This window comes from Rhodococcus sp. IEGM 1318, assembly GCF_033142465.1.
GTDB lineage: Bacteria > Actinomycetota > Actinomycetes > Mycobacteriales > Mycobacteriaceae > Rhodococcus_F > Rhodococcus_F qingshengii_B.
In genome coordinates this window covers 749,054-864,396 of the sequence record NZ_JAWLSC010000001.1, presented here as the reverse complement: position 1 = coordinate 864,396, position 115,343 = coordinate 749,054, and the positions used below count along the sequence as shown (strand labels likewise).

The window sequence follows — 115,343 nt, the reverse complement described above, 5'->3', positions numbered from 1 at the left end:
TGATGGCAACCTGTCTCTACGTGTCAATTCAGCGAAATGGGCGCGATCAACTGAATCCAGGGAAACATTGATGCGAGTCAAACCCGCTGCGGCCAACTTCGCCGCACGATGTTCGAGCCCAACAGCATTGGTAGTCATGGAAAGTGGAATACCCGGCACGCGAGCTGCGCACCCACCGATGATTCTTTCGAGGTCGCTGCGCATCAGCGGTTCCCCGCCGGTGAATCTCACTTCACGAATACCGACTCGCTCGACGCCGATTCCGACCACTCGAATGATCTCGTCGGGACTCAGAAGATCTTCCGCCGCGATGGCCGGCAGGCCCTCTTCCGGCATGCAATACGTGCAACGAAGTGAACACTTCTCGGTGATCGAGACTCGCAGATCTCTCGCAACACGCCCGAACCTGTCGACCAGGAGATCCGTCTCAGGACGACCGGCGGTGGAGGCAGCGTCAAACCGCACGGTGGGAATTCCCATCGACACCACTGTCATCACTTCACCAACTTCCGTATTGCTCCAGTATGACCGAAAGCCGTACTCGGTGTGTCGGACGGACCACACCGCCTAGGATCAAAACATGTCGAGGTTGTCGAGGTTACTGTCATGAGCGCGCGTTCGGTCGAGGAACACGCGTCGCACATCTCCGAATTGCTCTCGGGCCTGCACACCCTCTCTCCGACGGCAGTGCCGACGGCAGAAGCGTTGGGGCGCATAACTTGCTCGGACATCTCATCGCCCGTGGACCTCCCACTCTTTCGCAACTCACAGATGGACGGGTACGCAGTCGACGCCGCCTCGGTGGCCTCGGTTCCCACCACGCTGACGGTTCGAGGTGTGATCGCCGCCGGTAGCGGAGAACCACCGAAACACCTTCCAGGATCGGCATTTCGCATCATGACCGGTGCGCCGCTCCCCGAGGGTGCCGACGCCGTCGTTCCCGTCGAGGACACTACGGGCGTCACCGAACACGTCGTCACCATCGAACGGGGCAGGTCTGTAGGCGAATTCGTTCGCGAACGTGGCAGTGACATCACTGCCGGAATGCTACTGGTCACGGCGGGAACGCACTTGGAACCTCGCCATATCGCTGCGCTGAGCGCCGTCGGGTTGGCCTCACTCGACACGTACACGAGGCCACGGGTCGCCGTCATCACGACGGGCGCCGAACTCAAGAGTGCCGGAACAACTCTCGAACCCGGTGAGATCTACGATTCCAACGGTGCAGCTTTGGCAACATTGGCCGAAGCCAACGGTGCCGATGTCGTATCCGTCGCTCGAAGCAGTGACGATCCGGTGGAGTTCCGCGAATTGCTCTCGTACGCAACCTCGGTCGCCGATCTGGTTTTCACCTCCGGCGGAGTATCGATGGGCGACTTCGAAGTGGTGAAGGAAACCCTCACACCCTTGGGTGCGCAATTCGGCCACGTCGCAATGCAACCAGGTGGCCCACAAGGCACCGCCGTGGTGAACGGAGTGCCCGTACTGAGCTTCCCGGGCAACCCGGTCAGCACGATGGTCTCGTTCGAGGTCTTCGCACGCGGGGAGCTGCGCCGCGCGGCGGGCCTGCCAGAGATCCCGCACGAGCGACTGCCGTTGACTGCACCGCTGCGTTCCGTGGATGGCAAGCGGCAGTTCCTGCGGGCGCGCAGAACTGCGGACGGTATCGAACTCGTTGCTGGACCCGGATCGCACCTCGTTGCAGCCATGGCGTGGGCCGACGTCCTGATCGACATCCCCGCCGCCGTGACCGAACTCGGCGCGGGCGATCTCGTCGATGTGATTCCACTCTCGACTACCTCGATCTGATTCAAAGGACACTCATGACCGAATTGACACACGTCGACAGCGAAGGCCGCGCGCGCATGGTCGACGTCAGCGCCAAAGCCGAGACGACGCGAATCGCCGTCGCTGCCGGTGAACTCGTCACGACCGCCGAGGTTGTTCGGCTCGTCCGCGCCGACGGCATGCCCAAAGCCGATGTCCTCACCACCGCGCGCATCGCCGGAATCGCCGGCGCAAAGAAGACGTCCGAGCTGATTCCGTTGTGTCATCAACTCGCACTTTCGTCGGTCAAGGTGGAATTCGGATTCACCGAAACCTCGATCACCGTCGAAGCGACGGCAAAGACTCGCGGACAGACCGGCGTCGAGATGGAAGCGCTCACCGCCGTCGCGGTAGCCGGCCTGACCTTGCATGACATGGTCAAAGCGGTCGATCCCGGAGCCACCATGAACGGTGTGCGTCTGCTCACCAAAGACGGTGGTAAACACGGACATTGGACCCGCAACGCTCAGGGTGCCCCGGCTTCTCCGGCGCACGTCTTCACCTCGGCACGGTCCGCGACCGTCCTCGTCGCTTCCACCGGCGGCGCCAACGGAACCAGACCCGACACCACCGGGCCGACGATCGCGGCCTGGCTACGCGAGCGAGACTTCGAGGTGCGCGGACCGCTCGTGTACGCCGACGCAGACATCGCGGCGGGCATAGTCGACGCGAAGGCGGGCTCCCCGTCGCTCGTCATCAGTACCGGCGGCACCGGCGCTTCCCCCACGGATGCAACCCCGGAAGCTACCCGTTCAGTCTTGACCCGTGAGTTGCCCGGGGTCGCAGAAGCGATCCGAACCAAGGGCCTCGAGAAGACCCCACACGCATCACTGAGCCGTGGTGTGGCAGGTCTCACAGGTACGACGGTCATCGTCAATCTTCCGGGTTCTCCCGGCGGAGTGAAGGACGGTCTCACCGTCCTCGAACCCATCATCGATCACCTGCTCGCGCAGGTCGCAGGCGGAGGAGCACACGATGAGTGAGCTACTGGCTCGGATCTCCGAACAACCGATTCACGCAGACACCGTCGACGCCGCCGTTGCCGGCCCGAAGAACGGTGCTGTTGTGGTTTTCACCGGGACGGTGCGCAATCACGATGGAGGTCAAGCGGTTTCAGCGTTGGAGTACCAAGCACACCCGGATGCTGAACGCTTCCTCCATACGTGCTGTCAAGAGGTTGCAGCCTCAACCGGCCTACCGGTTGCCGCGATTCATCGCGTCGGGCATCTCGAGATCGGTGACCTCGCACTGGTCGCCGCCGTCGCTGCGCCACACCGCGCGGAGGCGTTTGCCGCGTGCGCCGAACTTGTCGAGCGCATCAAGCACGAGGTACCGATCTGGAAGCGGCAACACTTCGCGAACGGCGTCTCCGAATGGGTCGGGTTGTAGGTCGAACGCTCCGGGAAGGTAGAGTTGCGATCACTAGGTGTCCGAAATCGGGCATCCAGCGTCGTAGAACGCAAAATTTCTTGCTGAGTGCTCAATGCACCCGCTCTTCTTACGGCGAAGAAGCCTGCCGACCGGCAGCGCCGCCACCACTGTGCTTGATTGCTCGACCGGTTAATTCCCGTGTCGGCATCCGGGCACGAACACGTGCCCGAAAGGCTCTGAATACACTTGTCTGACATCTCTACGCCCGCTACCACCTTCGCAGCCCTCGGTGTGCGCGCACCGCTGGTGAAAGCTCTCGAAGACGGCGGAATCACTTCTCCGTTCCCGATCCAGATCGATACCCTCCCCGACACTCTCTCGGGTCGCGACGTACTGGGCCGCGGAAAGACCGGAAGCGGAAAGACCCTCGCGTTCTCCATCCCCATGGTCTCTCGCCTCGCCGGCGAAGTGTCCGGCGGCAAGCGTCGCCCGGGTCGACCACTCGGCCTGGTGCTCGCACCCACGCGTGAGCTCGCCACCCAGATCACCGCAACCCTCGAACCGTTGGCCGCCGCATACGACTTGCGCGTGACCACGATCTTCGGCGGCGTCTCGCAGCACCGCCAGGTTCAGGCCCTGAAGGCCGGCGTCGACATCGTCGTTGCCTGCCCCGGTCGCCTCGAAGACCTCATGAAGCAGAAGTTCGTGAGCCTCGACGCCGTCGAGATCACCGTGCTGGACGAGGCCGACCACATGGCCGACCTCGGCTTCCTGCCCGTCGTCACCCGCATCCTCTCGTCCACGCCGCAGGACGGGCAGCGCCTGCTGTTCTCGGCAACGCTCGACAACGGAGTCGACAAGCTCGTCAAGCGGTTCCTGAAGAACGAGGTCATGCATTCGGTCGACGAGGCCAACTCCCCCGTCGCCGCGATGACGCACCACGTGTTCGACGTCGACGGCGTCGAAGCCAAGAAGGCTCTGGTCGAGAAGCTCGCTTCCGGTACCGGTCGTCGCATCCTGTTCATGCGCACCAAGCACCAGGCTCGTAAGTTGGCTCGCCAGCTCACCGAGTCGGGCATCCCGTCCGTCGACCTGCACGGCAACCTCTCACAGGCCGCTCGCGACCGTAACCTGGCGGCATTCTCCGCCGGTGAAGCGCGCGTCCTCGTCGCCACCGACGTCGCAGCGCGCGGCGTCCACGTCGACGATGTCGAGTTGGTCGTTCACGTCGATCCCCCGGCCGAGCACAAGGCTTACCTGCACCGCAGTGGTCGCACCGCTCGCGCAGGCAGCGCCGGCGACGTGGTCACAGTGGTCTTGCCCGAGCAGCGTAAGGATCTCGCGATCCTCATGCGTAAGGCAGCCATCAAGGTGACGCCGGTTCGTTCGACGGCCAACTCCGAGCACGTCGTCAAGTTGGTCGGCGACATCGCACCGCACGTCACTCCGGCTCCGAATGCTCCGGCCCAGCCGAACGGCGGACGCGGACAGCGCCCCGCCGGCCAGGGTGGACGCGGCGGCGCAGCACGTTCAGGTCAAGCTCGCTCCGGACAGGGCGGTCAGTCACGCGGTGCACGCACCGGCGGCGCTGCCCGTCAGGAACATGCCGGCGGCGGCGCTCGCCGTCCCCGCACCGGCGGCGGGGCTCGCACTGCGGGCTCCACCGGTGGGCGTGCCACGCGCTAGGTCGTCCCGCGCGCTAGGCCACCCCGCACAATTCAATAGGTTTCGTAGTGGACAGCGTCGGCCAATGGCCGGCGCTGTCGCCATCCGTAGCGCTCGAGATCCGGAACCTGTTGGAATTCAGCCACCTTCCCGACACAGAGCCAGGCGATGGGGCGAACAGGTGAGGGAATTCCCATGAGTTCGGTGAGGTACTTCTCGTCGTAGAACGAGACCCAGCCGATGCCGATCTCCTCGGCTACCGCGGCGAGCCACAAATTCTGAATTGCGAGTACCGCCGAGAACAGTCCGGTGTCGTCGACGGTATGACGGCCGAGGATGTTCGGGCCACCGCGCGACGGGTCGTAAGTGACGACGATGCCGGTACCACTCTCGGCGATTCCCTCGATCTTGATGGGGTCGAACGTCGAGCGTCGATCCTCGGGCAAAGACTGCGCGAACTTCAGCCGGGCATCGCCGACGTGCGCCGCGAAAGTGTTAAGCGTCTCCGGATTACGAACGACGACAAAATCCCACGGTTGCGTGTTTCCCACGCTGGGCGCGCGATGGGCGGCGTCGAGAATTCGCATCAGAGTTTCGTCCGGGACAATCTCTCCCGAGAACTCGGCGCGAACGTCTCGTCGTCGCCGGATCGCTTCGTACACGGATACCGCTGATTCACTCACGCTCCGACGGTATAGCGGTGCAATCCCAGCATGGCGTCGGGGTGCGGTTCGACAGTTTTTTCGCGCACGCAGGTGCGGAGGGCACTACCTACCGCTGCCGAATCCATCCCGGTACCGATCACAACCAGTTGCGTAGTTCGAGGCTCGCCCGACTTCCATCGCAGCGGGGTGATCCGGACATGATCACCGACCGATTGGATCTCGAATTTTCCTGTGTAGCCCGGAATCTCGAAGTTCACGAATCCCTTGATGCGGTAAACACCCGAAGGCTGGTTCTCGAGAAAGTGCGTCAGAGCCCTGGCATCGAGTGGCATCTCCGATATGAAATCAACCGACTCGTAGCGATGGTGCAGGTGATCGTGGTGACAGGAACCGTCGTCGTGATCGTGGTCGTGTCCGTCGCGCAGGAGCTCGTCGAGGCTCAGTTGATCACCCGGGGCGGGAGGGGCCACCTCACCGGAATCGAACAACAGAGCGGGGTCTATCCGCGAGTGCGCCGTTTCCACTATCGGCGCTCGCGGATTCAACTCACGAATTCCGGCAGTGAATCGCTCGCGCTCGGCGACGGGAACGCCGTCGATCTTGTTGACTACCACCAGATCTGCCAGGCGGACATGTTGATCGAGTTCGGGATGCTCGATGCGAACGGTGGAGAAATTGGCTCCATCGACCATGACCACCAGTCCGCCGTAGACGACGGATGGGTTCTCACTCCCGAGGACGAGACGAATCATGTTCCGCGGCTCGGCAAGCCCGCTGGCCTCGACGACGATCACGTCGATCCCGGATTGCCGGTGCGCCAACTTGTTCAGCATCTCGTCCATGTCGGAGACGTCGACAGCGCAGCACAAACAGCCGTTGCTGAGCGTGACCATCGAATCGACCTGACCGGCGACCATCATCGAATCGATGTTGACGGAGCCGAAGTCGTTGACGATCACGCCGATGCGTACGCCGTCGTTGTTACGCAGAAGATGGTTGAGCAGCGTCGTCTTGCCCGAACCGAGAAAGCCTGCGACGACTATTACGGGGATCTGCTTCTTCGCCACCACACAACCTTCCGAAACCACACGTACCGATCAGTGATCGTAGTGGAGTGTGGCTCCGGAAGGTTCAAGCTGACAGCAGACTCACACAGTGCAGAGTGGGCGGATGTCCGAAGTGCCCTCCGTGGTCGGTGACGTCAAGATCGTGCACGCGTTGTATCCACGGGATTCGGCGACCCGACGGATCTCACTCCAGCCAGCCGCGTCGACGACCGGCGACCGTGAGAGCACGAACCCGGAAAGCCTGAGCGGATCACCGACCAGGGCCCACGAATAGTCGTCGGCAATGTAGGTGACGATGTAGTTGGGCGGACCGTCCAGGCCGTCCTGTGTGGGCACCCCGGGGAAGCTCACATGCAACTGTGCACCCGTTGCCGGGTCGGTAACTCGGGCATTCCCGACGATCTCGTTAGCCTGGCCGGTCCACGTCGTGCACGTGTTCTTCACACTCACGTTCATGGAATCGACAATCCCGTAACTCGCTCGGGTGTCCTTGGCGCACGCGAGGTTGAAGGGCTGAGGAATCGCCGCTACCTGGTTCCACTCACCGACGTAGCGGGCGGCGTCCAGGTTCGCCACCGGTTGTAGCGGCTCCCACAACGGCGCTGCTTGCGCGGTGCCCGAGAACATCGACACTGCAGTACACAATCCCGCGATTACGATCGCGCTTCGCCCCGACCACTTCATGTCACTCCTCCTCGTTGACGCACCGATTGTCATACCGGTTCGCGCAACGCACGACCGGCGTTGCTTCAACAACGCATTCGGAGCTGTTGGCCTGACGGATTGGCTAAACATGAAAAACTACTTTCGGTTTGTTATAGACGGCTTTGACAAACCTTATGTAGTCTTTGCCAAATGATAGCTAATGGCCGGACGGAGCTACTGTGATGAAGGTTGTCGACTTAGGTCTCGAGCGCACGCGCTATGCAGTCATCGACGAGACAATCGAGTCGAGGTGGCGCCGAGTCGCCTCGATGCAGCACGACACCGTTGCCGTCGTGACTCCGCGCGACCGGATCACTTTCGCCGAACTCGAACTCCGGACCGACGCATTGGTCCGCGAACTTCGCCTACGTGGGTCACACGGATCGTGCCCGGTTGCGGTTGATCTCGAACCAACCGCCGAGTCGGTGCCCGCCATCCTCGCTACTCTGATTTCCGGTCGGCCCTTGGTCATGATCGACCCACAACTCCCCGAGGCCCGGCGAGCGCACATCATGAGCACCTCGGGTGCCGTCACGCTGCAATCGATACTCGACGAATCGGCCCCTACGGGCTTCCGTTTCGACAACGCGCTCGAACCGTCCAGTTCCGACCCTGCCATGATCGCGTTCACGTCCGGGACCAGTGGAACGCCCAAGGGAGTCGTGCTGAGCCACTCCATGTGCCTGAACAAGGCCGACGAACTTGCCGCAGCAATCGACCTGCGACCCGACGATCACATCGGGAACCTGTTGCCCGTCAGTTTCGGAGCCGGAATCACGGCCCTGATCATGGGGTTGATGAACGGAGTCACGGTCTTCTGTTGGGACCCACGTACAGACGGAGTCTCGGGAATCGATGACTGGCTGATCGAGAACTCGCTCACGACCGTGCACTGCGCTCCGTCATTTCTACGAGCATGGTCGGATCTAGAATCCGTTGAAGCATCGGATAATTCGCCCGGGTCGCTGCGAGTCGTCGTGACGTACGGGGAACCAGTTCACGGCGAGGACTACGCGCGCCATCGCAGTCACGGCTTTGCTCGCGTCACTTACGTCAACTGGCTGGCCACAACTGAGACCGGCGTCGTCGCATACAACGCGTTCCTGCCGAACTCCGAACTACCCGCCGGAGTGGTGCCGGCCGGACGCGCTCGCGATGGCAAGCACGTACAGATCGTCGATGAGAACGGCGTACCTCTTCCAGACGGAGAGATCGGCGAGATTCAGGTTGTCTCCAGCGATCTTGCCGATGGGTACCACGGCGACCCGGATCGCACAGCAATGCGATTCACACGTCTCGGCGACGGAGTGAGTATCTATCGGACCGGTGACCGAGGCCGCATCGACGAACGCGGCGAACTACAACTGAGGGGGCGCGTCGACGACGCCGTCAAGATTCGGGGCTACCTGGTAGAGCCGATAGAAGTCGAGTCGCACATTCGTCGAATTCCCGGCGTCACCGATGTTTTCGTGGCTGCCGTTCTCGAGAACGATCGATCGGAGATTGTCGCCTACGTGGTCTTGACCAAAGCCGTGATGGCGCGGTCGGGCGCCGAGATGCGGCGCGAATTGGCGAAATATCTGCCGGCCTGGATGCTTCCCCGACATTTTGTTCTGATGGCGGAATTGCCCCGCAACGAAAGGGGAAAGGTCGACCGAAAAACATTGCCGTCCGTCACGGTGAGGTCCACTCCCCCAACTCTCGCCGGGCCTGCAGAATTGTGGCTGTCCTCGATCTGGGAGTCGATTCTCGGCATCGACTCCATCGACCGTGAGGACGACTTCTTCGAGCTCGGCGGCGACTCCCTTGCTTCGACCGAGGTGGTGACCAAGATTCACGACATGTTCAGGGTCCGGATCACGGCGGCAGAGTTCGCGACCGCGAGCACCGTCAAAGACCTTGCAGCGCTGATCGATCGGTGCACGATCGATCCCAAAGATCGCGTCTCTCACAACACGATGGTTCCACTGAAGCTCGAAGGGTCAGGGCGGCCTCTGTTCATCATGAATGGTGCAGGGTGCCCCTCGACGACACTGTCCACCTTGTCGAACGCGCTCCACACCGATCGCCCGGTCTACGCACTTCAGCCACACGGCTTCGAATCTCGCGGACTGCCCGATCGGTCGGTAGAGGCAAGCGCTCGCCGTTTCATATTCGAAATCAAGAAGATTCAGCCCACCGGCCCGTACCTTCTCGCCGGCTACTCGTACGGCGGCTACGTGGCGCTGGAGATGGCGTCACAGCTGTCCGAGTCCGGTGACGCTGTCGAGCACGTCACCGTTCTCGACACCAGAATCCCCACCGACACTGCCGCACGACTAGCCGACCGAGCGGGCATCAGTCTGGATCCGTCGATCGTCGACCTCGCACCACAACCGTCCACCAATGCCCGCTGGAAGCCGACCAGACGCACCGTCGCGGCGATGTGGATCCGCACGCTCTTCGCCGGCGTTCTGCAGTACCCACCGGCCACCCAGTGGACAGTGTTCGTCTACATCGGGGGCCAGGCGCTGCGGAAGCACCGGATGCGGACGTGCTCTGCGCCCGTCACCGTGATCCGTGGAGCCACCAACAACCGTGGACGCGAGATCTGGTCACTCATTGCCACGGGCTCGCTCGATTTCGACGACGTCGACGCGTGTCACGAAGATGTCGTTCGCCAACCCTATGTCCGGAGGACTGCTGCGATCATCGACCGAATCTGTGATCGAGCGTGACCAGCGCTGTTCATGTCCAACTGTAGAAGGCGGAACGGCGCGGGGTGACAGCCCAGTCGGTCGTCGACGAACAGACTCTTTCCTTGACGAATGCGCCTCCCCTGCCTGCGATGAACATGCCCGTTGCATCGTCGACACGAGTGGTCCGCTGGAACACACCTCGCCGCCTCCCGAGACTGATGCACCGGCCGGTGAACTTCGGAATCACCGGACGCGGCGCGGAACCGTCGAGCCGATGCAGGATCGTTTCTGCCGCATGGACTCCCAAGGGGATCGCGGCCTGGCAACTCATCCTCAGTGACAGATCACCGACCGCGACCGCATCACCCGCACCGACGATGTTGGGGTGGGACGGGCATTCGAGTCGGTCGTCGAGTTTCAGGCGACCGAGATCGTCCACGGGAAGGCCACTTCGGCGCGCCAGTTCGGGGACACCGAATTCCGTCGCGAGAATCGTGCATTCGGCCTCCACCCGTATGCCTCCCGCTAGCTCGCAGGACGAACCCTCGATCCGAGTCACCCGGGATTCGGTGACAATATCGACCCCAAGATCGGTCAATGTTCTGACAACTGCCGATCGCGCGCGCTCCGAGAGGTTTGGAGCCACGGTTCCGCCGGTCACCAAAGTGATTCGGCTGCTTCGATGCTCAGCCAGTTCTGCGGCAGTCTCGATCCCGGTGAGACCGCCGCCGACAACGCAGACTGCAGCCTTCTCGTCGAGAGTCGCCAGCCTGGATTCGAGGCGTACCGCGTCCTCGAATTCGGAGACGCTGAACCCGTGCTCCGCCGCCCCGGCGATAGTGCCGGGCAACTTCCCACTTCCGACTGCGTAGACCAGATAGTCGTAGTCGAGCACACTGCCGTCGTCGAGGGTGAGCCTGCCGAGCGCCGCCTCGATCGTCGTCACCTCTCCGAAGACTCGGTGTGCCGCGCGCGGAAGCGCCCTGTCGAAGGAGACCGTCGCATCGTAGCCAGCCGCGATCATCTGATGGAGCCTGATTCTTTGCACGAAGTGTGGGCGCGGATTCACGACGGTGACCGTGACGTCCGAACGAGTTCTCAGCAGCCGCTTCGCTGCCATGGCGCCGGCATATCCTGCGCCGATTACCACCACGTGTGCACGCATTATTCCCCATTCCGCCGCTGGTCTCCGTACCGAGAATGCTCGGGCCGATCAGGCCTCACAGCGGACAGTATTGCGCACGAAAACAACAAATGCTCTGCACCGATTGGTGCAGAGCATTTGTCTTGGGTGGAGCTAAGGGGACTCGAACCCCTGACCCCCACACTGCCAGTGTGGTGCGCTACCAGCTGCGCCATAGCCCCGTATTGAATTAACTCTTACAGTCGAACTGCAGCGGCTTTTCTGCTTTCCGCTTGCTCGAAGAAAGTTACACCATTTGGCTCCTGGGCAACAAATCGCCTGCTCAGTGACCATCGGGTGCGGACACCCGCTCACTGCGTCCGCACCCGTTCGATCACTCGTAGACGTTGCCTGGGCTGATCAACTGAGTAATCGGCGTGAGGAGAGAGCCGACGAGGTTGGTGTTCTCACCACTGACGTCGGAGTTGACCATCACAACAAGGGTCATTTCCTTCTCCGGGAGATACACGGCCACAGTCTTGTACCCGGGCAGGCTCCCGTTGTGACCAATCCACCCGTTGATGTTGAAGATGCCGAGTCCGTAACCGGATCCGTCCTCGCCCGCTTCGAGCGAGACCGTTCGCAGGCGTTCGCGCTGCGTCTCGGGCTTCAGCAATGTCCCTTTGGCAACCGCAGGCACCCAGATCCTCATGTCCGCGAGGTTCGATGTCATCGCGCCCGCTGCCCACCCCCAGGAAGGGTTCCAGTCAGTTGCCGTGACGACACTGCCGTCGGTTGTCTGATCGGTGTACCCCTGAGCGTGCGGACTCGGGAACTCGTTCGATACGGGCAACACCGTGTGCGACATACCCAACGGATCGGTCACCTTCGACTTGATCACCTCACGCAGAGGTTTGCCAGTTACCTTTTCCACCACCAAACCGAGTAGCACGGTATTCGTATTCGAGTACGAAACCTCAGTACCCGGTCGAAACTTCAGCGGCATTCCGTCGATGTACGACAGCAACTGCTCCGGACTCAACGGCGCTCGTGGATCTACCAGAAAATCCGTGACGAACTGCTCGTTCTCCGTGTAGTCGACTAGTCCACTCTGCATCCCGGCCAGGTGACGCAGAGTGATGTTGTCACCTTCCGCAACTCCGCCGATGTAGCGCGAGATCGGATCATCGAGGCCGACCTTCGATTCGTCGACCAGTTGCAACAACGCCGTAACCGTGAATGTCTTTGTCACACTGCCGATTCGATGATAGACGTCCGATTTCATCGGTTCCGACGTGCTTGTATCGGCAACGCCGGTCGCCCGAACATAGCTCCCCTCCGAACTCCAGAGACCCACGATCGCGCCGGGAATCCCGGCGCCGTCCACGGCGCCTGCAAGCAAGGCATCGAGTTTCGCCGTCAAGGCGGATTCGAGAGGTCTGTCAGGCGAAGACGAACCCGTCGACGACGATCCGGTATCGATCGACCCTGGCGACGCCGTGCTCGAACCGGAACTGCAAGCAATTGAGGCGCAAGCAACAAGGGCCGCACACACGGCAAGCGAGAACAATCTCGACCTGCCAGACTTTCGATCACGTTGAGCGTTGTACACAGATAGTTCCTCTCGAAATCGATGAACTTTCACGCAATAATGTTGTCGCACAATTAATTCGGCCGCATCGTCTTCACGTCCATCTGGACTGGTACTCAGGTACCAGAGATCCCGGCACCCTGGTACCAGGGCACTTCAGCCATGGCGCGCAATATCTTCGACAACGGCGAAAAGAGTTCGGACCGGAACGCCAGTTCCGCCCATTCCGTTGTACCCCCAAGGCTTTCCGATGTTGTAGGCCGGACCGTCGATATCGACGTGCGCCCACTGAACCGATGACGTGACGAACTCTCGCAGAAATAGTCCTGCAACGAGCATGCCCCCTTCACGTTGTGGGGCAATGTTTTTGATATCGGCTACGTTGGATTCGAGAAACTCACGCAACTCCTCGGGCAAGGGCATCGCCCACGCATGCTCCCCGACTTCAAGGCCAATTGCTGCTACCCGATCGCGGAAGTCGGCAGTCCCCATCACCCCCGAGGTTCGGCTCCCCAGTGCGACGGTCTGCGCACCGGTCAGGGTGGCAACGTCGATGAGGTAATCCGGCTCGTCTTCGCAGGCGCGCGCAATCGCGTCGGCAAGCACGAGTCGCCCTTCGGCGTCGGTATCGACAACTTCGACGGTCGTCCCGCCGTACTGAGTCACGACATCACCTGGACGTTGCGCCGAGCCCGACGGCATGTTCTCCGCCATCGGGGCGTAGGCGATCACATTGACCGGCACAGCAAGTTCAGCGGCAAGCATGCACGTGAACAGGACGGCTGCTGCACCGGCCATGTCGGAAGTCATGTGTTCCATCCCGACTGCCGCTTTGATCGAGATTCCGCCGGTGTCGAACGTAATTCCTTTGCCGACCAGTGCAACCGTCGGTGCTTCGGCGACGGCACACGAGTAGTGCGCGCGGACCAGTCTGGGCGGTCTGATCGAGCCTTGTCCCACGCCGAGAATCCCTCCGAATCCCCCGCGGCGAAGATCTGATTCGTCGAGAATTTCCACGACGACCCCTGACCCTTGGACACAATCCTGGATGCGTCGCGCAAACTCCGCGGGGTACAGGAAGTTTGGCGGAGTGTTGACCAGCTGACGGACCGAGGTCACCGCGTCGATGAGGGCCACCGATCGGCGAAGCACGCTGAGAAGACTCTCACTCAACGGAGTTCTCACCACGAAGTGGATCGTCGACAACCGACCACTGCTAACCCTGTCGGATCGATACGACCTGTGAGCGTCGAACGAAAACGCACCGAGCGCCAGACCCTCAGCAGTGGCAGCGAGATCGAGCAGGGACATCGTGCACACCACGGATTCGACTCCGTTCAGTGTGCGCGCGGCAGCACCCGCAGACCTGCGTATCTGCTCGTCGTCGACTGCAAATTCCTCCCCTAGGCCCACGGCCACCACACTGCGTACGCCGGTCTCCGAGGGTGCCGGAATTCGCGTGACCTCTTCAGGCTCCCCGGTAGCGCCGACAGCTGACAAAAGTGCAGCCAACTCGGCGGCAGTCCGCGCGTCGGCACCTATTCCTGGCGCGGCAATCACCGGCCCGGCCGGATCCTGGTAGATCGCGACAATCAGTACTTCAGCCGGGTGATTCATTCGGTCGGTCAATGCAAGGACGGACCCATCGCGCAAGGTCAGCATCGTGCAGCCCCTGTGGTGCGCGATCCTCGAAGCACCCGTCCCGCTGGCTCGCCAGTTGGAGTCACGGCACCCGTCTGAGGTGATCACGAGGGCACAACGTCCACTGTGACGACCGGAGCCGGGAGCGGGTTCGCAGCACGCCCTTCCGTGCTGAACAAAAGCAAGACAGCGTCAGCACGCACCAACGTCTGCGCCCGCCTTACCGGATCGATCAACATGCTCCTGGCCCCGGCGAGAGTCGCTGCACCGCAGGGCCCTGCATCGACCCCGAGCTCGGCAAATCGACCTACGCCGGCGGCCGACTCGTCCTCGGTTACAGTCACGGCGGCATCGACCCCGGCAAAGAGCGACGGCCACGCCACCGCTGACGGAGTGCCGCAGTTCAGGCCGGCCATGATCGTGTCGGTGGTCGGCACCGACACGCTTCTCCCGGCGTGAAGCGATGCGACCAGAGCAGGCGCGCGCTCCGCTTCGACCGTGAGTATCACTGGGGGATGCGGAATCGAGCGGTAATGCCTCACCGCGGCCTGCGCCAGCGATCCGACCCCGACGGGGACGACCACCACGTCGATACGGTCGATTCCCACCTCGAGTAGCTGTTCGTCAGCTTCCGCGAAGAGAGTCGAATATCCCTCGACGATCCAGCGTGGCACCTCTTCGTATCCAGGCCACGCCGTGTCCTGGATCAGGACGGCACCCGATCCCTCGCGTTGCGCGGATTCCGATGCAGCCGCTACAAGTTCGTCGTAAGAGGTGTCCATCTCCACCGTTTCCGCGCCTTCTTTCGCGATTGCATCCTTGGCAGCAACTGTCAAGGACGCCGGATAGAAGATCCGAGCGGGTAGACCGAGGTCACGAGCGACATGAGCGACCGCACGTCCGTGATTTCCATCCGTCGCGGCAACAAGTCGTACGGATTCGTCTACAAGTCGATCTCGCAACTCGCGCAAGGGCAATGCCTCGTCGGCGTATCCGAATCGCTTCGACAATGCCCTCGATATTGCATAGGAGGCACCGAGGATCTTGAAAGCTGGGAGTCCAAGCCTCGAGGACTCGTCTTTGACGAAGACCTTGCTGACGTTCAATTCGTCTGCCAGCGCCGAAATTTCGACGAGCGGCGTCGGAAGATAACCGGGCAGACCGCGATGAAAGGCGTGGGCATCACCGCCCAACTGCGTCGTTTGCCATGCGCGTGCGCCTGGGTTCGTGTACCAGAACAGGTCTTCAGTTGCAGTCATGAGTTCCATACTTTCGGGGAGTTCGATGGATGAACAGCGCAAATATCCGTCGAAGTGAGTTCGTCGAAGTCGACGGATCCACTACGCGGTCAATCACATCCACTTGGTCAAGCTCCGCAAGCCTGACGACGCCATCTGTGCGTTCACCGTGATCAGTCCCAGGATGTCTTCGACGTTCCCGAGTCGATGGCGCACGTCTGCGAACAAGTTCGAAAAGGTGTGGGCAAGAGGTGGCAATCCCGCGATTCCCTCCATGTCGACGGAAATGTAAACTTGCATTCTCAGCCTCCTGTTGAATGGTCATGGGCCGAACCCGCCTACACCACTCTGCTGAATCACAAGATTGAAATCTTGTTCGTGACAAACGTCTTCGGCTCGAAATTGGTGTTTCGCTACGAAACGCTCGACGCCACCGAACCAGAGGCGGCGATCCGCGGCTGCCCGCTGTCCAACGGGAATCGCGAGCCTGTTTCTCGCCCGGGACCTGTGTACTTCCCGCGCCGTCCCACAACGCGGTTCACGATGTCGAGCACGTCGCGTACCGGTCCGTGCTCGACGATGACGCCTCCACTCATCACGGCAACCCCGTCACATACCTGCCGAACAACTGCGAGATTGTGACTGATGAACAGCACCTGCCCAGGGCAAGGCTCCGTTGGTGAAAGCGACATTTTCCGGCCGATTACCTTCACAATTTCCGAAGGGTCATCTCGGTCACTGCTGCCGCGCGCGCCGATTCAGGTTCAGTTGGCAGCGGCAGCAAAGGCCGCTTGACAGGCCAAGATCGCTGGGTGGGCACTGCTACCCGACCTACTCGCCAGGAAGAGGCTTCGTGAGTAGAACTCCGGTTCGCCGATCCGAACGAGAGGTAAGGACGACGTGGATCCGACAAAGAGCAGGTCGGGAAGGAGCGCGAGCGCCAACCCCGCTTCGGCCAACCTGCGATGCACTACGACATCATCAGTCTCGTACGGCACATCAGGTTCAAAACCTGATGCACGGCAGCGCTCTACCGCCCAAGCGCGAGAGGCAGCGCCGACCGGTTCCATGACCCACACTCGATCCGCGAATTCCGACAAATCCGCTGCCTCGCCTTCGCTTTCGCCGGCACCCGCCAGCCTGATCGGATCACGGGCGAGCTCGACCATCGACACATTCGTCGGGCGAGGCAGAAGATGGCCGGGATACTCCTCACCGACGACCAAGTCGAAATCGTGGAGGAGTTGAGGCAACGCCTGCTCGGTTTCCGCCTGCGCGAATTCGATGCGCAACATCGGATGTGCGAGTGAGAGTGCACTCAGCACGGAAGGCAACAGGGCAAGCGCCGCAGTCTGGAACAACGCGATTCGTACTGTTCCGCTCAACTCGTGCATCGAATGCGCTATCTCCGCTTCCGCCGTCTCGACTTGGAGCAGAATCGCCTCCGTGTGCCTGACGAGAATCTGTGCCTGGGTGGTCAGACGCAGGCGTCTCCCCACAGGTTCCAGCAGGGGAACGCCGATCTCGGTCTCGAGCTGCGAAAGCTGTGCAGATATTGTGGACGGACTGTACGAAAGTGCTTGTGCAACAGCAGCGATGGTCCCACGGTAGTTGAGCTCGCGGAGCAGGGTCAAGCGATGCAGATCCACAGGTCTCCCTCATACTCTGACAAGCTCACCGCGCAGGCGAATTGATCGATTCTCGCATTCGAAGGGCCAGGAATACTTGAAGTCAACATTCTGATCATTGAAGGTGCCGTATCCGCAGGTGAACCATCAGGCGAAACCGAGCGTCGGCGTCGTCGAGATCGAAGAGCTGCAGACTTCGCAACTTACTCAAACGGTACCGAAAAGTGTTGGGGTGCACGTGAAGTGATGCAGATGCCGCTCCGATGTCACCGAATGCGCTTAACCACGCCTCGAGAGTCGACAGGTACACCGTCGAATGTTCGTCGTCGTGGCGCGCGATAGCCGTGAGCGGGCCCAAGAGAGAAAAGCCTTCGGCAGCGGACTCCCGTGACACCTGCAACAGCAACGCGTCGACGTACACCGACCGGAAGGTAGCCACGCATCCTTCGATGCGTCGCGTACGCAGGATGTCGAGCGCATGATCTGCGTCGCGCCGTGATCGTCCAAGGTCCTCTGGCCTGGACATGACTCGACCGACCCCAATGATGGTGTCGCCGTGCGCACCGACTCGTTCGAGAAAATCGGACGAGATGCGTGCGGCATCGGCATCGGCGCCGTGCGACCGACTGGGAAGCGCGACCACTGCATATCCGATGCCGTTGATCATCGCGACTACCGACTGGCCGTATACCGCTCCGAGATGCACGGCGAAGGCATCCACAAGCCGCCCGAGATGAGCTGTCCCATCTGGTCTGTCACGGTGAAGGCCCGAGCGTCGCCCCAGAGCGATCACCATCGCCGAACCCGAGCCCAGCCCGGCGCGTTCCATAGCCGATATTGCTGCGGATCCGCCTTCCACAAGGTCCGCAAGCAACTCCGACTGTCGCCGCTTGACTGGATCGGCCGCTGTGCGAAGTTCGATCATCCGAACTGCGACGAGCTGAGCCGAGTCCGCCAACGCTCGCGTTCGAGCAAGTGTCAGGTTGCCGTCCACGGCGGCCCAGATCGATCCCAGGTATTCGTCGCCGGCGCGAATGGCGACTGCGACGCGATCGAGGCGGGTACCCAGCGACGCACCCGAGATCCACACCGGCTCTCGACTGCGGTAAATCTGATCGAAGATGCCGGCTTCTTCGATCAGCCGAAGGTATTGGTCGGGAACCTGCCGCTCCAGAACGGTCGCAATTCGGGAATCGTCACCCTCCTCCTGCCGACCGGAAAAGGCGATGACGTGAGAATTGCGATCCTCGATAGTGATCGGTGCGTCCAAGAGCGCGCTGACAGCATTGGCGAAGGTGAACAGGTCGCCCTCCGAGCCGACCTGGCGACTCGAGCCAGGAACAGACAAGGCTCGTTGGATAAGTCCGGTCAGGTCTGCCCAGGAAACGCCGCGCGACGCAGACAACACTGTGACGCCACTCCGTGAGGCGACTTCACCGTCATCGGCACCATGGTCAGGCGTGCCGCGAACCACCACAACTCGAACGCCGGAGCCGCGCAGCAGAGACGCCGCCGAAACGATGTTCGGCTGTCCCTCGACTCCGACGAGAAGAACCACGGATGCAGGACCGAGCTCGGACTCCACACCGGGCTCGTATATTGCTACCGATCCGACCTCGTGCGAGAGGTCCGCTCCCCGCGGCGCGGCGAGAATCGACGCGCCGACGCACTCGAGGAGCTCACTCAACGCCACCGTTCGCTGCGGAATTTCGTACGACTTCGCTCGTTCGACGGTTTCCATGAATCAATGTTGATCGACCAATTGATTCGTGAATAGCGACAATAATCGCCCGTTATCGTTCGGAAAAACCGAAGCGTCCGTGGAACGTCGTCAGGAAAGCTTGGAAACCCAGTCGCTGCTGCGTGTGTCAACGATCTTGCCGTTCGCCACTACGGTGGGGGTCCCGGTCGATCCGGCATCCTTGAGCGCCTGGCTCGCGGCTGCGGCGTTGGCTGCGGCGGCCTCGACGTTGGTACCGGAAGAGATGCAGGTTGCCACGTCCTCGGATGCTCCCGCATCACGAGCGATCTGGGCGAGGTCGTCGTTGGTGTGATCGCTGCTGCCGCCCTCCGCAGGCTGCGTGTCAGTCGCGAAAAGCTTTGTGTGGAGTGCGGAGTACGCGATCGCGTCGCCACTCTGAGCAACGCACAGCAGAGCGGCGCCGGCCCGCGTGGAGTAGTCACCGCTGCCCGACGCCCGGTTGAGGAAGTTCAGCATGTGGTAGCGAACAGCGACGTCACCGTTGTCAACGGCAGCCGAGAGCGCCTGGCCACTGAGGTGCTCGAGAGCAGCGCAGGCCGGGCACAGCGGATCCTCGAAGAGATCAATGGTCGTTGCGGCGCTGGGCTTGCCGAGCAGCACCACGCCGTTGTCCTGCACCGTGACGGCAACTTCGGAATTCTGCACGGAGCCGTAGCCGTCGTTCTGGGGCTTGTTCTTGTTGTTCGTCCACAAGACGCCGCCGATGACGAGGGCCGCGATCACGAGTACTGCGAGGCCACCGATGATGTAGGTGGAGCGGCTCGAGACCGGTTCGGGCGAGTATTTGTTCTTGCTGCTCTTGGTGCTCACGCTGATGCAGTCCTTCGTGCGTCGAAACGATTTACCGATTGCTTACCTTGCCACTGAAGGCTGAGTATCCACTGAGAACGCCGCGCGTGATCCGGGGCCCAATGCCAGCGGCGAACGCGGGAACACGAGCAGCCACACGGCAAGCGCCATGAAGCCGAGGTCCCGGAGAATTTCCTTCAGATAGTCCCAAGCGCCGACGTCAGCAACACCACCGCCGCCGAAACATCCACAGTCGATGGACAATCCCCTGGCCCACACCGAAATGATCACCGCAATGAGGACCGTGAGAATCACCACCGAGACCGCGGCGGATACTCGAACCGCCAGACCGACGAGGATCAGCAGTCCCAGGACTATCTCGACCAGAGGAAGAGCCGTTGCCACCGGACCCACCAGTGACTCGGGCAACAGTTGATAGGCACGCACCGCGATCTTCGTCTGCACGGGATCAAGGAACTTGAGCCCGCCGGAAATCAGCCAGACGGCCGCCAGGCCCAATCGGGCTACAAGACTCACGATACGAATTGCCACCCGATCGAGAGTACAGAATGCCCGGTCAGTCCAGGTTTGTCCGTGCAGGCGTATCCGTAAGCACCGTCACATCAGTCAGATCCTCGACGACGGATTCGACTGGCTTCGTTCGCGACGGGACGAACAACCAACCCGTCGCCGACACGACGACTACGGCTCCCATCACCGCGAAGGCCGCCGAGTACGACACATGCTGGGCGATCAGCCCGGCACAAATCGGCGCCACTACCCCACCGATGTCGGACATCATCTGAAATACCGCCAGAACGGGTCCGCCGCGAGCCGTCGATCCGACAACATCGGCAACCGCGGCCTGCTGGGCCGGGCTCATGAGCCCTGAACCGACGCCCGTCACCGCCGCAATGGCAAAGAACACCACGAGGTTGTCCGTGAATCCCATCGCGATGGTGCCCACGCCACAGATGAGCAGGCCGCTCACGACAAAGGGCTTGCGTCCGAAGCGGTCCGAGAGTCGTCCGGAAACGATCAACACCAACGCATTGCCGACGGCGAAGATCGTCAGGGCGTAGGCCGCAATCGACGGATCCCGATCGAGGAACTCCACGACGAACAGGGGGACCATGGCAACGCGAACTCCGAAGATAACCCCGCCGAAAGCGAGGTTCGATCCGAGCGCTGCCCGGTACACCGGCGACTGGAGGCCTTCTGTGAGAGTCATCGACTTCACATCGACAGCCTTGTCCGGTGACGCCAGGTGAGATCCACGCAGGCTCACGAAGACAACGAGCGCGGCGATCACCAACGCAATTGCGTAGATGATGAACGGCATCCGGAGACCGAACTGCAACAGCGCACCGCCGACCAGCGGGCCGCCGATCGATCCCATGAGAAAGCTTGTCGCGTACAGACCCGACACGCGGCCGCGACTGTCCGGCGGTGACATGCGAATGATCAGCCCGAGAGCCGACACCGTGAACATGGTCGACCCGATGCCGCCCAACGACCGGAACAGCAGAAGTTGCCAGTACTCCCCCGCGAAAGCGCACGCGCCGGTCGAGACGGCGACGATCAGAAGGCCGACGATGTAGACCGGCCGCTCACCGAGTTTCTGGACCAAAGAGCCGCTCATCGGCGCGAACACCAATCGCATGAACGCGAAAGACGAGATCACGATCGTGGCAGCCGTGACCGATACGTCGAAGCTTCGCGCGAACTGCGGTAGTGCCGGAGCGACCAATCCGAACCCGAGGGCGATGACGAAGCTGGCGGCGACCAGTACCCAAATTTCCTGTGGCAGCTTGGCTGCACGAGTTTTCATGTCGCCCGGAATTCTAGCCGGGCGACATGAGGGGTCCGCGGGCTAGTTCGCCTTCAAGACTCCGGACACCAAGTCCTTCGCCGCTGCCTGAACCTGAGCCAGATGATCGGTGCCCTTCATCGACTCGGCATAGATCTTGTACACGTCCTCCGTGCCGGACGGCCTCGCTGCAAACCACGCGTTTTCCGTCGTCACCTTGAGACCACCGATCGCCGCGCCGTTTCCGGGCGCCGCGGTCAGTGTCGCGGTGATCGGTTCACCCGCCAGTTCGGTTGCACTCACCTGATCGGGAGACAGTTTTGCCAAGACTGCCTTCTGTGCGCGTGTCGCGGGCGCATCGATCCGTGCGTACGCCGGGCTCCCGAACTTCTCGGCCAACGCGGCGTAGTGCGCCGACGGAGACTTTCCCGTCACAGCGGTGATTTCCGATGCGAGCAGCGCAAGGATGATGCCGTCCTTGTCCGTCGTCCAGACGGAACCGTCGTGTCGGAGGAAGGACGCGCCGGCGCTTTCCTCGCCGCCGAATCCCACGGACCCGTCGAGCAGGCCGGGAACGAACCATTTGAACCCGACCGGAACCTCGAGCAATTCGCGGCCCACACTGCTGACCACGCGGTCGATCATCGAGGAACTCACGAGGGTCTTGCCCACCTTGGTGTCTACGCCCCACCCTGGCCGGTTCGCGAACAGGTACTCGATGGCAACGGCGAGATAGTGATTCGGGTTCATCAAACCGCCGTCCGGAGTGACGATGCCGTGGCGGTCGGAGTCCGCATCGTTTCCGGTCGCGATGTCGTAGCGATCCCGAATCCCGATCAGCGACGCCATCGCGTCGGGCGACGAGCAGTCCATGCGGATCTTGCCGTCCGTGTCGAGCGTCATGAACCGCCAGGTCGGATCCACGAGTGGATTCACCACTTCGAGGTCGAGTCGGTGAGTTTCGGCAATCGCGCCCCAGTAGTCGACGCTTGCACCCCCGAGCGGGTCGGCACCGATCCGAATGCCGGCATCGCGGATCGCATCGAGGTTGAGAACACTGGGGAGGTCTTCGACGTAGTAGCGGAGGAAGTCGTAGCGTTCGACGCGGTCCAGCGCCTGCGCCGCCGTGACACGCCGTACCCCGGAAAGCCCCTTGCGCAGTAGCTCGTTCGCTCGATCGGCGATCACCAACGTCGCATCCGTATCTGCGGGTCCGCCGTGTGGCGGGTTGTATTTGAAGCCACCGTCACGCGGCGGATTGTGTGAAGGCGTCACGACGATACCGTCGGCTTTCGCCTCGGGTCCGGTCGAGTTGTATCGCAAGATCGCGTGACTGACAGCAGGTGTGGGCGTGTACGCATCCCGTGAGTCGACGAGGACGACGACGTCGTTGGCGACCAGGACCTCCAAGGCCGACAGCCAGGCAGGCTCCGAGAGCGCATGTGTGTCCCGGCCGATGAACAGTGGTCCGTCGATGCCCTGCGAAGCGCGATACTCGACGATCGCCTGGGTTGTCGCCAGGATGTGAGCTTCGTTGAACGCCGAGTCGAGACTGGAACCGCGATGTCCTGAAGTGCCGAAAAGTACCTGCTGCATCGGGTTCTCGGGATCCGGAGTGCGCGTGTAGTACGCGGTGACCAGATGAGGAACATTGATCAGATCCTCTGGCAGAGCCACTTGTCCTGCTCGTTCGTGCGCCACGAATCCCCCTCGGCCCGGTGGTCGACCACTGTGTCGACGCGACTGTGGACAATTGTCTACCCTGGCCGCGTGGCGTGCACGCTCGACGCCGGATCGATCAATCAGTGATCTGGATTCCCACCCACGCAGCGGACAAGCCGACGATCAGACTGACGACGATGTAGACCAGCGAAAGCGTCGTCTGACGCCGCTCGACCATACCGACGTTCTCCGTCGCGAAGGTCGAGTAAGTGGACAGGCCACCGCAGAAGCCTGTAGCCAGGAGGGCGGCCATCTCGGTGGAAAGAGCTGCTCCGGTGAACAATCCGAGGAGGAAGCAGCCGATCACGTTCGCGGCGAACGTCGCAGCCGGGAATCCCTTGTACGCGGGCACATACCGCGCCAACAGGTATCGGCCACTCGCACCAGCGCCGCCGCCGAGTGCCACCAGGAGAACTGTCATGCCGAGGCTCCGTCCCGCGTGCGGATCCAGCGTTCACCGAGCCCTTTGCCCAGTGCTGCGGCGAGGATCGCGGGGATCAGCGTCCCGAGTACATAGAGAATCGATCGCCATGGACTCTCCGTCACGGCGTGAACCGCGAAGGACGAGAAGGTGGTGAAGCCGCCGCAGAACCCGGTGCCGAGAAGGAGGTACCCAGCCTTGTTGTGGACGAGGAGGGCCGCGAGAACACCGAGCACGAACGAGCCGACGACGTTGATGACCAGCGTCGTCCAGATGTGGGGAAAGAGCTCGCCCAGCGCGTATCGGCTCAGTGCCCCGAATGCTCCGCCGACGGCAACCGCGCCCACCGCACCCGGCAGCTTCAGATCACCCATGCTCTCGCCTCACCCGAAAGAGCCTACGTCCCGGATCGGGCTCTCGGTGGGCGCGGAATGAAGTAACTTGTCCTCTGCTGATACTCGCGATAACCCGGACGCTGCTCCATATGTCGCTCGAGCAACCGCGCTCCGGTGGCGAAGACCAGGAAGTACGTCATGGCGATCGGAGAGAGAACGGTCAACACTCCCGGCCACACGGACGCCGAGACGAGGAAGATCCCCCACCAGACGCATGCGTCGCCGAAATAGTTGGGATGCCGCGTCCACGCCCACAATCCTTGATCCATGATGTGGCCACGGCTGCCCGGATCGGATTTGAACTCCTCCATCTGCCGATCGCCAATCGTCTCGAACGTGACGCCGACAATCCACAACGCGGTCCCGAGCACAACAAGAAGCCCGAAGCTGCCGTTCGAGACCGCAGCGACCTGGATCGGCAGGGAGACGAACCACAATGAAATCCCTTGCGTGAGATAGATCTTGCGGATCGCGTATAGCGTTCGATTACCCGTCGCTCGTCCGAGCATTTCTTCGTACCGCGGATCTTCACCCTTGCCACGCGATCGGATCGCCATGTGAGTCGCCAAGCGCAGACCCCAGATCGCTACGAGTGCAAGCATCAACAGTCGGCGCCAGAGGTCGCCGCTTCCGACTACCGCTGACACGAGTGCGATCACCACGAAACCCGCGCCCCAGGAGACGTCGACGACATTGTGCCGCCCGATTCGCACGCCGATGGTGGCCGTCACTGCCATCCCGATGGCGATCGCCAGCAGACTCGTGAGTGTGACCACTCCGAACGCGCCCCAGTCGAATCCGTTCATCGCCGCGACACCCACTGCGGCCGTACCGGTTCCATACCCGATCGACCATCAGCGAGCGGCCGGACCGACAAAATCTGATCGACGCCCATCCTGCCGTCCCGAAAAGCCATTCCCCCGCCGACGAGGTATAGACGCCACACCCGAGCGACTTCGACGCCTACGAGTTCCACGACGCGGTCCCAGTTCGATTCGAAGGTCTCGATCCACGCGTCGACGGTCCGCACGTAGTGCTCGCGCAGGGCGTGGACGTCGCGGACTTCGAGTCCACCTTCCTCGATCATCGCAACGGTCCGGCCCACAGGCCTCATGTACATGTCCGGCGCGATGAACGACTCGATGAACGGGCCTCCCCCGGGATGCGCACCGGTGCGAGACATCTGCTGAATCAGCACACGCCCACCCGCAATAACGTTGTCGTGGAGCGCTTTCACGTACGTCGAATAGTTGTCCTCACCGACGTGCTCACCCATCTCGATCGACGCGACCGCATCGAAGGGACCATCTGGAATCTCTCGATAATCTTGGAGCCGAATTTCGACCCAGTCTTCCAAACCGAGTGCGCGGATCTTCGCGTCGATAAAAGCCTTCTGCTCCGCCGAGATCGTGATGCCGACAACCCGAGCGCCGTACTCCCGCGCTGCATGCAGGCTCAGCGAGCCCCAACCACAGCCGACGTCGAGAAACCGCAGGCCTCGCGCCCGATCAAGACCGACTTTGCGGCACACCAGGTCCAGCTTGTCTGTCTGCGAGTCTTCGAGCGTGTATTCCGGTGCATCGGAAGTCCAGTATCCCGAGGAGTACGCCATGTTCTCGTCGAGGATCAGCTCGTAAAAATCGTTCGACAAATCGTAGTGGTGACCGATCGCCTCGCGGTCGCGGGCGAGACTGTGCAAGCGGCCCTTCACTTGGGCCTGCGACACCGGTGGAGCCAAAGGTCTCCCGAAAGCACCGAAGGACCGCGCGGCCTTGACCGCAGCCAGGACGAGCGACGGCGTCGCGGTAATCGAGCCGAGTCCCCGCTCGGCAGACACCTTCCACACGTGTGTGAGCGCATCGCCCAGATCGCCCTCGACATCGAGTTCGCCGAGAACATATGCCTGCGCAACTCCCAACTCGCCGGGATTCCAGAGCAAGCGTCGCAACACGTTAGCACTGTAGAGCGTCACCTTCGGAGCGCCGTCCGGTCCTGCCGTGCTGCCGTCCCACGCAGTCAACCGCACCGGAAGCTCGCCGCCGACAAGTGGACTGAGGATGTCCGACAGGCGGCCCGCAACACCGGTATCTTGTATCGCTCGATCCATCGTGGCGGTCATCGCTGGTTCCTCCGATCGAGAACAATTTGCTGGACGTCGAGATACCCCGATCGGAACCCCGCCTCGGAGTAGCAGAGATAAAAATGCCACATGCGCGCGAACACTGCGTCGAACCCGAGCGCGGACGCCTCGTCGGTGCGAGCGCTGAATCGCTCGTCCCACAGTCGCAACGTCTGCGCGTAGTGATCGCCCATCGACATCCGCTCACGCACCCGGAGGGTTGTCATGCGGTCGGTGACGTCCTCTATCGCCCGCACCGACGGGAGAAATCCGCCGGGGAAGATGTACTTGTGCACCCAGGTGTAGGTGTTGCGGGTCGCGAGCATTCGATCGTGCGGCATCGTGATGGCTTGGATCGCTGCGCGGCCACCCGGTGCCAGAAGGGCGTCGATCGTCTGGAAGTAACTTCCCCAGTACTGGTGGCCGACGGCCTCGATCATCTCGACCGACACAACGGCGTCGTACTCCCCTTGCACCTGCCGATAGTCCAGAAGGTCGACCTGAACGCGATCCGCCAGTCCCGCAGCGCTAATCCGCTTCGCTGCCAATTCCTGCTGTTCGACCGAAAGAGTCACCGAGCGCACCGTTGCGCCGCGCTCGGCCGCCCGGATCGCCAATTCTCCCCAGCCTGTGCCGATTTCGAGCACTCTCGAACCTGGACCGACACCTGCGCCGTCGAGCAGGCGATCGATCTTTCGGTGCTGAGCAGCTGCGAACACATCCCACGACGGGGATGCTCCTACCGACAGATCCTCGAAGAGTGCACTGGAGTAGGTCATCGTGTCGTCGAGGAACAGTTCGAACATCTCGTTCGAGAGGTCGTAGTGCCTGGAGATGTTCGAGCGCGTGTTCTGCGTCGAATTCCGCTCACTGCGAGGCTGCTTCGGAATGTACAGGCCTCGCAACCGCTGCAGGAAGTCGGGAATCAGCGTCGCGACGCGGGAGGCGAAGACTTCCAGGACCGCGGTGAGATCGGAAGCTTCCCAATCGCCCGCCATGTACGATTCGCCGAATCCGATCAAGCCACTGTCTCCCACACGAGCGGCGAAGTCGTCCGGGCGATGAATAACCATCAACGGCGAATCCGGACTACCACCGCCGGAGAACTCACCATTCGGCATCTGAACACGCAGCGGCAAGCGCGCGACCGCCTTGTGGAACAGAGCGCGGGCAACCGGTGATGCAACCCGCACTTTGAGCCCGCTCGGCACTGTGGCGACGCCCGGCCACCGCTCGGTTTCGATCGTGTGAGCGGAAGGTTCGGTGCCGAGAGTCGTTGTGGTCATTGCACTGCCTCCTGCGTGTGATGTTGCGGTCGGGGAACGATGGGTAAGCGCCTGGCCCACAGCCGGATTCCTTGAAATCTGATCTGCGCGGCCACTCGGAGAGGAGCCAGCGGGACGGAGAGCGCACTGCGGACGATCTCGCGCGTCGTTGCCGGCACGCAACGACCTGACACTGTGGCTACGAATGGCGCCTTACCGTCTCGGGCCAAAACTATCGAAAGTGCGAGCGCGGTGTCGGGTAGCGGGAGCCGCATCCGGTACTCGCCGTCCAGATCGTTGAACGGCGACACGTAGAACTCTTTGGACGTGCGAGCGGCGCCACGTTCGTCGGGTTCGAGCAGGTAGCAGTGCCGCTCGCCGTAGGTGTTGTGAACCTCTGCAACAACGCAACGCTGAGTTCCGTCGTCGTTCAAGCACCAGAACACGCTCAACGGGTTGAAGACATGGCCGAACACACGTGCGTTCGCGAGCATGAGGATCCGGCCACCCGAGAAGTCGAATCCGTTGGTCGCCAGAAAAGTCTCGACGTTGGCACGAATCGATCGGGTGGGGTCACCGAGGTGATCTCCGGCGTCGAATGTAGCCAAGGGACGCAATGCCCTCGGGAGCTTGGGCAAATCGTCGACGTCGACGAGCCAGCTGTAGCTTCGGTACTCGAACTCGTTGTGCAACGGCTGCGTTCGTACATGCCGAATGTTCGTGTGAACGATGGACGGTGTGATTGGTGCGGTCACGGCCACCGACCTCCGACGCGTTCGGCGGCGCGCAGGCCCGACAGTGCACCATCCTCGTGGAAGCCCCATCCGTGGTACGCACCGGCAAACGCGAGTACGTCCGAGTCCAACTCGGGAAGCCGTCCCTGAGCTGCGACGGAAGTCGGTGTGTACTGCGGATGCTCGTAGGTCATCTGATCGATCACCGACTCCGGCGACACCATCTCGCCTCCCCCCAAGGTCACTAAGTATCGCCGGCCGGTATCTGGGAGCCGCTGCAACCTCGTCATGTCATAGCTGACCAGAACGTGATCGGGCTTCGCGTTGCATTCAGGGATGTAGTAGTTCCATGACGCGCGCGCATTGGTGTTGTCGGGCAGCACATTTTCGTCGGTGTGAAGTTGGGTGTGGTTGACGGAGTAGGGCATTGCGCCGAGAACCTGCGATTCGACGGGCGTCGGTTCGGCCAAGATCTTCAGCGCTTGCTGCGGATGCGTTGCGACCACAGCTGCGTCGAAGGTCTGGATTTGGTCGTCGCCGTCGCGAATGTCGACGCGATCTCCGAACCGGTGGATGGCGCGCACCGGGGTGTTCAGCCTGATGTCGCCGATACTCTTGGCAACGAGGCGAACGTATTCAGCCGATCCCCCGGTAACCGTCCGCCAGGTCGGCGATCCCGTCACGCTCAACATTCCGTGATGATCGAGGAACGAGAACAGATACCGCGCAGGATATTTCAGCGCCGAGCCGGGATCACACGACCAGACTGCCGACACCAGCGGCGTCATGAAATGAGCGGTGAAGTAGTCGGAGAACCGGCCGCTGCGCAGAAACACTCCCAGTGTCTGGTCGGGTGCCGACGGATCCGTGTTGTCGAGCAAAGCACGGGCACGGCGATGGAAACGCTTGACCTCCATCAACATCGACAGAAAACTGCCGTTGACAAGGAGCCCCGGCGTCGGGAGAACGCCGCGCAGCCCTTGGCCTCCCGAGTACTCGAGCCCGCAACCGCCACATCTGACCGACATACTCATATCGGATTCCTGCGTAGGCACATCGAGTTCCGCGAACAATCGCAACAATGTCGGATAGGTGCGGTCGTTGTGGACGATGAACCCCGTGTCGATGGCTAGACTTCGCCCTTCCGGATCGGTGACCGAATGGGTGTCCGCGTGCCCGCCGAGCCGTGAATCCGCTTCGTAGAGGGTGACGTCACTGTCCTTACTGAGCACCCACGCCGCTGTCAGGCCCGCGACCCCACTCCCGACGACTGCAACCCTGCGCTTGTCGGAACTCATCGTCGTTCTCCCGTCTTCGTTGCGGCTACCCCGCGGCTCATCCCTGCAACTGCATCGGCGACGAGGCGGTGCCAGGTCGCCGCCCGGCGGAGCATGAAGTGACCTGCGCCGTCGATGCCGAGCCATTCAGCGCTCTTTCCCGACCTCTGCAGTTCGTCAACTTTCCGACGAGACCCTGCCGGGTCGGTCCACGAGTCGGCGATACCGTGGAGCACTATCAGTGGTGTGCCCGAACGCAGATTCACCGACACTCCATCGGGCCACCACGGCGCCAGCGCAACCACACCGACCACAGCCGGATCGCGACACAGTTCAGAGGCAACTCGTCCACCCATCGAGTGCCCAAGCAGAATCACCCGAGCTTGTGCACCACGTTTCGTGATCGCGTCGAGAGCGGCTCGGGCATCCGCGACCGGACTGCGCTCGGCGCCGTTCCAACCACGCACCCGGTACCGAACCTGCACCGCTGTCACACCGGAGCGGCGAATCTGAGCAGTGAACGGGCGCATCCGAAGGTTGGACAGGTGCCACGCGCGAGCCGGGCGATGGCTCGAGACCTTTCCACCAGGCAGCACGAGCACCACCAGGTGCTGGTCACCGTCCTGTTCTTGCCGTCGGTTGGGCGTCATGCATGGCATTCGGAGCCGAAAACCATTTGGATGGGGTTCGTAGAATTTCTTTGTGAATCGTGAAGAACTCGTCGGTGACGTCCTCGACGCCATAGACGCCAATTTGGTCTCCCATGCCTGCCACCTGCATGAACACTTACCGACTGCGTCGGTCACTCTCGCTGCAGATGTTGTCGTCGCAGACAGCGGCCTCGCCGACGATACTTTCAACATCATCGCTCGCGCTCGCTTAGCCGTACCTGATAAAGCCCCCGACGAAGACCAACGACTGGTCGACATTCTCTCGTCGATTCGAGCAACGGGACGTCCGTTCTCCTGGTGGACGGGTCCGCGCGACAAGCCATCAGACCTCGGCGCTCGCTTGTCAGCCCTCGGCTGCGTGCGCTCCGAGGAAGAACGAGCGATGACGGCAGACCTAGACGTCGTCCCGCGCCCAACGCCTGTCCCAGAACTCTCCGTTCAACGAGTGACGACTCGTTCACAGCTCGCCGACTATGCCGCCGTGATGGCCGCTAATTGGTCGCCGCCCTCGGCGGCAGTAATTGGCTTCTTCGAACAAACTGCCGATGCCGTCCTTGATGAGCGTTCGCGCAGTTCGTTTGTCGTCGGGTACGCGAACTCCCAGCCCGTCGCCGGAGCCGAGGTCCATTTTGCTGCCGGCGTCGCCGGACTGTACGGCGTCGTCACACTCGACGCGGCCCGCCGACGCGGATTCGGCTCGGCGGTCACCCTTGCCGCGCTCGACATCGCCCGCGAGCGGGGTGCCCGAATCGCCGTACTTCAGGCGTCCAGCGACGGCGCCCAGCTCTATCGAAACCTCGGCTTCGAGGATGTCGGCACCTACGCCGAGTACTCGATCGGCAGCCGATAGACGTCCCCGCGGGGACGCTTTCAGTCCGCATCCATGAATGTGTGTCGGTACCCACATCTAGTATCGAACGTACATTCGAAACAATGTCGGACGTGGCCGGGGGCAACGATGAACGCAGCACCGATCGATGAAGAAACGCGGGGTTCCGCCCGAGACGACGTGAAGGAAGTCGGGTTCGAAATCTGCGCTCTCGCCGGCCAGATCGCCGCGGCCACCGCCCGATTCCTCACCCTCCTGTCAAAATTCGACGAAGACCGCGGCTGGACCGGCCCTGGACTGCATTCGTGCGCCCACTGGCTGTCGTGGAAATGTGGAATGAGCCTGCACACCGGCAGGGAATACGTTCGCGTCGCCAAAGCACTCCGACCTTTGCCCGAGATGCGGAAGGCCTTCGAGCAAGGCCAGCTGTCCTACTCGAAGGTTCGCGCACTCACCCGGGTCACCACGCCGTCCAACGAAAAGCAGATGGTTCGGTTCGGATGCGAGGCGCCCGCAGCCCAGATCGATCGCCTCGCCGCCGGTCTGCGTAAAGCAACCGACAAAGAATCCGGCAAAAGCAAAGCACCCGAACACCTTCAGGTCCGGTGGCATTGGGACCCGGATACGGGCGAATTTGTCATCAAGGACGCCTTCCGGCGCAGGACGGCGCCAGAATCCTCGCAGCGTTGGCGGTGGCGGAACGTGAACGCACCCGAACCGCTGCCATCCGCCCTGTCGACGAGACGGCCACAAAGAACCCAGTCGGAAACATCGGGCCAGGCCTGGTCGCTATGGCCGAGCTCGCCACCACAGCGGTCGCAGACCGCACGTCCAAGGCCGCTACCAACGAAGTTGTGTTCTTCCACGAAGCGGACACCGTCCGAGTACCGAGCGGACCCGCGCTCCCCCAAAATGCCGCCGAGGAAGTGCTCTGCAACGCGAAACTTCGTCTGGGAACGACAAAGGAGGGATGCGTTCTGAATCTGGGCCGACGAACTCGTGTCGTCAGCGCCAAACAAACGTTGGCGTTGAATTATCGCGACGGATGTTGCCGCACACCAGGTTGCGGGCGGACTCGTTTCCTGCACGCGCACCACGTCAAATTCTGGGGGCGCGGCGGCACCACGAATCTGGACAATTTGATCATGCTTTGCGGAACCTGCCACCGCGCGCTGCACGACGACCAGTTCACGATCACTGCACTCGGCGAGCAGAAGTTCGAGTTCCTTTACGCCAATGGTGACGTCATCGACCCAGCACCGCCGGCCGAGGGATTCGCCGATGCCCTACTGCGCGGAGACATACCCGACGATGCGATCGTCCCGACGTGGGACGGCGAACCCCTCCGCCTCGATCACGCGGTCAGCGTCATCCTCGACGGCTGGGCGCCTGAGAAAACATTGGTCTAGTCCAATCTGAATCTGCCGTGAACAATCGGACAACCCTCACATCCAAGTAGTGCAATTGGTCTAGTCCTATCGCAAGATGCTTAGCGTGACCAAGAAAATCGCACGCACCTCAGCCGCCATCACACTCCTCCTCGCCGGCGCGGTAGCAGCCGGAACTGCAACCGCTGCAGCAATTCCCGGTTCATCTGACCTCAACCCGTCGGCCACCGAGAAGACAGTTGTCATCGGCCTCGACGGCACGATGCTCAGCCACATCAAGACCGCCGACGCTCCCCGTCTCCAGAAACTGATCGCCGAGGGAACCAGCGGAGAATCTTCCATCCTCGGCCACACCACCATCTCCGGACCGTCGTGGTCGACCATCCTGACCGGAGTCTGGGACACCAAGCACGGCGTCAAGGACAACACGTACGCAGGCGCCCGCTTCGACCTCTACCCGAGCGTGTTCACACGGCTGGAAACCGCACAGCCCTCCCTGCTCACCGAGTCGATCTCCACCTGGGGCGGCATCGACAACATCGCCTCCAGCGGCACACCGAAAGCCGACGTTGTCGTCACCACTGCCGATGCAGGTTCAGGAGCGGCCACCGATGCTGCGACGGCAGACGCCGTCGCCCGGGACATCACCAACAAGGGACCTGACCTGATCTTCACCCAACTCGATCAGGTGGACGGCGCGGGGCACAGCGGCGGCACCAACGGCGCTGCTTACGAAGAGTCGATTGCCTCGGTCGACGCTCAGGTGGGCAAGATTGTCGATGCTGTCGATCAGCGCGCAGCGAAGACCGGTGAGAAGTGGACTGTACTGGTCACTGCGGACCACGGCCACAAGCCCGCCGGTGGGCATGGCGGTCAGACACCGGCGGAAGCAACGACATTCGTCATTGCACGCGGTGCGGGATACACGGCCGGCAAGACCACCGACGCGTACACGATCGCCGACATCACTCCGACAATCCTCCAGAGCCTGGGCGTTGCATTACCTGCTGATCTGGACGGTAAGCCACTAGCCAAGGAAGCTCCCGTCTTCGTCGGCTCGGTCGAACTGGGATTCTTCGGCTCCTGATCGCAAGAAGGCCCGAGCACGGCAGCAAAGCGCCGCAACAAGACAGCAAAAAGGTCGGGCCGGAGAGCGTGTGCTCTCCGGCCCGACCTGTTGTGGAGCTGCCGGGAATTGAACCCGGGTCCTACGTTGAATCGCTAGGGCTTCTCCGTGTGCAGTTCGCTAAGTCTCTACTTGGATCTCCCAGTCTCGCGAACAAGCCAGGATGACGATCCCAGTCACTGTTTGATGTCCCATTCGACTCCGTGACCGAGCCGAACAGTAAAGCCCTCTAGCTGATGCCAGGAACCGGGTCGAGGGCAACCCCGGGCTGACAGACACGCTTCGCTACTTAGGCAGCGAGAGCGTAGTCGCGCTGATTGGAATCGGCGCTTATAGGTTTGCAGCGACGCTTACGGTGGTCTCTTGCCTGCACCGACACGCTTCCCCTAACTCAACACACGCAGTCGAAACCGTTCAGCCCCGTGTGTGCCCCGCGTCTTTCGTGGGGCTATTCACTATAACGCGCCGAAGTTCGGAAGTCATACCAATTAATCGGCGGCACTTTCTGTGTCCTTCGCCCCAGTTGATTCCTGGACCCCGGCCGCTTTCTGCACCCCAGCCGTTTCCTGCACTGCAGCCATCTCACGCTCAGCAGCACCGGTGATGTTGGTGATCATCCCCTGGAAGACAACTCCGTGGAAAGGCAGGATCGAGTACCAGTACGCCCGGCCGGCGAGCCCACGCGGGAAGAAGACTGCACGCTGATCGAGGTGCGATCCCACCGGCCGTCCGTCGGCACCGGCTGGGCCTTCTGATACTCGCAACTCCAACCATGCCCCGCCGGGGACCTTCATCTCGGCGCGCAATCGGAGCAACTTACCTCGGTCGATTTCTTCGACCCGCCAGAAGTCCAGGGCTTCACCGGTGTTGAGCCGACGTGGATCCCGTCTACCCCGGCGAAGTCCGACCCCGCCGACCGCCCGGTCCATCCACCCCCGGATAGCCCACGCCAGAGGGAATGAATACCAACCATTCTCGCCGCCGATCGACTCGACCACCGACCACAGGGTTTTCGGATCCGCCGAGCAGTCACGTTCGCGATGATCGACGTAGACGGCTTCGCCGGCCCAATCCGGGTCGGATGGAAGAGGGTCGGATGGAGCGCCCGCGATCGTTGCACCGGACCACGCCGTCTCCACCTCACCGGTCTCGATCTTGCGAAGCGCCAAACGCACTGCTTCCCGGTACGGTGTGAGGCCACCGGCCGGAGGCGGGATGAAGTCGTCGATGTCGTGATCGTGCATCACCGCGTCGTTCTGCAGTGATTCGATCAGCGGCATCGCCAGACCTCGCGGGATCGGCGTGACCAATCCCACCCAGTGACCGGCCAGACGCGGGGTGAGGACGGGCAGGACGAGGATGCGTCGGCGTACCAGTCCTGCGACGTCGGCGTAGGTGTTCATCATCTCGCCGTACTGCATGACATCGGGCCCACCGATGTCGAAGGCGCGGTTGACCTCCGGCGTCGTCGCCGCGGCTGCGATCAAGTAGTGGAGTACGTCACGCACGGCGATCGGCTGAATGTTGTTGTGCACCCACTTGGGTGTGGTCATCACCGGAAGTCGATTGGTCAAGTGGCGCACCATTTCGAAGGACGCCGAACCCGATCCGATCACCACGCCGGCCTGGAACACAACCGTCGGAACGTCGGAGTCGAGCAGGATCCGACCAACTTCGTGCCGAGACTGCAGGTGAGTCGACAGCTCTCGATCGGACGGATGAAGCCCGCCCAGGTAGACGATCCGGCGCACCCCCGCATCGCGCGCAGCGGCGGCCACGTTCTGCGCGCTCTGCTTGTCGATATCGGAGAACGAGCCTCCCCCACCCATGGCATGAACGAGGTAGTAGACCACGTCGATATCGTCGAAAACACCTGAGAGGGAATCACTGTCGGTCAGATCCCCACGCGTGATCTCCACCGAATCATGCCAGGGCACATCGCGTAGTTTCTCGGGGCTTCTCACCACCACACGCACATGATGGTCCTCTTCGACCAGGCGAGGGGCAAGACGGCCGCCGATGTATCCGGTCGCACCCGTGATCAACACTCTCACTGCGTCCATCACCCCACGCTACGCAGAATTCAACTGCGAAGCGCGAGTGCAACCTCGAGGTCGTCGTTGGTCAACATCATGTTGATGCCCGCTCCGGCCTTCGCCCCGGCTGCCGCGGCCATGATGACCTGGGCACCTGGGTCGACGACGTTGCCCGCGGCGAACACACCGGGCACGCTTGTGGCCCCCATCATGTCGACCGTCACGAAATCGCCCATCATCGTCTCGGCGCGCGATGCGCCGAATGCGCGCAAGATCGCATCGTTGGGGTCCATCGTGAGGGCGCCACCGACAAAGACCGCCGAACGCGCGACCACAGTGCTGTCGGCCAAACGCACGCCCACCAACCGATCGTCCTCGACGACGGGACCGGCGACCTCACCCTCGACGATCGAAATACCGCGAGCTGCAAGCTTTTCCCGGTCCTCGGAACCCAGTTCGGTGATTCGATGGAGGAAGAGAACCACGTCGTCGGACCACTGGCGAACCATGAGCGCCTGGTGCATCGCAAATTCCGCACTCTTGGCGATCACGCCAAGCGGCTGATCACGCACGCCGTACCCGTGGCAGTACGGGCAGTGCAACACATCGCGGCCCCAACGCTCGCCGAAGACTTCGAGCTCGACCGGCAGACGGTCCGTCAGACCTGTGGCAACAAGGACTTTGCGCACCTGAATCTTGCTGCCGTCAGCGAGTTCGACGGAGAAATCGGCCGAAAGATCCTCGCTGTCCCGTGTCACGGAGACGACTGTGCCGTCATGGAACTCGCCGCCGAATTTGCGGACTTCACCTCGGCCGATGGTCAGCAATTCGGCGGGGTTCATACCGTCGCGGGAGAGGAATCCGTGCATGTGATCGGCGGCCGCGTTCCGTGGTGATCCGTTGTCGAAGACGATCACGGACCTGCGTGCCTGACCAAGGATGAGTGCGGCGTTCAGCCCTGCCGCGCCGGCTCCGATTACTGCTACGTCGAATGAGTTCTGCGTCATGAATCCAGAATGACAAGAGATCGCGTTCTTGACAAACACTGTTGCCGCTTTGGCAAAATGGATCCATGACCGAAACATCGTTCGACGCCGTTCTAGCCGGCATCGGCCCTCGCCTACGTGCGTTACGCCAGCAGTCCGACATGACGCTGGCCGATCTGTCCGAGACCACCGACATCAGCGTCAGCACACTGTCGAGACTCGAATCCGGTACTCGCCGAGCCAACTTGGAGTTGCTGCTGCCGATCGCCAAGGCACACGGCGTCCCGTTGGACGACCTCGTGAACAGCACGATCAAGGACCCCCGCGTTCGAGAAGAACCGCGAACGGTCGGATGCATGACGGTCATTCCGCTGACGAGTCAGCCCGGCAACCTCCAGGCCTACAAGATGATCATCTCCCCCACCGACGACGATCGCGAGCCGGGATCCCACGAGGGCTACGAGTGGGTCTACGTTCTGTCCGGGCGCATCCGACTCCAACTCGGCGACCGCGATTTCATCATGGGGGCAGGCGAGGCCGCCGAGTTCGACACCCACATTCCGCACCGCATCAGCGCTGCCGACGGCCGACCTGCCGAGGCGATCAGTCTCTTCGGGAAGCAGGGCGAGCGTGTTCACCTACGCGCAGCGCCGGCCGACAGACGCGGTTGAACTGCCAGGACCGAATCAGGCGCCCGCAACGGCAATCATGCCGACTGCCGCCAGCGCCAACAGCATTCCCGCTTGTTGCACGCGGCTTACCCGCTCGCCCAGCATCACCATGGCGAGCAGAACCGTCGCAGCCGGATACAGCGAACCGATCACACTGACCAGTGAAAGCATTCCACCTTGGAAGGCGTAGATCATCGTCCCGTTCGCGACGACGTCGAGGACGCTGACGTACACCGCGAGCTTGAGTGGCTCACCTCGTGGGAGAACGAAGTGACCGGCCGCCAGCGCGACCAACCACACCACGACGGTCGCGGCGCCCCGCGACACGGCCAACGCCCACAGCCCGCTGCCCTCGCCGATCTGGTGAAGTGCGATGAACGAGAGTGCAAATGCACCACCGCTTCCGACCGTCAGAAGCGCCACCTGTCTGGTGAAGCGGAGAGTGATTCCGCCGGCAACCTCACCCGCGGTGTCGTCAGGCGACTCGCGGCTGACCAGGACGACGGCGACCAGCGCGACGGCGATACCCAGGTACGCGATCAGCCCCGGCCGCTCGCCGAAGGCGAATCCGACGAGCACCGGAATACCCGCCACCAGAACAGCTGTCAGCGGTGAGACCACAGACATAGGTCCGGTCGCCAAGGCGAGATAGAACCACCACACCGCCAGACCACTCGTGACGCCCGCGATCGCGCCCCAGATCAAACCGTTCAGCGTCAGCGTGCCGGAAACGAAAGGTGCTGCGATCAGAACGATGACGAGCGAGAGCGGATACGAGACGATCACCACACGGAGTGCGGCAACTCGTCGTGACGCAACTCCGCCGACGAAGTCGCTGACTCCGTAGGCAACTGCCGCCACGAGGGCAAGCAGGATGGAGGTCAGCGCATGCCCTTGATACGACGACCGAGCTCGCGGGTCACCTCGCGCTCGGCGGTGCGCTTGGCCATGTCCTGGCGCTTGTCGTAGTCCTGCTTACCCTTTGCCAGTGCGAGTTCGACCTTGACCTTGCCGTCGTTGAAGTACATCGACAGCGGGACCAGTGTCTGGTTTCCCTCGCGGGTCTTGCCGACGAGGTGCTCGATCTCACGCTTGTGCAGCAGGAGCTTTCGGGTACGACGCGGCGAATGGTTGTTCCACGTGCCTTGCGTGTACTCGGGAATGTGCAACGAGCGCAACCACACTTCGCCGTTGTCCACGGTGGCGAACGCGTCGACGAGCGACGCCTTGCCTTCGCGCAGACTCTTGACCTCGGTCCCGACGAGCGCGATACCGGCCTCGTAGGTGTCGATGATCGTGTAGTTGTGACGTGCTTTGCGATTGGTCGCAATGACCTTGCGGCCCTTTTCCTTCACTGTCCGGGCCTCTCAGTCCGCTGTCTTGCTGTCGAATACTGTCTTACCGTCAAATACAGTTCCAGCATAGAAGCTCGTGCAAACCGATTATTCGCGGACGTACAGACGCAGCGTCACGTACGCCGTCACCGCTGCCATACCGACACCGGCAAGCACGAGGATCGGCGAGACGAACAGCACGTCACTGTTGGAAATCCGCGCCACGATGTTGGCTTCGTAGACGTCGGACAGGACCCCGTCGATGAAGACGTTCTTCGCCGTGAACAGTCCGGCGATGGCGAGCACCGCACCGATCAAGGCCGCAACGACGGCTTCGAGGAGGAACGGAAGCTGGGTGTACCAACGCGTCGCGCCGACCAATCGCATGATGTTGACCTCGGTACGACGCGTGAACGCCGCGATCTGGACCATGTTGGCGATCAGCAGGATGGCCGCGATCGCCTGGACGATCGCGATCGCGAACGCTGCGTTGCGCACTCCGCCCAGCACGCTGAAGAGTCGGTCCACCAACTCGCGCTGATTGAGCACACTCTCGACGCCGGGCCGCGAACCGAAGGTGTCGTTGATGACGCCGAATCGCTCCGGGTCACTGAGCTTGACCTTGAACGACGCCGGGAAGCTGTCCGGGCTCACCAGCGCTGCCAGCTCGGGCTGGTCCTTGAACACGCGCTCGGTGGCGTCCTTCACGGCGTCTTCGCGGTTGAGGTACTGAACGGCGACGACGGACGGCGTCTGCTCGAGTTCCTTGCGCAACGAACTGCAGATCTCCTGCTCGCAACCGGGATCGGCAGAGGAGATGTCGTCGGTCAGGAAGATCTGCACCTCGACGCGTTCGAGGAAGATCTGCTGGGTCTTGCCTGCCATCTGCACGACCAGCAGACCACCGCCGAAGAGACCGAGGGAGATCGCCGTCGTCAAGATCATGGCGATGGTCATCGTGATGTTGCGGCGTAGGCCGGTCAGGACTTCACTGAAAATAAAGCTGGCGCGCATCGGGGAATCCGATTCCTTTTCGAGAGGCCGGTTGTTTCACGACAACCGGTGGGCGTACGGGACGTGTGGTCGTAGTCGGCGCTACCTGCCGACGCCGTACACACCCCGCGCTTCGTCTCTGGTCACCTTGCCGAGATCGAGTTCGATGACGCGTCGACGCATGGAGTCGACGATGTGGTGGTCGTGGGTCGCCATCACGACGGTGGTACCCGTGCGGTTGATCCGCTCGAGCAGCAGCATGATGTCCTGGCTCGTTTCGGGGTCCAGGTTGCCGGTGGGCTCGTCGGCGAGCAGCACGAGCGGGCGGTTCACGAATGCGCGGGCGATGGCGACGCGCTGTTGTTCACCGCCGGAAAGTTCGGTGGGCAGTCGATCGGCTTTGCCGGCCAGACCGACCATGTCGAGGACCTCAGGCACTGTGCGCGCGATGACGTTGCGGGGTTTGCCGATGACCTCCAGGGCGAAGGCCACGTTCTCGGAGACCGTCTTCTGCTGAAGCAACCGGAAGTCCTGGAACACACAGCCCATGCTCTGACGAAGCTTCGGCACACGGCGAGCCGCCAGCTTGTTGACGTGGAAATCCGCGACCTCGATATCGCCGGACGTGGGCGACTCCATCTTGAGCAGCAATCGCATGAACGTCGACTTGCCAGAGCCGGAGGGGCCGATGAGGAAGACGAACTCCCCCTTCTCCACCTCCACACTGACTTTGTCGAGCGCCGGCCTGGTGGAGGCCTTGTAGGACTTCGACACATTCTTCATGCTGATCACAACTAGCCAGTCTAGCCGTTATCTAACGGTGACCTTGGCGCCACGCGCGACGAGCCTCGTCCTTATCCGGTACCGGTGGTCTCAGGTGACTGCGGCACCGATGTCGGTGCCTGCATTGCCGCGCCAGGTTGTGGGACGGTCGTCGTCGCCGGAGTGGTCGGCACTGTGGTTGCGGACTGTTCGGCGTTTCCCGGAGCAGGCGCGGGACCCGACGTCGGCGTCGGCGAACCGGAACTGCCCGTGCTCGATTCCGAGGACGGAGTCTCGGATGTGGTCGTCGGCTCGGTCGAAGACGGCACGGGGGTCGTCGTCGACGGTTTGACCGACGGAGCGACGTACGGCTCGGTCTGCGACGTGTCCACGCTGGGCGGCGGTGTCGCTGCGGGCTGTTCCTCAGGATTGAGGTACGTATGCAACAGATACGTCGCCAGCCACGCCACGATGAGGATGAAGGTCGACGTTCGCATCCGGCCACCGAAGAGCCGTGACGGTAACCAGTCCAGGTGAAACAGTCGGTCGAGTCCGCGGCGCGGTTCCTGATCGGTCATTCGCTCGCCTCCTCGGTCCGTACGGTATGCAGATCCGGTGACACCGTGATCCCCTGACGTCGCAGTGCCGCGGCGACGCGGACACGAAGAGCGCGACCGACCTGGAATTGTTTGCCAGGAAGCGTGCGCGCAACCATCCGCACGTTGACCTGATCGACCTCGAGGCTTTCGACGCCCATGACGGTGGGCTCGTCGAGAAGAAGTTTCTTGAGTCCGCGGTCGGCCATCGCGTCGACTCCGACCTGGCGAAGTACCTCGTTGACCCGGGTGAGGTCGGCGGTCGCCGGAACCGGAACGTCGATGACGGCGCGGGCCCAGTCCTTGGACAGGTTCGTCGCTTTCACGATCTGGCCGTTGGGGACGGTGATGACCTCGCCGTCGGAGTTACGCATCCGCGTCACGCGCAGCGTCACGTCCTCGATGACGCCCTCGGCGTCGTCGGAGGAACCGGTGATCGCAAGTCGCACAGTGTCGCCGAAGCCGTACTGGCGTTCGGTGATGATGAAGAAACCGGCAAGGATGTCCTGCACGACGCGCTGCGCGCCGAAACCGAGCGCCGCACCGAGAACAGTTGCCGGCGCCACGAGACTGCCGATCGGCAAATTCAGTTGGTCGAGAACCTTCAGCGTCGCGATCACGTAGATGAACGTGATGACCACCCAGGTGATGACCTGCGCGACCGAGTGACGATGCTTGGTCGCCTCGGAGCGAACCAGCGCATCGCCCAACTGATAGTTGGAGTCGATCTGGTCGGTGACCTTGTTGCCGCCCCAACTGACCAACCGGGCGAGAATCATCGCGCCGAGCACGGTCATGAGGACGGACAAACCGGTGGTTTGAAGCCAATCGAGCAGGTTCTGCCCAGGTCTGAGTAAAGTCATCGTGCCTTTCGATATCCGAACGCTATGCGGACTGGTTCTCGCTCATACGCCAACGGATGCCGGCCTCGAGGAACCCGTCGATGTCACCGTCGAGCACGGCCGACGGGTTGTTGACCTCGTACTCGGTACGCAGGTCCTTGACCATCTGGTACGGATGCAGGACGTAAGAACGCATCTGGTTGCCCCACGAGCTGCCGCTGTCGCCCTTGAGCGCATCCATCTCGGCGCGCTCTTCCTGACGCTTGACCGCGAGCAGCTTGGCCTGCAGAACGCGCATCGCCGACACCTTGTTCTGGAGCTGCGACTTCTCGTTCTGACAGGTGACGACGATTCCCGTCGGGATGTGTGTGAGTCGAACCGCGGAGTCCGTGGTGTTCACGGACTGACCACCGGGACCGGACGAGCGGTAGACGTCGACTCGGATGTCGTTCTCGTTGATCTCGATGTGGTCGGTGGTCTCGACGACCGGCAGGACCTCGACCTCGGCGAACGACGTCTGGCGGCGGCCCTGGTTGTCGAAGGGACTGATCCGGACGAGCCGGTGAGTGCCCATCTCGACGGACAACGTTCCGTAGGTGTACGGGCCCTTGATCGCGAACGTGGCGCTCTTGAGTCCGGCTTCTTCAGCGTATGACGTGTCGTAGACCTCGACGCCGTAGTCGTGCTTCTCAGCCCAGCGGATGTACATGCGCATGAGCATCTCGGCCCAGTCCGCGGCGTCGATTCCGCCGGCGCCGGAGCGGATGTTGATCAGTGCGTCGCGCTCGTCGTACTCGCCCGAGAGCATGGTCTTTACTTCCATCGCCGCGATGTCTTCACGCAGACTGGCTCGCTCGGCGTCGGCATCGGCCAGCGCGTCGGGGCCTTCGTCTTCGGCCAATTCGTAGAGGATCGGCATCTCGTCGAGCCGCTCGCGCAGTGCCACGATGCGCCGCAGTTCAGCCTGCGCGTGGGAGAGCTGGCTCGTGACCTGCTGGGCGTGTTCCTGGTCGTTCCACAGACCCGGGTCGGCTGCCTGGTGCTCGAGCTCGTCGATGCGTCGGCGCAGCTCCTCGACGTCCACAACCGATTCGCAGGTGCGAAGGGTGGTGTCGAGGGCGTTCAGGTCTGCAATTACGTCGGGATGCACGGTTCTCAAGGCTACCGGGTGCCGACCTCGGCTCTGCCGTGCGTCACCTTCTCAGGTCCGCCGCGCGTCACGTATCGAGATCACCGGGACTCGAAGCCTTGCCAACGTCGGTCCGAGGGAACCTACTGGAACGATGGCTGTCACCGACGAATACCTCCAGAACATCGCCGTCTACGCCGAGCAGTTCACCGGAGCGCCCCCTCCCACCCAGCAGACACGTTGCCGTTCTCGCCTGCATGGATGCCCGCGTCGACGTCTGTCGGGTGCTGGGAACTACCGAGATCATCCTCATCCATCACACCGACTGCGGATTCGTCTTCGACGTCGCGACCGGAAAGCTGAACGAAGTCCTCCCCGTTTGAGCCGGTAGGTTGTGTACCCGTGACCGATCGCGCATCCGACCTCGCACTCGCCCTCCGTATCGCCGACGAGGCTGACGCGATCACTCGCGCCCGCTTCGGTGCGCTCGATCTTCGAGTCGACGACAAGCCGGACCTCACCCCCGTCTCGGACGCTGACCTCGCTGTCGAGCGTGCAGTGCGCGCGACACTCGGTGAGCACCGACCGGAGGATTCCGTACTGGGCGAAGAATTCGGCGGCGACGCAGTCTTCGAGGGCAGGCAGTGGGTGGTCGACCCCATCGACGGGACCAAGAACTTCGTCCGCAACGTACCGGTGTGGGCCACGCTGATCAGCTTGCTCGAGGACGGCGTCCCCGTTATCGGCGTCGTGAGCGCACCCGCCCTGAATCGGCGATGGTGGGCTGCAACAGGTTTGGGCGCACATACGTCCTTCGGGGACAGTGATGCGCGGGCGATCCAGGTATCCGCCGTCGATCGCAGCGAGTCAGCGAGCCTGAGCTTCTCGAGCCTCTCGGGGTGGAAGGACCGCGGAATTCGCGATCAGTTCGTCGAACTCACCGACCACGTCTGGCGCGTGCGCGGTTACGGGGACTTCTTCTCCTACTGCCTCGTGGCCGAAGGCGCCGTCGACATTGCTGCCGAACCCGAGGTTTCCCTGTGGGATCTGGCAGCGCTCGACGTATTGGTCCGTGAGGCCGGCGGCGCGTTCACCGATCTGAACGGCGGCGCAGGTCCGCACGGCGGCAGCGCGGTCGCCACCAACGGACTGCTGCACGAAGACGTTCTGGCCCGCCTGCGGTAACCACCCAGATACCAGAACATCCCACCCGCCGCAAGGGTCCGAGGGAGGAGTTCCGACAGGCCCGTCGGCAGGATTCGGCACGACATCTCGGCCCGTTGACTGGAAGTAGTTGATCACGCACTACTTCCAGGAGAACGATGAACCGGATTTCCAGGCGCACGATTCTGTTCGGTCTGGCCGCAGCGCCCCTCGGGCTCGCGGTGGGCTGCGGCGCCGACCCGGCAGCAAGAAGCGCCACGTTGGCGGAGGCCGGAACTTCGCGTCCGCTACCGGTTCCGCCGCTGGCGGAATCGACGGTCGACGACGCCGGTGTTCGCCACTTCACACTCCGCGCCGGTGCCGGAACCACTGAGATTGTCGCGGGAAAGCTCACCGACACTTGGGGGTTCAACGGATCCATCCTGGGACCGACTGTTCGAGCCGCACGCGGAGAATCTGTCGCATTCACGATCGACAACACACTGACAGAGCCCACGACCGTCCATTGGCACGGCATGCATCTGCCCGCAAGGTTCGACGGTGGCCCGCACCAGACCATCGAAGCCGGCGGACGCTGGGAACCGGCGTGGACGATCGACCAAGCTGCCTCGACGCTCTGGTATCACCCACACCCGCACGGATCCACCGAACGGCACGTCCAGCGCGGACTCGCCGGACTGTTCCTGATAGACGACGCCGACACCGACAGGCTGGACATCCCCAAAACCTATGGGGTTGACGATGTTCCGCTGATCATCCAGGATCGTCGATTCCTCGCCGACGGCAGTTTCGACGAGACCGACCCGACCGACGTCGGTCTGCTCGGCGACACGATCGTCACCAACGGCATCTCCGACGCCTACCTCGACGTCACCACCGGGGTTGTCAGGTTGCGCATCCTGAACGGCTCTTCCGGTCGTCTTTACAACCTGGGGTTCCCCGACGACCGGACCTTCGATCTGATCGCCACCGACGGCGGACTGCTCGAATCACCAATTCCGCTCGAGCGGATTCAGCTCAGCCCCGGTGAAAGAGCCGAAATCGTGGTTCGCGTCGACCCCGGTGCGACGACCACATTGGTGTCGTTCCCGATCGAGGACGGCGGTGGCGTGAACTCATCGGACGCAGAGAACTTCGGCATGAACGACCGCTTCGACATCGTCGAACTGCGGGGCGTCGGCAATCGCGCGTCGCGGTCGACTCTCCCGCCGCAACTGGCCACCCTGGCGCGCCTCGACCCGTCGAAGGCACGCGCTTCCCGAACCTTCGATCTGCAGTGGTACATGATCAACGGACAACGAATGGACATGAACCGCATCGACTTCGAGGCCGAGGTAGGCGCGACCGAGGTGTGGACGATCACCAACAAGGACAACTGGCCACACAATTTCCATGTCCACGACGTACAGTTCCAGATCCTCGACGTCGACGGTCGCACTCCCCCGCCTCACTTACGCGGACTCAAGGACACTGTCTACACACCACCGGGCAGTAGGATTCGCGTCGCGCTGCAGTGGTCCGAGTACACCGATCCCACCTTCCCGTACATGTTCCACTGCCACCTGCTGATGCACGAGGACCAAGGGATGATGGGCCAATTCCTCGTACTTGGGCCAGGACAGAAAGCCATGCCGATGCAGATGGACATGCCGATGCCGTCGTCTGGTGCGCACTCCGGTCACTGACGGTTCTGCAGGTGGTACACGGCGAGGCGAACCCGATTGTCACAGCCTGTCTTCGACATCAGGTTCGCCACGTGCGTCTTGACCGTGGTCACACCCAGATGGAGCGCGTCCGCGATCTCCTGATTGCTCTGCCCTTCCGCCACCAATGCGAGGACCTGCGATTCGCGCTCGGTCAGCGGAACCTTTTCCGTCACAACAGTGTCGGCGTCTGCGCCGATCACCGCCCGATCCACGACGCGGCGGAGCAGTTCCGGGGAGAACACCATCTCTCCCTCGGCGATCCGTCGAATGGCGCTGAGCAACTCGGTCGGTTCGGTATCTTTCACCAGAAACCCGGAAGCCCCTGCAGCGAGCGCGGGATACAGGTGATCGTCGTCGTCGAAGGTTGTCAGCACGAGAATGCGTGCTCGCCGACCGGCCTTGACGATCTGCTGTGTGGCACCGATCCCGTCGAGCCCGGGCATCCGCAAGTCCATCAGAACCACGTCGGGATCCAGTTCGGCAGCAAGCGCTACCGCCTCGACCCCGTTCGAGGCTTCACCCGCTACGGTCATGTCCTCGGCTGCCGTGCACAACATCCGTAAACCAGCACGCACCAGTCGCTGGTCGTCGACGATCAGCACCTTGATCACGAGGCACCGCCTGTGATAACGAGTGGAATACTCACGTGCACTTCCCATTTCCCGTCGATGTTGGTGCCGGCAGTCATCTCGCCGCCGACCAATTCTGCACGCTCACGCATTCCGACCAGTCCGTGTCCTGCACTCCTTGCCGATCCCTCGCAGCTGTTGATCACCCTCACGTCCACCCGACCGTCGAGACGACGAACCGAGACCGACACCGACCCCTTCCGATCGCCGTGCTTCATGACGTTGGTCAGCGATTCCTGAATCACCCGCAACAACGTCAGCCTGCCGATCGCATCGAGATCAGTTGCGCCCGACTCGACATTCCCTTGAACATTGAAGTCCGCCTGCACCTCGAAACCCGCTGCACGCACACGATCGACCGCCGCCTCGATTTCCGCGTCGACGGCATCCGGCTCGACCAGAGCGACCTCGCCGAGCGAGGGATCACGAAGTGCTACCAGAAGGCGACGAATATCAGTCAGCGCATCCGACGCCGTCGCACGCACATCCGCGAGGACCTCACGAACGACCTCGTCCTGGGGCGCCAAGACATGCTGAGCCACACCGATTCTCAGGACGATCGATGCCATGTGGTGCGCAACGAGGTCGTGGAGTTCGCGGGCGAGCGCGCTCCGCTCCGCAGCGCGGGTCTGCGCAAGATTGTTCGCGGCCAATTCACGCTGCGAGCGCAGATACAGCCCGAGCAGCAGCGGCAATCCAACGTACGCAAGCACTTTCACAGCCGTGGTGACAGACCAGAGTGCTTCGTGAGATTCGAACCAGATCCCCGCGAGCACCGAACCGCACCAGCCTGCTGCCGAAACGGCGACCAACTCTCTGCGATCGGCCCGCATCGTGACGTCGACAACGGCTACCGCGCCGAGGTACGGGACAAGTTCGGACAGCCCCCAGGCGTCGGCGACGAACATCGGAATGGCCAGCGCCGAGACGGCCAGGGATGCGAGGACCGGCCATCGACGGCCGGCGACGAAGACGAGCGCCGACAGCAGCGAGAAGATCCAGTAGGTGAGCGGGACTCGATACTCCCCGGGATACGTGCTGGCGATCAACAGACACGGAACAACCACCAGCGGTACGTAGCGCACGTACCGCTGTATCCGATCGGGCACCTCTGTCCGGTTCACCCGTCGAGCCTATGACGCGCATCATTTTGCCGTTTCTCGACAACAGACCTTACTGATGAGTAAGATAAGAATCGTCCAACGCCCCAACACCGAGAAACAGCTGGTGATCATGACCAAGCAAGACAGTGTTGCCCCCGACAAGAGCGCTCAGCGCAGCGAATCGGGCGCGCAGCGCGGCGGCGCCAAGGGTGCGCCCCGCGACACGTCCGCCGTCGGCCTGAACCCGATCAAACGCGACGCCATGGGCGCAGCCATGCGTGTGCTTACCAAGATCACCGGTTCAGAACTGGCCGAGAAGTTCAATCTGCGTCAGACCATCGATCGCGTGACCTACGAGGGCACCAAGACGGGCTTCAAAACCCTGGGCGCTGCTACTCGTGGATTCCAGAAGGTCTCGGGCAACGGTGCACCCAAGCGCCTCCCCGACAACCCGAGCAAGAACGCCGACTACTTCGACCTCACCCCGGACGACGATCAGAAGATGATCGTCGAGACCGTGCGCGAGTTCGCGGCCGAAATTCTGCGTCCCGCGGCCCACGACGCCGACGGTGCAGCGCAGGCACCCGCCGATCTCTCCAAGCGTGCGGCCGAACTCGGTATCACGCTGATCAATGTTCCCGAAGAACTCGACGGAGCGGCCGCCGATCGTGGCGCGGTCACCAACTCTCTTGTTGCCGAGGCACTTGCGCACGGAGACATGGGTCTGGCTCTGCCGATCCTCGCACCCAGTGGTGTTGCAGTCGCACTGACGCAGTGGGGCACCGACGCGCAGCAGAAGACCTACCTCCCGGCGTTCACCGGCGAGCAGGTCCCCGGCGCAGCAGTGGTGGTCAACGAGCCTCGCGCTCTGTTCGATCCGTTTGCCCTGCAGACCAAGGCAGTTCGCTCCCCCAGCGGCTACAAGCTCAACGGCGTCAAGAGCCTGGTGCCGGCTGCGGCCACATCCGAGCTCTTCGTCATCGCTGCAGAACTCGACGGCAAGCCGTCCTTCTTCATCGTCGAATCCGACACCAAGGGACTCGTCGTCGAAGCAGATCCCAGCATGGGTCTGCGCGCCGCCGGCCTGGGTCGCCTGATCCTCACCGACGTCGCTGTGCCGGAGTCCGCACTGCTCGGCGACGGTGACGCCGAGCAGCGCAAGGCCGAATACGCCGACGCGATTCGCCTGGCTCGCCTCGGTTGGGCGTCCATGGCCGTCGGAACCAGCCAGGCAGTTCTCGACTACGTGATTCCGTACGTCAACGAGCGCGAAGCGTTCGGCGAGCCGATCAGCCACCGCCAGGCGGTTGCCTTCATGGTCGCCAACATCGGCATCGAACTCGACGGACTGCGTCTGGTCACGCTTCGCGGCGCTTCACGCGCCGAGCAGGGCTTGTCCTTCGCCCGCGAATCCGCTCTGGCCCGGAAGCTGGCTTCCGAGAAGGGCATGCAGATCGGCCTCGACGGTGTGCAACTCCTCGGTGGACACGGGTTCACCAAGGAACACCCGGTCGAGCGCTGGTACCGCGACCTCCGTGCCATCGGCGTTGCCGAGGGCATCGTCCTCATCTGACGCCGCTGAACTTCCAGGAGAACCACGATGATCAACCTCGAACTTCCCAAGAAGCTCAAAGCATCAGCGAACCAGGCACATCAGGTCGCGGCGCAGATCTTCCGACCCATCTCACGTAAGTACGATCTTGCTGAGCACGAGTACCCCGTCGAGCTCGACACCATGGCCGCCATGGTCGAAGGCCTCTCCGATTCCGGTGGAGACATCGGCGGTGCCAGCGGCGGACGGTCCGACGCGAGCGCCAAGGGCGGCAACGCCAACGGCGGCAATATGTCTGCCCTCCTCAACTCGCTCGAAACATCTTGGGGCGACGTCGGACTCATGCTCTCGATCCCCTACCAGGGGCTCGGCAACGCCGCGATCGCCGCAGTGTCCACCGACGAACAGCTCGAACGTTTCGGCAAGGTGTGGGCCTCGATGGCCATCACCGAACCGAGTTTCGGTTCCGACTCCGCCGCCGTGACCACCACAGCCGTTCTCGACGGCGACGAGTGGGTTCTCAACGGCGAGAAGATCTTCGTCACCGCCGGTGAGCGTTCGACGCACATCGTTGTGTGGGCGTCGGTCGACAAGTCGAAGGGACGAGCGGCCATCAAGTCGTTCGTCGTACCGCGTGACGCCCCGGGCCTGAGCGTTGCTCGCCTCGAGCACAAGCTGGGCATCAAGGCTTCGGACACCGCCGTACTCCTGCTCCAGGATTGCCGCATTCCGGCGGACAACATCCTGGGCAGCCCGGAGGTCAACGTGGAGCAGGGCTTTGCCGGCGTCATGCAGACGTTCGACAACACCCGGCCCCTCGTTGCAGCCATGGCCGTCGGCGTCGGACGCGCAGCTCTCGAAGAACTGCGCGGCATCCTGACCGAAGCCGGTGTCGAGATCTCCTACGACACACCGGTCTACAACCAGCATGCAGCTGCAGCCGAGTTCATCCGTTTGGAAGCCGACTGGGAGGCCGCGTACCTGCTGTCTCTGCGCGCGGCGTGGATGGCGGACAACAAGAAGCCGAACTCGCTCGAAGCGTCGATGTCCAAGGCGAAGGCCGGCCGCACCGGCACGGACGTGACGCTCAAGGCAGTCGAGTTGGCCGGCACCTACGGCTACTCGCAGCGCCCGCTGCTCGAGAAATGGGGCCGCGACTCGAAGATTCTCGACATCTTCGAGGGCACCCAGCAGATCCAGCAGCTGATCGTCGCACGCCGCCTGCTCGGAAAGTCGTCCGCCGAACTGAAGTGACGGTCGCACGGACCCGATCCCGAAACACTCCGCCCCGCCACCTTCCGAGATGGCGGGGCGGAGTGCTCGGTCGCCATCCCGAAATTCCACCACCGAGCCGTGCTAGCGCATTAGTGTGTAATCAGTCCCACAACGACGCTCGGAAGAGGTTCACGTATGCCCGGATTGGTCACCAAGGTCACTGACACCATCGGCGCGGCGGGGGTCATGTTCCGAGCCGGACTCGTCCCGTTCCCTCGCCTCGATCGCGGACTCAAATCCATTGCAGCCGTGGACAAGTACGGACCCTTTGCCGGGCCGGTCCATGCACACGCCGAGAACGGCTACGACGCGGTGGCGATCATCGACGAGCGCGGACCCATCACCTATGCCGAGCTCGAGCGTCAGAGTAACGCGTTGGTCCGGGCGTGGCAGGCCGACGGCATCACGTCCGACTCCGTCATGGGTGCGATGTGCCGTAACCATCGAGGCTTGGTCCTGACCATGCTGGCGGCAGCGAAGAACGGCACAAAGCTCGTCCTCATGAACACGGGCTTCGCTCGGCCCCAACTCGTGGACGTCGCCGCGCGTGAGAAGGTGGTCGCCTTCGTCTACGACGACGAGTTCGCGGACATCGCCGATGCCTTGCCGGACGACGTCGTCGTTTATCGTTCCTGGCCAGAGGGCACTGCCGCTGACGGTTCGACGGCAGCGACTCTCGACGAGGCCATAGCCGGACGCACCACGTCGTCGGTGCCGGCCCCCGAGAAGAACGGTGGCTTCGTCCTCCTCACCAGCGGCACAACAGGAACTCCCAAGGGCGCGCCGCGTGGCCACACCTCCCCTCTCGCGTCGGCGCAGTTCCTCGACCGCGTGCCGTTGCGCCGCGGACAGACCATGATGATGGCGGCCCCCGCCTTCCACGGAACCGGCGTCTCGCAGTTCGCTCTCGCGTTGGCACTCGGCCAGACCGTCATCATGCATCGAAAGTTCGACCCGGAGAACACGATCAAACTTGTCGCCCAATACAAGTGCGACAGTTTGGTAGTGGTCCCGACGATGCTCACTCGCATCATCGATCTCGGTCCCGAAGTGCTGTCCAAGTACGACACGTCGAACCTGAAGATCATCTTCTCGGCAGGTTCGTCACTCTCACCCGACCTGTGCAAGCGAGTCACGGCCTCGTTCGGCTACGTCCTCTACAACCTGTACGGATCCACCGAGGTCGCAGTGGCCACCGTCGCGACTCCCGAGGATCTGACCATTGCACCAGGAACCGCGGGCCGCGCGCCGGTGACCTGCCACGTCGAACTGTTCGACGAGAACAACAAGAAGATCACCACCCCACACACGATCGGCAGGATCTTCGTCGCCAGCGGACTGAGCTTCGAGGGATACACCGACGGGCGTGACAAGGAACGTATCGACGGACTTCTCTCGACCGGCGACGTCGGACACTTCGACGCCAACGGCCTCCTCTTCGTCGACGGCCGAGACGACGACATGATCGTCTCCGGTGGCGAGAACGTCTACCCGCTCGAAGTCGAGAACCTGCTCGCCGATCGCGAGGACGTCTTGGAAGCGGCAGTCATCGGAGTCGACGACGCCGACTTCGGGCACCGCCTGCGAGCGTTTGTCGTCGTCGCCCACGGCGCCGACCAGAACTCCGAAGAGCTGAAGGATCACGTCCGGTCGAATCTCGCGCGCTACAAGGTTCCCCGCGAGATCGTCTTCATCGACGAACTTCCCCGCAACGCCACCGGAAAGCTGTTGCGCCGCGTCCTGATCGAGATGGAGATCAGCGAAGACTGAGCACAATCACAAAGCGCTGAGCGTCCGGATCAATTCCGCCTCGTCGACGCGAGTGGAGTGCCCGTCGCGGAGCACGACCTCGCCCGCAACCAACACCGTGTCCACGATCTGACGACTGCCCGTCGTGAGAATGGACGCGCCCGGATCTCGCACCGGGAGGCAACCGAAGTCGCGTTCGAACCGAATCATGGTGAGGTCGGCGGGATCGCCCACGGAGATCCCGCCAGACCTGGCCGGCAGACCGAGTGCTGCGTTCGCACCGCCGGATGCGATGTCGATCATGGCTTCGAAGCCGAGCAGGTCGGCGCGGCCGCGCGCGGCTCGCTGCACGTAGGCGCCGGTGCGCAGCGTCTCGAGCATGTCCTGAGTGTCGTTGCTGGCTGCGCCGTCCACACCCAACCCCACCGCGATCCCCGCGTCGAGGAAACTCGGGACGGGCGCGATTCCGCTACCGAGGCGCATGTTGCTGACGGGGTTGTACGACACTCCGACGCCGCGCTCCGCCAGCACCTTCTGACCACGGTCGTCGAGTTCCACGCAGTGGACAGCCAGCACCCGATCCCACAAGAACCCATGGGAATCCAGGTAGTCGACCGCGTTCATGCCCGCGTGTTCGGTACACATCGTGTTGTCGGTCTGCGTCTCGAGCAGGTGGATCGAGACTGTCAGGTCGCGAGCCTGCGCGAACTCACGCACTTCCGACATCCCGTCCGGGGTCAGCGAACGCGGGTTCGGTACCGCGACTGCCACGTCAATGCGGGAACCGGCGACGTCGCGCATCATCTGATCCGTATGTGCGAGAACATCTCCGAGTGGTTGCATGAGCCGCGGATCGAAGCCCCACTTCCTCGTCTTGTCCCCCCGGTCTGCGGTTCCGCGTCCCAGCACCGCACGAATCCCGGTGTCGTGCAACGCCCGGATCACAGCGTCGTGAACCTCGCTGGACGGGTGCGGCCACATGTGTTCGACCAGGGTGGTCGTACCGCTGCGCAATGCCTCCAGCGAGGCTGCGACAGTGGCCGTGTATGCGCGCTCGGGAGTGATCTGAACCGACTCTTCTGCGACCGCGAGTAGCCATTCGAGAAGCGGTGTTCCTTCGGCGATCCCACGCATCAGTGACTGCTGAAGGTGCGTATGGGTGTTGACGAACCCAGGGATCAGATAGGCCCCCGATCCGTCCACACTTCCAGGTGTGGCGGTGCCGGTCGACTTCTCGATCGATTCGACCACCCCATTCGAGACGACGACGTCGCGGCCGGTCAGCCATTGCCCGCCGCTGTACAACGTCACGTCCCGGATGATCGCGTCGGTCATGTTCTTGGGCGCGGTAGTCATCGCCAGTTCTCCTGAAAGTGTGTGACGGAACGGATACGGATCAACGCGCGAAGTTCGCGCGTACTCTCTGGTCGATGTAGTCCTCGGCAGTGATCGGCGGGTACTTGCCCGCCGGCCCCTCGATGGTCACGTCGCGGTTCGCCTGAGCGAAGAACGCGAGACTGTAGCGGGCTCCCCGATAGTCGGTGACTCCGGGACTCTTGACTCGATGAAAATTCGACGGCAGGACGTCATCACTCCATCTCATCAGCATGTCGCCGATGTTGCAGGTGATCGCTTCCTCGGCCGGCACCACCGACGTCCATTCCTGGGTGTCCATTTCCTTGCCCGGGCACAGTTGCAACCCGCCCTGACCGTCACGCTGGAAAAGCAATGTCAGGCAATCGAAATCGGTGTGCGCTCCGGCACGCCACATCCCTTCGACATGTGCGTCGGCAGCAAGGGGGAAGTAGTGGAGTAGTCGCAGTGTGCTCTGGTAGGTGGCCACCGACGGGTCATGTGCCCTGGTGAAGAAGTCTCGTTCGAATCCCAACTTCTCGGCGAAGCACGACAACAGGTCCATCGCAATGCCCCAGCACTTGGCTTCGAAGTCCAGCATCGTTTCGCGGAATCCACCCAATTCGTCTGCAGTGGGCCACAGATCACCCATATGCGGGCGGGTCACCTGGTAGGACTCTTTCTGATCAGGTGTTCCGATGGAGGGACGCACCTGCGTCATGCTCTCCCAGCCGGAGTTGAAACCCTTCTTGAGCGGATACTGCGCTTTGACCTCAGTGGGCAGTGCAAAGAATCGCTCGGCCGCCGCGAAAGCCTCGCGGACCTGGTCCAGATCGATTCCGTGATTGACGATTTGGAAGAATCCGATGTCGGTCGCTGCCGACCACAACTCCTCGGCGATCTCGCTGCGCCGGTTCTCGAAATCCGAGAGATCGATTCTTCGGACCTCGCGGTCGGTGGTCTCCGTGCCCAGGCCACCCATGCGAGTCTCGCGGTTGAGTTCTGTCATGTCGTAGGTCATTTGCGTGAGCTCCTTCAGCGGATTCCGATGGACCGATCGGTGAATTTGTCGGTGTAGATCTGTTCTGCGGTCAGTGACTGCGGTATCGCCGCACCCCCGGCGTTCAGGATGGGCTTCAGTTCTTCGACGGTGTGGGCGACTCGCGTCATGTCGAACGTGCCGACGGATCCGTCCGCCTCGTTCGCGATCAGGCCTTTCTCTTTCAGGAGCTGGGCACTGAACGCCGCCTCACTCTCCGTGTACGGCGAGAACGACACGTCTTGTGAGACGACGTCGACAATGGCCGCATTCGCCGCATCCGGCGCTGTGATGTAGTCCGCGGTGGCCTGCTGAATGATCGGAACCAGCTTGCTCAAACACGACGAGAGTGTTTCGACCTTGTCGGCACGAACGGAAACATTGGACGCGTAGATGTCGAAACCCGAATCTTTCAGCAGGTCATAGGAAACCGGCTTGTCCCACGCCGGCGTCTCCTTCTCGTACGTGTACGGTTCCGAATTCGCGAATCCTTGCTGAGCGATGGTCGGGTCACCGACAAATCGCGAGGGAGCTCCGTCGTAGCTCGTGTCGAGCTGAGACTGCTTCAGTAGTCCTTTCGCCACGAGCCACTGCGGAAAGAGTTGTTCCTTGGAAACGACGACACTCGCGTCGGACTTGCCGATATCGGCAACACTCGTCCAGTCCGGATGAGACTCTTTGTCCCACATGAGGATTGCCGGGCTGTATTTGAGCAATGGCGTGACGGCCACAACGGGCTGACTTGCCGCTGCCGCGACCACCTGATCGCCGTGCACCAAGCCGAGAGTGATGGAATCGTCGACGTACATCTGGGAGCTGACGGATTGGAACCCGATTGCCGGTCCCCCGGCCCGCAAGGTCAGGTCGACTCCGGTGTCCTTCCCTCCGGCGACAAGAGTCCCACTGACGGACTTGTCGTCGGTGTCGACCGAATAGCCGGGACCGAGCATCTCGAAGAGCGCTCCCATATCCGACTGTGGCTGCCATTGGAGTTGAACCACAACGTTTTCCGGACAGAGACCCGCCAGGTTCTGCGCCTCGGCAGCTGGTTCGAGAGATTCGGCTTTGGTCGTCTCAGCCTCACTGGAGCTGCACGCAGTCAATCCGATGGCTGCACACATGGCCAGTGCCGCGCCCGCCGCTCCCACACTTCTGCGATTGGGATGCACCTTGCGATTTGAATACACAGCGTCTCCTTCGTGAAAACAATTGGGATGTGGGCGAACCAAGAAGGGTGATCCGATGAGCACACTCTGCAGCACGTGGATTACATGCAATCAACTCGTTGTTTCCATCAGGTAACGCGCGTCGAGATTCTCGCTTCACCTGCAATGTCACCTCACATTTACATTCGGCAATCTAGGCGACATACATGCAATTCAAGATAGTTCCTACATCTTGAAGAACTTTTGCATGCATTACCGAACCGGAGGCTCAGATGGAACTCGCGAACACGATGCAGGATGCCGACGCTCGCAAGCTCACCGCGCCGATGCAGATGGCCTTTTCCGATGTCGTCAAGAAGTTCGATACCGGCACTGTCGCGCTGGACGGCATCGATCTGGACGTGGAGCGAGGAGACTTCGTCGCCGTGGTCGGACCCTCCGGCTGTGGCAAGTCGACTTTGTTGCGCATGGCGGCCGGCCTCGAGCGACCGACCAGTGGTGCAGTTGCCCTCGACACCGAATCAGTTGGCTTCATCTTCCAGGAGCCGACTCTCCTCCCCTGGCGAACCGTGCAGGCCAACGTCGAATTATCGGCTGAACTCGGTGGCGGCGACAAAGCAGCGCGAAAGTTGCGCGCCGACGAGGCAATCCGCGCAGTCGCCCTTGCGGACTTTGCGAAACAACTGCCCAATGCGTTGTCAGGCGGAATGAAGATGCGTGTCTCGTTGGCGCGTGCGCTCACCCTCGCACCTGCTGTGATGCTGCTCGACGAACCTTTTGGTGCGCTCGACGAGATGACACGACTGGAGATGCAGGTAGAGCTCCAAAGGCTCTACACCGACAAAGGGTTCACCTCGATGTTCATCACGCACTCGGTATCCGAGGCCGTGTACCTCGCAAACAAGGTGGTTGTCATGACCGCCAGGCCTGGACGAATACATTCGGTCGTCGACATCGACTTCCCTTACCCACGTAGTCCGGAACTGCGCTACGACGCCCGCTACACCGAATATGTCGCCGATATCTCGGCCAGTTTGCACGGGAGCCTACGATGACCGAAGTTCTTGCAGTTCAACGAGGCAACACCACACGCACCGCTGTTCGCTCTGATTCTGCGACCAACACACAAGCAGAGGCACAGACCGGACGGAACTCTCGACTGAGAGCGCTTGGTGCCCTCGTCCTCTATCCGCTGCTCTCCCTTGCCGGCGCGGTCGCTGCCTGGTCGATCGTCAGCTACCTCGTCCTCTCCCCCGAACGTCGGTTTCTCCTCCCGCCACCGGGTCAAGTACTGACAAAGTCGCTGCTCGACTGGAAACACCTCTCACCCATGCTCGAAGCCCTCGCAGTGACGGCGCAGGTTGCGCTGGTCGGCTTCGTCGTCGCGGTGGCAGTCGGCGTCGGAACCGGCGTGCTGATGAGCCAAGCAAAGTGGATCGAGCGGATCGTCTATCCGTACGCCGTAGTGCTGCAAGTCATTCCCATCCTCGCCATCGTGCCCCTCATCGGCCTCTGGTTCGGCTACGGCATGACCGCTCGTACTCTGGTGTGTGTTCTCATCGCAGCCTTCCCGATCATCACCAACACACACTTCGGATTACAGTCGGTCGATCGCGGATTGCACGAACTCTTCACCCTCGGACGAGCGTCGCGTTGGGATCGACTGGTGAAACTCGAACTGCGAGCGGCGTTGCCGGCCATTCTCACCGGTATCCGTACCGCATCCGGCCTGGTTGTCGTCGGCGCCATCATCGGCGACATGTTCTTCGCCAAAGGACAACCCGGGATCGGAACTCTGCTCGACGTCTACCGAAGCCGCCTTCAGTCCGAGGACCTGATCGCCGCGATCGTGATCGCGTCGGTGTTCGGCGTCCTCGTCTTCTCTGCCTTTGGATTCCTCTCACGTGTGCTCGTCGGTAAGTGGCACACGTCCGGCCGCAAGGACTTTAAATGACCCACGAATTTCCCGCCTTCGAAATCCCTACGATCGATATCAGCCCGTACATCCGCGGCGAGGCAGCGGCTGCAAACGCCACCAACAGCACTGCCTGTGCGGAAGTGGCAGCTCAACTCGATCGCGCGTGCCGGGAGGTCGGATTCATACAGATTGTCGGACACAGCATTCCACGATCGGCGACCGACGTACTGGCCGACGCTCTCGACGAGTTCTTTGCTCTCCCCCTTGCGGTGAAGAACGACTATCGCCGCCCCTCGTCCGAGAACCGTGGTTACTCACCACCCAAGTCGGAATCACTCAGTATGAGCCTGGGCGTCGCGTCTGCGAACCAGATGAACGACTTCTACGAAGCGATAGTCGTCGGTACAGAGGTGAGCGACTATCCGGGCATCGACCTACCCCAGTCCAGCTACGCCGACAACACCTGGCCCGACGCTGCACCCGGCTTCCGACCGGCAATCGAAGAGTATTTCCGCCAGGCACAGAGTTTGGCACGAATCCTGATGTGCGCCTTCACTGACGCCCTCGGACTGCAGCCCGGGTATTTCGATACGATGCTCGACCACTCGATCGACGCGATGAAGATGAACAACTACGCACTGCCTGCGGGCGAGATCCGGATCTCCGGCGACATGACGGGAATGGGCGCTCACACCGACTTCGGAATCTTGACCATCCTGTGGGCAGATCAAGTTCCGGGCCTTCAAGTTCTGAGTGCCGATGGCGTATGGCACGACGTCCAACCTGCCGACGGCGCACTCTTGATCAACCTCGGCGACGCAATGGCACGCTGGACGAACGACCGATGGCGCTCGACAGTGCACCGAGTCGACCCACCTATCGTCGATGGTCAGATCATCCGACGTCGCTCTGCCGCATTCTTTTTCGACGGAAACTACGACGCCGTCATCGAAGCACTGCCAGGGACTCTCGAACCGGGCGAGGTGGGATACCCGCCGATCACGATCGCCGAGAACATCGCGGCCAAAGTGGCCGGACTGAAAGGCGCGATGGCGCCCGACGTCGACCGTCGCAGCGCTGACCGGGTGCGCGCCGCCGGGTGACGGTGCCGGGTGACGGTGCCGGGTACCGTCGATATCGTGCAGGATCGAAGTGAGGACAAGATGACCACCACCGAACGAGCTTTGCTCACCGAGTCCGTGCACGAGACGCTTCGCGAACTGATCTTTTCGGGAGAGCTGGCGCCGGGGACACCACTGAGTGTTCCCGCGCTGGCGAGCAAACTCAATGTCAGTCGCACGCCGGTCCGCGAGGCCGTACAGCAGTTGATCTACGAGGGCATCGCCGTCCACACCCGAAATGCGGGTGCAAAAGTCGATTCACTGGACGCGGAGTCGCTGCGCGCTGTTTTCGAGGTGCGTGAGGTGCTCGACGGCCTCGCAGCGTTCAACGCGACTGCGAATGCCACTCACGAAACCGTGTCGCGGCTCAGCAAGATGGTGCAGGTGCAACGCGAACTTCTCGAGAGTCCGCCGGATCAGCGACGGGATTCGAAGCTGGACCTCGAGTTCCACACACTGATTCGTGAAACGGCATGCAATCACCCACTCAGTGAAGCCCTGCACCGTCTGGATGGGCAGTCACATCTCTACCGTTCTGACATGTGGAGCCTCGAGCTCAATCGCCGGATCGCTGTCACCGAGCACGCTCGTATAGTCGCGGCCATCGAATCGGGTGACGCCGTGGGAGCGAGAACAGCCGCGAGCGCGCACGTAGCCGGGCTACTCGTCCGAACAACCCGAACCTGACGCCCAGACTCGTGAAGCACGGACCCGAAGCGCTTCGCCTGAGCTGTACAGCTGCACGCAAAAAGGACCGCCGCACTGGATTCCAGTGCGGCGGCCCTTTTCTAGTAGCGGGGACAGGATTTGAACCTGCGACCTCTGGGTTATGAGCCCAGCGAGCTACCGAGCTGCTCCACCCCGCGATGCATTGACAAAGTTACACGAGCAGATGAACGGAACGCAAATCGCCTGCGCTGGAGCGAAATACACGCCTGAAAGTCGACGAATCGGGTGACTGGGTTCACAAAATGCCCGTGAGCATCAACACATAACAGGCATGTAACGAACGTACCTCGAAACCGCAACGGAAAGGCTCTACCAGCACAAACGCCGAAGTTTGCCGACTAGAGCAGACCGGGAGGTCCGGAAATTTGCGAATCGACCCTTGTTCAGTGCTCCCGTACGGTCGGTCCCGGCCCGAATCAACCGGGCGAACGCCGACCCGCCGCTGCTCCACTCTGCCCCGCGGGATCGGAACCCCCGAAACCTTCGAGGGGCAGAGACACGGAGAGACAAGCGCCCGGGAAAGTCAGCATCATCGCCGACCCGCAGGCCCGCCGATGTCAGCAAGCGCGGAGAGGATTTACCCCGACATGACGTACACCAGCATCAGCAAGCGTGCATTCGGCACATTGGCAGTAGCCGGCGCACTTGTCGCAGTGCCCCTCACCATGAGCACCGGCACCGCTTCCGCAGCCACCCACAACTGGGACGGCGTCGCACAGTGCGAGAGCGGTGGCGACTGGAACATCAACACCGGAAACGGCTACTACGGCGGCCTGCAGTTCTCGCAGAGCACCTGGACCGCCAACGGTGGCACCGGCTCGCCCGCCAACGCTTCCAAGGAAGAGCAGATCCGCGTCGCCGAGAACACCCTGCAGAGCCAGGGCCCCGGCGCATGGCCCGTCTGCGGCCAGCGTCTGACCGTCGCAAGCGAGCCGGCAGTCGAAGAGGCTCCCGCCGCAGCACCGGCTCCCGTCGCCGAGGCACCCGCAGTTGCTCCCGCCGTCGAAATCCCGGCCGAGCTCAAGCCCGCCGCACAGCAGGCTTACGACACCGCTCGTGACCTCGCCGGCCAGTACGGATTCGCCGCACAGTTCCAGCAGCTCTCCGATGCCAACGCACCGATCGTTGCAGCACTGCGCTGATTCAGCTCATACAGCTTCACCTGAGCACACAAGAAGGCCCACCATCCGATCGGATGGTGGGCCTTCTGCTGTTCATGAACTGACGCCGCTTACCTCGGCAGCGCCTGGTACGCGTCGACAGCCTTCTGTAGGCGGTCGAGCGCAGCACCGTAGCTGGTGAAGTCACCGCTCTGTTGCGCCGACTTCAATGCCGCCATTGCCGAATTGACCTCGGCCAGCGCCTTCGTGACGTCATCCGAAGAAGCCGGCGGGGCCGGTGCCGTCGGCGTTGTCGGCGTTTCCGGTTGCGCTCCGGTATCCGGATCGGGTGCCGGCTGGGTGACAGTCGCTGCCGAACCTGCGCCCGGCCAAATCTGACTGATCGCCTCGGAGACGGTCGGTGCATAACCGATCCGAATGCCGTTGGTGTCGCTGAAGCTCACCAGCACACGCGCCAACTGAGGGAACGCGTTCTGCGAGTTTCGCTGCGAGTACAAAGGTTCGACGTAGAGGATTCCGCCCTCGGCAATCGGCAGAGTCAGCAGGTTTCCGTACTGAATCTTGTTCGACTGCTTGAGCAGTGACACTTCCGAAGCAACACGCGAATCCGATGTCATCGCAGACTGAGCCTGCTGTGGACCCTGAGTCTGCGTATCGGTCGGCAACTGCAGCACCGTGAACTTGCCGTAGTTCTCCTTGTCGTTCGCCACCGAGATGTAGGCCGACAGCAACTCACGACTGAACCCGACCATCGGACTGGTCAGACGGAAATCCGCCTTCGCGGTGTCCTTGTCGCCCACCAGCACGTAGTACGGCGGCTGGTTGGCCGACGTGTCGATCGTCGGATCGCTCGGAACCGACCAGAACGCGTTGTTGGTGAAGAACTCACTCGGATCGTCGACGTGGTACTTCGCCAGCATCTCGCGCTGGACCTTGAACATGTCTTCCGGGTACCGGAAGTGCGCCTGCAGGTCGTCCGAAATTTCGCTCTTCGGCTTGACCGTGTCCGGGAAGACCCCCATCCACGCCTTCAGAACCGGATCCTGCTCGTCGACCTGGTACAGCGTGACGGTGCCGTCGTAGGCATCGACCGTGGCCTTCACGGAGTTGCGGATGTAGGAGAACTCCTGGCGCGGAATGAGGCGCCCGGTCGTCTGGTCGATACTGTCCTCGACCAACCCGTCGAGCGAACTGCGCTGCGCATACGGGTAGTCCTGGGCGGTGGTGTAGCCGTCGATGATCCACTGCATCTTGCCGTCGACCACTGCGGGATAAGCAGCGCCGTCAGTAGTCAGCCAAGGCGCAACCTCCTCGACCCTTTCCTTCGGATCACGCTTGAAAATGATCTTGGAGTTCGAACCGATTGCACTCGAGAACAGGATGTTGCGCTCGGTGTACTTCGCCGCGAATGCAAGACGGTTGAACCAGTTGCCGATCGAAACACCACCCGAGCCTGTGTAGGTGTACTTCGAGGTGTCGGTGTCGTACTCCCGCGGTCCCTCACCGTCGACGGAACCGACGATCGAGTAATCGGCGTCCGACTGACTGATTACCTCGCCGTAGTACGAACGAGGATTGTCCACCTTGAGGTTCTCGTTCTCGGGCGTGGTCGTCAGGTCGCTCACCGAGTAGATCGGGTAACCACCGGTGTTGTTCTGACTGTCGCCCTGGACCGCCGTGACTTCGTTCGCCTGGGCAGCGACGAAGCCGTTGCCATGCGTGTAGACCGTGTGCTTGTTGATCCAGTCCGTCTGGTTGCCGGAAAGGTTGTTCGGCGACAGCTCACGCGCTGCGACAACGAAGTCGCGCAACTGGCCGTCTTGTTCGTAGCGGTCGACATTGAGGGTCTGCGGGAACCCGTAGAAGTTCTTGAGCTGACGCTGAGCGGTGAACGTCGGCGACAGGATGGTCGGATCCAACAGTCGCGTGTTCGCGATCGTGGTCCGGTCGGCTGGAACGTCCTGGGGCTGCTTGGTGCCGATGCCCGGATAGTCGACGTAGTCGACGTTCTCTTCGGTGATCCCGTACGCCTGACGAGTCGCTTCGATGTTCCGCTCGATGTACGTGCTCTCCTTCTGCGCCGCATTGGGCTTGACGGAGAACTGCTCGACGATCATCGGGTAGACCGCACCGACGAGCACTGACGAGAGAACCAGGAGAGCGACTGCCATGGCCGGTATCCGAAGATCCCGCGTGAAGATCGCCGCGAAGAACGCCAACGCACAGATGACTGCGATGGACAACAGAATGAGCTTCGCCGGCAGCACCGCATTGATGTCGGTGAAGCCAGGACCGGTGAAAGTCGGTTCCTTGCGACTGCTCGACATCAACGAGTACCGATCGAACCAGTACGCAACCGCCTTGAGGAGCACGAAGGTTCCGGCGATAACAGCGAGTTGAATACGAGCGGCAGTGGTGAATGTCCCAGCGCGCCCGGCCAATTTGATTCCACCGAAAACGTAGTGGGTGATCAGATTTGCCACGAATGCCAGCAGGATCGAGACGAACAACCAGTTCAGAACGAAACGGTAGAACGGCAGATCGAAGGTGTAGAAGCCGACGTCCAGATGGAACTGGGGATCGGTGATGCCGAACTGCTGACCGTTGAGGAACAACTGGATGGTGACCCAGTTGGCCTGCGCGATGAGACCGGACAGGATGCCGATCGCTACCGGAACGATCACGCCGAACAGACGAAGTCGCGACATGACGGTGGTGCGGTAGCGCGCGATCGGATCATTGGGTCCGGAAACCGGGACGAACACCGGACGTGCACGGTACGCGAGAAGCATCGCGAGCCACACGATGGCTCCGACGACAATTCCGACTACGAGGAAGAGAACGAATCGCGTCAGCAGAACCTTGGTGAACACACCACGGAAGCCGACTTCGCCGAACCACAACCAGTCCGTGTACATGCCGATCAGTCGCGGCCCCACGAGCAGCAAGGCCGCCACAACGACAGCCACCACCAACAAGATTCGACTGCGTCTGGACAGAGAGGGTAAACCTGCGGGGGGCCGCATGCCCACGTGCCACGCTCCAAGATTTGGCGACGCCGTGGCGTCGCAACCGATTGCATCGATCACTGCGGCCACGCCCGAGTGGACTTGGCCGTTTCCGACCACTCTACGTAACAACGGTCACGGGTTGACAACACGGAGAGCGGGAAGCCAGGCAGAAGGTGCGAGGATGAACGTGTGAGTGAAGAGAATATGAGCAGATCACCGAGTGCCCTCGCCCGGTGCGTTCATGAAGTAGTCGACCACATCGACGCCGAGGGCTGGGATCAACCGCCGAAGCTGTACGCGTTGGTACCCACCGAAATGCTCGCCGCGGCCGAACCCGGCCTGCTGGACCAACTTGCCGAGGGTGCCGAATACACACCGATCGAGCAGGAATCGCTCCCCGAGGACATCATCGGCGGTTCACGGGCACTCGACGAGTTCCTGGCAACGACGCATTGGCCCGAGTCGGTCCAGGGTTGCATCTTGGTGCAGGAAATCGTCGTCCTACCGCCCGAGGCGGAATCGGATCTCGACCACGCCACGGCGCCGGTGTTGACCGATCAGCACGCGGCGGACGAGGTCGCTCGACTGACTGCCAACGCGCATCCCGATCGACGCGAAGCTCGGCTGTTCGTCGGCGTGCTGCGTGACGGTCCGTCGCTGTCGCTGTTGCAGATGCGTCCCGACGAGGACGCGGATCCGTACGGCGACCTGGAACTGCTCACCTACGACGGTCTCGCACCTCACCTCGTGCACGCGCTGTACGCGACGCTCGACGAGGTCGAAGAAGACTGACAGAGACTGCTTTCAGCAGCGGGGTGCGTCGCCGCCGGTGTTGAGGCTCTCGAGTGAGTCCACTGCGCCGGGCAGGTTGTCGACCTTGACGAGTCGAAGCCCGTCCGGCGCATTCTGTTTCGCCTCGTCACAATTCTGGGCGGGTACCAGGAATGTCTCCGCACCTGCTTCGGACGCGGCGATCAACTTGTACCTGATGCCGCCGATCGGACCCACTTCACCGGCGGAGTCGATGGTGCCCGTTCCGGCCACGAACTTTCCGCCGTTCAGCTCCCCTGGAGTCAACTTGTCCACCAAGGCCAGTGTGAACATCAGTCCGGCAGAAGGACCACCGATGTCGGCGAGGTTGAACTGCACGGTGAAGGGGACATCCGGGACCTCGGTCGGCGTGACGCCGAGGTAACCCGATTCGGGCTTGTTGGGCCGCGCCCCGACGGTGACCGGCACAACGGTCTCCACACCCGCGCGAACGACGTTGACGTTGATCGGAGTGCCGGGCGCAATCGCCCCGACCGTGTCCTGAACGCCGCTGATGGTGGTCACCGGAGTGTCCCCGATCTTGACCAGGACGTCGCCTTCTTGCAGCGCACCCGCAGCGGGACCGTCGGGTGTCACCTTCGAAACAGTCAGTGCCACCGGCTTGCCGAGAAAGTGGAGTGCGGCCAACTCGGCACTGTCCTCGGACTGCTGGAAGTCGGCGGTGTTGGCCTGCTGGATTTCTTCCTTCGACTTCTCGGGCGGATAGATCTCCGAGCGTGGGACGAGTCCGTTACTGCCGCTCGCCCACAGTCCGAATGCTTCAAAGATGTTGAGGCCGTCGCGAACGGACACCGTTGTCATGTTGAGGTTGCCTTCGGTGGGATCGACCTCGGCCCCCTGGATGTCGACGACGGGCTTACCGTCGACGTCGCCGAGCGTGTTGAAGGTGGGGCCCGGACCCAGTGCGACATAAGGAACAGTGACCATTGTTCCGACGACTCCCAACACGACGATGGGTGCGAGTGCGGCCAAGAGCGTCACTATCCGTCGATTCACCTGATCCAGAGTAAAGCGCGAAGGCGCCGGAGCACCGATCGCACCGCCTGAGCGCCGTGCGTGTTCGCCGTCAGCGTGACTCGGAGGGCGACTCCGACCGCTCAACCCTTGTACCGTTGAGGTATGAGCAATATGCCGTTCGGCTTCTCCAACTCCGACGACGATCCCGATCGCGACAAGAACGCGGCGGGTGGCAATCCGTTCGGGGGTGGTGACACGCCGTTCGGGTTCGGCGCGGGCGGTGAGGGATTCGATCCGGCTCAACTCGGCCAGATGCTCACTCAGTTCGGTCAGATGCTGAGCGGAATGGGCTCGTCGATGGGCCAGGGCGGTACGTCCGGCCCTGTGAACTACGACATCGCCAAGAAGCTGGCACGCCAACAGATCGGATCGGTCACACCGATCACCGAGGGCAATGTCAAGGCGATCGCCGACGCTGCGCACCTGGCAGAGATGTGGCTGGACGCCGCGACAACGCTCCCCGCCGGAGCGAGCCGCACCCTCGCCTGGACGCCGAACGACTGGCTCGACAATACGATCGACACGTGGAAGCGACTCTGTGATCCGGTAGCCGAGAAGGTATCGGGCATGTGGGTGCAGGGACTTCCTGCCGAAGCACAGCAGATGGCGGGCCCGATGCTGGGCATGCTCGGCCAGATGGGCGGACTCGCGTTCGGCTCGCAATTGGGCCAGGCACTGGGCCAACTGTCCACCGAGGTGCTCTCCTCGACGGACATCGGCTTGCCCCTCGGACCCGAAGGCACCGCGGCTCTTCTCCCCGCTGCGGTTCAGGCTTTCAGTGAGGGTCTCGAACAGCCGCATCAGGAAGTTCTCGTGTTCCTCGCCGCGCGGGAAGCAGCTCATCAGCGCCTCTACAGTCACGTTCCGTGGCTGCGCCAGCGCGTCCTCGCGACAGTCGAGGAGTACGCCCGCGGGATCACGATGGACTTCTCCGCGATGGAAGAATTCGCCAAGGACCTCGACCCGTCCGCTCTCACCGATCCGAGCAAACTCGAAGCGCTGATGCAGCAGGGCACGTTCGAGCCGCAGAACACACCGGAGCAGAAGGCCGCTCTCGAGCGTCTCGAGACACTGCTTGCGCTGGTCGAGGGTTGGGTGGAGACGGTCGTCACCGCCGCACTCGGCGAGCGACTGCCGGGTGTCGCCGCGATGAGCGAGACGTTGCGGCGTCGCCGTGCCACCGGCGGCCCCGCCGAACAGACCTTTGCGACGCTCGTCGGACTGGAACTTCGTCCTCGTAAGGTCCGTGAAGCGGCAGGATTGTGGCAGAAGCTCACCGCGGAAGCCGGTATGGACACTCGTGACGGCGTCTGGTCGCATCCCGACCTGATGCCCGATTCGAGCGATCTCGACGCACCGGACGGATTTGTCGCCCGTGTCCTCGGCGGCGGCGAAGCCGGCAATTTCGACGACCCGATCGCCCAACTCGAAGCCGTCGAGGCAAAAGAGCGTGCGGCTGAGGCCGCGATGGACAAGACCCTCGAGGACGACGAAGAGAAGTAATTCCTTCTCGACACATTTTCGCAGTTCAACCAAGCTGAGAGCCTGTGGATAACTGCCGCTGAGGCGGACTCGCCGGCCGAGCGTCATGCCAGCATCGAGCGATGACCGGTGACACGCAGAACAGCTCGACACAGAACACACAGCGATCCGTGGGACCCCGATGGGATCCACGGATCGCTGTTCTGTCGCGCCCGGACGGTCGGCTTCAGCTGGGATGGACACCCGGGCGTGCTGTCCTGCTGACGCTGCCTGTCGGGGTCGATGCGCGGGCGGTGAAGTCGATCCTGCGCGCGATGGACGGCTCGAGATCCCGCGCGACCATCCTCTGGGAAGCGTCGAAGCGCGGAATTTCGACGTCGGTGACGGAGGAGCTACTCGAACAACTCGCCGATTCCGGATTCGTCCACACTGCCGGCACAAGCACCGCGTCCGTCCGGATCCATGGCGTCGGTCCTCTCTCGGACGCCGTCGAGCGCGGACTCGTCACCAGCGGCACCAGCACGCGACGCTCGCGCGGGTATCGCAACACCGACGTCGTGCGCACGTGGAACGAACAACTGGTGGTCTTGGCCGACGACGTCGTCACAGATCCTCGCTTGGTCAGCGATCTCGTTCGGTGCGGACTCCCCCACCTTTCCGTCCGTATCCGGGACGGCAACGGTGTGGTCGGCCCTCTTGTCCTACCGGGTCAGTCGAGTTGCCTGCGGTGCGCCGACATCATCCGATCCGAACTCGACCCTCATTGGCTTCATCTGTCCGCGCAGCTACTCGGCAGCGCGGGCCACGCGGAATCGGCGATGATCCATGCAAGTGTCGCGCTGGCCCTGGCCGAGATCGACGCGGCTCTCAGTGCCCTGGACCTACCCAGTGTCGTGGACCTTCCCAGTGCCGCCTCTGCAGCAAGTCTGTCGTCGACGCTCGAGATCGCGCTCCGTCCGTATCGAATCACAACGAGGCGCTGGCCTCGGCAAATATCCTGCAGTTGCCAATACCTGGCACCTGTTTCGGGCAAAGGACGCCCCAGTCAGACATGATGGTGTGGTGTCCGAGATCCCACGCAAGAGTTCTGCCCGTACTGCCAAACTCGCGAGCATCCCCCTGGGGATGGCCGGTCGCGCCGCCATGGGCTTCGGACGCAAGCTCGCCGGCGGCGACAAAGGCGAGATCGACGCGCAGTTGAGCGCGAAGGCCGCCGAGCAACTGTTTGCGGTGCTGGGCGAACTCAAGGGCGGCGCGATGAAGCTGGGCCAAGCGCTCAGCGTCATGGAGGCGGCAATTCCGGAGGAATTCGCCGAGCCGTACCGCGAGTCGCTGAACAAGCTCCAGGCCGCCGCCCCACCGCTGCCGACCAAGCAAGTACACAAGATGCTCGACCAGCAACTCGGAACCAAGTGGCGCGACCGATTCCAGTCGTTCGACGACGAACCAACCGCGTCGGCAAGCATCGGGCAGGTTCACCGAGCCGTCTGGGCGGACGGACGTGACGTGGCCGTCAAAGTCCAGTACCCCGGCGCCGACGAAGCTCTTCGCGCCGATCTCAAGACCTTGGGCAGATTTGCCGGACTGTTCGGTTCGGTCATGCCCGGTGTCGACGTGCGACCCGTGATCGAAGAGTTCACCGCTCGCACGGAGGAAGAACTCGACTATCGGATCGAGGCGAACAATCAGCGAGCATTCGCGAAAGAATTCGACGGGGATCCGCAATTCGTGATCCCGCACGTCGTTGCGAGCGCGCCGAAGGTGGTCGTGACCGAATGGATGACGGCAACCCCGTTGACCAGAATCATCGAAAGCGGAACGCCGGATCAGCGCAATGCTGCCGGTGCACTACTCGCCGAGTTCCACTTCGCATCTCCGGCCCGTGTCGGCTTGCTCCACTGTGACCCGCACCCCGGCAACTTCATGCTTCTCGAGGACGGCCGACTCGGCGTCATCGACTTCGGTGCTGCAGCGCCGTTCCCGAACGGACTGCCGCGGGTTCTCGGCACGATGGTGCGTCTGGCGGTCGAGGAACAATTCGATGAGTTGACGGAGTTGTTGCGCGCCAACGGTTTCGTGATTCCCGGGCGCATGGTGACCGACAAGGAGATCGCGGATTACCTGCGACCGTTCACCGACCCGATTCAGACCGAGTCATTTCACTTCACTCGGGCATGGCTGCAAAAGGCCGCCGGAACCGCCACTGACTTCAACAGTGCGCAGTTCCGAACGGCTCGTGCACTCAACCTTCCGGCCGAGTATTTGATGATCTTCCGTGTTCTTCTCGGTTCGGTCGGCATATGCGCCCAGTTGGACGCATATGCCCCGTACATGGAAATCCTGACTCGTTGGTTGCCAGGGTTCGCGGAGCCGGTTCTGGATGACACCGGCTCCGCCGAATAAGACACCGGCTCCGCCGAATAGGGCTCTCACGCGCACACGAGTTGCTTGCGTGGGCGCCCCCTCGGTCTCTTGCGCGCTATGACGGCACCCTGATCGAGGATCTCGCCTCCCCACACCCCCCAGGGCTCGGCGCGGTCGAGAGCCGCACTGAGACAACGGGAACGGATGGGGCACTGCGCGCACAGTGCCTTGGCCTGCTCGAGTTCGGCCGGAGCTTCGGCGAACCAGAGATCGGGGTTGGATGCCCGGCACGGCAGGTCGCGGCGGGTGGACGCGACCTCGATGAATGTCACTGCAGCCGAAGTGACGTCGGTGGATGTTACTGCAGTGGTGGAGTTTTCGGATTCCACGCGGATTGTCTGGGCAGACAACTCGGTCTCCTAGTGCTCGGATGCGAAACTGTGTCGCACGATATGGGTTCGATGGGTGCGAACCTGAGCCGAGTCGGAAACCAGATCAAGAGGGGTATCCAACACAAAGGCCACGGTCCGCAGGGGCTGCGGGTCCGTGGCCGTAAGTGAACGGATGTGTCCTACCGAGAAATACCTCGATGGCTTAAGAACACGGACTCGACAGCTGCTTTCTTTGCTGCTGCTTGAGGGCGCAGGCGGAACGCATGCTGCGCCCATCCCGCTGCACGCGGCAGCATGGGGGCGGCAACAGCGAACTTTGCGCTTGCGCACGCTTCGTAAGAGATCAAGTTCGTCATTTATTTGCCACCTCCATTTCGTGTCGGTCCGGATAGTTTCTGCGCACAGGTTGCCCCGTAACACTGAAAACCAGAGTAGAGAATCTCTCGAATCTGCACAACCTATTTTTGACCTGCGGTTATGTAACTCACGGTTGTCGATTCAGATGTGTTGTCAGATATCGAGTGTTGCCGCTCTCAGTTCACCGCGAATGACAGCAAGTACGTCTTCACCGAAATTGTCGAGTTTCTTCGGCCCGATTCCGGGAATCGAGACCAGTCCACGATTGTCTTGTGGTCGTTGTTCGGCAATAGCCATCAGTGTGTTGTCACTGAAGACGACATAGGCCGGAACTTTGAGTTCACGGGATTTGTCCAGACGCCAGGCCTTGAGATGTTCGAGCAATTCCAGGTCGACATTGGACGGGCACTTCTCGCAGCGTCCGAGCATTGTCGCCGACGTCCCGATCAACGGTTTGCCGCATACGCGGCAGCGCGGACGCTTCTTGTTCCCCGACGACGGCGCGGCAACGCGCGAGGCCGGCGAATCCTCCGGGATGAGTCCGTTGAGGAACCTCGACCGACGACGGGACTTGCGTCCGCCCTCGTTGCGGGCCAGCGCCCACGACAGTTGCAGATGCTCACGAGCTCGGGTCACCCCCACGTAGAGAAGCCGACGCTCCTCCTCCACCGCGACGTCGTCGGCGCCCGAATTGGCGTCGCCGAGAACGTGTTGGATCGGCAGGGTGCCGTCGTTGAGGCCGACCAGGAACACCGCATCCCATTCGAGCCCCTTGGCCGCGTGGAGCGAAGCCAGCGTCACGCCCTGCACTGTCGGTGGGTGCCGCGCCTCGGCTCTGGCCGTGAGCTCCTGCAGAAGCCCGGTCAGCGTCAGTTCGGGTTCGTGGACGAGTTGTTCTTCGGTCAGCGCCACGAGAGCCGAGAGCGACGCCCAGCGTTCGCGTGCCTGAGTACCCGCAGGCTCCTCGTTGGTCAGGCCGAGCGGAGCGAGTACGGCGCGGACGAGTGAGACCAGCGCTTCGCCGTTGTCTGCACCTTCGGGGAGGTCGTCGCGTCCGGCAGCCTGGCGCAGCGCCGCCACCGCCTGACGGACCTCGGTGCGGGTGAAGAAGCCCTCTCCACCGCGCACCTGGAACGGGATGCCGAGCTTGGTGAGCGCCTGCTCGTGCGCCTCGGACTGGGCATTGATCCGGTACAGAACAGCGATCTCGGCGGCGGGGGTGCCTGCCGCGATCAGCCGTTTGATCGCCCGCGCAACGCCGAGCGCCTCGGCCGGCTCGTCGTCGAACTCCATGAACTCCGGCTCGGGCCCCGGTGCGCGCTGCCCGATCAACTGCAGACGCGTCCCGGCGATCCGCCCGCGCGCCGCACCGATCACGCGGTTCGCCAACGACACGACCTCAGGCGTGGAGCGGTAGTCCCGTTCGAGCCGGACGACAGTCGCCTCGGGGAATTTGCGGGAGAAGTCCAACAGGTAGTTCGGGGTGGCGCCGGTGAAGGAGTAGATAGTCTGATTCGCATCGCCCACCACGGTCAGGTCGTCGCGGTCCCCCAGCCAGGCGTCGAGCACACGCTGCTGAAGTGGGGTGACGTCCTGATACTCGTCGACGACGAAGCAGCGATACCGCTCGCGGAACTCGTCGGCGACCGTCGAATGCTCTTCGAGAGCTGCCGCTGTGTGAAGTAGGAGATCGTCGAAGTCCAGGAGCATGCCGTCCTGGCCGCGTGCCTTCAGCTCTTCGTATGCCGCATAAACCTCGGCCACCTTGGTGGCATCGACCGGTGCCTCACGGCGAATCTTGGCGATCGCGCGTGGATAATCCTCCGGCGCGATCAGCGAAGCCTTCGACCATTCGATTTCGCTGGCGAGGTCCCGGACGCTTTCCGTGCTGGTGGGCAATCCCACCCGAGCTGCGGCGCTACTGACAACTGCAAACTTTCGGTCGAGCAGACGCCAGGGCGTGTCACCGACAACCTGCGGCCAGAAGTACTTCAGTTGCCGGAGAGCAGCGGCGTGAAAGGTTCGAGCCTGCACCTGCGGCCCACTCCCGCCGACGCCCAGCTCACGGAGACGTCCACGCATCTCCCCGGCCGCACGAGCTGTGAATGTCACGGCAAGCACCTGACCGGCCGACACATGACCGTCGGCAACCAGATGAGCGATCCGACGTGTGATGGTGCGGGTTTTGCCTGTTCCAGCGCCCGCAAGGACGCACACCGGGCCGCGTGGCGCGAGCACGGCGGCCGATTGTTCTGGATCCAGTCCGGTGTCCGCAGGCATGGGCACCATCATGGCAGGACGTTCCGACACTCCAATCGCCGCGCCCGACGGTATGTGGGCAAGAGAACACGGGCCGATACGGAACAACGCTCTCGGTCGTGGTGTTATATCGGCCGTGACTTCTACCGAAAACGCGCCTGCCCTGACCATCTACTCGACCACGTGGTGCGGCTACTGCCGCCGCCTCAAGACGCAGCTCAATGCGTCGGGGATCGAGTACACCGAGATCGACATCGAGAACGATCCGGCGGCAGCCGATTTCGTCGGCAGCGTCAACGGTGGCAATCACGTCGTTCCGACCGTGAAGTACGGCGACGGCAGCGTCGCGACCAACCCGTCGCTCAACCAGGTCAAGCAGGCCCTAGGTCTGTAGATCTTCTCCGGCTGCTACTCGATCCAGCTCTTACTTGACCCAGCTCTCGAGCATTCCGCGAGCGATGGAGATCGATCCGGGCAGCAGCAGTGGCGCGTCCGCTTCCGAACCCCAGTCGCCGAGTTCGAGAGCGGCGCGCACCTCGTCCTTGGTGAACCAGGTGCCCTCGGCGATCTCGCCGTCCGCGAACAGCAGCGGAGCTGCGGGATCGCCGATTGCGGCAAAGCCCAACATCACCGAGCGCGGGAACGGCCAGGGCTGGCTGCCGAGGTATCGGACGCTGTGCACGTCGATACCGACCTCTTCCTTGATCTCGCGGACAACACACGTTTCGAGCGACTCCCCGGCCTCGACAAATCCCGCGAGAATCGAGAAACGCCGCTGCGGCCAGGTCGGCTGACGCGCGAGCAGAACTCGATCGCCGCCGTCGTGCACCAGGCAGATGACCGCCGGATCGGTTCGGGGAAACTCCTCGTGGCCCGTGGACGTGGAGATGCGAGACCAGCCGGACATGGTGGGCTCACTCGGTGCGCCGTCGATAGCGCTGAATCCGGCACTGTCGTGCCAGTTGAGAATCGCGACGGCACCGGTCAACAGGCCGGCGTCCGCGTCGTCGAGTGTTCCGCCGAGCATCCGCAATTCGGACAACGTGCCCGCCAACAGCGACACCCGCACCGCCCACACGTGGCGATTCTCGCGAATTCCCAGGAACACCGCACCGCGCACCGGTTCGGGTCCCAACTCGGTTGCCTCGGCGAAGACCAACTGACCTTCCGGCGACACCTTGACCTGACCCCGTGAATTCACCCGTAGAAGCAGCGCATCCGCCCACCCCGTGGTCAGTGCAGCGGCGTCCGACCGCAATTCCTCGGCGCGGCCGACGCTCGAACGTGAGAGCAGAGGTGTTTCGGTCAGCTGGAAGTCGTTCACGCTCACGACATTACTGCGCGCACGAAGCTCGGTAGCACTCAGTTCGTGACGCGGCGGATGTACAGCAGGCGATCGTTCTCCTCGACGGCGTCCACCTCGGGCGAACCGACGCGAACCAGACGGCCGTCTCGAACGACTCCGAGCACGATGTCGGAGAGATGACGCGGAGAGCCACCGACCTCGTCACGCTCGACGGCGCGCTCGGCGATCGCGAATCCGGCTTCCGGAGTCAGCAGGTCTTCGATCATCTCCACGACGGTCGGCGTCGTGGTCGCGATGCCGAGGAGTCGGCCGGCCGTCTCCGAAGAGACGACCACCGAGTCTGCGCCGGACTGACGGAGGAGATGCGCATTGTCGGCTTCACGGATGGCTGCGGCGATCTTGGCCTTCGGCGCAATTTCCCGAGCTGTCAGCGTCACGAGCACTGCGGTGTCGTCGCGGTTGGTTGCCACGATGATCGACGACGCATTCTGCGCGCCGGCCAACCGAAGTACGTCCGATTTCGTAGCCGAACCGAATACCGTCACCAACCCCTTACTGGCAGCGGAATCCAGTACGGCCTGATCGGTGTCGACGACCACGATCTCCGACGCCGGCACACCGTCCCCGAGCATGGCTTCGATTGCCGTGCGCCCCTTGGTTCCGTATCCGACGACGACGGTGTGATTACGCACGTGCTGCCTCCAACGCTGAATTTTGAACGCCTGACGCGAACTCTCGGTCAGAGCTGAAAGTGTGGTGCCGACCAACACGATCAAGAAGAAGATTCGAAGTGGCGTGATCAACAGAACGTTGACCAGGCGCGCGGACGGCGTGAACGGGGTGATGTCGCCGTAGCCGGTGGTCGAGAGCGAAACCGTCGCATAGTAGATGCAATCGAGTAGGGAAAGTTCGTTGTCCTGAGCGTCACGGTAGCCCGCACGATCGATGTACACGATCAACACGGCGGCGCCGAGAGCACTCAACGCGATGAGAACTCGCTTGTAGATGGCCCGAGCTGGACTGGTCTGCAGCTGGGGAATTCGCAGCACCCCGACAAGGGCGAAGTCAGGCTGATCGGTCAATGCTTCCGACCTGGTCAAACGCGCCCGGAGCTTACCGGCCATACAGCGACTCTCTCACTCGAACTTACGAAATACCTACACGGACATCGGCAGGCAGCGTAACCCTCGAAGATCGACTTCGGAACTCGGGCGCCGAATAGCGCGCCGGTAGTGGCGCCGATACCGGCACCGGTACTGGCAAGTGGAGCCACCGTCAGGCAGGCTGGGCAAATGCCTTTCACCAGTTCGACGTCCACTCCCAGCCAAGCAGCCGCTCTTCGTTTGTCGGCCCTCCTTCTCGGCGCAGGGACCATGCATTTTGTCGCGCCCTCCTTCTTCGACAGCACCGTTCCCCGCCAGCTTCCCGGTCAGGCGCGCACCTACACGCAGGTGTCGGGTGTCGCGGAATTGGCGATCGGCGCGGCCTTGGCTGTGCCGAAGACTCGCAAGCTCGGCGCGGGCCTTGCCGCCGCGCTCTTTGTTGCCGTGTTCCCCGCCAACATTCAGATGGCGATCGACTGGTGCCGAAGCCCGAAGACATCCACGCCGCAGAAGATCGGTTCGATCGCACGTCTCCCCCTGCAGGTTCCGCTGGTGACCGAAGCGCTCAAAGCTCGTCGAAACGCCAGCTAGTCCTGCGCGCCTGCCGTTCGGATGAGGTGCGCGAGAGCCTCACCGTCCGGCAGGTTCTCGGGGGCGATGGTGCGACCCGATCGCACGTAGTGAAACGCCGCGCGCACCTTGTCGGCCGGAAACTGTTCGTTGCGCCCTGCCGAACGAGCTCTGGCTGACATCAATTCGGCCCAGGCCACCCGATACGCGGCCAACTGCATCACAACAGCGTCCTCGTTGGCGGCTGAAGGTTCGGCACCGGTCTTCCAGTCGATCACCGTCCATCCGCCGTCTGGATCGGCGAACACAGCGTCGATCCGACCTCGCAAAACCGTTCCCGCAATAGAAGTCTCGAAGGGAACTTCCACTTCGATCGGGCTGCGATTGGCCCACGGGGACCGCAGGAATGCATCCTGCAGTTTCACCAGATCGGTCTCGGGGCCCGCGCCGGTATCCGCGGCGCCGGGTAGTTCGTCGAGATCCAACAGCCGGGTCGCACCGAACCTTCGCTCGATCCAGGCGTGAAAAGCCGTGCCTCGCCGAGCGAGCGGATTCGGTGGGTACGGCAGTGGTCTACGCAGACGTGCCGCGAGTTCGTCCGGATCGGCTTTGAGGTCGACGAGCTGAGTCACCGAAAGCTGTGCGGGAAGAATCACTTCGGCACGCGCGTTTGCCCGGGCTTCGCGCTCGGCCAAGAGAACGTCGACGTCCGAAGCCCAGTTTTCCGGATCGTCCTCCGGTTCTTCCGTCTCTTCACTGTTTTGCGGCAGCGATACGAGAGCGGACAGGACGCTCGCGGCTCCCGCCTCGACGGCCCCGCGGCGCCCACCCAGCGGATCGGGTGGCCACTGCGCCGTCCGGGGCGTAGATGCCAACGGGTTCTCGGTGTCGGGTTCCGGCGCCGGCGCCCATTCCTCCACAACGCCGATCACACCGCGTGAACCATCTTCACTGGCGCCGTTTTCGGCAGTGACCATCTGATGCAGCTCGTCCAGGAACTCCGAAGGCCCCTTCGGTTCCGAACCGGATTCTGCCCAGTGATGAGCCGAGATGAACAGTGCCCGTTCGGTTCTGGTCAGCGCGACGTAGAACAACCGACGGTCCTCGTCCAGTCGACGGTTGGACAGTGCCTTCTTGTGAGCCGCTATCGCGTTCTCGAGGTCCTTGCGGTTGTACAACTCCTCGAGGTCGAGCACTGGCACACCATCCGCCGAATCCGCGTCGACGGCCCGGTCACCGCGCAACGACGGCGGCAGTTCGGCGAGGGCACCGAGCCAGGACCCGGACGCGGTGGACGAGGGGAACACCCCGTCGCTGACATGCGGGATCGCGACCACTTCCCATTCCAGACCCTTCGCCGAGTGCACGGTCAAGATCTGCACGCGATCCGGCGCCACCTCCACCTCGCCCGGGGCGAGGCCCTTTTCGATCTGTTCGGCGGCCGCGAAGAATGCGAGCATCCCGGTCAGATTGGCCGTCGGACGCGTCGCGTAATTGGCGACGACGTCGGCAAACGCGTCGAGATGCTCACGGCCTGCAGTGCCGACGACACCGACTCGGGTCCGCGCTCCCGCCTCGATTCCGATACCGAGCACCCGCTCGACCTCCGCCACCAATTCGGTGAGCGGTTGGCCGATGCGTTCGCGCAACGACGCCAACTCTGCCGCTATCGCGTTGATGCGTGTGTACCCGAGGGCTGAATAGCGCTCCGCCGGACCTGGATCGGAGATCGAGTCGACCAAGCCTGCTTGCTCGGCGTTCTCCCCCGGCAATGCATCGTGGACCGCCGAGGTGAGCGCCTCGGCGTCGGTGACCGCACCTGCAGTTCCGTATCCCGCGGAGATGGCGAGTTCGCGGGAGCGTTGCGAGAGTGCGGCGAGGTCCTTCGCCCCGATTTGCCATCTCGCTCCGGTGAGTAGCCGAGCCGCTGCGCTGCCCGCCAGTGGATCGGCGACCACTCGGAGCATGGCGATCACGTCCGCCACCTCAGGGGTGTGCAGAAGACCACCGAGTCCGACCACTTCGACCGGCAGACCTTTGGACCGCAGAGCTTCGGCCAGCGGGGCAGCGTCCGCGTTTCGGCGGATCAACACTGCTGCCGTGGGCGTCGGGCGGTCTTCGGCGCGTGCCGCCTCGTATTCTTCGGCGATTTTCTCCGCCACCCACTGACGTTCCTGTTCGACGTCGCCGAGTAACGCCAGTCGAACGTCTCCGGCGACGGCTCCTGGCCGCGCACGAAGAGTGCTGACGGCCACGCCGCGTCGACGCAACGGCGCCGAAGACAGGTTGGCCAGCTCGAGAGCCTCCGGCGGGTTGCGCCAACTGGTGAGCAGTTCGAGTGTCGGAGCCGGCTTTCCGTTGGCGAGCGGGAAATCGGTTGCGAACCGGGGCAGGTTGGCCGCCGACGCGCCGCGCCAACCGTAGATCGACTGCATCGGATCGCCGACGGCCGTCAACGCCAACCGGCCGTCAGCTCCCCCACCGAACAACGACGACAACAACACTCGCTGAGCGTGACCGGTGTCCTGGTACTCGTCGAGAAGGACTACCCGAAAGCGCTCACGCTCGGTCTGCCCGACCTCGGGATGCTCTGAAGCGACCCGCGCCGACAGCGACATCTGACTTCCGAAGTCCAATGCACCTTCGCGCCGCAACGTCTCGCCGAGCCGGGCGACGAGGGGCAGTAGATCAATGCGTTTGTGTTGCACATCAAGGTAATTCAGTAGTTCTTTGCTCGGTCCACCCCGCTGTTTCGGACCGGCAGGCAGAGTGTGAATCAACTTGTCCAACTCGGTGTGCGCCTCGAGCAGCTGCTCGGGATCGACCAGATGCTCCGCCAACTGACCGGCAAGGGCCAGAACGGTTTCGGCGATCGACCCCGGATTCTTGTCGGTGTCCAGATCGCTGTCCCAACCGCTCACGACGCGGTGCGCGACCTGCCACAGTTCGGTCTCGGACAACAGCGTCGCCGAGGGTTCGATGGGCAACAACAGTCCGTGTTCGGACAGCAACCGTCCCGCGTAAGCGTGGTAGGTACTGACTTCGGGTTCCCCGGCCAGAATCCGGGAGCGCACTCCGCCGGTGGGGTCGAGTGCCCGCAGCACGTCCGAACCCGCCAGTCGCGCCAAGCGCTTGCGGATTCGCGACGTGAGCTGTTGCGCCGCTTTGCGCGTGAAGGTCAATCCGAGAACGGCCTCGGGATCGACGAAGCCGTTGGCCACCAGCCACACGACGCGAGCAGCCATCGTCTCTGTCTTACCGGCACCGGCGCCGGCGACCACCAATGTCGGACCGAGCGGTGCGGCGATCACTGCCGCCTGCTCCGGCGTCGGCGGGTGCTGACCGAGCGCGACCGCGAGGTCGACAGGGTCGATCTTCGGTCGGCGTGCCTTCTGCGTCGCGGCAGCCACTTAGTTACTCACCTGTCGTCCCTCGTCGTGTGCCGGGCAACTCGAACGCACCGGGCAATGTCTACATCCGTCGTTGACCCTGGCCAGGTACTCGGGTCCTTGAGTCGCTGCCGCAGCGTTGTGAATGACGTCTCGCCACATCTCGACTGCTTCGGCAGTCAACGGCGGCTGAACTCGCTGCGCCGCACCGTCTTTCTTGTTGGACTTGGCCACGAATACCAAGCGTGCGCCGCCGGGTTGTGTCGCCGGTTCGCCTGCTATCGCACCTTCGGCCGCTGCGACCTGGTATGCCGCCAACTGCGCGTGAGATTGCGCGGCCTCGTTACTGACGGGATTTCGCGCAGTCTTCACGTCGACGACCACCGGGCGTCCTTCGGTGTCACGTTCGAGCCGGTCGATCCGGCCGCGAAGCTTGACCGCAGGCGCTCCTTCTTCGCGCGGTTCGAGGACCCCCTCGACCGCAACCTCGACGCCGACTTCGGTCAGTTCACCGCGAGTTGCGTTCATCCAGGCGGTGAACGTCGCCAGCATCTCGCGCGTTCGATTGAGCTCGCGGCGCGAGTACCACTGCGAACCCAGATCGATCGACTCCCAGGCATTTTCGAGTGCCTTCTCGACCTGGTCCGGTGGAATCCGGCCGGCCAGTGCCTGGACCAAGGTATGGACCAGGGTGCCGGCGATCGCGTGGGTGTTGTCTCCGTCGCTGCCACCATGACGCTCGAACACCCATCGGAGAGGGCATGTTTCGAGAAGCTCGATGGTGGACGGCGAGAGTGATACCGGTCCGTCCTCGGGTTGCCACATGGGAGCAGCCGTGCTCGGCTCGGCTGTGCCGTACCACTGATCCGGATGAGCGCCTCGTACTCCGGCAGCAGCGAGACGCGCCAACTGGTGTGCGGCGCGGGAATGCTTCTCGGGGTCGAAATGCGCGATGTCGGGATCACACACCACACTGCGAAGCTGTGCGACCAGTGCCGGCAGCGACAGAACACGGGTATCTCCGGTCTCCGGTGCAACGACGTCGAGATCGGAAGTCGGGTCGTCCGAGTACGCGTCACCCCGGATCAATTCGTCCACGAACCGCGAAGGCACCAGATCGGTGTCCCCCGAAGCCGATTCGACTGCGGTGATCAGCAGACGGCGACGAGCACGGCTACAGGCGACCAGGAACAACCTGCGTTCTTCGGCCAGCAGGGGCGCGGTTCGCGAGAGTCGTTCAGCAGCCGAGTCACTGCCGTCGGAGACTCCGTTGACCAGGTCGATCAGCGCTTCGGTGCGCAGCAGCGATCCGCGTGCCCGCAAACTCGGCCAGAGCCCCTCCTGCACACCCGCCACCGCCACGACGGCCCATTCGCGACCCGCCGCGGCGTGAGCGCTGACCACGGTGACGGCGTCGGGAGCAATGACCGATCGGCTCCGCGAGTCGGTCGGTATCTCCTGGCTGGTCAAATAGTCGACAAAACCGGCGAGTTGCGAACGCGGCAGCCGGTCGACGTAGTTGGCGGCCGCGTCGAAGAGTGCGACGACGGCGTCCAGGTCGCGATCAGCTTGTGAGCCGATAGGTCCCCCACGTGCCGACGCAGCCGCCCAGCGCCGTTCCAGGCCCGTCGCTTGCCAGGCCGCCCAGAGAACTTCCTCGACCCCGAGACCACGCTCGAGAGGTACCCGGGCCTTGCGAAGGACCGACAGCACTCGATTCAGGGCAGCAGCCTCGACGTCCGTCAGTTTGCCCATGAGCCGCTTGGACTGCGCACGATCCTCGTCGATCAGGATCAGCCGCAACAACTCCGACGAGTCCCGATCACTTCCCGACGCCAACTCGACGCGGCGCAGACCACGACGCAACCGGCGCAGGGTAACCGGTTCGGCGCCGCCGATCGGGCCGGCCATCAGGGCCAGAGCGTCGTCCCCGGTGAACTGATCGCCTCCGAGCGCCCGAAGGACCAGCAACAGGCCGGACACGCCGTGTTGCCTGGCGAGCGGCAATTCGGTGGCAGCAGTGGTGACGGGCACCCCCGCTGCGAGCAGGGCCCGCCGGAGAGGGGCAAGGGTGCGCGGGACCGACCGCACGATGACTGCCATGTCGGACCACGCAATCCCGTCCAGCAGATGTGCCCGGCGCAAGGTATCTGCAACAACTGCCGCTTCTTTGGCCGTCGTGCCGAGAACACGCACCGACGCCCGTCCGGGGTCCTCATCGGTGAGGTCGGACGGAACCGCGATCCGGTGAGCGAGATTGCCGGGCAGCCGCGCAGCGATCTTGGCCGAGATCGACGCGACGTCGGCATTGTTTCGAAACATTGTGGGCAGGACGATCTGGCGCTCGTCTCCGCGCTCGGCGAGTCCGAGCAGGAACGCCGAATCCGCACCGCGGAACCCGAAGACCGACTGATCCGGATCGCCGGCGATGACAGTGCCCACGGTTCCGGTTCCGATCAGTCGAACCAGTTGCGCCGCCTGAGGATCCAGGTGCTGCGCGTCGTCGACCAGCAGGTGCCGGATACGGGCGCGCTCGGAGCGGAGGAGCTCGGGGTCGGTGGCAAACGCGGTCAGCGCGGCGCCGATCAACTCAGCTGCGTCCAGCGCCGGCGCTGTGGCCTCCGGAGCCTCGACACCGACACTGCCGCGCAGCAGCACACCCTGCTCGTACGCCTCGGCGAACCGGCCGGCCGCCACCCACTCGGGTCGGCCGCGCTTCTTGCCGAGCTTGACCAGATCTTCGGGACCGAGTCCGCGTTCGTTGGCACGCAGCATCAGGTCTCTGAGTTCTACGGCAAAGCCGTTCAAGCCCAGCGCGGGTCGCAGACGCTCCGGCCACCGGAGCGCGCCGTCTTCGATGTCGCCGCGCAACATCTCTCGCAGCACCGAATCCTGCTCGGCGCCGGTGATCAGGCGTGGCGGCGCGTTGCCGTGTGCTGCGGCTTGAAGCCGAAGAACAGCAAAGGCGTAGGAGTGAACGGTGCGGACCAACGGCTCACGAGTTGCCTGCGGCCCGCGTTCTTGTTCGTACCCGAGCAATCCGGCTGTGATCTGCTCTCGGACCTGCGTCGCTGCCCGGCGTGACTGGGTGAGCACCAGGACCGATTCAGGATCTTCGCCACCGGAGATCTTCTGCACTGCCAGATCCACGAGAAGGGACGTCTTGCCGGTTCCAGGGCTGCCCAGCACCTGCCAGGGATTCCAGGCGGCCGCCGAGCCGAATGACACCGAACCGAATGCGAGCTGGAATGGATCTTCTGACGGCGGAGCGAACAGCCGCGCCGTCCCTTCGTCCCACGATCGGGGTATCGGAGACGGCGCAGTTCGGTGCACCAACCGCGCCCGCGGAATGGTGACCTTGCTGCGTGTTGCCGTCTCACTCACCCAGGCATTCCACCAGAGCGCACCGACAACTCATGCATCGCCTGCATCCGGCATGATTGCTCGTGTGTCTGCACTCCATACGTATCTCTACGGACCCGTCGGGGCGCCGGAGATCCTTTCGCTGCACGGCCTGACCGGTCACGGCCGGCGTTGGCAGTCGATGGCCGAGAACCAACTGCCCGAAGCGCGCTGGATCTCGCCGGATCTACGCGGTCACGGGCGCTCCACGTGGGCTCCCCCCTGGAACATCGAATCCCACGTGGCCAGCCTGCTGGAGACGCTCGACGAACATGCCACCGGACCGGTGGTGATCGTCGCGCATTCGTTCGGCGGAATGCTGGCGCTGCACCTCGCGGCCACCGCACCCGAACGCGTTCGTGGGCTCGTCCTGCTCGACCCGGCGATCGGTTTGGATCCAACTTTCATGCAAAAAGTGGCTGAACTCACAATCGGCTCACCGGATTACACCGATGCGGCAGAGGCTTACTCCGAGAAGATTCACGGCTCGTGGGGTGAGGTTCCCACCCCGGATCTCGACATCGAGATGGCCGAGCACCTGATCCAGCTGGGCAACGGGCGCGTCAACTGGCGCCTGTCCACCCCTGCGATCGTGACCGGGTGGGGTGAACTCGCTCGCCCGATCGTGCTGCCACCGTCATCGATGCCGACCGTGCTGGTTCAGGCAATGAAAGTTCAGCCTCCGTACGTCACCGACGAGTTCCGGGCAGCGCTCACCGAACGCCTCGGCGAAAATCTGACCAGTGTCGAATTCGATTGTGACCACATGGTCCCGCACGTGCGGGCCGACGAGGTGGCGACCCTCGTCCGGACAATGCTCTGACGAGGCCCCGATGGCAGCCACCACGGAAGAGCAGATCGAAGAGGTAAGGCGACTCATCGCCTCGATTCCCGCCGGCTTCGTGGCAACGTACGGCGACATCGCCGACGCCGCAGGGCTTTCCAGCGCTCGCACGGTCGGCTGGATCATGCGGACCGACTCTGCCGATCTGCCGTGGCATCGGGTTCTCGGCGCCTCCGGCAAACCGTCGGCGCACCTGGCTCATCGTCAGATCGCCAAGCTCGAACTCGAAGGCGTGCCGATCAAGGACGGTCGGATCGACCTGAAGAAAGCTCGGTATCACTTCTGATTCACGTGTCACCGGTCGTCGTGACCCGGGCGATGGGGCAGCATGGAGGTATGACCATTACGCCGCCGACCGCCGCCGTCATTCTGGCGGGTGGTCGCGGGACCCGCATGGGTGGTGTCGACAAGCCTGGCCTGCTCGTTCACGGCCGCAGGCTCCTCGACATCGCGCTTTCAGCGACGGCGCATCTGGACGCCGTCGTCGTTGTCGGTCCACATCGACCCGAACTGGATGCGCGCATCACCCAGACCCAGGAATCTCCGATCGGCGCCGGCCCCGTTGCGGCGATCTGGGCGGGGTTGTCCGCGACCGGGTTGTCATCCGGGTTACCTGAAGACGCCCTGGTGGTCGTGCTGGCATCCGACCTACCGCACATCGAGGCCGAATCGGTCGACGCGTTGATCGTTGCGACGTCGACGGACAATCCGGTGACGTGCGCAGTGGACGAGAACAACCGAAGCCAATTCCTTTTCTCCGCGTGGACTGTTCGTGAACTCCGAAAGCGCCTCGCCACTTTGCGCGATAGCTCAGGACTCGAGAACCAACCGATGAAAGCAATTGTCACCGAACCGTTCTCGACCCTGCGTGTGGCTGGTACCACCGACTGCGACACACCGGCGGACATCGATCGCGCCCGAAGCCATCCTCGCCTGACGATCGATCAAGCCCGCATCGCCATCACGAACGCCTTGACACCGCTGTCCCCGCACCGGGCCGAACTCGCCGACAGTCTCGGAGCGACCCTCGCGCAGCCTCTCGTCGCCCTGGGTGATCTTCCTCGATCCGATGTCTCGGCGATGGACGGGTACGCCGTCTCCGGCGAGGGTCCGTGGCGGGTGCGTACCGAGATCCGCATCGCGGGCGCCGACGGGCAACTCGAACTCGGCGAAGGCGAAGCGATTCGCATTGCCACGGGAGCACACCTGCCCACCGGTGCCACCTCGGTGATTCGGGACGAGTACCTTTCCCGCGACGAGCAAACTGAGTTACTGCAACGACTGCCGGAAGCGCCGTACCGCAACGACGCTCGCCCACGCGGGGAAGACTGGACCACCGGATTCACGATTGCCCCGACTGGCACCGCGGTGACCCCGTCGGTAATCTCGGCGGCTGCCAGCGGAGAAGCCTTCAACGCCCTCGTCCGTGGTCCTGTCCGGGCACGCCTGATAGTCACCGGCGACGAGATCCGGCAGACCGGCCCACTGCGGGAAGGTCAGACTCGCGACTCCGTCGGCGGAATTCTTCCCTACCTACTCGAACGCAACGGTGTACGGTGCGAGTCGAATTCGCACCTGCGCGACACGGCGGACAGTTTCGAGCGCGTGCTTGCGGATGCGACCGAACAGGACCTGCTTGTTGTCATCGGCGCGACGGGTGGCGGTGCAGCCGACGAAATGCGCAGTGCACTCGATCGACTCGGCGCTCGCACGATCGTCGGCCGGGTTGCCTCGCGCCCGGGCGGATCTCAGATAACGGCGGTCCTGCCCAGCGGTCGGGTGGTTCTCGGCCTCCCCGGCAACCCCTACGCCGCAGTGACCACCCTGCTGACCATGCTGCCTACCGTCGTGGCCGCCCTGACCGGGCGCGAGACGCCGCGGCCGCTGCTCGGCATCATCGAGAACGCTGCTGCAGTGAGTTCCGATGCGGTACGCCTACTTCCGGTCACACAATCCCCCGACGGTTACTGGCGAGCCGATCCGTCCGTGCGTACCGCGCACCTTGCAGGGTTGATCGGACGCTCGGCGTTTGCACTCGTGCCGGCACACGCACAGAACGGCGCCGTCGCCGAATTGATCGTCCTCCCAGACTGATCGGGACAGCACTCGCAGTCAGAACTCCCGGTAGGACGACGCCGCCGCGGCATGGCTGACCCCGAGACTGTCCCGGCGCTTACGTCGGCCGACCTCCGCCATCCCGATCACGCCGACAACTATCGCGAGCACCAGCGAATACACGCCCCACAGCACCACGAACGGAAGCAGCCACCCGGCATCGACGGTCTGACCGCGCGACCCGACGCAATACAGGGTGAAATTGGTGGACGTACCGTCGCCGTCGGTAAAGGTGTCCGAGACGACCATCGCGCTCGATGTCGGATCATCACAGAAGATCGGCGCCAACTGGGCTACCTGCCCGGGCCAGATCACCGAAGACAACAGTGCGGCAAAGATTCCCACGACCACGATCATCACTACCGAGATGACCAACGGAACGATACGGCGGCTCACAGCGGCTGCACCAGAAAGGGAGTTCCGTCAGGGTCGAAGACCACCAGCACCTGAGAGCGTGAGGATTCCACCATCACGGAGGCGTGTATCGCCTCGGTGCGACTGACCGAGATCCCGGTGACTTCACCCTCGTCGACGCCGCTGCTCGCAAGCGCGTCGTCGACCAACTTCTCGACGTTCGCCAATGCCGGCACTTGATCCAACGTGAACGATCGTGCATCAAGATCTTCGGTGACGCTCACTTGCACGGGGCTCGGCTCGCCGAGAATGACGCCGTCGAAAGAGAACCGGTCGAGCTGCGACGGCTTCCCCGGGTCTCGAACAGTAACCCCGACCGTCTCGATCGGACTGATGTCGACGCTGGTCACCGACACCGCGTCGACGCCGTATCGCTCTGCGAGGCTGTCGAACCCGTTCCGCACCAGATCCGACGTCATCCCACCGCCACGTTCACGCATCTGATCTTCGAAATCCATCCGGTCGACGGCACCGATGCATCCGCTCAGACTCGAGGCCGTCAGGACGAGGGCCGCAATCCACAGCACCGGCCGCACCCGCGAGGACGCCAATTTCATGAGCGGAGCGTACCGCGAGTGTCCGGTTCGATCAGGTCGACCGGGTTTCTGTCGGCGACTCGTGGGATCATCGCGCAATGAATCGTGTCGACGAAGGATTCGAACCGCCGGACGCATTGGTCGAGTGGTGCCGCTCTCGTACCTTTCCACTGCACGTCCTCGACGACGAAGCGACCGTCGACCTGGACTGGTGGAACGCACACCTGAAGGATGCCGGCCACACGATCAGCCTGCGCGGGCGCGATCTGGACGGCAAAGTGATCACCGAAGGCCGAGCCATCGTTCAACGCAACGACCTTCGCCCGTCGAGCGACCTCGTCGTCGCCCAGCACGACGGTCTCGGACTGCTGTTCCTCTGCGCAGCCTGGCAGGGCTCGCACGAGAGCAGACGGTTCACGCGGCGGTTCCCCAACGTCTTCAACCCGCATCACCGCGAAGACGAGGATCCGCTCACCCAGATCACAGCCATTCTCGATCACTGTTCGAAACACAAGTCCATGCCCGTCGTTCGGCGCGACACCTGGTCGGGTTGGCCACTCACCCCCGGCGTCGGGGTATCGCTGATAGCCGCATTCATGTGGGCGGTGGGCGTACAGGACGAAGGCCGACGCGCTCAGATGATCGACCAGTACGGCGTCTCGACGCTCATCCACGAGGGCTGGCTCGAGGATCCTTCCGTCACCGGGTTCACCACGCGCCGCTACCGCCGGTACTGCGAACTGCTCGACAGTTGGGCCTATGCCGCCGGCACCCAACCCGAGATCGTCGAGATGTGGTTGGTGAAGCGGTGGAGTGCGCGACTGGCCCAAGCGCGCAACGACGTCAGCACCCCCACCCTGTTCTAATCGTCAAAACGGCCAGGCAGGGAGCGTAGGCAGCCCGATTCTCGTCGGCCTCCCGACCAACCAGGCCAAGGTCTCCGCGTCGGACAGTGACGGCACTCGTACACCCGGAACAGCCGTCTCGAGTGCGCCCAACTGACTGGCGAGCGTGAATTCCACGAACGCGGCCGGCCAATCGTGGCAGGTGTAACCGATGTCGAGGTCGAGCAAGTGAATCTCGATCTCGTTCCAGCGCAGGATCGGTAGATCGAATGCAGTGACAGGTTTGCGCCACGGAACCGCCGTGTCCAGCCGATCTGTCGGGAGATCAGCCAATGCGTCGACCAGTCTCGTCCCCGAGAAGCGATAGTCGAGTGCCAACAACTCCGCCGGGCGATCTGCGCCTTCCTCGATTGCAGCATTGCGTGCGTCCGGTCCCCCTGGATACATCTCCCCCGATTCGCCGCCCTGCACTCCGGCAACAAATCTGCCCAGCGCGTCGGCATTGCGCGACATGTGTGTCACGACGTGCCCCCGACTCCAGCCGGGTAGCCCCGACGGCTCACGTGCCTGCTCTTCGGTCAGTTCACCGATGAGAGCCTGTGCCTTGACGTCGGATTCACGAACCGCTGCGACCAGGTCGGCATACGTCGGAGTTACGGAGTGAGACGTCATGCAGCGATACTAGTTCCCCTCGCGCACTCTCATACCGATTCACGACAAGGTCCACCACTCCTTGGTCGACGCCGAGCGGTTCGGTGACACCGTCGGCTCCCGCAGCGTGCAACCTTTCGTGAAAAAGTCCGTGTGCGAGAAGGTACGAGGCGACAAAAACTCGCTTCGCGCCGCGAACGCGTGCTGCTGCAACAACATCGGCTACCTTCGGCTCTCCGGTCGCGATGTACCCGACATCCACGCGATGTCCCGCCACTTCGGCGAGCATCAGCGCAGCACGCTCGACGTCTCGTAGCGCGCGGGCATCGGAGGACCCGGCAGCAGCAAGCACTATCGAGTCACCCGGGTTCCACCCCGCCTCGGCCAATCGTCCAAGCAGTACCCTCGCCAGGGCCGGATCGGGTCCGAGAGCAGGCGTCACGATCACGGCCGCGTGCTCACTGATCGCAACTTCGCGTCGAACGTCGGTGTGGACGTGATAGCCCGCCGCCAGGAAAGCGGGCACAAGAATCGCTCGGCCCGGAGTGTCCCGGAGAACTTCCGAAGGAGACGGACCGAGCACATCGACGAAGGCAACGCGAGTACGCCCGACGCGCTTGCCGACGGCTTCGGCAAGTGCGGCAACCATTTCCACGCCGCGTGCACTACGCGTGCCGTGAGCTACCAGTACGAGTACGTCGTCATCGCGTTGCATAGTCACCTGAATTCTGTACGTAGTCGCCGGGGTCGAGGGCAAGTCGGTAGCCTCGTTTGACCACGGTCTGAACGGCTTTGGGGGCGCCGAGGCACGCGCGTAATCGGGCGACGGCGGTCTCGACGGCGTGGGTGTCGCCGCCGCCACCGGGAAGTGAAGCGAGGAGCTCGTCGCGGGAGACGACTCGGCCGGGACTGGCCCCGAGCGTGCGGATCAATGACATTGCCGCCGGCGGCAACTGCTTCACTTCACCGTCTACGACGACGCATCCTCCACGGATACTGATTTCATGTTCACCGGCTTGAATCTTGTTGGCTCGCTGCGGGAGTTCGTCGACGATATGACGCGCGAGCGCCCCGAGACGCGCTCGCGCCGGAGCCGTGGTCGGCACGTTCAATGCGTCGAGCGGCGCCGACGTCACCGGGCCGACACACATTGCCGCTACCGGGCCCCGCATCGCGTCGAGCATGTCGCCGAGGTCCCCGGTCTTGTCGGCCCGCATCAACATCGAGGCTACGGCCGGCGCACTGGTGAAGCTGACGGCGTCGATTCCGGCTGAAGCGATGGCGTCGATCATCCGATCGAGCAGCGTCGGATCCTCCGGAGGTTCCCATCGGTAGACCGGCACCGCGATGACCTCGGCGCCGGCCTCGCGCAGCACCTGACAGAAATCGGGAATCGGTTCCCATTCAGTGGTTGCACCGTGCAGTTGCACTGCGATTCTCTTGCCCGAGACACCTTCTGCAAGAAGATGTTCGAGCACTTCGGCGGACGACTCGGACGCCGGCGACCATTCTTCACGCAGGTCGGCTGCGCGGATTGCGCCTTTGGCTTTGGGGCCGCGCGCAAGCAGACGAGCCGAGCCCAACGCGGATCCGAGATTTTCGGCCTCACCCCACCCGTCGGCTGCTTCCAGCCAACCCCGGAATCCGATCCCGGTAGTCGCGACAACCACCTCGGGGGGATCCGAGATGATCTGCTGTGTCACCCTTTCGAGTTCGCGGTCGTCGGCGAGTGGAATGATTCGGATCGCCGGAGCGTGAACGACATCGGCTCCCCGACGAGTCAGCAATGTCGCGAATTCCTCGGCGCGGCGCGAAGCGGTGATACCTACAGTGAATCCAGCCAACGGCATGTCGTCACTCACGAGACTGCATCGGGGACAGTCGAGCGAACGCCCTGCATTTGTAGGCTGTGTACCTGAACCACGCCGGCCCAGACGCGCACCCCGTATACCGGCAGCGCGACCGAGGAGTCGTCCAGCGCTCGGCCGTCGACCAGCGAGAACGCCTGCTTGAGCAGCGGCGAGACCACGATCGGTTCACCGTCACGGTCGCCGACGAGTCCGCGCGACATCACCGCAGCGCGTCCGTACGGATCGAAGTTGCTGACGGCTCTCAGCGTGCCGTCCTCGAGCAGGAACAGTGCCACCTGCTCGCCGCCGCGCAGAAGCACGGCGACCCCGCGTCCAGGGATCAGATGGCTCAGCGGGCAGGCCGACGTCCATTCGAGTCGATCCGAATCCAGCTTGGCGATCTGCGCATCGATGACACTCATCGAAGTCCTCCTGTCGATCCGGCGACAACGTCGCGCGGGTTCTTGTCTACGTTTCTACGGACCCCGTGTTTCCCACGGGTTACGCGACTATTACCGGCGCGTAGGGATGCTCGGCATACCCATCAGGACTGGAACCTTGCGCACTCCGGTCTCGTCGAACACAACCGTCGGGTCGGCTTCTTCCGGTGCGTTGACAAACGAGACGAACCTCGACAACTTCTCCGGATCGCCCAGAACACCAGCCCATTCGTCCTGGTAACCCTCGACGTGCTTGGCCATCAGAGCCTCGAGTTCTTCGCCGATTCCCAGGCTGTCTTCACAAATCACGGCCTTGAGATGGTCGAGTCCGCCTTCGAGTGATTCGACCCACGGCGCAGTGCGCTGGAGGCGATCGGCAGTGCGGATGTAGAACATGAGGTAGCGGTCGATGTACTTGACCAAGGTCGCGTCGTCGAGGCCTCCGGCAAGCAGCTGAGCGTGTTTGGGTGACTGCCCGCCGTTGCCGCCCACGTACAGATTCCAACCGTTCTCCGTCGCGATGACGCCGACGTCCTTGCCACGCGCTTCGGCACATTCACGGGCACAACCCGAAACGCCGAACTTGATCTTGTGCGGCGAACGCAGGCCGCGGTAGCGGTTCTCGAGATCGACGGCCATGCCCACCGAGTCCTGGACGCCGTAGCGGCACCAACTCGAACCGACACAACTCTTGACGGTACGAAGAGATTTGCCGTATGCCTGGCCCGATTCCATCCCAGCGTCGACGAGACGCTTCCAGATTGCCGGCAACTGTTCGACGCGGGCGCCGAACAAGTCAATGCGCTGACCGCCGGTCACCTTCGTGTACAGGCCGAAGTCGCGCGCCACCTCGCCGATGACGATGAGCTGTTCGCCCGTGACCTCGCCGCCGGGCATCCGCGGGACCACCGAGTACGTACCGTTCTTCTGGATGTTCGCGAGAAAGTGATCGTTCGTGTCCTGCAGCGACGCCTGCTGCCGGTGCAGGATGTGATCGGAATCCGTCGACGCCAGAATCGAGGCGACAACCGGCTTGCAGATATCGCAGCCGGCTCCCTTGCCGTACTTGGCGATCAGAGCCGAGAAGGTTCTGGTCTGTGTCGACTGCACGATCTGGAACAGCTCAGCGCGTGACTGTGCGAAGTGCTCACACAACGCCTTCGACATCACGACGCCGGAATCGGCCAGCAGCTGCTTGACAGTGGGAAGGCAACCACCACAAGTGGTTCCGGCGCTGGTACATGCTTTCACCGAAGCGATGTCGCAAGCACCGGCTGCGATAGCGCCGCAGATGGCACCCTTGGTCACCGCGTTGCACGAGCACACCTCGGCGTCGTCGGGCAGCGATCCCGCACCCGGCTTCTCCCCCGCAGGCGAGATCAATGCCGCCGGGTCGCCGGGCAATTCGCGACCGACCAGCGGGCGCAGCGACGCATAGGCTGACGCGTCACCGACCAGAATGCCGCCGAGCAGAATCTTCGCGTCGTCGGAGACGACGAGCTTCGCGTACGTCCCTTTGGATGCGTCACTGAGGACAACTTCGAGAGCGCCCGGCGAGGTTGCCATCGCGTCACCGAAGCTGGCGACGTCGACACCCATGAGCTTGAGCTTCGTGGACATGTCGGCGCCCGGGAAATCCGCCGCACCGCCGAGCAGGCGGTCGGCCACGATCTCGGCCGTCGTGTAACCGGGAGCAACCAGTCCGTAGCAACGACCCTCCACCGCAGCACATTCGCCGACTGCATAGACGTTCTCATCCGACGTCACGCAGCCGAGGTCGGTCAGGATACCGCCGCGCTCACCCACCGCGATGCCGGCGTCGCGAGCCAGCTGATCGCGCGGCCGGACTCCTGCGGAGAAGACGAGCAACGACGCGTCGATGGTGGAACCGTCGGACAGCTCGACCACAATTCCGTTGTCGGCCTGAGAGATTCCTGCTGTGCCGACACCGGTGTGGACGGTGAGCCCCAACTCGGTGACGAGCCGTGCGAGCAGCGCGCCGCCACCCTCGTCGACCTGCATCGGCATCAGTCGCGCATTGTGTTCGACAACGTGTGCCGTCATTCCCATGAGTGAGAGCGCATTTGCCGCCTCGAGTCCGAGAAGACCGCCACCCACCACGACACCGACAGCGCCAGGGCCCGCCTTCTCGGCGGCGGCCCGGATACCGTCGAGGTCGTCGAGAGTGCGGTAGACAAAACATCCGTCACCGTCGTGCCCCGGTACGGGAGGTACGAACGGATACGAGCCGGTCGCCATCACCAGAGCGTCGTAGGAGATCGTGTTGCCGGTGGTTGTCGTGACCGTGCGTGCATCTTTGTCGATCGAGAGCGCGCCCTCCCCCACCCGGAGGTCGACCAGGCTGTCGCCGACGTAGTCGTTGCCGGCCAGTGCCAATTCCTTGGGGTCCCACGCTCCGACGTACGAGGACAGCCCGACTCGGTCGTACGCTGCGTACTGCTCGTCGCAGAGCACGGTCACCGACCAGTTGTTCGCTTCGTCGCGCGAACGCAGTGCCTCGACGAATCGGTGTCCGACCATTCCGTGTCCGATGACAACAACCGACTTGCTCATGACGCCTACTTCCTGAGGTACGAGAGAGTTCTGAGATTCTGCGGAGCGGTCGTCAAACCGTGACGGCGACCTTCGTGTCGTCGACGTCCGTGGTCAGCGTCGACGGCTTGCGCAGGAAGACGAACCAGGTGACCGCGATGCAGGCGATATAGAAGGCCAGGAAGACCCAGAAGGCCATGGTCGCCGACTTCGCGGGGCTGCTGTACGACGCGCGCAGGACCAGGTTGATGCCGACACCGCCCAAACCGCCTACCGCACCGGCGAATCCGATGAGCGCGCCGGAAATGCTGCGCGACCACGTTGCCTTCTCGCTGCGATCCATGTGGTCGAAGCTCTGAGCTTTCGCTTCGAAGATTGCCGGGATCATCTTGTAGACGGATCCGTTTCCGATGCCGGAGAGCAGGAACAGGGCGATGAACCCGAGAACGAACGTCACCATGATTCCAGCACTCGCGACGCCCGCGGTGTTGTCGTCCATTGTTCCGGCCGTCACGAGGATCGATGCCGCGAACGCCATGGCCACAAACGTCCACATCGTGATCTTGCCGCCACCGATGCGGTCGGCCAGCTTTCCGCCGAGGGGACGAGCGATCGAGCCGAGGAGCGGTCCGATGAAGGCGATCTGTGCCGCGTGCAGTGCAGCCGCTGCCGGAGTGGCACCGCCGGCGAGGAAGTTGATTTGCAGAACCTGACCGAAGGCGAAGCTGAATCCGATGAAGGAACCGAACGTACCGATGTACAAGAAGCTGATCACCCAGGACTCGGAGAACTTCAGCGCCTTGGCCATCGATCGCAGGTCCGACTTCTGGTTGCCCAGGTTGTCCATGAACAGCGCAGCGCCGACGGCAGCGGCCGCAATGAACACCAGATAAACAGCGCAGACGATCCACGGAGCTCGGTTGCCCACGGTTGCGATCACCAGAAGGCCGATCAGCTGGATCATCGGTACACCGATGTTGCCGCCGCCTGCGTTGAGCCCGAGCGCCCACCCCTTGAGGCGCTGCGGGTAGAAGGCATTGATGTTGGTCATCGACGACGCGAAGTTGCCGCCGCCGATACCTGCTGTGGCCGCCACCAACATGAACGTGGTGTAGGACGCGCCCGGATTCATCATCAGGTAGAGCGTGAGAAGTGTTGGTATGAAAAGGAACAGCGCACTCATGACCGTCCAGTTGCGACCGCCGAAGCGTGCGGTGGCAACCGTGTACGGAATGCGGAGGACGGACCCGACGAGTGTGGGCACTGCGACGAGGAAGAACTTTCCGGCCGCGTCGATGCCGTAGATATCCGTCGGCATGAACAACACCATCACGGACCAGATCGACCAGATCGAGAAGCCGACGTGTTCGGCCACCACTGACCAGATCAGGTTTCGCTTCGCGATGTCCTTGCCGCCGGATTCCCAGGCGTCGACGTCCTCTGCATCCCAATGCTCGATGTAATGACTCACCAGGGCCTCCTGAAAGATGTTGGAGACCCAAAGGTAGAAAACGGTTATTGCGCCGGTGCTGCGCGCGATGACCGCGAAGTCAATTGATCCTCACCCGGTAACAAAGCCGGGTGTGAGCTAGTTCTTCGCGGGCGCGTGCCAGGAATCCTCGAGCATCCGAGGCTTACATGCCTGGTAGGCACCCAGAAGCACCACGATCACCGCGACGACGAGCAAGCCGAACGGCGCAGCGTATCCACCGGACACGTCATGGAAAACGCCGAACAGGAGCGGACCGAGGCAGGCAACGGAGTAGCCGATGCCCTGGGTGAAACCGGACAGGGCGGAGGAGCCGATGTGCGAACGTGTGCGCAGATTGATCAGTGTGAGTGACATCGGGAACGTACTCGGGCCGAGGCCCAGAACGACAACCCACACGATCGGTGCCGCCATCGGGGCGAAGTAGAGTCCGCCCATTCCGACGAGGTAACAGACGGCACACGCGATCACGACGGGGAACGGATTGGCCATGCGGGCGCACAGCGTCGGTGCCCCGAAAGCTGCGACGAGCCCGATCACCGAGAACATACCGACCATGGTTCCGCCGAATGCGTCGCTGGCGCCGGCATCACGAAGGATCGAGGGAATCCACGTGAACATCGAATAGGTGATCAGCGAAGTCATGCCGAACATGCCGGCCATCCCCCAGGCCACGGGCGAACGCCAGACCTGACCGCGCGGCTGTTCCGTCGCTGCCGCAACAGAATCCGATGCATTCTCGACGGACCCGGCTTCGTTCGCGCGAACCTTGCGTGAGCGAGCGAGGGTGATCAACCACGGCACTGCGGCGGCGAAGCCGAAGGCCGACCACCAGCCGATCGAGAACCTCCACCCGAAGGCGTCGGCGACCGGAACGGCGACGAACGCCGGAACGATGGTGCCGATCTGCACGGCCACGATGTAGACCGAACTCATGGTGGCGAGGCGATCGGAGAAGTACCGCTTGACCAACGGCGGAATCACGACATTGCCGATTCCCATGCCGGCCAGCGCCAGAGCCGACAGAGCCAGCAACGACCACGTCTGAGACATCATGGCGCGCAACAGCATTCCGACGCCCGCCATCAGCATCGCGACGAGGGCCGTACGTTCGAGTCCGATACGTTTCGCGATGGCCGGGGTGATGAGCCCGAAGATCGCGAACATAGCGGTCGGAACCATGCCGAAGACGCCGACGATCGAGGCGGAGAAGCCGATCTCGTCGCGAATCTCTGCCGCCAACGGCGAGAACGAGGTCACCGCAAGTCGAAGTACGAGCGCAGACATCGCAATAGCGGCGAAGACGAGCACACGGCCTTGTACCAACGAGCGGGTTTCGGTTCTCTCCAGTTGAGCAGTCACCGGCAAATCATAGGATGACCGGACGAACTCGCACAAGCGCGGTACTCTAACGTCACATTCACACCACTACCCTGAGCCACAACCCGGACCCGAGGAAACACCACGTGCAACCCGTTCGACGCGCAAGCCTCATCTCGCAGGTCACCGAACAACTCCGCAACGAAATCCGGGGCGGCACCTGGCCGATCGGCTCCAAGATCCCCACCGAACCGGAACTGTCGGAGCTGACCGGCACCGGACGCAACACGGTGCGCGAGGCGGTCCAGGCGCTCGTTCACGCCGGAATGCTGGAACGTCGTCAGGGATCGGGCACCTACGTCGTTGCCCTCTCCGACCTCGGTGGCACTCTCGGTAACTACTTTGCCGGCGCCCACCAGCGGGATGTGCTCGAACTGAGGCGCGCGCTCGACATCACCGCGGCCACTCTCGCCGCCGCACGCCGAACCGAAGACGACATCGCCGAGCTGACGCGGTTACTCGCGCTCCGCACTGAGTCGTGGGAAGGCCAGGACGTCGACGCCGCCACCACTGCGGACGTCGCCCTGCACCGGGCGATCGTCGCGGCCAGCCACAACGAGGTCTACCTGGAGTTCTACGACTCCCTGCTCCCGGTCATCGAAACCACGATTCAACAGCACATCGATGCGACCGGTGAGGGATTTCACTCGCAGCACGCGAAGCTCGTCGAGGCTGTAGTCGGCGGGGACACGGTCGCCGCCTCGAACGCCGCACGCGAATTGTTCGAGGGCCTGGTCTCGGACTTCGGTGCAGGTGCGGCGCTCTAGAGCAGCAAGCGCACGATGTCGGACGTGCGGGCCAGTCCCGGAAACGCGTCCGCCGTCGAGCGAGGATGAAGAACATGAACGGCCAAGCGGAACATCACCGCACGTAGAAGCATCTGCGGCCACTCGGGTAGGTCTTCCCAACGGCCGACCAGCGCTTCGTCGGCACCGCCCCACGAGATCGCGTCGACCACCGCGACGGCGGCCGCCCACGCTGCCGGACGCCAATACGGCGTGATGTCGGTGATTCCGGGCGCCATACTGCCCGAGAACAGCACTGTCCCGAACAAATCGCCGTGCACGAGCTGGTCGGGACTCTGTACCGGCTTACGCAAAGTCGCGAGCCCGGCAATCAGTTCCAAACTCTTGCGGCCGTCCGGCGTAGGCGTCTCGAGCTGCTCGACGCCCTTCGCGATCCTCAGCGGAACCGTCTCCCACGCCGCGCGATCAGCCGCGACGAATACGTCGACCTCGGCCCACGGCGGCACCGGCGGTTGCGCAAGGAAGCGCGGGCGCTCGAGCGAGGCCGTCGCCGCATGCAGTCGGCAGGACATCGAGACCACTTCGTCGTGACGCGGTTCCGGCGATCCGACGATGAATGTGTCGGCGCGCCAGCCCGAAACGACGTACCGACCGTCGGTCGAACGCACCGGCCGAGCCAGTCGAACACCGTCGACTTCGAGGTTCTCTCGCACCTTCGCCGACCACGCTGCGCGGGCATGATCCGCAACTGCTGAAAGGACGACGTCTCCACACAGCCAACCGCCGTCCCAATCCGCACCGAGTGGGATGGGGTCGACTTCACGTAGGCCAAAGGTGGAGCACACGTGCTGGGGAGGTTGGCCTGTGCTCACACCACAACGCTACCGGTGTGCACCGCCGCCTCCCGCGAGGCGCGCCTAGTAGACCGGCAGACTCGCATCCACTTGGTTCGCCCAGGCGATCGCGCCGCCTTGAACGTGAACTGCGTCGGCGAAGCCCGCGTTCTTGAGAAAGGCCAATGCCTCGGCCGAACGAATTCCGGTCTTGCAGTACAGGACTATCTGCTTGTTCTGCGGCAAGGTCGCCAGGGCTTCACCGGACAGGATGCGGTCCTTCGGGATCAGCACCGCCCCCGGCAGATGCATGATGTCCCATTCGACCGGTTCTCGTACGTCGACCAATTCGATCGGTCGACCCTCGCCGATCATGGCCTCCAGTTCCGGCGCCGTGATCGTCGAACCGGCAGCGGCAGCGCTCGCCTCTTCGGACACGACACCGCAGAACGCGTCGTAGTCGATCAAGGCGGTGACCGGAACTCTGGTCGGATCACGCTGAAGGCGGATCGTCCGGAACGTCATCGCAAGTGCGTCGTAGATCATCAGGCGTCCGAGAAGAGGTTCACCGATTCCGGTGATGAGCTTGACCGCCTCGGTCGCCATGATCGAACCGATTGTCGCCGGCAGGACTCCGAGAACACCGCCCTCGGCACACGAGGGGACCATGCCCGGCGGCGGCGCCTCGGGGTAGAGGTCGCGATAGTTCAGTCCCGCGCCGTCCGGGGCGTCTTCCCAGAAGACCGAGACCTGCCCTTCGAAGCGGTAGATCGAGCCCCACACGTACGGCTTTCCGGCGATCACGGCGGCATCGTTGACGAGGTACCGCGTCGCGAAGTTGTCCGTGCCGTCGAGGATCAGGTCGTATTCGGAGAACAACTCGACCGCGTTGGAATTGTCCAGGCGAAACTCGTGCAACCGGACGTCGACGTGTTCGTTGATCTCGAGAATCGACTCTTTCGCGCTGACCGCCTTCGGGCGTCCGACGTCTGAGCGTCCGTGAATCACCTGACGCTGCAGGTTCGACATGTCGACCTCGTCGAACTCGACGATTCCGATCGTGCCCACTCCTGCAGCCGCGAGATAGAGCAGTGCAGGCGAACCCAATCCACCGGCGCCGATGAAGAGAACTCGCGCATTCTTGAGCCGCTTCTGACCGGTCATGCCGACGTTCGGAATGATCAGGTGCCTGCTGTATCGGGCAACTTCCTCCCGGCTCAACTCGGCTGCCGGCTCCACCAGTGGTGGCAATACGACGGGTGTTGCAGACACCGCGAAACACTCCTAGTTCAAGACGAGATCAGGGGTTCTTGATCCGGTCACGCTCGGGGGTACGGCCACGGATTGAAGCGGCACGTGAGTCCGTTCATCGGAACGACGCCCTCGGGGTCAAGCCTAGCGATGTCGTTGTTCGCGGTTCCGAAGGTCTGCTGCATCATGATCGGTGCGAGTCCGCCCTCGGTCTCGCACGGCTGATGAGCGGCGTAACCGATGGCATGGCCGACCTCGTGATTGATCTGATACTGCCGATACGAGCCGATGTCACCCTGGAACGAAATGGCGCCTCGAACCCACCGCGGTTCGTTGAGCAGGACTCGGTCCATGCTCGGGTTGTAGCAGGATCCTTCGAGTTCGATCTCGTAGCCGCAGCCTTCGCGGATGGTCATCTGTGAGGTCAGGGAGATGCGGAAGTCCGGCTCGCCCGCGTCGACGCGCCGGAACGCGACCTTGGGATCGTTGGTCCAACTCTTCGGATTGGCCAGTGTCTGATCGACCATGCGTCCGTACGATTCGTCACCGCCGAAGCCGGTGGTGTCGACGCCGTCCTCGATCTCGACCGTGTACGTGAACTCGCGCTCGGTTCCCTGTCCCACCTTGCCCGTCGTACCCGGTACGACATGCCATGTACCGCCGCCGGCGACGGTGAACGGACCACCGTCGGGAAGTGCACCGGACGGTATCGACGACGCAAAAGTTCCGTCTCCGGCCGGTGGTGCGCCGATGACGTCGGTTCCGTCGGTGCTGTGCGCGAGGTCGGCGGTGGCCGACGTCTTACTCGCGGACTCGGTGGTGTCCGGACGTACTGCATCGACGATCACGAGGATGGTGAGCACCACGAGAACCGGGATCGCGTAGGCCCGCCAGCCGTACGTCGAGACGAAGCGCCCGAGCTTGCTCTGCTTTCGCGCTGCGCGGTCCGGCCGCGGATTGCGCGGCGTTCGGCCCACTTCTCGTTTGGTCGGATCCCATTGGGCACGCAAAGGCTGATGGGAGGAAATGCCTCGATAGTCGCGTTCGCCGTAGGCACGATCGTCCGGCACCTCCGGCCGACGTTCGTCGCGGGGTGCTCCAGTTCCGCTACGCATTCGAAGTTCCTCACGATCAGGGTTCTGCGTAGTTCGTCCACGCATGCGCGGTCCCCCTGGGTCAGTCACGTCGTCCAGAATCTCACACACGGCAAGTCGCTCGCCCAGGCTGACCGAAACCTGCTGGTCCTGGCGTGTCATGGCGACCCGTCGTGTAACGAGAAAGACCGCCGGTCTCGCTCACCGAGGCACACGCGACTCGCCCGGGCGACACACGGTATCGTTCATTCGGCTACGACCGGTGTGACGGAGGATACTGGCGGGTACGCACACGCGACTCGCGGATCCGCGCGCCGACCGGATTTTACTTTTGCTCAGATTGGAAGCGACATGACAGAACTCGCGGATCGGACAGACTCCGATCGCGGTACAACGGCCGGCAAGCCTGCCGGAACACGTCGCAGCACCCGCCTCCCCCGCGATGCGCGCCGCCTCCAGCTCCTCGCAGCTGCAAGCGAGGTCTTCGTCGCGAACGGGTACCACTCGGCCGGTATGGACGAGATCGCCGAATGCGCCGGTGTCAGCAAACCAGTCTTGTACCAACATTTCCCAGGCAAGCTCGAGCTGTACGTAGCGGTTCTCCAGAGCTACGTCGACAGTCTCATCTCGGGAGTGCGCCAAGCTCTGCGATCGACGACGGACAACAAACAGCGTGTCCGCGCCGCAGTCCAGGCGTTCTTCGACTTCGTCGACAACGACTCGCAGGGTTTCCGCTTGGTGTTCGAGTCCGACATCATGGGCGAGCCTCAGGTGCAGACGCGCGTCGAACAAGCCACCGAAGCCTGCGTCGACGCCGTGTTCGACCTGGTCAGCCAGGATTCCGGACTCGATCCGTATCGTGCACGCATCCTTGCCGTCGGGCTTGTCGGCGCCAGCCAGTTCACCGCGCGGTACTGGCTCGAAGCTGCACGGCCTATTCCCAAGGAAGAAGCCGTCGAGATCACGGTGGCACTGGCGTGGGGCGGCCTCTCTCACGTGCCGCTGCAGGCCGAAACCAAGTAACCACACCAGAACGAGAATGGGCGGGCAGTCGTAACGACTGCCCGCCCATTCTGCTGTTACAGCTACGCCTCAGACGGTAGGCGCGAACCCGACCTTGCGGATATCGGACGGGCCGATCTCCACGTACGCCACACGAGCAGCCTGCACCAGGAACTTGCGGCCCTTGTCGTCGACGAGTGCCAGAACCGGCTCACGGCCACCGAGGACAGCCGCGACCTGTGTCTCGACCTCGTCAGGGGTCTGTTCGCTGTTGACGATGAGCTCACGCGGGCTGTCGATTACACCGATCTTGACCTCCACGGTCAACCTCCGAACTGTTCGTGAATTACATCCGTTGTCGACGCAAGGCTAATGCAGCAGAGACCGCGCACGCTCCTCCGCACGCTGTGCCCAGAGCGAACACGACACCTAGACGAGCCCGAGAATCGCCATCCGCTCGGCATGCTTGGCCTGCATACCGTCGAACAACGCAACAACTCCGTTGAGGTCACCGGAGGCCGAGATCACCAGATCAGTGAGGTCCTCACGCTGCGCCAACACGAACTGTGCCTGTGTGATCGCCTCACCGAGGAGTCGGCGTCCCCACAGCATCAACCGGTCCTTGGCGCGGGTACTGGCCTCCACTGCAGCCTTCACCTCGAGCACCACGAACTCCGAGTGGCCCGTTTGAGAGAGCACGTCCTCCACGATCTCGGCCACATCCGCCGGGAGGGAGTGCCCGATCTCGCGGTAGAAATCGGCAGCGATTCCGTCTCCGACATACGCCTTCACGAGCGATTCCAGCCACGTCGACGGCGTGGTCGACGCGTGATAATTGTCGAGAGCGCGAACGAACGGGTCCATGACGGCAAAGATCTCGTGGCCACGTTCCGTGAGGGCTGTTTCCAGAGTCTCGAAGTGGTCCATCTCGGCGGCGGCCATGCTGGCGAACGCCACCTTGCCTCGCAGGTCCGGTGCCATTTGTGCGTCTTCCGCCAAACGGTAGAACGCCGAAATCTCGCCATACGCGAGAACGGCAAACAAATCGATCACGCCGGGGTGATCGGAAGCGACTCGGCCTCCGGTTCCAGCGGCCGTCGAAGCATCAAGATCGTGTGCGCCCATAACTACGAACTGTAGTGCTTCGACGGCCGACGCGACCGCCAAGGACCGCATGTCCGATTCGGTGATCTTCGACATGTCATCGCGAGGGGCGGACAACGTGCAGCTACAATGGTCTTGGGAGTTCGCCAGTTCCCCCGGCTCTTATGGTTCGCTGGGACGGCTGCTTTAGATCAGCCGACAAAACTGTGCTCACGCGGACCCCACCGATAATGTGCGCGCACCTGCATCGACGGTTGTTGCCCGCTTCGCCGAGATCTCCGGACGGTTCGAATTCGTCCGAGTGGAATTCAGTGCTGAGGCGTAGGCATGGCCGAAGAAAAAGAGGGCATCGACATCGGCCGACTTACGGCCTGGCCCCTTACCTTGTGCGTGCGTACCGCCACGAGGAAAGGCTAGTCCCCTGAGCAAGATCACTGTCGACCACGAAGACGAAGCAACCGAGAACACCGTTTCCGTCCAGCTCGACGACACGCATGTACCCCCGACCTTTACCGAGCTCGGTGTCCGCGACGAAATCGTCCGCGCACTGAACGAGATCGGCATCGAGCGCACCTTCGCCATCCAGGAACTCACCCTTCCGTTGGCTCTCGCCGGTGACGACCTCATCGGTCAGGCACGAACCGGAATGGGCAAGACCTTCGGTTTCGGCGTCCCGCTTCTGCATCGCATCGTCACCGCCGAGAACGGCACGGCTGTTCTCGACGGCACGCCCCGCGCCTTGATCATCGTTCCCACCCGCGAACTGTGCATCCAGGTCGCCCGCGACCTCGAGAACGCCAGCAAGTACCTCCGCGTCGGCGATCGTGGTCTTCAGGTTCTGCCCATCTACGGCGGCCGGCCGTACGAGGCGCAGATCTCGGCACTCCAGAAGGGCGTCGACGTTGTCGTCGGCACCCCGGGCCGCCTGCTCGACCTCGCAAACCAGTCGCATCTGATCCTGGGCAAGGTCGGCGTCCTCGTCCTCGACGAGGCCGACGAAATGCTCGACCTCGGCTTCCTTCCCGACATCGAACGCCTCATGGGCATGGTCCCTGACAAGCGTCAGACGATGCTCTTCTCCGCGACGATGCCCGGCCCGATCATCACCCTGGCGCGCACCTTCCTGACACAGCCGACGCACATCCGCGCCGAAGAGGCCGAATCCTCCGCAGTGCACGACCGCACGAGCCAGCACATCTACCGTGCACACGCGCTCGACAAGGCCGAGATGGTCGCCCGCGTTCTGCAGGCCGAAGGCCGCGGCGCGACGATGATCTTCACCCGTACCAAGCGCACCGCCCAGAAGGTTGCCGACGATCTTGCCGAGCGCGGCTTCTCCGTCGGTGCCGTCCACGGCGACCTTGGACAGATCGCCCGTGAAAAGGCACTGAAAGGCTTCCGTAACGGAAAGGTCGACGTTCTGGTCGCCACCGACGTCGCCGCCCGCGGTATCGACATCGACGACGTCACCCACGTCATCAACTACCAGTGCCCCGAGGACGAAAAGACCTACGTCCACCGCATCGGTCGTACCGGCCGTGCAGGCCGCACCGGCATCGCGGTCACACTGGTCGACTGGGACGACATCCCTCGCTGGCAGCTCATCGACAAGGCCCTGAGCCTCGGAATCCCCGACCCGGTCGAGACGTACTCGAGCTCGCCGCACCTCTACGAAGAGCTGTCGATTCCGGCCGATGCCAAGGGCACTGTTCGCAAGGCGAAGACTGCGCCCGAGAAGGCAGCAACGGACAAGGCCGCAACGGACAAGGCGGACGCGCCGAAGACGACCGACTCGGACGGCAACGAAGAGAAGGCCGCTCCCCGCCGCAACCGGACCCGTCGCCGCACCCGCGCCGGCGCTTCGGCCGACGCCGCGACGTCCACCCCCGCTACCGCGACCACCGCTCCCCCTTCGGGACCCGCCGCAACCGGTGCCGAGAACACCGACGACGACGGAGCAGCCAAGCCGCGTCGACGTCGGCGTCGTCGCCCCGCGGCTACCGCGACGGCAGGCGCCGCAGAGTAAGCTGCCGATGTGCTGGCTCCTGAAAGGCGTACTCGCTCAGATCTGATCGGTGCGCTGGCTCTCGCGCTGGCCGTAGTCGTGGCGGTGACCGTGGTGTGGTTGCGCAGTGATGCGCACGGAACCACCTCGGTCACCGCTGACACGTCACTCCCACCTCTGTCGACGTCGGTGTTGTTGCCCGACATCCTGAAGCAGACGTGGGAATCCCCCAGCGCCGCCTCGACGGCGCCCATCACCGTCGGAAATGCCGTTGTCACCGCCGACGGTTCCGAAGTGATCGGCCGCGATCCGGCTACGGGCGAAGAAGTGTGGCGGTACGCGCGCAACATCCCTCTGTGCGGCGCGATCGGTTCGTGGGATCGCGTCGTCAGTGTCTACCAAGACAATCGTGGGTGCTCACAGGTCACGTCGCTGGTCGCCGACACCGGTGCCCGCAAGGACCAACGCAACAGCGACGCCGATTCCGCGGTCAGCCTTTCAGCGGACGGCACCTACCTGATTTCGCGCGGCAGTGAGCGAATGGAACTGTGGCGTTCGGACCTCGTCCGAACCCTCGAGTACGGCCGGGTCGACGCGAAGGTCAACCCGAACAAGCAGCCCCGCACCGGATGCACGCTGCTCGATGCTGCGTCGAGCGCCAACCGAGTCTCCGTACTCGAACGCTGCCCCGGTGAAGCCTCCAACAGGTTGACGGTGATGAATCCCGCACCCAAGGACGCCCAGGAACCCGAAGAGTACGGATCCGCGATTCTCCTCGACTCCGAGGGCGCACGCCTGCTTGCTGTGGCCGGCGAAAAGACCGCGGTCTATCTCCCCGCAGCCAACGGAACCGTTTCTCGCATCAGCATTTTCGACGGAACCGGCAATCCGATCGTCGACTATCCGATCGAGGGAGCGGTGACCGAAGGCGCCCGCACCCACGCCGACAAAGCGTCGATCACGTGGTGGACCGGCTCGCAGACCGTCAACCTCCGCCTGAGCGATCTCGCTCCGACGTGGATCGTCAACGGAACGTCCGGGCCCGGAAGCATGGTCGCCGGTCAGATGCTCATCCCCGTTCCGGGCGGCATTGCAGCCGTCAGCCCTTCGGACGGAACCGTTCAGCGCATGATTGCAGTCGACCGCGGTGAGACGGCCACACCGATCGTGCTCGCCGGTGCGGGCGAGACGATTCTGGAACAGCGCGGCGACACCGTGTTCTCGCTGCGCTAGAATTTCTCGCTGCGGTCAGAGCGTCAGCTCCGGCGCGAAAGTCACGACTTCGTTTCCAGCCCAATGCTTTAAAAGATTGTCGGCGAGTTCACGATAGGCGTCCGCTCCCTTGTTCTTTCGCCCCGCTAGGACCGTCGCGCCCGAAGCAGAGGCCTCCGCGAACTTGACGGTGCGTGGGATCGGCGGCGCCAGAACGGCCAGGGAGTAGCGATCACTGACGTCGGCGAGCACGTCGCGACTGTGAGTGGTCCGAGCGTCGTACAGAGTCGGAAGTGCGCCGAGCAGAACAAGATCCGGGTTGGTGATGGCCTGGACTTCACGAACCGTACGCAGCAGCTGTCCGACGCCGCGGTGCGCGAGGGTCTCGCATTGCAGCGGGACCAGAACCGACTGCGCCGCAGTCAAACCGTTGAGTGTGAGCACTCCCAACGACGGCGGGCAGTCGATGATGATGACGTCGTAACTACCCAGGAGCGGAGACAGCGCCCGCTTGAGCGCGAACTCTCGACCGGGTCGCATCAGGAGCAGCGCTTCGGCGCCCGCGAGATCGATGGTTGCCGGCAGGAGGTCCATGCCGTCTTCCGTCTTCAGCACGGCGTCAACCGCGTCGAGATCACCCGCCAGGACCTCGTTGACCGAACGCTCGAGGCGATCCGGATTGTGTCCGAGCGAGAACGTCAGGCAGCCCTGCGGATCGAGATCCACCACCAGGACTCGCTGTCCGAGCGCGGACAAAGCCGCACCGAGGGAGGCGACCGTGGTGGTTTTAGCCACGCCGCCCTTTTGATTCGCCACTGCGAGAACCGTCGTCACACGTAGATCCTTGCGCACTTCGCGCCAGGAGGCGAGCTACACACGCGAGGCAGCCTGCAATGATGGTCCACATGGCTTCCCAGTCCGCCCCCTCGGCTATCCCCCTCAACGCTCGCGTCGTACTCATGCGCCACGGTGAAACCGAGTGGGCGCGCACCGGGAAACACACGGGACGGACCGAGGTTCCGCTGACTCCGCTCGGCGAGATGCAGGCCACCGCGACCGGAAACCGCCTGCGGACTCTCGACCTCCGCAATCCCATGATTCTCACCAGTCCTCGCTTGCGCGCTCAGTTGACGGGTGATCTCGCCGGGCTGCCGGAGGAGCGAACCTGGGATGCGCTCTCCGAATGGGACTACGGCGACTACGAGGGCCTCACGACGCCCGAGATCCGCGCAACTGTGCCCGATTGGACCGTCTGGACACACCCGTGCCCCGGCGGCGAGCAGTCGGATCAGATCCATGCCCGCACCGACATGGTGCTGTCGATGGTGCGTTCACAACTACCCGAGCGGGACGTGATCTTGATCGGGCACGGACACTTCTCGCGCGCACTCATCGCCCGCTGGCTGGAGCTCCCGGTGACGGAAGGAAAGCGTTTCGCGTTGTTCCCGGGTGCATACACGGTGCTCGGCTACGAGCACGGCGCCACCCATCTCGTTCATCACAACGTGCCGCCGCTCGTCGAGACCTAAGTTCGTCGAGGCCTAGGTTCGTCGAGGCTTAAGATTCTCTCCATGATTCGACGCGCCACGCCCGCAGACGTCCAGCCGATCACCGACATGATCTACGAGTTGGCGGACTATCAGAAGGCCCTCGACGAGTGCACCGTGAAGGCGGAACAGATCGGCGAGGCTCTGTTCGGGCCGGCCGCGACGGCCTTCGCACACGTAGCTGTGAATTCAGCCGACGACGTCGTCGGCATGGCGCTGTGGTTTCGCAATTTCTCGACCTGGGACGGCGCGCACGGCATCTACCTCGAAGATCTGTACGTCAAGCCCAGCCAGCGCGGATCAGGGCACGGAAAGGCCCTTCTGGCCGCACTCGCCAAGGAATGCACCGACAACGACTACACGCGGCTGTCCTGGTCGGTGCTCAACTGGAACACCCCCTCGATCAAGTTCTACGAGTCACTCGGCGCCGACGCGAAAACCGAGTGGACCACGTATCGCCTGACCGGAACCCATCTCGGAGCTCTCGCCGCCGAAGCAGAGTAGGTCTGAAGCCGAGTTGGCGTTCAGCCCTTCTTGTCCCGCGGCTCTTCGGGCTCGTCAGCGCGGGGGTTTCCCTCTTCCGGCGATACCTCGTCTGCGTACGCTCCGTACTGCGCTGCCATCCACCGAGACGTCGGCGCCGAGAACAGGCAGCCGAGGGCGCCGAGAACGACGACACCCAGAACGACGCCGAGCGGCACCTGATGCGAATCGGTCAGCAGCGACCAGGCGACCGGCAGGAGCAGCAACTGGGCGACGACGGCGATTGCCCGGCCCCACCGGCGACCGGTCAGCAGAGCGATACCTGCAGCCAACACCGCGCCGCCGAGAATCGCGACCCAGGCAGCGAAGCCGTACCCGTTGGTGACGCTCTGATCGTGCCCGGTTGCGCCGCGAATCACCGCGACGATCGCGAACCCGGCGGCAACCAGCCCTTGCAGCGTCACGAGGGCACCTGCCCATCTGACTGTCTTGGGCAGGGCGTTCGGACTGGCGGTATTCGGCACGAGGCCAGCCTAGAACACGACACCGGATAGGCTCATGCCCCGTGCGCGCACTGCTGATCGTCAATCCCAATGCCACCTCCACCACCGCCGCCGGTCGTGACCTGTTGGCACACGCCCTCGAGAGCCGGGTGCGACTTACTGTGGCGCACACCACACATCGCGGACACGCTGCCGAACTGGCGCGCGAAGCCCACGAAGACGGCTTCGGCTCGGTGATCGTCCACGGCGGCGACGGAACGGTCAACGAAGTGGTCAACGGACTGCTCGGGGCACCGCATCCCGCGTCGATGAAATCGGTTCCGGTCGGTCCGATCCCGACGATCGCGGTCGTTCCAGGGGGCTCGGCAAATGTTTTCGCGCGTTCACTCGGTATTGCCGCCGACCCGATCGACGCCACAAACCAACTCGTCGACCTACTCTCGGCGCGGACGAGACGCCGAATCGGGCTCGCACATTGTGACAACCGTTGGTTCACGTTCAATGCCGGAATGGGCCTCGACGCCGATGTGTGCGAAGCCGTCGACGCCAGCCGCAAGAATGGTGACGCTGCCACTCCAGCACGATATGTCCGAACCGCGATCGCAGCGTTCTTCCGCGCGAAGCGAGCCGAACCAGCACTGACAGTCCACCTTCCCGATCAGGATCCCGTCTCCGGAGTCCACTACGCGTTCGTGTCGAACTCGAGCCCGTGGACGTATCTGGAAGAGCGTCCCGTACACACCAATCCGGGAACTACCTTCGACAGCGGACTCGGAATCTTCGCTATGACGAGCACCAAAGTCCTACCGTCCCTGCGGGTTGTGCGGCAGCTCCTCGCACGCGGCGCAGAGCCGAAATCGAAGGTCCTCCTACGCACCGACGACGTCCCGACCATCACCATCGAATCGTCGCGACCGATCGGACTCCAGATGGACGGCGACTACATCGGACTTCGCGAAAAGGTCGAATTCACCTCGGTCCCGGATGCACTGGAAGTGTTCGCGCCGATTACGACGTGAGTCAGGCAACACGTTTGACCTGCAAAAACTCTGGTGCCGAATAGCCAAAATCGGGTAAAATGCCGGTGACGACCAGGTGGCCGTCAGGTGTGTCACAAATTAGTGAGTTGGCCCACGAACCCGTTCAAACCTATTGACATACCGCGAGTTCGTGAAAGCATTCACAAGTAACAGTGCGGAAACGTTGATGACGCACACACAAACTCATTGGTACCAAATGGTGTGAATACACACCCAATTAAGGAGCGAAAAAAGATGGACTGGCGCCACAACGCAATCTGTCGCGACGAGGATCCCGAACTGTTCTTCCCCGTGGGAAACAGCGGACCGGCCCTCGCTCAGATCGCTGATGCCAAGGTTGTCTGCAACCGCTGCCCCGTCACCGCCGAGTGCCTGTCATGGGCCCTCGAGTCCGGTCAGGATGCAGGCGTCTGGGGCGGAATGAGCGAAGACGAGCGTCGCGCACTCAAGCGTCGTAACGCACGTACCCGTGCACGCACTTCCGTCTAGGTAGAACCGAGACGTTCGACTCGAGGCGGAGAACAGCCCCTCCACACAGTCGAAGACGACAGCCCGGCACCACATGGTGCCGGGCTTTTTGTCTGCTCGAATTACTGGCGCTGCTCGAATTACTGGCGCTGCTCGAATCAGTAACGCGCAGTGCGCCTACCGAGCGGCACACGCAGAACCGCGTCGGTGCCGCCGCCACTTCCCGGGTGCAGTCCGAGCGAGCCGCCGAGTTCGGCGCCCAGCAGAGTCCGCACGATCTGAAGTCCGAGGCGATCGGACTTCTCGAGGTCGAAGTTCTCCGGCAGGCCGCGCCCGTTGTCGTGGATGATCACGTCCAACCAGCGCGCAGAACGCTCGGCGCTGAGTGTGACCGTGCCGGTGAGTCCCGGATCGAAAGCGTGCTCGATCGCGTTCTGCACCAACTCCGTCAGCACCATGACCAGCGGGGTGGCGCGCTCGGCGGAGAACACTCCGAAACTGCCCTCGCGCCGAATCGTCACCGGCACACCCACTCCCGCGACATCGGAGAGCATGGGAACCAACCGGTCGATCACCTCGTCGAGATCCACCTCTTCGTCTACCGACATCGAGAGGGTGTCGTGAACGAGGGCGATGGACGTCACGCGTCTCACCGATTCCGTCAATGCTTGTCGCGCTTCGTCGTTGCCGGTTCGCCTGGCCTGTAGACGCAGCAGCGCCGCGACGGTTTGCAGGTTGTTCTTCACCCGATGGTGAATCTCGCGGATGGTCGCGTCCTTGCTCAGGAGCGCGCGATCACGACGCTTGACCTCGGTGACGTCGCGAACCACGACCGCAGCACCGACGTGCCGACCACCCGGCTTGAGAACCAGAGCGCGCAGCAGAACGGTCGCCCCACGCGCCTCGATCTCCATTCGACGGCCAGGCTTGTCCGCCAACGTATCTCGGATGTAACCCGCGGCTTCCTGAGACTCGAACGGGTCTGTGACCAACGAACGGGTCAACGCCGCGAGATCTTGTCCCACCAGATCCGAACTCAGACCCATCCGGTGATACGCCGAGAGGGCGTTCGGGCTCGCGTAGACGACGGTGCCTTCGGTGTCGAGACGGATGAAACCGTCGCCGGCACGTGGGCTCGAGTTCGTGTCGGAGCGCGATTCTCGGATCGGGAAGGTTCCGTCGCTGATCATCTGACACAGGTCTTCGGCGCAATCGAGATACGCGAGCTCGAGCGGACTCTGCGCTCGCTGGTGCGACAGGTTGGTGTCGCGGCTCAGAACCGCGATGACTCGCCCGTCCAGACGCACCGGAACTGCTTCCTTGCGCGGTGGCATTCCCTTACGCCACGTCTCGTCTTCCCCACGCACGACGCGGCCCTCCACGAGAGCGCGAAGAACCTGCGGATGCTCGGACTCGGAAACGACCGTTCCGACTGCGTCCTCCGGGAAAGCCGTCGAAGCCGTGGTCGGCCGGCAGTGCGCTGCGCAGATGACCGTCCCTTCGGATCGGTTCTTCTCCGATTCGGTGCCCACCCACAGGAGAACGTCTGCAAAAGAGAGGTCGGCGAGCAGTTGCCACTCCCCCACGACGCGCTGGAGATGGTCGACCGCCGCACCCGGCAGATCGGTGTGTTCGGCGAGGAGGTCGCTGAGAGTGGACATCGGCTTACTTAGGAGATCACGGCGATCAGATCGCCTTGCTGAATCACGTCGCCGACCTTGACGCCCACCGTCGTCACCGTTCCCGGAACCTCGGCCAGGACGGGAATTTCCATCTTCATCGATTCGAGGATGACCAGGGTGTCGCCGTCCGCGACGACGTCTCCCTCGCTCACGACGACCTGGTAGACCGTCGAAACCATCTCGGCGCGCACGTCTTCTGCCATCGTGAACCTCACTTCTGTCGGAACTGCACTCTGACCACGAAAATACGTCGATGGATTACTCGATCGACCTGCCAATGGAACCACACCGGCATCGGCGTGAAACAATGACGCGAAAGAAACAGAAGGGAGACCAATCATGGGTAAGCGTGGTCGTAAGAAGCGCAGCCGTAAGGGCAACGCCGCTAACCATGGCAAGCGTCCAAACGCCTGACATGTAGCGCAGCAAAACGTCCGAGGGGCGGGGAAGCATTGCTTCCCCGCCCCTCGGACGTTTTGCTTTCGGGCGTAGTTGCTCTTCGAGGTTGCTGCCCCTCAGATCTTCACTGAAGGGTCAGCTGTCGGTTTCGGTAGTCGTGATGACGATGGTCCGACGCAGTTCGACGGTGAGCCGCTGACGCAGGCTTTCCGGTGCGTGATCCCCGCCGCACTTGCGGTTGATCAGGCTCTTGACCTTCTCCTCGATCCCGTAGGCCTCGAGGCACGATCCGCAGTCGTCGATATGACGTTGTAGACGAGCGCGACTGGAATCGTCGCATTCACCGTCGAGCATCAACCAGACGTCGGCGATGACTGCCGAGCAGTCGAGCCTTTCGAATTCGTCCTGCTCACTCATCGTTTGACACCTTCCGCCTCGGTGGCTGCGGCCGTGGCCGTGTCGACTGCGCCGTCCCGATTGAATCCACGGTCTTTGGCGACATCGGCCAAGAGACCGCGCAATTGCTTACGACCACGATGCAGTCGTGACATCACCGTTCCGATGGGTGTGCCCATGATCTCCGCGATCTCCTTGTACGGGAATCCCTCGACGTCGGCGTAGTACACCGCCATCCGGAATTCCTCGGGCAGCGACTGCAGCGCCGCCTTGATGTCGTCGTCCGGCAGCGCGTCGAGAGCCTCCACCTCGGCCGAACGTAGCCCGGTGGACGTGTGCTCTGCGGTGGCGGCCAACTGCCAGTCGGTGATCTCGTCCGTCGGATACTGCGCGGGTTGGCGCTGCTTCTTGCGGTACGAGTTGATGTAGGTGTTGGTGAGAATCCGGTACAGCCAGGCTTTCAGGTTGGTACCGGCACGGAACGAGCGGAAAGCCGTGTACGCCTTGACGTACGTCTCCTGCACGAGGTCTTCGGCATCAGCCGGGTTCCTCGTCATACGCAGTGCAGCGCCGTACAACTGGTCGAGCAACGGGAGCGCGTCACGCTCGAACCGGGCAATCAACTCATCCGCAGTTTCGGGCGTTTCGGACACCGCGCCATCGACAGGTTCGGAAACCTCCGACGGTTCGTCCTTGGGCCGGTCGTGTTCCAGCACTCTGATCCCTTCACTAGCCGTAGGGATCAAGGTTACCGCCAACTGAAGATCCGACCCACGGGCCGGTGGTGGCTCACACACAGCCAGCACGGTCGCTCCTTCGCTTCTCGGGACAAGTTTCATCAACTGGTACCAACAAGGGAGCCTGCGACTCTGTTCCCGACCTGGTAGGAGTCCAGAAAGAGTGGCTCACCTAAGGTCTTCGTCATGGCCGGAACAGCGACTCCTGCGACCGCACTGCTCGACAAGTCGAAGACTCCGCACCGCGTTCACAGCTACGACCACGACCCCCGCGCCGAATCGTTCGGCGACGAGGCTGTCACGGCTCTGGCCGAGTTGGTTGGCGTCGAGGCCGCCCAGATCTTCAAGACCTTGGTCGTCAAACTCGACACGGGCAAGCTCGCCGTAGCGGTTCTGCCGGTACCGAACAAACTCTCACTCAAAGCTGCGGCTGCTGCCCTCGGTGCAAGCAAAGCCGTCATGGCAGATCGCGCCGAAGCCGAGCGATCGAGCGGCTACGTCTTCGGTGGTATCTCACCGCTCGGCCAACGCAAGAAACTGCCGACCGTGATCGATGCCTCGGCTCTCGACTGGGATCGGGTTCTCTGCAGCGCCGGACGACGCGGCCTTGAAATCGAACTGGCTCCGACCGACCTTGCCCAATTGAGCGGCGCGGTCACCGCACAAATCACAGCGAGCTGAGGATCCGGTCGCTACGGTCTGTTCATGCGTCCACAAACCAAGCGTCCACCCCTGAAAATTTTTACACTGACCGCTGCAGCCGCGGCCCTCGCCGTCTCACTGACTGCCTGCGGGAGTTCCGGCAGTGCCGCCAAGGAAGTCACGGTGGTCGGGTCAGGGCAGGTTCGCGGGGCACCGGACATCCTCAACGCGGACATCGGAATCGAGGTTGTCGCTCCGGACGTCTCGGGAGCGGTTTCCGAGTCGAATGACAAGGCCCGCCAGATGATTGACGCGATAGTCAATGCCGGCGTGGCCGCCGAGGACGTGCAGACAAGCGATCTGTCAGTTCAGCCGCAGTACGACGCCAGTGGTGGGCCGTTCGTCGGCGGTAACGTGACGGGCTACCGGGCAACCAACTCGGTACGAATCGTCGTCCGCGATCTCGACAAGGCCTCTTCTGTCCTGGACGCCGGCATCGCGGCGGGCGGAAACGCGGCACGGCTCGGTAACGTCGCCTTCGCCATCGACGACGACTCTCAGCTTCTGGCCGACGCTCGCACCCGGGCCTTCGAGGACGCGAAGAACCGTGCCGGGCAGTACGCGGATCTGTCCGGCACGTCGCTCGAGAACGTCGTGACCATCACCGAGGCACACGACACGAGTGGCGGTCAGACCATGCGCGCTCCCGACGCCTCGATGTCCGACATGGTTCTCGCCCCGGGAACCCAGCAGGTCTCGTTCGAAGTGACCGTTACCTGGGCTCTCGGCTGACCGCTAGAGCAGGCTGATCTGCTCGCCGGCACGGTCGACGTCCGGCTCGATCAACTCGTGTCCGTTGTTCTTGACACTGTTGACCATCGGCCGGACTCGATCGATGTCGATCCGCTCGACGAGGTCCGATACCGGTTCGAGCAGGGCCGAATCGACGGTGTTGTCGGGATCGAGCCACGCCTCCCAGCGGTCACGAGGTAGGGCGAGGGGCATCCGGTCGTGAACCTGCTCCAGGTGGCCGAGTGAATCGACTGTGACGATCGAGCAGCTCAGGACGGGGCTCGCATTCTCGACCTTCGGGTCTCGCCAGGCAGACCACACACCGGCCATGAACAGCCGTGATCCGTCGTCGGGGTGCATGTAGTAAGGAATCTTCGCTGCCTTTTTCCCACCGGTGGCCTCGGTCTGCCACTCGTACCACCCGTCCATCGGGACCAGGCAACGCTTGAACTTGAAAGCGGTCCGAAACGCCGGCTTCTCCGCCAACGAGTCGGCACGAGCGTTGAACAGGACCGGGCCCTTACCCAGTTCCTTGGTCCACGAGGGCACCAATCCCCAGCGCATCCGCCGAATCCTCTTGGTCGGATCGCTGTCGGGGTTTTCCCGATCGTGGCGTTTCACGACGGTCAGCACCTCGGTCGTCGGAGCCACGTTGTAGTCGGCTTCGACGGGCGCCGAGTGATCGGTCTCGTCGAGCGCATCGAGTTCCACCGCCAGGGTGGCCGGGTCCGCTGTGGTCGCATACCTTCCGCACATGACACCCAGGGTGGCACGGTTTCGACCATTCCCCCACCGATGAGAGAAGATGGACCATGTGAGTCTGAGTCTGTGGAGCGCCCCGAGGGCCCAAGCACCCGTCGATGCAGTGGTGACGCTGCCCGGATCCAAGTCCATCACCAATCGAGCTCTGATTCTGGCCGCGCTCGCAGATGGCCCCTCCACGATCACGGGTGCACTTCGCAGTCGTGACGCGGACCTGATGATCGCCGCTTTGCGCGACCTCGGTATCGGCGTCGAGGAAGCCGGCGATCCGACCACACTTCGCGTAGTTCCCGGTCCCCTCCGCGGCGGAGACGTCGACTGCGGTCTCGCCGGCACCGTCATGCGCTTCCTGCCGCCGCTCGCCGCGATGGCCGACGGAATCGTCCGCTTCGACGGCGACGAGCAAGCACGCACACGGCCCCTCGGCACCATCCTGGAGGCACTGCGCGGACTCGGCGCACACATCGAGGGTGACGCACTCCCGTTCACCGTTTCCGGAACCGGATCCCTACGCGGCGGGACGGTCACCATCGACGCATCCGGTTCGTCGCAGTTCGTCTCCGGTCTCCTCCTCTCGGCCGCTGGCTTCGAAGAAGGCGTCACCGTCCATCACGACGGAAAGCCGGTCCCCTCCATGCCACACATCGACATGACCGTCGAAATGCTCAGGCAGGCCGGAGTTTCCGTGACGACTCCCGCCACGGGTGGCGACGCTGACACCTGGCGGGTGGCACCGGGACCCGTGCGCGCCGTGGACTGGGCGATCGAACCCGATCTCTCCAACGCCACACCGTTCCTGGCCGCTGCCGCAGTCACCGGAGGAACCGTCAGCGTCCCGATGTGGCCGACGTCGACGACGCAGCCCGGCGACGCGATCCGCGGGATCCTCGCCTCGATGGGCGCCGACGTCGTTCTTGCCGACGGTGTGCTGACCGTTCGCGGCCCGGAGAAATTGCGCGGCATCGACATCGATCTCCACAACGTGGGAGAGCTGACCCCCACCGTCGCGGCCCTGGCCGCCCTCGCCGAGGGCGCCTCGCACCTACGCGGTATCGCGCACCTGCGCGGGCACGAGACCGACCGTCTGGCAGCCCTCGCCGACGAGATCAACAAACTCGGCGGCTCCGTCACCGAAACCGACGACGGACTGACCATCGTCCCCGCGGAACTCCATGGCGGACAATGGCTCTCGTACGCCGACCACCGCATGGCAACAGCCGGTGCCATCATCGGCCTCGTCGTCGACTGCGTCGAGGTCGACGACGTCGAAACCACTGCCAAGACGTTGCCCGGCTTCGAGAACATGTGGGTCGACATGCTCGACAGTTCGACCGCGACGCCGAAGGCAAGCTTCTGACTCCGCGGCAGTACGACGAGTCCGACGTCCGGGTACGCCCCGGACGCGGATCACGCCCCCGTACGAAGACTCGGCCCGAACACCTGTCGGCTGAATCGGGGATGGTGGTGTCGAAGGATCGTGGCCGTTGGGGTTGCGTCCTGGGCGGCGATCCCGACCGGCTGATCGTGACGATGCGCGCCCGCGAGTTGGGCCGCACACCCATCG

General features: G+C 63.0%; 108 protein-coding genes, 2 tRNA genes, 1 other RNA gene and 3 pseudogenes (2 of these 114 running past the window's edge). 44 read left to right on the top strand and 70 right to left on the bottom strand.

Annotated features, from left to right (window positions below; genetic code table 11):
• Window positions 1–495 carry the beginning of a GTP 3',8-cyclase MoaA gene (gene moaA / locus R4P65_RS04075; protein ID WP_317825520.1) on the bottom strand. Its footprint begins 564 nt before the window's first position, so the window shows 495 of its 1,059 coding nt (coding positions 1–495); its start codon is at window positions 493–495; the stop codon falls past the left edge of the window.
• Window positions 496–606: 111 nt separating this feature from the next.
• Between moaA and glp the strand changes: the two genes are divergently transcribed.
• The 4 genes from glp to R4P65_RS04055 all read left to right on the top strand — a co-directional run bounded on the left by glp (window position 607) and on the right by R4P65_RS04055 (window position 4,884).
• A complete protein-coding gene (glp, locus tag R4P65_RS04070; protein ID WP_317825519.1) occupies window positions 607–1,809 on the top strand; it encodes a gephyrin-like molybdotransferase Glp in 1,203 nt (400 codons plus the stop codon).
• A 14-nt stretch (window positions 1,810–1,823) separates the two neighbouring features.
• On the top strand, window positions 1,824–2,810 hold the full coding sequence (gene moaCB / locus R4P65_RS04065) for a bifunctional molybdenum cofactor biosynthesis protein MoaC/MoaB (RefSeq protein ID WP_317825518.1): 987 nt from the start codon (window positions 1,824–1,826) through the stop codon (window positions 2,808–2,810).
• On the top strand, window positions 2,803–3,216 hold the full coding sequence (locus tag R4P65_RS04060; protein ID WP_230812751.1) for a molybdenum cofactor biosynthesis protein MoaE: 414 nt from the start codon (window positions 2,803–2,805) through the stop codon (window positions 3,214–3,216). The genes moaCB and R4P65_RS04060 overlap by 8 nt, the downstream gene beginning before the upstream one ends.
• 228 nt (window positions 3,217–3,444) lie before the next feature.
• Entirely contained in the window at window positions 3,445–4,884 is a 1,440-nt protein-coding gene (locus R4P65_RS04055) for a DEAD/DEAH box helicase (RefSeq protein ID WP_317825517.1), read from the top strand.
• Window positions 4,885–4,916: 32 nt separating this feature from the next.
• Here the strand turns inward: R4P65_RS04055 and bluB are convergent, their stop codons facing one another.
• The 3 genes from bluB to R4P65_RS04040 form a co-directional block, all read right to left on the bottom strand.
• The gene (gene bluB / locus R4P65_RS04050; RefSeq protein ID WP_317825516.1) at window positions 4,917–5,546 is read right to left on the bottom strand and encodes a 5,6-dimethylbenzimidazole synthase; all 630 of its coding nucleotides are present in this window, start codon (window positions 5,544–5,546) and stop codon (window positions 4,917–4,919) included.
• The gene (locus R4P65_RS04045; protein ID WP_317825515.1) at window positions 5,543–6,595 is read right to left on the bottom strand and encodes a GTP-binding protein; all 1,053 of its coding nucleotides are present in this window, start codon (window positions 6,593–6,595) and stop codon (window positions 5,543–5,545) included. The genes bluB and R4P65_RS04045 overlap by 4 nt, the downstream gene beginning before the upstream one ends.
• Window positions 6,596–6,676: 81 nt before the next feature.
• Window positions 6,677–7,279: a lipocalin family protein gene (locus R4P65_RS04040; RefSeq protein WP_317825514.1), complete on the bottom strand. Its 603-nt coding sequence runs from the start codon at window positions 7,277–7,279 to the stop codon at window positions 6,677–6,679.
• A 203-nt stretch (window positions 7,280–7,482) separates the two neighbouring features.
• Here R4P65_RS04040 and R4P65_RS04035 point away from each other — a divergent pair, with 203 nt between their 5' ends.
• The gene (locus R4P65_RS04035) at window positions 7,483–10,017 is read left to right on the top strand and encodes an alpha/beta fold hydrolase (RefSeq protein ID WP_317825513.1); all 2,535 of its coding nucleotides are present in this window, start codon (window positions 7,483–7,485) and stop codon (window positions 10,015–10,017) included.
• Window positions 10,018–10,027: 10 nt separating this feature from the next.
• Here R4P65_RS04035 and R4P65_RS04030 read toward each other — a convergent pair whose 3' ends face one another.
• From R4P65_RS04030 to R4P65_RS03930, 21 genes and pseudogenes are all read right to left on the bottom strand, one after another.
• A complete protein-coding gene (locus R4P65_RS04030) occupies window positions 10,028–11,143 on the bottom strand; it encodes an NAD(P)/FAD-dependent oxidoreductase (protein WP_317825512.1) in 1,116 nt (371 codons plus the stop codon).
• 127 nt (window positions 11,144–11,270) lie between these two features.
• Window positions 11,271–11,343 (bottom strand) — tRNA-Ala (locus R4P65_RS04025).
• A 152-nt stretch (window positions 11,344–11,495) separates the two neighbouring features.
• A complete protein-coding gene (locus tag R4P65_RS04020; protein WP_317825555.1) occupies window positions 11,496–12,656 on the bottom strand; it encodes a serine hydrolase domain-containing protein in 1,161 nt (386 codons plus the stop codon).
• 192 nt (window positions 12,657–12,848) lie between these two features.
• Entirely contained in the window at window positions 12,849–14,354 is a 1,506-nt protein-coding gene (locus R4P65_RS04015; protein WP_317825511.1) for a leucyl aminopeptidase, read from the bottom strand.
• Between the two features lie 83 nt (window positions 14,355–14,437).
• Complete coding sequence (locus R4P65_RS04010) at window positions 14,438–15,592, bottom strand: diaminopropionate ammonia-lyase (RefSeq protein WP_317825510.1); 1,155 nt, start codon at window positions 15,590–15,592, stop codon at window positions 14,438–14,440.
• Between the two features lie 93 nt (window positions 15,593–15,685).
• Window positions 15,686–15,871: a hypothetical protein gene (locus tag R4P65_RS04005; RefSeq protein ID WP_317825509.1), complete on the bottom strand. Its 186-nt coding sequence runs from the start codon at window positions 15,869–15,871 to the stop codon at window positions 15,686–15,688.
• Between the two features lie 113 nt (window positions 15,872–15,984).
• Window positions 15,985–16,224 (bottom strand): annotated as a pseudogene (locus R4P65_RS04000) (hypothetical protein); the annotation flags it as partial.
• Between the two features lie 111 nt (window positions 16,225–16,335).
• On the bottom strand, window positions 16,336–17,220 hold the full coding sequence (locus tag R4P65_RS03995) for a LysR family transcriptional regulator (RefSeq protein WP_317825508.1): 885 nt from the start codon (window positions 17,218–17,220) through the stop codon (window positions 16,336–16,338).
• A 94-nt stretch (window positions 17,221–17,314) separates the two neighbouring features.
• The gene (locus tag R4P65_RS03990) at window positions 17,315–18,940 is read right to left on the bottom strand and encodes a helix-turn-helix domain-containing protein (protein WP_317825507.1); all 1,626 of its coding nucleotides are present in this window, start codon (window positions 18,938–18,940) and stop codon (window positions 17,315–17,317) included.
• A 90-nt stretch (window positions 18,941–19,030) separates the two neighbouring features.
• Entirely contained in the window at window positions 19,031–19,771 is a 741-nt protein-coding gene (locus tag R4P65_RS03985; RefSeq protein WP_230812730.1) for a thioredoxin domain-containing protein, read from the bottom strand.
• Between the two features lie 42 nt (window positions 19,772–19,813).
• A complete protein-coding gene (locus R4P65_RS03980) occupies window positions 19,814–20,302 on the bottom strand; it encodes a MauE/DoxX family redox-associated membrane protein (RefSeq protein ID WP_317825506.1) in 489 nt (162 codons plus the stop codon).
• Between the two features lie 25 nt (window positions 20,303–20,327).
• Window positions 20,328–21,581 carry an MFS transporter gene (locus tag R4P65_RS03975; RefSeq protein WP_317825505.1) on the bottom strand — a complete coding sequence of 418 codons (1,254 nt, stop codon included), beginning with the start codon at window positions 21,579–21,581 and terminating at the stop codon, window positions 20,328–20,330.
• A 42-nt stretch (window positions 21,582–21,623) separates the two neighbouring features.
• On the bottom strand, window positions 21,624–23,261 hold the full coding sequence (gene pgm / locus R4P65_RS03970) for a phosphoglucomutase (alpha-D-glucose-1,6-bisphosphate-dependent) (RefSeq protein ID WP_317825504.1): 1,638 nt from the start codon (window positions 23,259–23,261) through the stop codon (window positions 21,624–21,626).
• Between the two features lie 97 nt (window positions 23,262–23,358).
• Window positions 23,359–23,703, bottom strand: a complete 345-nt coding sequence (gene crcB, locus R4P65_RS03965; protein ID WP_317825503.1) for a fluoride efflux transporter CrcB — start codon at window positions 23,701–23,703, stop codon at window positions 23,359–23,361.
• A complete protein-coding gene (locus R4P65_RS03960; protein ID WP_317825502.1) occupies window positions 23,700–24,077 on the bottom strand; it encodes a CrcB family protein in 378 nt (125 codons plus the stop codon). The genes crcB and R4P65_RS03960 overlap by 4 nt, the downstream gene beginning before the upstream one ends.
• A gap of 23 nt (window positions 24,078–24,100) precedes the next feature.
• A complete protein-coding gene (locus R4P65_RS03955) occupies window positions 24,101–24,904 on the bottom strand; it encodes a DUF1295 domain-containing protein (RefSeq protein WP_317825501.1) in 804 nt (267 codons plus the stop codon).
• Window positions 24,901–26,217 carry a cyclopropane-fatty-acyl-phospholipid synthase family protein gene (locus R4P65_RS03950; RefSeq protein WP_317825500.1) on the bottom strand — a complete coding sequence of 439 codons (1,317 nt, stop codon included), beginning with the start codon at window positions 26,215–26,217 and terminating at the stop codon, window positions 24,901–24,903. The genes R4P65_RS03955 and R4P65_RS03950 overlap by 4 nt, the downstream gene beginning before the upstream one ends.
• A complete protein-coding gene (locus R4P65_RS03945) occupies window positions 26,214–27,503 on the bottom strand; it encodes a cyclopropane-fatty-acyl-phospholipid synthase family protein (protein ID WP_317825499.1) in 1,290 nt (429 codons plus the stop codon). The genes R4P65_RS03950 and R4P65_RS03945 overlap by 4 nt, the downstream gene beginning before the upstream one ends.
• Window positions 27,500–28,243, bottom strand: a complete 744-nt coding sequence (locus R4P65_RS03940) for a DUF1365 domain-containing protein (protein ID WP_317825498.1) — start codon at window positions 28,241–28,243, stop codon at window positions 27,500–27,502. Before R4P65_RS03940 ends, R4P65_RS03945 begins: the two co-directional genes overlap by 4 nt.
• Complete coding sequence (locus R4P65_RS03935; protein WP_317825497.1) at window positions 28,234–29,514, bottom strand: NAD(P)/FAD-dependent oxidoreductase; 1,281 nt, start codon at window positions 29,512–29,514, stop codon at window positions 28,234–28,236. The genes R4P65_RS03940 and R4P65_RS03935 overlap by 10 nt, the downstream gene beginning before the upstream one ends.
• Window positions 29,511–30,143 (bottom strand): alpha/beta hydrolase, encoded by a 633-nt coding sequence (locus R4P65_RS03930; protein WP_317825496.1) that lies wholly within the window; start codon window positions 30,141–30,143, stop codon window positions 29,511–29,513. Before R4P65_RS03930 ends, R4P65_RS03935 begins: the two co-directional genes overlap by 4 nt.
• Before the next feature lie 52 nt (window positions 30,144–30,195).
• Here R4P65_RS03930 and R4P65_RS03925 point away from each other — a divergent pair, with 52 nt between their 5' ends.
• From R4P65_RS03925 to R4P65_RS03910, 4 genes and pseudogenes are all read left to right on the top strand, one after another.
• Window positions 30,196–31,014, top strand: a complete 819-nt coding sequence (locus R4P65_RS03925; protein WP_317825495.1) for a GNAT family N-acetyltransferase — start codon at window positions 30,196–30,198, stop codon at window positions 31,012–31,014.
• Window positions 31,015–31,047: 33 nt separating this feature from the next.
• Window positions 31,048–31,455: pseudogene (locus R4P65_RS03920) on the top strand (DUF222 domain-containing protein); the annotation flags it as partial.
• A 143-nt stretch (window positions 31,456–31,598) separates the two neighbouring features.
• The gene (locus tag R4P65_RS03915; RefSeq protein ID WP_317825494.1) at window positions 31,599–32,402 is read left to right on the top strand and encodes an HNH endonuclease signature motif containing protein; all 804 of its coding nucleotides are present in this window, start codon (window positions 31,599–31,601) and stop codon (window positions 32,400–32,402) included.
• Between the two features lie 76 nt (window positions 32,403–32,478).
• Entirely contained in the window at window positions 32,479–33,468 is a 990-nt protein-coding gene (locus R4P65_RS03910) for an alkaline phosphatase family protein (RefSeq protein WP_411742505.1), read from the top strand.
• Between the two features lie 90 nt (window positions 33,469–33,558).
• Here R4P65_RS03910 and ssrA read toward each other — a convergent pair.
• From ssrA to R4P65_RS03895, 3 genes are all read right to left on the bottom strand, one after another.
• Window positions 33,559–33,929, bottom strand: a transfer-messenger RNA (tmRNA) gene (gene ssrA, locus R4P65_RS03905).
• 66 nt (window positions 33,930–33,995) lie between these two features.
• Window positions 33,996–35,570: an SDR family oxidoreductase gene (locus R4P65_RS03900; RefSeq protein ID WP_317825492.1), complete on the bottom strand. Its 1,575-nt coding sequence runs from the start codon at window positions 35,568–35,570 to the stop codon at window positions 33,996–33,998.
• A 20-nt stretch (window positions 35,571–35,590) separates the two neighbouring features.
• Window positions 35,591–36,550, bottom strand: a complete 960-nt coding sequence (locus R4P65_RS03895; protein ID WP_317825491.1) for an NAD(P)/FAD-dependent oxidoreductase — start codon at window positions 36,548–36,550, stop codon at window positions 35,591–35,593.
• Window positions 36,551–36,615: 65 nt separating this feature from the next.
• Between R4P65_RS03895 and R4P65_RS03890 the strand changes: the two genes are divergently transcribed.
• Complete coding sequence (locus tag R4P65_RS03890) at window positions 36,616–37,200, top strand: helix-turn-helix domain-containing protein (protein ID WP_317825490.1); 585 nt, start codon at window positions 36,616–36,618, stop codon at window positions 37,198–37,200.
• 15 nt (window positions 37,201–37,215) lie between these two features.
• Here the strand turns inward: R4P65_RS03890 and R4P65_RS03885 are convergent, their stop codons facing one another.
• From R4P65_RS03885 to prfB, 7 genes are all read right to left on the bottom strand, one after another.
• Window positions 37,216–38,073: a DMT family transporter gene (locus R4P65_RS03885; RefSeq protein ID WP_075832889.1), complete on the bottom strand. Its 858-nt coding sequence runs from the start codon at window positions 38,071–38,073 to the stop codon at window positions 37,216–37,218.
• An 8-nt stretch (window positions 38,074–38,081) separates the two neighbouring features.
• Complete coding sequence (smpB, locus tag R4P65_RS03880; protein ID WP_003942330.1) at window positions 38,082–38,555, bottom strand: SsrA-binding protein SmpB; 474 nt, start codon at window positions 38,553–38,555, stop codon at window positions 38,082–38,084.
• Window positions 38,556–38,642: 87 nt separating this feature from the next.
• The gene (gene ftsX / locus R4P65_RS03875) at window positions 38,643–39,548 is read right to left on the bottom strand and encodes a permease-like cell division protein FtsX (protein ID WP_003942367.1); all 906 of its coding nucleotides are present in this window, start codon (window positions 39,546–39,548) and stop codon (window positions 38,643–38,645) included.
• An 81-nt stretch (window positions 39,549–39,629) separates the two neighbouring features.
• Window positions 39,630–40,310, bottom strand: a complete 681-nt coding sequence (ftsE, locus tag R4P65_RS03870; protein ID WP_020969258.1) for a cell division ATP-binding protein FtsE — start codon at window positions 40,308–40,310, stop codon at window positions 39,630–39,632.
• 71 nt (window positions 40,311–40,381) lie between these two features.
• Window positions 40,382–40,867, bottom strand: a complete 486-nt coding sequence (locus R4P65_RS03865; protein WP_124566371.1) for a hypothetical protein — start codon at window positions 40,865–40,867, stop codon at window positions 40,382–40,384.
• Window positions 40,864–41,748: a mechanosensitive ion channel family protein gene (locus R4P65_RS03860; RefSeq protein WP_003942304.1), complete on the bottom strand. Its 885-nt coding sequence runs from the start codon at window positions 41,746–41,748 to the stop codon at window positions 40,864–40,866. The genes R4P65_RS03865 and R4P65_RS03860 overlap by 4 nt, the downstream gene beginning before the upstream one ends.
• A 22-nt stretch (window positions 41,749–41,770) precedes the next feature.
• The gene (gene prfB / locus R4P65_RS03855; protein ID WP_058038579.1) at window positions 41,771–42,877 is read right to left on the bottom strand and encodes a peptide chain release factor 2; all 1,107 of its coding nucleotides are present in this window, start codon (window positions 42,875–42,877) and stop codon (window positions 41,771–41,773) included.
• A 133-nt stretch (window positions 42,878–43,010) separates the two neighbouring features.
• Here prfB and R4P65_RS03850 point away from each other — a divergent pair.
• From R4P65_RS03850 to R4P65_RS03840, 3 genes and pseudogenes are all read left to right on the top strand, one after another.
• Window positions 43,011–43,194: pseudogene (locus tag R4P65_RS03850) on the top strand (carbonic anhydrase); the annotation flags it as partial.
• 64 nt (window positions 43,195–43,258) lie between these two features.
• Window positions 43,259–44,041: a histidinol-phosphatase gene (gene hisN / locus R4P65_RS03845; protein WP_317825489.1), complete on the top strand. Its 783-nt coding sequence runs from the start codon at window positions 43,259–43,261 to the stop codon at window positions 44,039–44,041.
• Window positions 44,042–44,178: 137 nt separating this feature from the next.
• A complete protein-coding gene (locus tag R4P65_RS03840) occupies window positions 44,179–45,705 on the top strand; it encodes a multicopper oxidase family protein (protein ID WP_317825488.1) in 1,527 nt (508 codons plus the stop codon).
• On the opposite strand, the gene R4P65_RS03835 is transcribed toward R4P65_RS03840, so the two are convergent.
• Both R4P65_RS03835 and R4P65_RS03830 read right to left on the bottom strand, forming a co-directional pair.
• Entirely contained in the window at window positions 45,699–46,337 is a 639-nt protein-coding gene (locus R4P65_RS03835) for a response regulator (protein WP_230812689.1), read from the bottom strand. The genes R4P65_RS03840 and R4P65_RS03835 overlap by 7 nt on opposite strands.
• Window positions 46,334–47,479 carry a sensor histidine kinase gene (locus R4P65_RS03830; RefSeq protein ID WP_317825487.1) on the bottom strand — a complete coding sequence of 382 codons (1,146 nt, stop codon included), beginning with the start codon at window positions 47,477–47,479 and terminating at the stop codon, window positions 46,334–46,336. The genes R4P65_RS03835 and R4P65_RS03830 overlap by 4 nt, the downstream gene beginning before the upstream one ends.
• A 103-nt stretch (window positions 47,480–47,582) precedes the next feature.
• Here R4P65_RS03830 and R4P65_RS03825 point away from each other — a divergent pair, with 103 nt between their 5' ends.
• From R4P65_RS03825 to R4P65_RS03815, 3 genes are all read left to right on the top strand, one after another.
• The gene (locus R4P65_RS03825; protein ID WP_050655137.1) at window positions 47,583–49,031 is read left to right on the top strand and encodes an acyl-CoA dehydrogenase family protein; all 1,449 of its coding nucleotides are present in this window, start codon (window positions 47,583–47,585) and stop codon (window positions 49,029–49,031) included.
• A gap of 27 nt (window positions 49,032–49,058) precedes the next feature.
• Window positions 49,059–50,264, top strand: coding sequence for an acyl-CoA dehydrogenase family protein (locus R4P65_RS03820; RefSeq protein WP_003942363.1), 1,206 nt, complete (start codon window positions 49,059–49,061; stop codon window positions 50,262–50,264).
• Window positions 50,265–50,420: 156 nt separating this feature from the next.
• Complete coding sequence (locus tag R4P65_RS03815; RefSeq protein ID WP_317825486.1) at window positions 50,421–52,055, top strand: acyl-CoA synthetase; 1,635 nt, start codon at window positions 50,421–50,423, stop codon at window positions 52,053–52,055.
• A gap of 6 nt (window positions 52,056–52,061) precedes the next feature.
• Here R4P65_RS03815 and R4P65_RS03810 read toward each other — a convergent pair whose 3' ends face one another.
• Genes R4P65_RS03810 through R4P65_RS03800 form a run of 3 tightly spaced genes read right to left on the bottom strand, consistent with a single transcriptional unit; the run spans window position 52,062 to window position 55,613 of the window.
• A complete protein-coding gene (locus tag R4P65_RS03810) occupies window positions 52,062–53,390 on the bottom strand; it encodes an amidohydrolase family protein (protein WP_317825485.1) in 1,329 nt (442 codons plus the stop codon).
• 40 nt (window positions 53,391–53,430) lie between these two features.
• A complete protein-coding gene (locus R4P65_RS03805; protein WP_317825484.1) occupies window positions 53,431–54,408 on the bottom strand; it encodes an isopenicillin N synthase family dioxygenase in 978 nt (325 codons plus the stop codon).
• A gap of 14 nt (window positions 54,409–54,422) precedes the next feature.
• Window positions 54,423–55,613 carry an ABC transporter substrate-binding protein gene (locus tag R4P65_RS03800; protein ID WP_317825483.1) on the bottom strand — a complete coding sequence of 397 codons (1,191 nt, stop codon included), beginning with the start codon at window positions 55,611–55,613 and terminating at the stop codon, window positions 54,423–54,425.
• A gap of 251 nt (window positions 55,614–55,864) precedes the next feature.
• Here R4P65_RS03800 and R4P65_RS03795 point away from each other — a divergent pair, with 251 nt between their 5' ends.
• The 4 genes from R4P65_RS03795 to R4P65_RS03780 are packed head-to-tail and all read left to right on the top strand — an operon-like array spanning window position 55,865 to window position 59,318.
• Entirely contained in the window at window positions 55,865–56,647 is a 783-nt protein-coding gene (locus R4P65_RS03795) for an ABC transporter ATP-binding protein (protein WP_317825482.1), read from the top strand.
• Window positions 56,644–57,546 (top strand): ABC transporter permease, encoded by a 903-nt coding sequence (locus R4P65_RS03790; RefSeq protein ID WP_317825481.1) that lies wholly within the window; start codon window positions 56,644–56,646, stop codon window positions 57,544–57,546. Before R4P65_RS03795 ends, R4P65_RS03790 begins: the two co-directional genes overlap by 4 nt.
• Window positions 57,543–58,613 carry an isopenicillin N synthase family dioxygenase gene (locus tag R4P65_RS03785; protein ID WP_317825480.1) on the top strand — a complete coding sequence of 357 codons (1,071 nt, stop codon included), beginning with the start codon at window positions 57,543–57,545 and terminating at the stop codon, window positions 58,611–58,613. Before R4P65_RS03790 ends, R4P65_RS03785 begins: the two co-directional genes overlap by 4 nt.
• Before the next feature lie 60 nt (window positions 58,614–58,673).
• Complete coding sequence (locus tag R4P65_RS03780) at window positions 58,674–59,318, top strand: GntR family transcriptional regulator (RefSeq protein ID WP_317825554.1); 645 nt, start codon at window positions 58,674–58,676, stop codon at window positions 59,316–59,318.
• Between the two features lie 105 nt (window positions 59,319–59,423).
• On the opposite strand, the gene R4P65_RS03775 is transcribed toward R4P65_RS03780, so the two are convergent.
• Window positions 59,424–59,497 (bottom strand) — tRNA-Met (locus R4P65_RS03775).
• A gap of 450 nt (window positions 59,498–59,947) precedes the next feature.
• Here R4P65_RS03775 and R4P65_RS03770 point away from each other — a divergent pair.
• On the top strand, window positions 59,948–60,502 hold the full coding sequence (locus R4P65_RS03770; protein ID WP_019747833.1) for a transglycosylase family protein: 555 nt from the start codon (window positions 59,948–59,950) through the stop codon (window positions 60,500–60,502).
• Window positions 60,503–60,591: 89 nt separating this feature from the next.
• Here the strand turns inward: R4P65_RS03770 and R4P65_RS03765 are convergent, their stop codons facing one another.
• Window positions 60,592–63,507: a UPF0182 family protein gene (locus tag R4P65_RS03765; protein ID WP_230812673.1), complete on the bottom strand. Its 2,916-nt coding sequence runs from the start codon at window positions 63,505–63,507 to the stop codon at window positions 60,592–60,594.
• A gap of 174 nt (window positions 63,508–63,681) precedes the next feature.
• Between R4P65_RS03765 and R4P65_RS03760 the strand changes: the two genes are divergently transcribed.
• Window positions 63,682–64,284, top strand: a complete 603-nt coding sequence (locus tag R4P65_RS03760) for a PPA1309 family protein (RefSeq protein WP_019747831.1) — start codon at window positions 63,682–63,684, stop codon at window positions 64,282–64,284.
• A 12-nt stretch (window positions 64,285–64,296) separates the two neighbouring features.
• Here R4P65_RS03760 and R4P65_RS03755 read toward each other — a convergent pair whose 3' ends face one another.
• Window positions 64,297–65,319, bottom strand: a complete 1,023-nt coding sequence (locus R4P65_RS03755; RefSeq protein ID WP_317825479.1) for a PDZ domain-containing protein — start codon at window positions 65,317–65,319, stop codon at window positions 64,297–64,299.
• A gap of 123 nt (window positions 65,320–65,442) precedes the next feature.
• Here R4P65_RS03755 and R4P65_RS03750 point away from each other — a divergent pair, with 123 nt between their 5' ends.
• The 3 genes from R4P65_RS03750 (at window position 65,443) to R4P65_RS03740 (ending at window position 69,225) form a co-directional block, all read left to right on the top strand.
• A complete protein-coding gene (locus R4P65_RS03750) occupies window positions 65,443–66,843 on the top strand; it encodes a zinc-dependent metalloprotease (protein ID WP_317825478.1) in 1,401 nt (466 codons plus the stop codon).
• 101 nt (window positions 66,844–66,944) lie between these two features.
• Entirely contained in the window at window positions 66,945–67,877 is a 933-nt protein-coding gene (locus R4P65_RS03745; RefSeq protein WP_317825477.1) for a hypothetical protein, read from the top strand.
• Between the two features lie 4 nt (window positions 67,878–67,881).
• Window positions 67,882–69,225, top strand: a complete 1,344-nt coding sequence (locus R4P65_RS03740) for an ABC1 kinase family protein (RefSeq protein ID WP_317825476.1) — start codon at window positions 67,882–67,884, stop codon at window positions 69,223–69,225.
• Between the two features lie 26 nt (window positions 69,226–69,251).
• Here R4P65_RS03740 and R4P65_RS03735 read toward each other — a convergent pair whose 3' ends face one another.
• The gene (locus tag R4P65_RS03735) at window positions 69,252–69,518 is read right to left on the bottom strand and encodes a WhiB family transcriptional regulator (protein ID WP_269590699.1); all 267 of its coding nucleotides are present in this window, start codon (window positions 69,516–69,518) and stop codon (window positions 69,252–69,254) included.
• A gap of 570 nt (window positions 69,519–70,088) precedes the next feature.
• Complete coding sequence (locus R4P65_RS03730) at window positions 70,089–72,227, bottom strand: ATP-dependent DNA helicase UvrD2 (protein WP_317825475.1); 2,139 nt, start codon at window positions 72,225–72,227, stop codon at window positions 70,089–70,091.
• Between the two features lie 103 nt (window positions 72,228–72,330).
• Between R4P65_RS03730 and R4P65_RS03725 the strand changes: the two genes are divergently transcribed.
• Window positions 72,331–72,588, top strand: a complete 258-nt coding sequence (locus R4P65_RS03725; protein ID WP_003942350.1) for a mycoredoxin — start codon at window positions 72,331–72,333, stop codon at window positions 72,586–72,588.
• A gap of 30 nt (window positions 72,589–72,618) precedes the next feature.
• Here the strand turns inward: R4P65_RS03725 and nudC are convergent, their stop codons facing one another.
• Window positions 72,619–73,518, bottom strand: a complete 900-nt coding sequence (nudC, locus tag R4P65_RS03720; protein ID WP_007731249.1) for an NAD(+) diphosphatase — start codon at window positions 73,516–73,518, stop codon at window positions 72,619–72,621.
• 38 nt (window positions 73,519–73,556) lie between these two features.
• Window positions 73,557–74,624 (bottom strand): potassium channel family protein, encoded by a 1,068-nt coding sequence (locus R4P65_RS03715; protein WP_230812664.1) that lies wholly within the window; start codon window positions 74,622–74,624, stop codon window positions 73,557–73,559.
• A 168-nt stretch (window positions 74,625–74,792) separates the two neighbouring features.
• On the opposite strand from R4P65_RS03715, the gene R4P65_RS03710 reads away from it, so the two are divergent.
• Window positions 74,793–75,194 carry a hypothetical protein gene (locus R4P65_RS03710; RefSeq protein WP_095969128.1) on the top strand — a complete coding sequence of 134 codons (402 nt, stop codon included), beginning with the start codon at window positions 74,793–74,795 and terminating at the stop codon, window positions 75,192–75,194.
• On the opposite strand, the gene R4P65_RS03705 is transcribed toward R4P65_RS03710, so the two are convergent.
• Together R4P65_RS03705 and R4P65_RS03700 are read right to left on the bottom strand one after the other, a co-directional pair.
• The gene (locus R4P65_RS03705; protein ID WP_317825474.1) at window positions 75,191–78,583 is read right to left on the bottom strand and encodes an ATP-dependent helicase; all 3,393 of its coding nucleotides are present in this window, start codon (window positions 78,581–78,583) and stop codon (window positions 75,191–75,193) included. The genes R4P65_RS03710 and R4P65_RS03705 overlap by 4 nt on opposite strands.
• On the bottom strand, window positions 78,584–81,946 hold the full coding sequence (locus R4P65_RS03700; protein WP_317825473.1) for an ATP-dependent DNA helicase: 3,363 nt from the start codon (window positions 81,944–81,946) through the stop codon (window positions 78,584–78,586).
• 52 nt (window positions 81,947–81,998) lie between these two features.
• Here R4P65_RS03700 and R4P65_RS03695 point away from each other — a divergent pair, with 52 nt between their 5' ends.
• Genes R4P65_RS03695 through R4P65_RS03685 form a run of 3 tightly spaced genes read left to right on the top strand, consistent with a single transcriptional unit; the run spans window position 81,999 to window position 84,902 of the window.
• On the top strand, window positions 81,999–82,787 hold the full coding sequence (locus R4P65_RS03695; protein WP_317825553.1) for an alpha/beta hydrolase: 789 nt from the start codon (window positions 81,999–82,001) through the stop codon (window positions 82,785–82,787).
• Window positions 82,788–82,797: 10 nt separating this feature from the next.
• On the top strand, window positions 82,798–83,094 hold the full coding sequence (locus tag R4P65_RS03690; protein WP_003942322.1) for an MGMT family protein: 297 nt from the start codon (window positions 82,798–82,800) through the stop codon (window positions 83,092–83,094).
• A 50-nt stretch (window positions 83,095–83,144) separates the two neighbouring features.
• A complete protein-coding gene (locus R4P65_RS03685; RefSeq protein ID WP_317825472.1) occupies window positions 83,145–84,902 on the top strand; it encodes an NTP transferase domain-containing protein in 1,758 nt (585 codons plus the stop codon).
• 18 nt (window positions 84,903–84,920) lie between these two features.
• On the opposite strand, the gene R4P65_RS03680 is transcribed toward R4P65_RS03685, so the two are convergent.
• Both R4P65_RS03680 and R4P65_RS03675 read right to left on the bottom strand, forming a co-directional pair.
• Window positions 84,921–85,319 (bottom strand): hypothetical protein, encoded by a 399-nt coding sequence (locus R4P65_RS03680; protein WP_317825471.1) that lies wholly within the window; start codon window positions 85,317–85,319, stop codon window positions 84,921–84,923.
• Window positions 85,316–85,894 carry a hypothetical protein gene (locus R4P65_RS03675; protein WP_317825470.1) on the bottom strand — a complete coding sequence of 193 codons (579 nt, stop codon included), beginning with the start codon at window positions 85,892–85,894 and terminating at the stop codon, window positions 85,316–85,318. Before R4P65_RS03675 ends, R4P65_RS03680 begins: the two co-directional genes overlap by 4 nt.
• 77 nt (window positions 85,895–85,971) lie before the next feature.
• Between R4P65_RS03675 and R4P65_RS03670 the strand changes: the two genes are divergently transcribed.
• Window positions 85,972–86,739, top strand: coding sequence for a hypothetical protein (locus R4P65_RS03670; RefSeq protein WP_317825469.1), 768 nt, complete (start codon window positions 85,972–85,974; stop codon window positions 86,737–86,739).
• A gap of 3 nt (window positions 86,740–86,742) precedes the next feature.
• Here R4P65_RS03670 and R4P65_RS03665 read toward each other — a convergent pair whose 3' ends face one another.
• From R4P65_RS03665 to R4P65_RS03635, 7 genes are all read right to left on the bottom strand, one after another.
• A complete protein-coding gene (locus R4P65_RS03665) occupies window positions 86,743–87,390 on the bottom strand; it encodes a maleylpyruvate isomerase family mycothiol-dependent enzyme (RefSeq protein ID WP_317825468.1) in 648 nt (215 codons plus the stop codon).
• Window positions 87,335–88,084: a sirohydrochlorin chelatase gene (locus tag R4P65_RS03660; protein ID WP_317825552.1), complete on the bottom strand. Its 750-nt coding sequence runs from the start codon at window positions 88,082–88,084 to the stop codon at window positions 87,335–87,337. Before R4P65_RS03660 ends, R4P65_RS03665 begins: the two co-directional genes overlap by 56 nt.
• Window positions 88,071–89,231 carry a uroporphyrinogen-III synthase gene (locus R4P65_RS03655; RefSeq protein ID WP_230812646.1) on the bottom strand — a complete coding sequence of 387 codons (1,161 nt, stop codon included), beginning with the start codon at window positions 89,229–89,231 and terminating at the stop codon, window positions 88,071–88,073. Before R4P65_RS03655 ends, R4P65_RS03660 begins: the two co-directional genes overlap by 14 nt.
• Window positions 89,228–89,641 (bottom strand): nitrite reductase small subunit NirD, encoded by a 414-nt coding sequence (nirD, locus tag R4P65_RS03650; protein ID WP_230812643.1) that lies wholly within the window; start codon window positions 89,639–89,641, stop codon window positions 89,228–89,230. The genes R4P65_RS03655 and nirD overlap by 4 nt, the downstream gene beginning before the upstream one ends.
• A 90-nt stretch (window positions 89,642–89,731) precedes the next feature.
• The gene (nirB, locus tag R4P65_RS03645) at window positions 89,732–92,233 is read right to left on the bottom strand and encodes a nitrite reductase large subunit NirB (RefSeq protein ID WP_317825467.1); all 2,502 of its coding nucleotides are present in this window, start codon (window positions 92,231–92,233) and stop codon (window positions 89,732–89,734) included.
• Window positions 92,234–92,285: 52 nt separating this feature from the next.
• A complete protein-coding gene (locus tag R4P65_RS03640; RefSeq protein WP_317825551.1) occupies window positions 92,286–93,686 on the bottom strand; it encodes a nitrate/nitrite transporter in 1,401 nt (466 codons plus the stop codon).
• 114 nt (window positions 93,687–93,800) lie between these two features.
• Window positions 93,801–95,063, bottom strand: coding sequence for an MFS transporter (locus R4P65_RS03635; protein WP_317825466.1), 1,263 nt, complete (start codon window positions 95,061–95,063; stop codon window positions 93,801–93,803).
• A gap of 104 nt (window positions 95,064–95,167) precedes the next feature.
• Between R4P65_RS03635 and R4P65_RS03630 the strand changes: the two genes are divergently transcribed.
• A complete protein-coding gene (locus R4P65_RS03630) occupies window positions 95,168–95,848 on the top strand; it encodes a FadR/GntR family transcriptional regulator (protein WP_317825465.1) in 681 nt (226 codons plus the stop codon).
• Here R4P65_RS03630 and R4P65_RS03625 read toward each other — a convergent pair.
• From R4P65_RS03625 to R4P65_RS03615, 3 genes are read right to left on the bottom strand one after another with little or no spacing between them, the layout of a single operon-like run.
• Window positions 95,845–96,699 carry a TIGR02569 family protein gene (locus R4P65_RS03625; protein ID WP_007731227.1) on the bottom strand — a complete coding sequence of 285 codons (855 nt, stop codon included), beginning with the start codon at window positions 96,697–96,699 and terminating at the stop codon, window positions 95,845–95,847. The genes R4P65_RS03630 and R4P65_RS03625 overlap by 4 nt on opposite strands.
• A gap of 45 nt (window positions 96,700–96,744) precedes the next feature.
• Window positions 96,745–97,932: an adenylyltransferase/sulfurtransferase MoeZ gene (gene moeZ, locus R4P65_RS03620; RefSeq protein ID WP_317825464.1), complete on the bottom strand. Its 1,188-nt coding sequence runs from the start codon at window positions 97,930–97,932 to the stop codon at window positions 96,745–96,747.
• 47 nt (window positions 97,933–97,979) lie between these two features.
• On the bottom strand, window positions 97,980–99,026 hold the full coding sequence (locus R4P65_RS03615) for a DUF3152 domain-containing protein (RefSeq protein ID WP_374227984.1): 1,047 nt from the start codon (window positions 99,024–99,026) through the stop codon (window positions 97,980–97,982).
• A 330-nt stretch (window positions 99,027–99,356) separates the two neighbouring features.
• Between R4P65_RS03615 and R4P65_RS03610 the strand changes: the two genes are divergently transcribed.
• Window positions 99,357–100,028, top strand: coding sequence for a TetR/AcrR family transcriptional regulator (locus tag R4P65_RS03610; RefSeq protein WP_230812633.1), 672 nt, complete (start codon window positions 99,357–99,359; stop codon window positions 100,026–100,028).
• Window positions 100,029–100,097: 69 nt separating this feature from the next.
• On the opposite strand, the gene R4P65_RS03605 is transcribed toward R4P65_RS03610, so the two are convergent.
• Window positions 100,098–100,328 (bottom strand): DUF3107 domain-containing protein, encoded by a 231-nt coding sequence (locus tag R4P65_RS03605; protein ID WP_230812632.1) that lies wholly within the window; start codon window positions 100,326–100,328, stop codon window positions 100,098–100,100.
• A 108-nt stretch (window positions 100,329–100,436) separates the two neighbouring features.
• The gene (locus R4P65_RS03600) at window positions 100,437–101,132 is read right to left on the bottom strand and encodes a ferritin-like fold-containing protein (protein WP_317825550.1); all 696 of its coding nucleotides are present in this window, start codon (window positions 101,130–101,132) and stop codon (window positions 100,437–100,439) included.
• Window positions 101,133–101,532: 400 nt separating this feature from the next.
• Between R4P65_RS03600 and R4P65_RS03595 the strand changes: the two genes are divergently transcribed.
• Window positions 101,533–103,137 carry a DEAD/DEAH box helicase gene (locus tag R4P65_RS03595; RefSeq protein ID WP_317825549.1) on the top strand — a complete coding sequence of 535 codons (1,605 nt, stop codon included), beginning with the start codon at window positions 101,533–101,535 and terminating at the stop codon, window positions 103,135–103,137.
• A gap of 9 nt (window positions 103,138–103,146) precedes the next feature.
• Complete coding sequence (locus R4P65_RS03590; protein ID WP_317825463.1) at window positions 103,147–104,349, top strand: PQQ-binding-like beta-propeller repeat protein; 1,203 nt, start codon at window positions 103,147–103,149, stop codon at window positions 104,347–104,349.
• A gap of 15 nt (window positions 104,350–104,364) precedes the next feature.
• Here R4P65_RS03590 and R4P65_RS03585 read toward each other — a convergent pair whose 3' ends face one another.
• Window positions 104,365–105,162 (bottom strand): AAA family ATPase, encoded by a 798-nt coding sequence (locus R4P65_RS03585; RefSeq protein ID WP_317825462.1) that lies wholly within the window; start codon window positions 105,160–105,162, stop codon window positions 104,365–104,367.
• A 71-nt stretch (window positions 105,163–105,233) separates the two neighbouring features.
• Here R4P65_RS03585 and R4P65_RS03580 point away from each other — a divergent pair, with 71 nt between their 5' ends.
• Together R4P65_RS03580 and R4P65_RS03575 are read left to right on the top strand one after the other, a co-directional pair.
• Window positions 105,234–105,857: an acid phosphatase gene (locus R4P65_RS03580; protein ID WP_317825461.1), complete on the top strand. Its 624-nt coding sequence runs from the start codon at window positions 105,234–105,236 to the stop codon at window positions 105,855–105,857.
• 42 nt (window positions 105,858–105,899) lie between these two features.
• A complete protein-coding gene (locus R4P65_RS03575) occupies window positions 105,900–106,379 on the top strand; it encodes a GNAT family N-acetyltransferase (protein ID WP_003940724.1) in 480 nt (159 codons plus the stop codon).
• Between the two features lie 20 nt (window positions 106,380–106,399).
• Here R4P65_RS03575 and R4P65_RS03570 read toward each other — a convergent pair whose 3' ends face one another.
• Window positions 106,400–106,882 carry a hypothetical protein gene (locus R4P65_RS03570; protein ID WP_317825460.1) on the bottom strand — a complete coding sequence of 161 codons (483 nt, stop codon included), beginning with the start codon at window positions 106,880–106,882 and terminating at the stop codon, window positions 106,400–106,402.
• A 41-nt stretch (window positions 106,883–106,923) separates the two neighbouring features.
• Here R4P65_RS03570 and R4P65_RS03565 point away from each other — a divergent pair, with 41 nt between their 5' ends.
• Both R4P65_RS03565 and R4P65_RS03560 read left to right on the top strand, forming a co-directional pair.
• Window positions 106,924–107,880 (top strand): diacylglycerol kinase family lipid kinase, encoded by a 957-nt coding sequence (locus R4P65_RS03565; RefSeq protein WP_317825459.1) that lies wholly within the window; start codon window positions 106,924–106,926, stop codon window positions 107,878–107,880.
• Between the two features lie 255 nt (window positions 107,881–108,135).
• Window positions 108,136–108,390, top strand: a complete 255-nt coding sequence (locus R4P65_RS03560; protein WP_003940950.1) for a WhiB family transcriptional regulator — start codon at window positions 108,136–108,138, stop codon at window positions 108,388–108,390.
• Between the two features lie 137 nt (window positions 108,391–108,527).
• Here R4P65_RS03560 and R4P65_RS03555 read toward each other — a convergent pair whose 3' ends face one another.
• Window positions 108,528–110,030 carry a sensor histidine kinase gene (locus R4P65_RS03555; RefSeq protein WP_317825458.1) on the bottom strand — a complete coding sequence of 501 codons (1,503 nt, stop codon included), beginning with the start codon at window positions 110,028–110,030 and terminating at the stop codon, window positions 108,528–108,530.
• A gap of 8 nt (window positions 110,031–110,038) precedes the next feature.
• Complete coding sequence (locus R4P65_RS03550; RefSeq protein ID WP_007731208.1) at window positions 110,039–110,254, bottom strand: biotin/lipoyl-binding carrier protein; 216 nt, start codon at window positions 110,252–110,254, stop codon at window positions 110,039–110,041.
• A 136-nt stretch (window positions 110,255–110,390) separates the two neighbouring features.
• On the opposite strand from R4P65_RS03550, the gene R4P65_RS33090 reads away from it, so the two are divergent.
• The gene (locus R4P65_RS33090; RefSeq protein WP_022597109.1) at window positions 110,391–110,465 is read left to right on the top strand and encodes a 50S ribosomal protein bL37; all 75 of its coding nucleotides are present in this window, start codon (window positions 110,391–110,393) and stop codon (window positions 110,463–110,465) included.
• Between the two features lie 120 nt (window positions 110,466–110,585).
• Here R4P65_RS33090 and rsrA read toward each other — a convergent pair whose 3' ends face one another.
• Both rsrA and R4P65_RS03540 read right to left on the bottom strand, forming a co-directional pair.
• The gene (rsrA, locus tag R4P65_RS03545) at window positions 110,586–110,867 is read right to left on the bottom strand and encodes a mycothiol system anti-sigma-R factor (RefSeq protein ID WP_003940722.1); all 282 of its coding nucleotides are present in this window, start codon (window positions 110,865–110,867) and stop codon (window positions 110,586–110,588) included.
• Window positions 110,864–111,562 carry a sigma-70 family RNA polymerase sigma factor gene (locus R4P65_RS03540; protein WP_374227958.1) on the bottom strand — a complete coding sequence of 233 codons (699 nt, stop codon included), beginning with the start codon at window positions 111,560–111,562 and terminating at the stop codon, window positions 110,864–110,866. Before R4P65_RS03540 ends, rsrA begins: the two co-directional genes overlap by 4 nt.
• Before the next feature lie 207 nt (window positions 111,563–111,769).
• On the opposite strand from R4P65_RS03540, the gene ybaK reads away from it, so the two are divergent.
• Window positions 111,770–112,264 (top strand): Cys-tRNA(Pro) deacylase, encoded by a 495-nt coding sequence (gene ybaK, locus R4P65_RS03535; RefSeq protein WP_317825457.1) that lies wholly within the window; start codon window positions 111,770–111,772, stop codon window positions 112,262–112,264.
• A gap of 24 nt (window positions 112,265–112,288) precedes the next feature.
• Window positions 112,289–113,017 (top strand): SIMPL domain-containing protein, encoded by a 729-nt coding sequence (locus R4P65_RS03530; RefSeq protein WP_317825456.1) that lies wholly within the window; start codon window positions 112,289–112,291, stop codon window positions 113,015–113,017.
• A gap of 3 nt (window positions 113,018–113,020) precedes the next feature.
• Here the strand turns inward: R4P65_RS03530 and R4P65_RS03525 are convergent, their stop codons facing one another.
• Window positions 113,021–113,773, bottom strand: a complete 753-nt coding sequence (locus R4P65_RS03525; RefSeq protein ID WP_317825455.1) for an SOS response-associated peptidase — start codon at window positions 113,771–113,773, stop codon at window positions 113,021–113,023.
• 49 nt (window positions 113,774–113,822) lie between these two features.
• Here R4P65_RS03525 and aroA point away from each other — a divergent pair, with 49 nt between their 5' ends.
• Together aroA and rsgA are read left to right on the top strand one after the other, a co-directional pair.
• Entirely contained in the window at window positions 113,823–115,136 is a 1,314-nt protein-coding gene (gene aroA, locus R4P65_RS03520) for a 3-phosphoshikimate 1-carboxyvinyltransferase (protein WP_317825454.1), read from the top strand.
• A protein-coding gene (rsgA, locus tag R4P65_RS03515) for a ribosome small subunit-dependent GTPase A (RefSeq protein WP_230812605.1) crosses the window boundary here: on the top strand, window positions 115,085–115,343 show its 5' portion. 779 nt of this gene lie beyond the right edge of the window; 259 of the gene's 1,038 nt are visible here — the first part of the coding sequence; its start codon is at window positions 115,085–115,087; its stop codon lies off the right edge, out of view. Before aroA ends, rsgA begins: the two co-directional genes overlap by 52 nt.

Coding starts and splice junctions, on each gene's coding strand:
- glp (WP_317825519.1), top strand. CDS start 607: ATGAGCGCGCGTTCGGTCGAGGAACACGCGTCGCACATCTCCGAATTG.
- moaCB (WP_317825518.1), top strand. CDS start 1,824: ATGACCGAATTGACACACGTCGACAGCGAAGGCCGCGCGCGCATGGTC.
- R4P65_RS04060 (WP_230812751.1), top strand. CDS start 2,803: ATGAGTGAGCTACTGGCTCGGATCTCCGAACAACCGATTCACGCAGAC.
- R4P65_RS04040 (WP_317825514.1), bottom strand. CDS start 7,279: ATGAAGTGGTCGGGGCGAAGCGCGATCGTAATCGCGGGATTGTGTACT.
- R4P65_RS04035 (WP_317825513.1), top strand. CDS start 7,483: ATGAAGGTTGTCGACTTAGGTCTCGAGCGCACGCGCTATGCAGTCATC.
- R4P65_RS04030 (WP_317825512.1), bottom strand. CDS start 11,143: ATGCGTGCACACGTGGTGGTAATCGGCGCAGGATATGCCGGCGCCATG.
- R4P65_RS04015 (WP_317825511.1), bottom strand. CDS start 14,354: ATGCTGACCTTGCGCGATGGGTCCGTCCTTGCATTGACCGACCGAATG.
- R4P65_RS04010 (WP_317825510.1), bottom strand. CDS start 15,592: ATGACTGCAACTGAAGACCTGTTCTGGTACACGAACCCAGGCGCACGC.
- R4P65_RS04005 (WP_317825509.1), bottom strand. CDS start 15,871: ATGCAAGTTTACATTTCCGTCGACATGGAGGGAATCGCGGGATTGCCA.
- R4P65_RS03990 (WP_317825507.1), bottom strand. CDS start 18,940: ATGGAAACCGTCGAACGAGCGAAGTCGTACGAAATTCCGCAGCGAACG.
- R4P65_RS03975 (WP_317825505.1), bottom strand. CDS start 21,581: ATGAAAACTCGTGCAGCCAAGCTGCCACAGGAAATTTGGGTACTGGTC.
- crcB (WP_317825503.1), bottom strand. CDS start 23,703: ATGACAGTTCTCCTGGTGGCACTCGGCGGCGGCGCTGGTGCGAGTGGC.
- R4P65_RS03960 (WP_317825502.1), bottom strand. CDS start 24,077: ATGGGTGATCTGAAGCTGCCGGGTGCGGTGGGCGCGGTTGCCGTCGGC.
- R4P65_RS03955 (WP_317825501.1), bottom strand. CDS start 24,904: ATGAACGGATTCGACTGGGGCGCGTTCGGAGTGGTCACACTCACGAGT.
- R4P65_RS03950 (WP_317825500.1), bottom strand. CDS start 26,217: ATGACCGCCACGATGGATCGAGCGATACAAGATACCGGTGTTGCGGGC.
- R4P65_RS03945 (WP_317825499.1), bottom strand. CDS start 27,503: ATGACCACAACGACTCTCGGCACCGAACCTTCCGCTCACACGATCGAA.
- R4P65_RS03935 (WP_317825497.1), bottom strand. CDS start 29,514: ATGAGTTCCGACAAGCGCAGGGTTGCAGTCGTCGGGAGTGGGGTCGCG.
- R4P65_RS03930 (WP_317825496.1), bottom strand. CDS start 30,143: ATGACGCCCAACCGACGGCAAGAACAGGACGGTGACCAGCACCTGGTG.
- R4P65_RS03910 (WP_411742505.1), top strand. CDS start 32,479: ATGCTTAGCGTGACCAAGAAAATCGCACGCACCTCAGCCGCCATCACA.
- R4P65_RS03900 (WP_317825492.1), bottom strand. CDS start 35,570: ATGGACGCAGTGAGAGTGTTGATCACGGGTGCGACCGGATACATCGGC.
- R4P65_RS03895 (WP_317825491.1), bottom strand. CDS start 36,550: ATGACGCAGAACTCATTCGACGTAGCAGTAATCGGAGCCGGCGCGGCA.
- R4P65_RS03890 (WP_317825490.1), top strand. CDS start 36,616: ATGACCGAAACATCGTTCGACGCCGTTCTAGCCGGCATCGGCCCTCGC.
- ftsX (WP_003942367.1), bottom strand. CDS start 39,548: ATGCGCGCCAGCTTTATTTTCAGTGAAGTCCTGACCGGCCTACGCCGC.
- ftsE (WP_020969258.1), bottom strand. CDS start 40,310: ATGAAGAATGTGTCGAAGTCCTACAAGGCCTCCACCAGGCCGGCGCTC.
- R4P65_RS03865 (WP_124566371.1), bottom strand. CDS start 40,867: ATGACCGATCAGGAACCGCGCCGCGGACTCGACCGACTGTTTCACCTG.
- R4P65_RS03860 (WP_003942304.1), bottom strand. CDS start 41,748: ATGACTTTACTCAGACCTGGGCAGAACCTGCTCGATTGGCTTCAAACC.
- R4P65_RS03840 (WP_317825488.1), top strand. CDS start 44,179: ATGAACCGGATTTCCAGGCGCACGATTCTGTTCGGTCTGGCCGCAGCG.
- R4P65_RS03820 (WP_003942363.1), top strand. CDS start 49,059: ATGATCAACCTCGAACTTCCCAAGAAGCTCAAAGCATCAGCGAACCAG.
- R4P65_RS03815 (WP_317825486.1), top strand. CDS start 50,421: ATGCCCGGATTGGTCACCAAGGTCACTGACACCATCGGCGCGGCGGGG.
- R4P65_RS03810 (WP_317825485.1), bottom strand. CDS start 53,390: ATGACTACCGCGCCCAAGAACATGACCGACGCGATCATCCGGGACGTG.
- R4P65_RS03805 (WP_317825484.1), bottom strand. CDS start 54,408: ATGACCTACGACATGACAGAACTCAACCGCGAGACTCGCATGGGTGGC.
- R4P65_RS03795 (WP_317825482.1), top strand. CDS start 55,865: ATGGAACTCGCGAACACGATGCAGGATGCCGACGCTCGCAAGCTCACC.
- R4P65_RS03790 (WP_317825481.1), top strand. CDS start 56,644: ATGACCGAAGTTCTTGCAGTTCAACGAGGCAACACCACACGCACCGCT.
- R4P65_RS03785 (WP_317825480.1), top strand. CDS start 57,543: ATGACCCACGAATTTCCCGCCTTCGAAATCCCTACGATCGATATCAGC.
- R4P65_RS03780 (WP_317825554.1), top strand. CDS start 58,674: ATGACCACCACCGAACGAGCTTTGCTCACCGAGTCCGTGCACGAGACG.
- R4P65_RS03770 (WP_019747833.1), top strand. CDS start 59,948: ATGACGTACACCAGCATCAGCAAGCGTGCATTCGGCACATTGGCAGTA.
- R4P65_RS03765 (WP_230812673.1), bottom strand. CDS start 63,507: ATGCGGCCCCCCGCAGGTTTACCCTCTCTGTCCAGACGCAGTCGAATC.
- R4P65_RS03750 (WP_317825478.1), top strand. CDS start 65,443: ATGAGCAATATGCCGTTCGGCTTCTCCAACTCCGACGACGATCCCGAT.
- R4P65_RS03745 (WP_317825477.1), top strand. CDS start 66,945: ATGACCGGTGACACGCAGAACAGCTCGACACAGAACACACAGCGATCC.
- R4P65_RS03730 (WP_317825475.1), bottom strand. CDS start 72,227: ATGATGGTGCCCATGCCTGCGGACACCGGACTGGATCCAGAACAATCG.
- R4P65_RS03715 (WP_230812664.1), bottom strand. CDS start 74,624: ATGGCCGGTAAGCTCCGGGCGCGTTTGACCAGGTCGGAAGCATTGACC.
- R4P65_RS03710 (WP_095969128.1), top strand. CDS start 74,793: ATGCCTTTCACCAGTTCGACGTCCACTCCCAGCCAAGCAGCCGCTCTT.
- R4P65_RS03695 (WP_317825553.1), top strand. CDS start 81,999: ATGATTGCTCGTGTGTCTGCACTCCATACGTATCTCTACGGACCCGTC.
- R4P65_RS03690 (WP_003942322.1), top strand. CDS start 82,798: ATGGCAGCCACCACGGAAGAGCAGATCGAAGAGGTAAGGCGACTCATC.
- R4P65_RS03685 (WP_317825472.1), top strand. CDS start 83,145: ATGACCATTACGCCGCCGACCGCCGCCGTCATTCTGGCGGGTGGTCGC.
- R4P65_RS03675 (WP_317825470.1), bottom strand. CDS start 85,894: ATGAAATTGGCGTCCTCGCGGGTGCGGCCGGTGCTGTGGATTGCGGCC.
- R4P65_RS03670 (WP_317825469.1), top strand. CDS start 85,972: ATGAATCGTGTCGACGAAGGATTCGAACCGCCGGACGCATTGGTCGAG.
- R4P65_RS03665 (WP_317825468.1), bottom strand. CDS start 87,390: ATGACGTCTCACTCCGTAACTCCGACGTATGCCGACCTGGTCGCAGCG.
- R4P65_RS03660 (WP_317825552.1), bottom strand. CDS start 88,084: ATGCAACGCGATGACGACGTACTCGTACTGGTAGCTCACGGCACGCGT.
- nirD (WP_230812643.1), bottom strand. CDS start 89,641: ATGAGTGTCATCGATGCGCAGATCGCCAAGCTGGATTCGGATCGACTC.
- nirB (WP_317825467.1), bottom strand. CDS start 92,233: ATGAGCAAGTCGGTTGTTGTCATCGGACACGGAATGGTCGGACACCGA.
- R4P65_RS03615 (WP_374227984.1), bottom strand. CDS start 99,026: ATGCGTAGCGGAACTGGAGCACCCCGCGACGAACGTCGGCCGGAGGTG.
- R4P65_RS03610 (WP_230812633.1), top strand. CDS start 99,357: ATGACAGAACTCGCGGATCGGACAGACTCCGATCGCGGTACAACGGCC.
- R4P65_RS03600 (WP_317825550.1), bottom strand. CDS start 101,132: ATGGGCGCACACGATCTTGATGCTTCGACGGCCGCTGGAACCGGAGGC.
- R4P65_RS03580 (WP_317825461.1), top strand. CDS start 105,234: ATGGCTTCCCAGTCCGCCCCCTCGGCTATCCCCCTCAACGCTCGCGTC.
- R4P65_RS03575 (WP_003940724.1), top strand. CDS start 105,900: ATGATTCGACGCGCCACGCCCGCAGACGTCCAGCCGATCACCGACATG.
- R4P65_RS03560 (WP_003940950.1), top strand. CDS start 108,136: ATGGACTGGCGCCACAACGCAATCTGTCGCGACGAGGATCCCGAACTG.
- R4P65_RS03555 (WP_317825458.1), bottom strand. CDS start 110,030: ATGTCCACTCTCAGCGACCTCCTCGCCGAACACACCGATCTGCCGGGT.
- R4P65_RS03550 (WP_007731208.1), bottom strand. CDS start 110,254: ATGGCAGAAGACGTGCGCGCCGAGATGGTTTCGACGGTCTACCAGGTC.
- rsrA (WP_003940722.1), bottom strand. CDS start 110,867: ATGAGTGAGCAGGACGAATTCGAAAGGCTCGACTGCTCGGCAGTCATC.
- ybaK (WP_317825457.1), top strand. CDS start 111,770: ATGGCCGGAACAGCGACTCCTGCGACCGCACTGCTCGACAAGTCGAAG.
- R4P65_RS03530 (WP_317825456.1), top strand. CDS start 112,289: ATGCGTCCACAAACCAAGCGTCCACCCCTGAAAATTTTTACACTGACC.
- R4P65_RS03525 (WP_317825455.1), bottom strand. CDS start 113,773: ATGTGCGGAAGGTATGCGACCACAGCGGACCCGGCCACCCTGGCGGTG.
- aroA (WP_317825454.1), top strand. CDS start 113,823: ATGGACCATGTGAGTCTGAGTCTGTGGAGCGCCCCGAGGGCCCAAGCA.